The organism is Vibrio sp. B1FLJ16, from assembly GCF_905175385.1.
Lineage (GTDB): Bacteria > Pseudomonadota > Gammaproteobacteria > Enterobacterales > Vibrionaceae > Vibrio.
In genome coordinates this window covers 1,960,831-2,076,173 of record NZ_HG992749.1, presented here as the reverse complement: position 1 = coordinate 2,076,173, position 115,343 = coordinate 1,960,831, and the positions used below count along the sequence as shown (strand labels likewise).

At 44.6% G+C, this 115,343-nt stretch carries 90 protein-coding genes, 1 tRNA gene, 3 pseudogenes and 1 riboswitch; of the genes and pseudogenes, 45 read left to right on the top strand and 49 right to left on the bottom strand.

Annotated features, from left to right (window positions below):
- Positions 1-75 precede the first annotated feature (75 nt).
- Positions 76-456 carry a peptide-methionine (R)-S-oxide reductase MsrB gene (msrB, locus tag KHN79_RS09385; protein ID WP_182008541.1) on the top strand — a complete coding sequence of 127 codons (381 nt, stop codon included), beginning with the start codon at positions 76-78 and terminating at the stop codon, positions 454-456.
- Positions 457-572: 116 nt separating this feature from the next.
- Here the strand turns inward: msrB and KHN79_RS09380 are convergent, their stop codons facing one another.
- The gene (locus KHN79_RS09380; RefSeq protein WP_182008540.1) at positions 573-1,394 is read right to left on the bottom strand and encodes a DUF2989 domain-containing protein; all 822 of its coding nucleotides are present in this window, start codon (positions 1,392-1,394) and stop codon (positions 573-575) included.
- 101 nt (positions 1,395-1,495) lie between these two features.
- Here KHN79_RS09380 and KHN79_RS09375 point away from each other — a divergent pair, with 101 nt between their 5' ends.
- Positions 1,496-1,783 (top strand): DUF1315 family protein, encoded by a 288-nt coding sequence (locus tag KHN79_RS09375; RefSeq protein ID WP_182008539.1) that lies wholly within the window; start codon positions 1,496-1,498, stop codon positions 1,781-1,783.
- A gap of 217 nt (positions 1,784-2,000) precedes the next feature.
- Here KHN79_RS09375 and ansA read toward each other — a convergent pair whose 3' ends face one another.
- A complete protein-coding gene (ansA, locus tag KHN79_RS09370) occupies positions 2,001-3,014 on the bottom strand; it encodes an asparaginase (RefSeq protein WP_182008538.1) in 1,014 nt (337 codons plus the stop codon).
- A 109-nt stretch (positions 3,015-3,123) separates the two neighbouring features.
- Positions 3,124-4,974, bottom strand: coding sequence for a signal peptide peptidase SppA (gene sppA, locus KHN79_RS09365; protein WP_182008537.1), 1,851 nt, complete (start codon positions 4,972-4,974; stop codon positions 3,124-3,126).
- Positions 4,975-5,196: 222 nt separating this feature from the next.
- On the opposite strand from sppA, the gene KHN79_RS09360 reads away from it, so the two are divergent.
- From KHN79_RS09360 to KHN79_RS09350, 3 genes are all read left to right on the top strand, one after another.
- On the top strand, positions 5,197-7,209 hold the full coding sequence (locus KHN79_RS09360; RefSeq protein WP_182008536.1) for an NADPH-dependent 2,4-dienoyl-CoA reductase: 2,013 nt from the start codon (positions 5,197-5,199) through the stop codon (positions 7,207-7,209).
- 193 nt (positions 7,210-7,402) lie between these two features.
- A complete protein-coding gene (locus KHN79_RS09355) occupies positions 7,403-7,951 on the top strand; it encodes an NAD(P)H nitroreductase (RefSeq protein ID WP_182008535.1) in 549 nt (182 codons plus the stop codon).
- Positions 7,952-8,083: 132 nt separating this feature from the next.
- The gene (locus tag KHN79_RS09350; RefSeq protein ID WP_182008534.1) at positions 8,084-10,048 is read left to right on the top strand and encodes a DNA topoisomerase III; all 1,965 of its coding nucleotides are present in this window, start codon (positions 8,084-8,086) and stop codon (positions 10,046-10,048) included.
- Positions 10,049-10,094: 46 nt separating this feature from the next.
- Here KHN79_RS09350 and KHN79_RS09345 read toward each other — a convergent pair whose 3' ends face one another.
- Positions 10,095-10,301 (bottom strand): hypothetical protein, encoded by a 207-nt coding sequence (locus KHN79_RS09345; protein ID WP_182008533.1) that lies wholly within the window; start codon positions 10,299-10,301, stop codon positions 10,095-10,097.
- Positions 10,302-10,439: 138 nt separating this feature from the next.
- The gene (locus KHN79_RS09340; protein WP_182008532.1) at positions 10,440-11,129 is read right to left on the bottom strand and encodes an SDR family oxidoreductase; all 690 of its coding nucleotides are present in this window, start codon (positions 11,127-11,129) and stop codon (positions 10,440-10,442) included.
- 119 nt (positions 11,130-11,248) lie between these two features.
- On the opposite strand from KHN79_RS09340, the gene KHN79_RS09335 reads away from it, so the two are divergent.
- Positions 11,249-12,169 carry a histone deacetylase gene (locus KHN79_RS09335; protein ID WP_182008531.1) on the top strand — a complete coding sequence of 307 codons (921 nt, stop codon included), beginning with the start codon at positions 11,249-11,251 and terminating at the stop codon, positions 12,167-12,169.
- Positions 12,170-12,379: 210 nt separating this feature from the next.
- Here the strand turns inward: KHN79_RS09335 and KHN79_RS09330 are convergent.
- The 3 genes from KHN79_RS09330 to KHN79_RS09320 all read right to left on the bottom strand — a co-directional run bounded on the left by KHN79_RS09330 (position 12,380) and on the right by KHN79_RS09320 (position 14,685).
- A tRNA-Ser gene (locus KHN79_RS09330) sits at positions 12,380-12,470 on the bottom strand.
- 156 nt (positions 12,471-12,626) lie between these two features.
- Positions 12,627-14,435: a DUF3413 domain-containing protein gene (locus tag KHN79_RS09325; protein ID WP_182008530.1), complete on the bottom strand. Its 1,809-nt coding sequence runs from the start codon at positions 14,433-14,435 to the stop codon at positions 12,627-12,629.
- A gap of 22 nt (positions 14,436-14,457) precedes the next feature.
- Complete coding sequence (locus KHN79_RS09320; protein WP_182008529.1) at positions 14,458-14,685, bottom strand: YejL family protein; 228 nt, start codon at positions 14,683-14,685, stop codon at positions 14,458-14,460.
- Positions 14,686-14,770: 85 nt separating this feature from the next.
- On the opposite strand from KHN79_RS09320, the gene yejK reads away from it, so the two are divergent.
- From yejK to KHN79_RS09300, 4 genes are all read left to right on the top strand, one after another.
- A complete protein-coding gene (gene yejK / locus KHN79_RS09315) occupies positions 14,771-15,769 on the top strand; it encodes a nucleoid-associated protein YejK (RefSeq protein WP_182008528.1) in 999 nt (332 codons plus the stop codon).
- 423 nt (positions 15,770-16,192) lie between these two features.
- On the top strand, positions 16,193-17,350 hold the full coding sequence (locus KHN79_RS09310) for a chemotaxis protein (protein ID WP_182008527.1): 1,158 nt from the start codon (positions 16,193-16,195) through the stop codon (positions 17,348-17,350).
- Positions 17,351-17,659: 309 nt separating this feature from the next.
- On the top strand, positions 17,660-18,772 hold the full coding sequence (asd, locus tag KHN79_RS09305; protein ID WP_182008526.1) for an aspartate-semialdehyde dehydrogenase: 1,113 nt from the start codon (positions 17,660-17,662) through the stop codon (positions 18,770-18,772).
- Positions 18,773-19,116: 344 nt separating this feature from the next.
- On the top strand, positions 19,117-20,679 hold the full coding sequence (locus tag KHN79_RS09300) for a sensor domain-containing diguanylate cyclase (RefSeq protein ID WP_182008525.1): 1,563 nt from the start codon (positions 19,117-19,119) through the stop codon (positions 20,677-20,679).
- 13 nt (positions 20,680-20,692) lie between these two features.
- Here KHN79_RS09300 and KHN79_RS09295 read toward each other — a convergent pair whose 3' ends face one another.
- On the bottom strand, positions 20,693-21,559 hold the full coding sequence (locus KHN79_RS09295; protein ID WP_182008524.1) for an ion transporter: 867 nt from the start codon (positions 21,557-21,559) through the stop codon (positions 20,693-20,695).
- A gap of 35 nt (positions 21,560-21,594) precedes the next feature.
- A pseudogene (locus tag KHN79_RS09290) lies at positions 21,595-22,234 on the bottom strand (YchE family NAAT transporter).
- Between the two features lie 688 nt (positions 22,235-22,922).
- Here KHN79_RS09290 and adhE point away from each other — a divergent pair.
- Complete coding sequence (gene adhE, locus KHN79_RS09285; RefSeq protein WP_182008522.1) at positions 22,923-25,625, top strand: bifunctional acetaldehyde-CoA/alcohol dehydrogenase; 2,703 nt, start codon at positions 22,923-22,925, stop codon at positions 25,623-25,625.
- Between the two features lie 139 nt (positions 25,626-25,764).
- Here adhE and KHN79_RS09280 read toward each other — a convergent pair whose 3' ends face one another.
- From KHN79_RS09280 to sodB, 3 genes are all read right to left on the bottom strand, one after another.
- Entirely contained in the window at positions 25,765-26,448 is a 684-nt protein-coding gene (locus KHN79_RS09280; protein WP_182008521.1) for an SDR family oxidoreductase, read from the bottom strand.
- 180 nt (positions 26,449-26,628) lie between these two features.
- Positions 26,629-27,132: a VC2046/SO_2500 family protein gene (locus KHN79_RS09275; protein ID WP_182008520.1), complete on the bottom strand. Its 504-nt coding sequence runs from the start codon at positions 27,130-27,132 to the stop codon at positions 26,629-26,631.
- 154 nt (positions 27,133-27,286) lie between these two features.
- On the bottom strand, positions 27,287-27,871 hold the full coding sequence (gene sodB / locus KHN79_RS09270) for a superoxide dismutase [Fe] (RefSeq protein WP_182008519.1): 585 nt from the start codon (positions 27,869-27,871) through the stop codon (positions 27,287-27,289).
- A gap of 291 nt (positions 27,872-28,162) precedes the next feature.
- Here sodB and KHN79_RS09265 point away from each other — a divergent pair, with 291 nt between their 5' ends.
- Both KHN79_RS09265 and KHN79_RS09260 read left to right on the top strand, forming a co-directional pair.
- Positions 28,163-28,498 carry a Grx4 family monothiol glutaredoxin gene (locus tag KHN79_RS09265; protein WP_182008886.1) on the top strand — a complete coding sequence of 112 codons (336 nt, stop codon included), beginning with the start codon at positions 28,163-28,165 and terminating at the stop codon, positions 28,496-28,498.
- Between the two features lie 72 nt (positions 28,499-28,570).
- Positions 28,571-29,197, top strand: a complete 627-nt coding sequence (locus tag KHN79_RS09260; RefSeq protein WP_182008518.1) for a DsbA family protein — start codon at positions 28,571-28,573, stop codon at positions 29,195-29,197.
- A gap of 60 nt (positions 29,198-29,257) precedes the next feature.
- Here KHN79_RS09260 and KHN79_RS09255 read toward each other — a convergent pair whose 3' ends face one another.
- The 4 genes from KHN79_RS09255 to KHN79_RS09240 form a co-directional block, all read right to left on the bottom strand.
- Positions 29,258-29,806, bottom strand: a complete 549-nt coding sequence (locus KHN79_RS09255; protein WP_182008517.1) for a GNAT family protein — start codon at positions 29,804-29,806, stop codon at positions 29,258-29,260.
- A gap of 97 nt (positions 29,807-29,903) precedes the next feature.
- Complete coding sequence (locus KHN79_RS09250) at positions 29,904-30,674, bottom strand: peptidoglycan binding protein CsiV (protein WP_182008516.1); 771 nt, start codon at positions 30,672-30,674, stop codon at positions 29,904-29,906.
- A 7-nt stretch (positions 30,675-30,681) separates the two neighbouring features.
- Complete coding sequence (gene mfd / locus KHN79_RS09245; protein WP_182008515.1) at positions 30,682-34,143, bottom strand: transcription-repair coupling factor; 3,462 nt, start codon at positions 34,141-34,143, stop codon at positions 30,682-30,684.
- Positions 34,144-34,148: 5 nt separating this feature from the next.
- Complete coding sequence (locus KHN79_RS09240; protein ID WP_182008514.1) at positions 34,149-34,718, bottom strand: PilZ domain-containing protein; 570 nt, start codon at positions 34,716-34,718, stop codon at positions 34,149-34,151.
- A 282-nt stretch (positions 34,719-35,000) separates the two neighbouring features.
- On the opposite strand from KHN79_RS09240, the gene lolC reads away from it, so the two are divergent.
- From lolC to lolE, 3 genes are read left to right on the top strand one after another with little or no spacing between them, the layout of a single operon-like run.
- A complete protein-coding gene (lolC, locus tag KHN79_RS09235) occupies positions 35,001-36,209 on the top strand; it encodes a lipoprotein-releasing ABC transporter permease subunit LolC (RefSeq protein ID WP_182008513.1) in 1,209 nt (402 codons plus the stop codon).
- Positions 36,202-36,909, top strand: a complete 708-nt coding sequence (gene lolD / locus KHN79_RS09230) for a lipoprotein-releasing ABC transporter ATP-binding protein LolD (protein ID WP_182008512.1) — start codon at positions 36,202-36,204, stop codon at positions 36,907-36,909. The genes lolC and lolD overlap by 8 nt, the downstream gene beginning before the upstream one ends.
- Positions 36,910-36,911: 2 nt before the next feature.
- Positions 36,912-38,156, top strand: a complete 1,245-nt coding sequence (gene lolE, locus KHN79_RS09225) for a lipoprotein-releasing ABC transporter permease subunit LolE (protein ID WP_182008511.1) — start codon at positions 36,912-36,914, stop codon at positions 38,154-38,156.
- Positions 38,157-38,510: 354 nt separating this feature from the next.
- Here lolE and KHN79_RS09220 read toward each other — a convergent pair whose 3' ends face one another.
- The gene (locus tag KHN79_RS09220) at positions 38,511-39,020 is read right to left on the bottom strand and encodes a DUF2062 domain-containing protein (RefSeq protein WP_182008510.1); all 510 of its coding nucleotides are present in this window, start codon (positions 39,018-39,020) and stop codon (positions 38,511-38,513) included.
- An 8-nt stretch (positions 39,021-39,028) separates the two neighbouring features.
- On the opposite strand from KHN79_RS09220, the gene KHN79_RS09215 reads away from it, so the two are divergent.
- The 5 genes from KHN79_RS09215 to kdsB are packed head-to-tail and all read left to right on the top strand — an operon-like array spanning position 39,029 to position 45,015.
- Complete coding sequence (locus KHN79_RS09215; RefSeq protein WP_182008509.1) at positions 39,029-41,287, top strand: DNA internalization-related competence protein ComEC/Rec2; 2,259 nt, start codon at positions 39,029-39,031, stop codon at positions 41,285-41,287.
- Positions 41,288-41,318: 31 nt separating this feature from the next.
- Positions 41,319-43,067, top strand: coding sequence for a lipid A ABC transporter ATP-binding protein/permease MsbA (gene msbA / locus KHN79_RS09210; protein ID WP_182008508.1), 1,749 nt, complete (start codon positions 41,319-41,321; stop codon positions 43,065-43,067).
- Between the two features lie 22 nt (positions 43,068-43,089).
- Positions 43,090-44,097: a tetraacyldisaccharide 4'-kinase gene (gene lpxK / locus KHN79_RS09205; protein ID WP_182008507.1), complete on the top strand. Its 1,008-nt coding sequence runs from the start codon at positions 43,090-43,092 to the stop codon at positions 44,095-44,097.
- Positions 44,078-44,257: a Trm112 family protein gene (locus KHN79_RS09200; protein ID WP_005378451.1), complete on the top strand. Its 180-nt coding sequence runs from the start codon at positions 44,078-44,080 to the stop codon at positions 44,255-44,257. Before lpxK ends, KHN79_RS09200 begins: the two co-directional genes overlap by 20 nt.
- Positions 44,257-45,015, top strand: coding sequence for a 3-deoxy-manno-octulosonate cytidylyltransferase (gene kdsB, locus KHN79_RS09195; RefSeq protein ID WP_182008506.1), 759 nt, complete (start codon positions 44,257-44,259; stop codon positions 45,013-45,015). The genes KHN79_RS09200 and kdsB overlap by 1 nt, the downstream gene beginning before the upstream one ends.
- A gap of 69 nt (positions 45,016-45,084) precedes the next feature.
- Here kdsB and KHN79_RS09190 read toward each other — a convergent pair whose 3' ends face one another.
- The 9 genes from KHN79_RS09190 to KHN79_RS09150 form a co-directional block, all read right to left on the bottom strand.
- The gene (locus KHN79_RS09190) at positions 45,085-46,644 is read right to left on the bottom strand and encodes a SpoVR family protein (protein ID WP_182008505.1); all 1,560 of its coding nucleotides are present in this window, start codon (positions 46,642-46,644) and stop codon (positions 45,085-45,087) included.
- An 11-nt stretch (positions 46,645-46,655) separates the two neighbouring features.
- Positions 46,656-47,927 (bottom strand): YeaH/YhbH family protein, encoded by a 1,272-nt coding sequence (locus tag KHN79_RS09185; protein WP_182008504.1) that lies wholly within the window; start codon positions 47,925-47,927, stop codon positions 46,656-46,658.
- 44 nt (positions 47,928-47,971) lie between these two features.
- The gene (locus tag KHN79_RS09180; protein ID WP_182008503.1) at positions 47,972-49,906 is read right to left on the bottom strand and encodes a PrkA family serine protein kinase; all 1,935 of its coding nucleotides are present in this window, start codon (positions 49,904-49,906) and stop codon (positions 47,972-47,974) included.
- 473 nt (positions 49,907-50,379) lie between these two features.
- Positions 50,380-50,880 (bottom strand): YfbU family protein, encoded by a 501-nt coding sequence (locus KHN79_RS09175; protein WP_182008502.1) that lies wholly within the window; start codon positions 50,878-50,880, stop codon positions 50,380-50,382.
- Positions 50,881-51,036: 156 nt separating this feature from the next.
- Positions 51,037-51,705: an energy-coupling factor ABC transporter permease gene (locus tag KHN79_RS09170; RefSeq protein ID WP_182008501.1), complete on the bottom strand. Its 669-nt coding sequence runs from the start codon at positions 51,703-51,705 to the stop codon at positions 51,037-51,039.
- 337 nt (positions 51,706-52,042) lie between these two features.
- Positions 52,043-52,783 carry a pyruvate formate lyase 1-activating protein gene (pflA, locus tag KHN79_RS09165; protein ID WP_182008500.1) on the bottom strand — a complete coding sequence of 247 codons (741 nt, stop codon included), beginning with the start codon at positions 52,781-52,783 and terminating at the stop codon, positions 52,043-52,045.
- A 144-nt stretch (positions 52,784-52,927) separates the two neighbouring features.
- Positions 52,928-53,905, bottom strand: coding sequence for a lipid A deacylase LpxR family protein (locus tag KHN79_RS09160; protein WP_182008499.1), 978 nt, complete (start codon positions 53,903-53,905; stop codon positions 52,928-52,930).
- Between the two features lie 152 nt (positions 53,906-54,057).
- The gene (gene pflB / locus KHN79_RS09155) at positions 54,058-56,337 is read right to left on the bottom strand and encodes a formate C-acetyltransferase (RefSeq protein WP_182008498.1); all 2,280 of its coding nucleotides are present in this window, start codon (positions 56,335-56,337) and stop codon (positions 54,058-54,060) included.
- Between the two features lie 304 nt (positions 56,338-56,641).
- The gene (locus KHN79_RS09150; protein WP_182008497.1) at positions 56,642-58,189 is read right to left on the bottom strand and encodes a DUF3360 family protein; all 1,548 of its coding nucleotides are present in this window, start codon (positions 58,187-58,189) and stop codon (positions 56,642-56,644) included.
- A gap of 459 nt (positions 58,190-58,648) precedes the next feature.
- On the opposite strand from KHN79_RS09150, the gene KHN79_RS09145 reads away from it, so the two are divergent.
- The 5 genes from KHN79_RS09145 (at position 58,649) to KHN79_RS09125 (ending at position 63,505) form a co-directional block, all read left to right on the top strand.
- Entirely contained in the window at positions 58,649-60,133 is a 1,485-nt protein-coding gene (locus tag KHN79_RS09145) for a flagellar sheath protein A (RefSeq protein WP_182008496.1), read from the top strand.
- A gap of 232 nt (positions 60,134-60,365) precedes the next feature.
- Complete coding sequence (locus KHN79_RS09140) at positions 60,366-61,136, top strand: ABC transporter ATP-binding protein (RefSeq protein WP_182008495.1); 771 nt, start codon at positions 60,366-60,368, stop codon at positions 61,134-61,136.
- Positions 61,137-61,231: 95 nt separating this feature from the next.
- Positions 61,232-62,002: an ABC transporter substrate-binding protein gene (locus tag KHN79_RS09135; RefSeq protein WP_182008494.1), complete on the top strand. Its 771-nt coding sequence runs from the start codon at positions 61,232-61,234 to the stop codon at positions 62,000-62,002.
- Positions 62,003-62,083: 81 nt separating this feature from the next.
- Entirely contained in the window at positions 62,084-62,824 is a 741-nt protein-coding gene (locus KHN79_RS09130; protein ID WP_182008493.1) for an ABC transporter permease, read from the top strand.
- 3 nt (positions 62,825-62,827) lie between these two features.
- A complete protein-coding gene (locus KHN79_RS09125) occupies positions 62,828-63,505 on the top strand; it encodes an ABC transporter permease (protein ID WP_182008492.1) in 678 nt (225 codons plus the stop codon).
- 71 nt (positions 63,506-63,576) lie between these two features.
- Here the strand turns inward: KHN79_RS09125 and xthA are convergent, their stop codons facing one another.
- A complete protein-coding gene (gene xthA, locus KHN79_RS09120) occupies positions 63,577-64,383 on the bottom strand; it encodes an exodeoxyribonuclease III (RefSeq protein WP_182008491.1) in 807 nt (268 codons plus the stop codon).
- Between the two features lie 176 nt (positions 64,384-64,559).
- Here xthA and KHN79_RS09115 point away from each other — a divergent pair, with 176 nt between their 5' ends.
- Entirely contained in the window at positions 64,560-66,677 is a 2,118-nt protein-coding gene (locus KHN79_RS09115; RefSeq protein ID WP_182008490.1) for a methyl-accepting chemotaxis protein, read from the top strand.
- Between the two features lie 64 nt (positions 66,678-66,741).
- Here the strand turns inward: KHN79_RS09115 and rsmS are convergent, their stop codons facing one another.
- The 4 genes and pseudogenes from rsmS to dinG form a co-directional block, all read right to left on the bottom strand.
- A complete protein-coding gene (rsmS, locus tag KHN79_RS09110) occupies positions 66,742-66,906 on the bottom strand; it encodes a pleiotropic regulatory protein RsmS (RefSeq protein WP_182008489.1) in 165 nt (54 codons plus the stop codon).
- Complete coding sequence (locus tag KHN79_RS09105) at positions 66,906-67,451, bottom strand: primosomal replication protein (RefSeq protein WP_182008488.1); 546 nt, start codon at positions 67,449-67,451, stop codon at positions 66,906-66,908. The genes rsmS and KHN79_RS09105 overlap by 1 nt, the downstream gene beginning before the upstream one ends.
- Positions 67,448-68,233: a TSUP family transporter gene (locus KHN79_RS09100; RefSeq protein WP_182008487.1), complete on the bottom strand. Its 786-nt coding sequence runs from the start codon at positions 68,231-68,233 to the stop codon at positions 67,448-67,450. The genes KHN79_RS09105 and KHN79_RS09100 overlap by 4 nt, the downstream gene beginning before the upstream one ends.
- Before the next feature lie 14 nt (positions 68,234-68,247).
- Positions 68,248-70,324 (bottom strand): annotated as a pseudogene (gene dinG / locus KHN79_RS09095) (ATP-dependent DNA helicase DinG).
- Between the two features lie 515 nt (positions 70,325-70,839).
- Between dinG and KHN79_RS09090 the strand changes: the two are divergent.
- Positions 70,840-71,862 (top strand): porin, encoded by a 1,023-nt coding sequence (locus KHN79_RS09090; RefSeq protein ID WP_182008485.1) that lies wholly within the window; start codon positions 70,840-70,842, stop codon positions 71,860-71,862.
- Between the two features lie 76 nt (positions 71,863-71,938).
- Positions 71,939-72,604: a DUF2057 family protein gene (locus KHN79_RS09085; protein ID WP_182008484.1), complete on the top strand. Its 666-nt coding sequence runs from the start codon at positions 71,939-71,941 to the stop codon at positions 72,602-72,604.
- Between the two features lie 91 nt (positions 72,605-72,695).
- Here KHN79_RS09085 and KHN79_RS09080 read toward each other — a convergent pair whose 3' ends face one another.
- Positions 72,696-73,394, bottom strand: coding sequence for a pseudouridine synthase (locus tag KHN79_RS09080; protein ID WP_182008483.1), 699 nt, complete (start codon positions 73,392-73,394; stop codon positions 72,696-72,698).
- A gap of 314 nt (positions 73,395-73,708) precedes the next feature.
- Between KHN79_RS09080 and KHN79_RS09075 the strand changes: the two genes are divergently transcribed.
- Positions 73,709-75,934 carry an NADP-dependent isocitrate dehydrogenase gene (locus tag KHN79_RS09075; RefSeq protein ID WP_182008482.1) on the top strand — a complete coding sequence of 742 codons (2,226 nt, stop codon included), beginning with the start codon at positions 73,709-73,711 and terminating at the stop codon, positions 75,932-75,934.
- A gap of 135 nt (positions 75,935-76,069) precedes the next feature.
- Here KHN79_RS09075 and cspD read toward each other — a convergent pair whose 3' ends face one another.
- Positions 76,070-76,288 (bottom strand): cold shock domain-containing protein CspD, encoded by a 219-nt coding sequence (cspD, locus tag KHN79_RS09070; RefSeq protein ID WP_182008481.1) that lies wholly within the window; start codon positions 76,286-76,288, stop codon positions 76,070-76,072.
- Between the two features lie 724 nt (positions 76,289-77,012).
- Here cspD and clpS point away from each other — a divergent pair.
- Positions 77,013-77,333, top strand: a complete 321-nt coding sequence (gene clpS / locus KHN79_RS09065) for an ATP-dependent Clp protease adapter ClpS (RefSeq protein ID WP_182008480.1) — start codon at positions 77,013-77,015, stop codon at positions 77,331-77,333.
- Between the two features lie 47 nt (positions 77,334-77,380).
- Positions 77,381-79,651, top strand: coding sequence for an ATP-dependent Clp protease ATP-binding subunit ClpA (gene clpA, locus KHN79_RS09060; protein WP_182008479.1), 2,271 nt, complete (start codon positions 77,381-77,383; stop codon positions 79,649-79,651).
- 152 nt (positions 79,652-79,803) lie between these two features.
- Here the strand turns inward: clpA and infA are convergent, their stop codons facing one another.
- The 3 genes from infA to aat all read right to left on the bottom strand — a co-directional run bounded on the left by infA (position 79,804) and on the right by aat (position 81,513).
- The gene (gene infA, locus KHN79_RS09055; protein WP_001040192.1) at positions 79,804-80,022 is read right to left on the bottom strand and encodes a translation initiation factor IF-1; all 219 of its coding nucleotides are present in this window, start codon (positions 80,020-80,022) and stop codon (positions 79,804-79,806) included.
- Positions 80,023-80,104: 82 nt separating this feature from the next.
- Positions 80,105-80,806, bottom strand: coding sequence for an arginyltransferase (locus KHN79_RS09050; RefSeq protein ID WP_182008478.1), 702 nt, complete (start codon positions 80,804-80,806; stop codon positions 80,105-80,107).
- Positions 80,803-81,513, bottom strand: coding sequence for a leucyl/phenylalanyl-tRNA--protein transferase (gene aat / locus KHN79_RS09045; RefSeq protein WP_182008477.1), 711 nt, complete (start codon positions 81,511-81,513; stop codon positions 80,803-80,805). The genes KHN79_RS09050 and aat overlap by 4 nt, the downstream gene beginning before the upstream one ends.
- A 317-nt stretch (positions 81,514-81,830) precedes the next feature.
- Here aat and aroA point away from each other — a divergent pair, with 317 nt between their 5' ends.
- The gene (gene aroA / locus KHN79_RS09040) at positions 81,831-83,111 is read left to right on the top strand and encodes a 3-phosphoshikimate 1-carboxyvinyltransferase (RefSeq protein ID WP_182008476.1); all 1,281 of its coding nucleotides are present in this window, start codon (positions 81,831-81,833) and stop codon (positions 83,109-83,111) included.
- Between the two features lie 70 nt (positions 83,112-83,181).
- Here the strand turns inward: aroA and KHN79_RS09035 are convergent, their stop codons facing one another.
- Positions 83,182-83,430 (bottom strand): YciN family protein, encoded by a 249-nt coding sequence (locus KHN79_RS09035; RefSeq protein ID WP_182008475.1) that lies wholly within the window; start codon positions 83,428-83,430, stop codon positions 83,182-83,184.
- A 423-nt stretch (positions 83,431-83,853) separates the two neighbouring features.
- Between KHN79_RS09035 and topA the strand changes: the two genes are divergently transcribed.
- From topA to KHN79_RS09015, 4 genes and pseudogenes are all read left to right on the top strand, one after another.
- Positions 83,854-86,481 (top strand): type I DNA topoisomerase, encoded by a 2,628-nt coding sequence (gene topA / locus KHN79_RS09030; protein ID WP_182008474.1) that lies wholly within the window; start codon positions 83,854-83,856, stop codon positions 86,479-86,481.
- Positions 86,482-87,074: 593 nt separating this feature from the next.
- Positions 87,075-88,290: pseudogene (glgC, locus tag KHN79_RS09025) on the top strand (glucose-1-phosphate adenylyltransferase).
- Positions 88,280-89,752 (top strand): glycogen synthase GlgA, encoded by a 1,473-nt coding sequence (gene glgA, locus KHN79_RS09020; RefSeq protein ID WP_182008472.1) that lies wholly within the window; start codon positions 88,280-88,282, stop codon positions 89,750-89,752. The pseudogene glgC and the gene glgA overlap by 11 nt, the downstream one beginning before the upstream one ends.
- Positions 89,753-89,875: 123 nt before the next feature.
- The gene (locus KHN79_RS09015; protein ID WP_182008471.1) at positions 89,876-90,679 is read left to right on the top strand and encodes an alpha/beta hydrolase; all 804 of its coding nucleotides are present in this window, start codon (positions 89,876-89,878) and stop codon (positions 90,677-90,679) included.
- Positions 90,680-90,703: 24 nt separating this feature from the next.
- On the opposite strand, the gene KHN79_RS09010 is transcribed toward KHN79_RS09015, so the two are convergent.
- The 5 genes from KHN79_RS09010 to torD form a co-directional block, all read right to left on the bottom strand.
- Positions 90,704-91,024, bottom strand: a complete 321-nt coding sequence (locus KHN79_RS09010; protein ID WP_182008470.1) for a DUF2007 domain-containing protein — start codon at positions 91,022-91,024, stop codon at positions 90,704-90,706.
- Entirely contained in the window at positions 91,021-91,716 is a 696-nt protein-coding gene (locus KHN79_RS09005; protein ID WP_182008469.1) for a TVP38/TMEM64 family protein, read from the bottom strand. The genes KHN79_RS09010 and KHN79_RS09005 overlap by 4 nt, the downstream gene beginning before the upstream one ends.
- 140 nt (positions 91,717-91,856) lie before the next feature.
- Positions 91,857-92,450, bottom strand: a complete 594-nt coding sequence (locus KHN79_RS09000; protein ID WP_182008468.1) for a TfoX/Sxy family DNA transformation protein — start codon at positions 92,448-92,450, stop codon at positions 91,857-91,859.
- 116 nt (positions 92,451-92,566) lie between these two features.
- Positions 92,567-92,656, bottom strand: a riboswitch (cyclic di-GMP riboswitch).
- A gap of 272 nt (positions 92,657-92,928) precedes the next feature.
- Entirely contained in the window at positions 92,929-93,933 is a 1,005-nt protein-coding gene (gene purR / locus KHN79_RS08995; protein WP_182008467.1) for an HTH-type transcriptional repressor PurR, read from the bottom strand.
- Positions 93,934-94,370: 437 nt separating this feature from the next.
- Positions 94,371-95,018 carry a molecular chaperone TorD gene (torD, locus tag KHN79_RS08990; RefSeq protein ID WP_182008466.1) on the bottom strand — a complete coding sequence of 216 codons (648 nt, stop codon included), beginning with the start codon at positions 95,016-95,018 and terminating at the stop codon, positions 94,371-94,373.
- Between the two features lie 264 nt (positions 95,019-95,282).
- Here torD and torR point away from each other — a divergent pair, with 264 nt between their 5' ends.
- Positions 95,283-95,996, top strand: a complete 714-nt coding sequence (torR, locus tag KHN79_RS08985; RefSeq protein WP_182008465.1) for a two-component system response regulator TorR — start codon at positions 95,283-95,285, stop codon at positions 95,994-95,996.
- Between the two features lie 90 nt (positions 95,997-96,086).
- Here torR and elyC read toward each other — a convergent pair whose 3' ends face one another.
- Positions 96,087-96,872, bottom strand: coding sequence for an envelope biogenesis factor ElyC (gene elyC, locus KHN79_RS08980; protein ID WP_182008464.1), 786 nt, complete (start codon positions 96,870-96,872; stop codon positions 96,087-96,089).
- Between the two features lie 114 nt (positions 96,873-96,986).
- On the opposite strand from elyC, the gene cmoM reads away from it, so the two are divergent.
- Genes cmoM through mukB form a run of 4 tightly spaced genes read left to right on the top strand, consistent with a single transcriptional unit; the run spans position 96,987 to position 104,323 of the window.
- Complete coding sequence (gene cmoM, locus KHN79_RS08975) at positions 96,987-97,766, top strand: tRNA uridine 5-oxyacetic acid(34) methyltransferase CmoM (protein WP_182008463.1); 780 nt, start codon at positions 96,987-96,989, stop codon at positions 97,764-97,766.
- A gap of 14 nt (positions 97,767-97,780) precedes the next feature.
- Positions 97,781-99,118, top strand: a complete 1,338-nt coding sequence (gene mukF / locus KHN79_RS08970; protein WP_182008462.1) for a chromosome partition protein MukF — start codon at positions 97,781-97,783, stop codon at positions 99,116-99,118.
- Positions 99,099-99,857, top strand: a complete 759-nt coding sequence (mukE, locus tag KHN79_RS08965) for a chromosome partition protein MukE (RefSeq protein ID WP_182008461.1) — start codon at positions 99,099-99,101, stop codon at positions 99,855-99,857. The genes mukF and mukE overlap by 20 nt, the downstream gene beginning before the upstream one ends.
- 2 nt (positions 99,858-99,859) lie before the next feature.
- Entirely contained in the window at positions 99,860-104,323 is a 4,464-nt protein-coding gene (mukB, locus tag KHN79_RS08960) for a chromosome partition protein MukB (RefSeq protein ID WP_182008885.1), read from the top strand.
- A gap of 248 nt (positions 104,324-104,571) precedes the next feature.
- On the opposite strand, the gene KHN79_RS08955 is transcribed toward mukB, so the two are convergent.
- A complete protein-coding gene (locus KHN79_RS08955; protein WP_182008460.1) occupies positions 104,572-105,615 on the bottom strand; it encodes an AraC family transcriptional regulator in 1,044 nt (347 codons plus the stop codon).
- Positions 105,616-105,781: 166 nt separating this feature from the next.
- Between KHN79_RS08955 and KHN79_RS08950 the strand changes: the two genes are divergently transcribed.
- From KHN79_RS08950 to KHN79_RS08940, 3 genes are all read left to right on the top strand, one after another.
- Entirely contained in the window at positions 105,782-107,263 is a 1,482-nt protein-coding gene (locus tag KHN79_RS08950; RefSeq protein WP_182008459.1) for a coniferyl aldehyde dehydrogenase, read from the top strand.
- Between the two features lie 251 nt (positions 107,264-107,514).
- Complete coding sequence (locus KHN79_RS08945) at positions 107,515-109,155, top strand: GMC family oxidoreductase N-terminal domain-containing protein (protein ID WP_182008458.1); 1,641 nt, start codon at positions 107,515-107,517, stop codon at positions 109,153-109,155.
- 768 nt (positions 109,156-109,923) lie between these two features.
- Complete coding sequence (locus tag KHN79_RS08940) at positions 109,924-111,555, top strand: GMC family oxidoreductase N-terminal domain-containing protein (RefSeq protein WP_182008457.1); 1,632 nt, start codon at positions 109,924-109,926, stop codon at positions 111,553-111,555.
- Positions 111,556-111,660: 105 nt separating this feature from the next.
- Here KHN79_RS08940 and KHN79_RS08935 read toward each other — a convergent pair whose 3' ends face one another.
- From KHN79_RS08935 to KHN79_RS08920, 4 genes are all read right to left on the bottom strand, one after another.
- Positions 111,661-111,813: a hypothetical protein gene (locus KHN79_RS08935; protein WP_182008456.1), complete on the bottom strand. Its 153-nt coding sequence runs from the start codon at positions 111,811-111,813 to the stop codon at positions 111,661-111,663.
- A 213-nt stretch (positions 111,814-112,026) separates the two neighbouring features.
- The gene (locus KHN79_RS08930; RefSeq protein ID WP_182008455.1) at positions 112,027-112,995 is read right to left on the bottom strand and encodes an alpha-L-glutamate ligase-like protein; all 969 of its coding nucleotides are present in this window, start codon (positions 112,993-112,995) and stop codon (positions 112,027-112,029) included.
- 3 nt (positions 112,996-112,998) lie between these two features.
- On the bottom strand, positions 112,999-114,504 hold the full coding sequence (locus KHN79_RS08925; RefSeq protein ID WP_182008454.1) for an inactive transglutaminase family protein: 1,506 nt from the start codon (positions 114,502-114,504) through the stop codon (positions 112,999-113,001).
- 21 nt (positions 114,505-114,525) lie between these two features.
- On the bottom strand, positions 114,526-115,266 hold the full coding sequence (locus tag KHN79_RS08920; protein WP_182008453.1) for an ATP-dependent zinc protease: 741 nt from the start codon (positions 115,264-115,266) through the stop codon (positions 114,526-114,528).
- Positions 115,267-115,343: the final 77 nt, after the last annotated feature.

Sequence of the window (115,343 nt, the reverse complement as noted above, 5' to 3'; positions counted from 1 at the left end):
TTTTTGCTAAAAAAGTCATTGCTAAAAATAGGAATTAAGGAACAAAAATTAGTGGAACAAAGCGGGGAGAAAGTGATGAAGTCCGATGAATACTGGCGCGAGCGTCTATCTGATGAAGAGTTTCGCGTATGTAGAGAGCAGGGAACTGAGGCACCCTATAGTGGTAAGTTATTGCATAATAAGGAAACTGGCGTTTATAGCTGTACCTGTTGTAATTCACCTCTGTTTGTCTCTGACAACAAGTACGATTCAGGGTGTGGCTGGCCGAGTTTTGATGCGCCAATCAATGATAAAGCGGTGCGTTATTTAGATGATCTGAGTCACGGAATGGTGCGTACAGAAATTCGGTGTGCGACATGTGACAGCCATTTGGGGCACGTTTTTGAAGATGGCCCGCAGACCACAGGTGAGCGTTATTGCGTAAATTCGGTGTCGTTAATTTTCAACAAATCGTAATTTTAATGACAAAATTACAGTTAAGTGTGTTTTATCCTTTCAAAACTCGATGAGTAATACACATTTCATTGTATAAAGAAAAACTCCCATCAAATGATGGGAGTTTTTCTTTTGGTCTAGATATCTACTGGTATCAGTTTGGGAGAATAATTTCCTTTTTCTATACTATTTGCGATCTCCTTCGCGAGTTCGTCTAGTTTCTGATATTCCTCTGGATCGCTAAAGCTGAACATTCTCTTTAGCTGTTTTTCATCCGCAACGGGTAGGTCAAACTTTTTGGCTACCATTGCCCACACGTAAGCTTGCTTTTTATCCCCTAACTTCTGGTGAATACTAGCCATTGATTTGATAATCACCGGGTTCAGATTGTCTTTGTTCGATAAAGTGAGCGCGTTGTTTAACAAAGTGAGGGTCTTAAGGGTGTCCCTGTTAGTATAAAATGTCGCTAACGCATATTGCATTTCAGCGGTGTTCATCTGTGGCGAACCCTCCATCTGCAACAGTTGACGACGCGCTTGCGTATCGCCGGTCTGAGACCAAAGGAAATACAAGGTCTCAGGCTCTTGTGAAGGCTTAAGCTCTGTGACGATCCGCTCGAGTTCGCTGATGCTGTAGACTAAAGCGTCAACACGTTTTCGCTTTAGATCACTTTGGTCAATAGGCGTTATCTGAGAAGCAAGTTCCAGACACTTCCGGTATTCAGCGACGATGCCGTATTCTTTTATCTGACTCGAATCTGAAAGATTGGCCAGTTGTTCGTGGCGATGCCAAATCAGGTTGGTGCGCGGAATGCGGCACTGGCCGTCATCCATGTTGAGTTTTTCGCAACGAAGTTCAGGGTTGTTATCACACAGTTGTTCAGTGTTTCCTTTGCGCTCAAAGCAACCTGTGATGGTCAGTGTCGCGAGGCCTGCAAGCAGCCAGTATTTTGTTTTCATGATTTTGCCTGTGATCCGTTACACCAATTCATTTTCGTATTCTTGACTCAGTTTCTTAACCCGCTATGTTCTGTGGACATAATGTAATAAGAAGGTACATCATGGACAGAGAGCAATTATTAAAAGCGATGACACCAGAAGTTTACGATCGCTTGGTTTATGCAGTAGAGACGGGAAAATGGCCTGAGGGTACAACACTTTCCAGAGAGCAGCGAGATTCATGTATGCAAGCTGTGATGCTGTATCAGTCGAAACACAACACTGACGCTCAGCACATGACTGTTGCTGCGGGTGGTGAAATCAGTTTTAAATCTAAACAGGAACTGAAAAAGCAGTTCAGTGGTACTGAAAGCGATATCGTTCGAGTTAATCCAAACCTAGATAAATAACCTCAGTTCGGGATAATCAAAGCCAATCAGCACAGCTATTTTTATGCCTAACGTCTTTAAAATCAATGTAATAGACTAGCTGTTGACTTTGATTTTGCCTAGTTAGACATCAAAAGCTTGCTGACTTCCTTATCCAGAGCTGAGGTTAAATAGAAGGTGACAAAACGACAAAGCCCGATGATTTAACATTGGGCTTAGTAGTTTCAACAGTCCGTATTTATAAGCTCATTTCACCGCGCATGACTTGCTGCATTTTGTCTTTGACTTCTTCATAAGACAAATTTTGACTCAGAAGATAATGCAATTTTGCCAGAGCAGCTTCAGGAGTCATGTCAAATCCGCTGATTACGCCAGCATCTGCAAGAGCACAGCCTGTGGCGTACCCTCCCATATTTACCTTACCCGCCAGACATTGAGTCAGGTTAACAACGATCACACCGCGCTCTGATGCTTCTTTCAGGTGACCCAGCAATTCTGGGTTTTGTGGTGCGTTACCCACGCCGAACGTCAATAGAATCATTGCATTCACTGGCTGACGCAATGTATTTCGGATCACTTCATGTGAGATGCCCGGGTACATAGTAATGACGCCAATTGGCTGTGGTGTGATGTTGTGTACCTTAAACTCACCTTCTGGCTGAGATCCGACAGTCACATTGTTGCTAATCTGAATGTTGATACCGGCTTCCAGAAGTGGCGGAAGGTTTGGAGATGTGAAAGCATTAAAACCATCGGCATGCGATTTGGTGCTGCGATTACCGCGCATTAGCTGATTATTGAAAAACAGAGTCACTTCATTAATCGGAAAGTTTGCTGCGATATGCAGTGCATTCAATAAATTAGCCTGGCCATCAGAGCGCAGTTCTGCTAAAGGAATTTGTGAACCTGTCACAATAACCGGCTTGCCAAGGTTTTCCAGCATGAAAGACAGCGCAGATGCCGTGTAAGCCATGGTATCGGTGCCATGCAGAATGACGAAACCATCATATTTGTCATAGTTATCGCGAATGTCATCAGCGATTTGCTGCCAGTCAGCGGGGGTCATGTCTGATGAGTCGATCAGAGGGTCGTATTCGTGAATCGTATACTCAGGCATTTCTGAACGATGAAACTCTGGCATCGCTGCTAGTTGTTTCTCCATAAAGCCAGCGATAGGTACATAACCGTGATCTGATTTCTGCATACCGATAGTACCACCGGTATAAGCGATATAGATGTGTTTTCTCATCATCGTTCTACTTATGTTTATCTGGGGAGCGTTGCGCGGATTATAACGAATTGATGGGTAATAAAAAGGGGCATATCACTTAGATATGCCCCTTTTTACGTGCTAGGAGAATCTATTGAACCTGGCAGTTAAGACAGAAAGCGTACTGGCCTCTAGGGTCATTAAAGCTCTGAAGTATACTCACATCCTGTTTTAACTGTTGTGCCGCAGGCTGTAAGCTCGCTGGCAACATACTGGTAACGTCGATACCAAGCGAGACTTTCACGCTTTTCATGAACTCTTCTAGGAACAACTCAGCTGGTGAAAGCGGCTCTTCAACCCAGTAGATACTGTAGTCTGTCACATTGGCGAGCTTCGCAGCCAGCTTAACCGCATCATCAAAGTCACCCATCTGATCGACTAAGCCATATGACAATGCGTCCTGACCTGTCCAGACTCGACCCTGAGCTACTTTATCGACCTCTTCAACTGACATTCCTCGGTTGGAACCTACCAGATTAATGAATCGGCTGTAGCCATGCTCGATGTACATTTGCAACGCTTCAGACGCACCTTCAGATAACCCAGTTGACAGCCCGTCACCAGAGAATGGTGAAGTACCTACACCATCGGTATGGATCCCCAGTTTACTGAAGCCTTTCTCGAAGGTCGTGATGACACTAAAGATACCGATAGAGCCCGTCAGAGTCGTTGGCTGAGCGACAATTTTGTCGGCACTCATAGAGATCCAGTAACCACCAGATGCAGCCAAGCTCGACATCGAAATAACAACAGGTTTACCTGCTTGTTTTGATGCTTCCACTTCATTGCGGATAACCTCTGAAGCAAAGGCGCTGCCTCCCGGACTATCAACCCGGAGGACAACTGCTTTTACTTTTTTGTCATTACGAGCCTGTCTAAGAAGGCTTGCCACCGTGTCACCACCAACGGTGCCGCGAGGCTGTTGACCATCCATTATTGCGCCGCTTGCTACAACAACAGCAATGTCATCTTCTGCGTTATTGTATTCAGGATGCATTGTTGCAAGGTAATCGTAATAGCTGATCGCGTTATAGCTGTCTTTACCGTCACTACCGAACTCTTTAGCAAACAGAGTGCGGATATCCTGGCGTGTCGCTAGTTCATCAACCAGCCCCATCTTAAGAGCTAATTTAGCAAGGTCACCATCAACAGAGCGCATTTCTGCCAACATTTCGTCCAGACTTGGATTTAGAGCTTTGGAGTCAATTTTGCGGTTGGTTGCCACATCATCCACAAACGCGCTCCAAAGTTGCGTTATCCAGCGAGTTGCAGATTCCTCAGCAGCTTCTGACATATCATCGCGAACAAATGGCTCAATGGCTGACTTATAAGTACCGACACGGAACACGTGTGTGGATACATCGAGCTTTTCTAGTAGCGATTTGTAGTACATCGAGTAGGTGCTATAGCCTTTGATTAACACGCCACCGTCAGGGCCCAGATACACTTTGTCTGCGTAACTTGCCAGGTAATATTGACTTTGATTATAGAAGTCACCAACTGCGTATATCGGCTTGCCTGATGTTTTAAATTCATTAAGGGCTTTGGCCACATAACGTAATTTGGTCAGGTTGGTTTCAGGCAGATCACGCAGCGCCAGAACCAGGCCAGTAATTTTCGGATCGTCCTTGGCGTAGCGAATAGTATCGACGATATCAAAAAGAACGTTTTCTTTTGGCATATCCTGGCCGATCAATGAACCCGCGAAGGAATCCATTGGATTGATATAGTTGCGTTGTTCTACGATGGGCCCGGAGAGGTTCATTACCAAGGCTGACTCTTTATCGATAACAGGTCGGCCATCACCAGTATGGGTAAATGCAAAGTAAAAAACGGCAATCATCAACAGAAAGATCAGGTTTGCCAGAGCGAGTCTGACAAAGGTGATACCTTTCCATATCCCTTTAAATATCAGACCAATAAATTTGAAGAGTTGTTTCATCATGACTCCATCACGAGTAATAAATTCGTTATTTTATAAATTTTGAGTTCTTAACTCTAAGACCTCAAAAGATAACGTATTTTTAGCTTATCACGCTCCTTCAACAAATGGCATATTTTAACGCTAGATTGATCGGTGTTACAAAAATGTAAACACCTGTTTGATTTTTTGGTTATCAAATCGTAATGTCGTTACACAAGATAATAAAAAATGGATTTAGTAATGTCTGTCATGTACCCAAACTTATTAAAACCACTGGATCTCGGTTTCACCCAAATACGTAACCGTGTCTTGATGGGATCAATGCATACTGGTCTGGAAGAAGACAAGGGCGGATTGCACAAACTGGCTGCATTCTATGAAGAGCGAGCGAAAGGCGGTGTCGGTTTGATTGTTACCGGCGGCTTCGCTCCTAACCTCCGTGGCCGACTGTCTCCTCTGAGCGCTGAATTCAGCAAGCGCAAGCACGCTGAAGAGCACAAGGTCGTTACTGAAGCCGTTCACAGACACGGCGGCAAAATCGCCCTGCAGATTCTGCATGCAGGTCGCTACGCAATGCATCCATTAGCGCAAAGTGCGTCGGGTATTAAAGCGCCAATCTCTAAATTTGCACCGAGCGAAATGAGCGAGCGTCAAATCAAGAGCACTATCGCAGACTTTGCTAACAGTGCACAGCTTGCACAGGTCGCTGGTTATGACGGCGTCGAGCTTATGGGTTCAGAAGGCTATCTGATCAACCAGTTCCTGTGTAAGCGTACTAACGTACGTTATGACGACTGGGGTGGTAGCTACCAAAACCGCATCCGATTCCCGTTAGAGATTGTAAAAGCGGTACGTGAGGCGGTGGGTAAGGAATTCATTATTATATTCCGTCTTTCTATGCTTGATCTGGTAGAGCAGGGCAGCACGTTTGAAGAGGTTATTGAACTGGCGAAAGGGCTTGAAGAAGCCGGCGTAACCATCATCAACACGGGTATTGGTTGGCATGAAGCCCGCGTTCCAACTATCGCTACACAGGTTCCTCGTGGCGCATTTACCTGGGTTACAGAGAAAGTGAAGCCGCATGTGTCAGTGCCAATTGTCACCTGTAACCGAATCAATACGCCAGATGAAGCCGAGCGAATTCTCTCTTCTGGCCATGCTGACATGGTATCTATGGCTCGTCCTTTCCTTGCTGACCCGTATTTTGTAGCGAAAGCGGAGCAGGAGAAAGCCCAGTTCATCAATACCTGTATCGGCTGTAACCAGGCATGTCTGGATAACGTATTTAAAGGCAAACGTGCAAGCTGTTTGGTGAATCCGTTAGCTTGTTATGAAACAGAGATTGTTGTAGAGCCTGCCTTCAAGAAAAAGAACATTGCAGTAGTAGGTGCCGGCCCAGCAGGTCTGGCATGTGCGACGACATTGGCAGAGCGCGGCCACAAAGTCGACCTGTTCGAGAAGAATGACCGTATTGGTGGACAGTTCCGTCTTGCTATGCAGATTCCGGGTAAAGAAGAGTTCCGTGAGACAATTCGTTACTTTGCTAACCGTCTTGATGAAACCGGCGTGAACCTACATTTATCGACAGAAGCGAACTTTGATTTACTGACCGAATACGATGAAGTTGTAATGGCTTCTGGTGTAGAGCCGCGTAAAGTAACGATTGAAGGTATTGATAACCCGGAAAAAGTAATTGATTACCAGACTTTGATTCGTGATAAAACGCCGGTTGGCGAAAAAGTGGCGATTGTTGGTGCAGGTGGTATCGGTGTTGACATTGCAACTATGATCACCGAACCAGCAGACCATACGCTGGATGATTGGCTACATGAGTGGGGCATTGATAAAGAGATATCTCAGCCGGGTGGTTTGTATCCTTTCCCTGATTCTGTAAGCGACAAAGAAGTCTGGGTACTTCAGCGTCGTCAGGGGCAAGTTGGTAAAGGTCCTGGTAAAACGACTGGCTGGATCCACAAACGTACGCTGGAAAAACGTGGCGTTCATCTACTTGGTGGTGTCTCTTATGAAAAGATCGATGACCGCGGATTACACATTCAGGTTGAAGGCAAATCACAGCTGCTGAACGCGGATAAAGTGGTTATCTGTGCGGGTCAGGAGTCGGTTCGTCCATTCGAAGATAAATGGTCTGAGCTGGGTGATAAGCTTCATATTATCGGTGGTGCTGACCATGCTGGTGAGCTGGACGCAGTACGAGCAATTCGTCAGGGCGTGAAACTCGCAGTGAAGCTATAATCCATTTTGCTGGTCGACTCTCTAAAGCTGCGCACATTGCGCAGCTTTTTTATTTCTTGGTTGTAAGGAAACGTTATATTTGTGGGCTGGATAGAATCCCTAAAAAACGGGTTGTTATTCAGAGCAATAGATTGTGCTAAAGTGAGCAACAGACGAAATTAAAATACAAGTTAGATTCAATAAGGACCTGTCCATGGAAGCTCTCGATCTGTTGCTTAACCGCCGCTCTGTCGGTAAGTTATCCGCCCCGGCGCCAGAAGGTAAAGCGCTAGAAAATATCATTCGTGCAGGCCTTCGCGCTCCGGACCATGCCGGCTTAACGCCGTGGCGTTTTGTCATTGCTCAGGGTAAAGGTCTGAACAAACTATCTGAAATTCTGGTTAAAGCAGCGATAGCTGACAATAGTGATGACGCTGTGGTTGAGAAATTGAAAAATGCACCGTTCCGAGCGCCGATGGTTATCACTGTAATCGCAAAAGTGACTCAGCATGACAAAGTGCCAGCACTAGAACAGTACCTATCGGCAGGCTGTGCCGTTCAGGCAATGCAAATGGCAGCGGTTGCACAGGGATTTCAGGGTTTCTGGCGCTCAGGACCATGGATGTTCCATCCGAAAGTTCATAAATCGTTTGGCCTGGAAGGGGAAGATGAAATCGTTGGTTTTCTTTACCTGGGTACACCAAGTGGCACCCCGATGAAAGCGCCAGAGCGCGACTTGTCGAAGTTTGTTGAATTTCTCTAAATTTGAGGCAACTAGACTCTAGTTAATGGATTGCTACTAACGAATGGTTACTGGTTATCTGTACAGTTTTTCTTGATTTCTTAGGGCTACATTCGATAATGTAGCCCTAATTATTATTACTTCCAGAACCTTATGTCTCGTCTTTTTATCGCTGAAAAACCAAGTTTAGGCCGTGCTATCGCTGCCGCACTCCCTAATCCCCAAAAGAAAGACCAGGGCTTTATTCGCTGTGGTAATGGAGATGTGGTGACCTGGTGCATCGGGCATTTATTAGAGCAAGTGGAGCCAGATGCTTACGATGAGCGCTATAAAAAGTGGAACATGGCCGATCTTCCGATTGTTCCTGGGCAGTGGCAGCTAAGACCTAGAAAGAGTGCTAGTAAACAACTGACCGTGATTCGCAAGTTGTTGAAAGAGGCAACGGAAGTGATCCATGCAGGAGACCCAGATCGTGAAGGTCAACTGCTTGTGGATGAAGTGCTTGATTACTGCAAGCTCTCTAAAACCAAAAAGCAGGCGACCCAACGTTTACTGATATCGGATTTAAACTTACCAGCCGTAAAGCGCGCACTTAACTCAATGCGCAGTAATCGTGACTTTATCCCTCTTTCTGTTTCTGCATTGGCCCGCTCAAGAGCAGATTGGTTGTATGGCATGAATATGTCTCGCGCTTATACCTTGCTGGGGCAAAAAGCAGGTTATCAAGGCGTGCTTTCGGTGGGGCGTGTACAAACCCCAGTTTTAGGATTGGTGGTTCGCCGCGATGAAGAAATAGAAAACTTCGTACCGAAAGACTACTTCACCCTGCACGCACTGATACCATATCAAGACCAAAACGGTGCATTTGATATTCGGGCGCGCTGGAAACCAAGTGAGGCTTGTAAACCTTGGCAAGATGAAGAGGGAAGAGTTCTCAACCGCAAGCTGGTGGAGAACGTTGCAAATCGCATCAAAAACCAACCTGCGACGGTGACAGAGTCGGAGCAGAAACAAACTAAGCAAGCTGCACCGTTACCTTATTCCTTGTCCGCTTTGCAGATTGATGCCGCAAAACGCTATAGCATGAGTGCTCAACAAGTATTGGATACTTGTCAGGCACTGTATGAGAAACATAAGCTGATTACTTACCCGCGTTCAGACTGTCGTTACCTGCCGATGGAACATTACGCGCAAGCGGGTTCCGTAACCTCCGCAATTTCGAACAATGCTAAAGATCTACAAAGTGCCGTGCAAGGAGCTGATCTATCCATTAAATCAAAAGCATGGAACGATAAAAAAGTCGATGCTCACCACGCGATCATCCCGACGCCGAAGCAAGCTAATGTGAATGCGTTATCCGGTAATGAGATGAAAGTTTATCAGCTGATCGCAAGGCAATATTTAATGCAGTTCTACCCGGCAGCCATTTACGCAGAAGCTAAGTTAGTCTTCGATATCGCTGGTGGTACATTTATCGCTAAAGGTCGCCAGCTTGTCTCTCCGGGATGGAAAGCCCTAATGGGTAAAACTGACAAAGAGGACGAGGGAATCGATGCTGTGCCGCCTTTAGCAGAAGGCACGGTACTAACCTGTAGGGAAGGTGAAATTAAAGACCGCAAGACAGAGCCTCCCAAACATTTTACCGAAGCGACACTACTGCAGGCCATGACGGGTATTGCACGTTATGTCGCGGATAAAGAACTGAAAAAGATTCTTCGTGAGACCGATGGTCTTGGAACGGAAGCGACACGTGCCGGAATTCTCGATACCTTGTTTAAACGCCAGCTTTTAACCCGCCAGGGAAAGTCTATTCTAAGTTCACCTGCGGGGCGAGGTTTGATACATGCACTTCCGCAAGACGCCACTTATCCGGATATGACCGCAAACTGGGAGCATCAGTTACAAGGGATGGCAGAGAAGAATCAGGCGTATCAGCCGTTTATGCAGGCGTTGGAGCAACGAATAGATGGTTTGATGGGGCAGGTTAAATCGGGGCCGATTCCCGAGTCTTTACGTCACTTACCTAAAGTGGAACGACCGGCGTTCAAGCGCAAGAAACGCAGCTATCCGAAAAGCACTACTTCCAAGTCAAGCTCTCCAAAACGCAAATCATCCTAAAACAAAGCGGCACAGACAGAAGTGTGCCGCTTTACTCTTAGCTTTACTATTCAAACAGACCGCTATTTTTCTCGATTGCTCCTCTGACGTCATCTTGTGTCAGTACACGTTTACCTAGGTCTTGTTTTACTTGTTTACCCAAACCTACAAGCGCATCTCTGTTTGCTTGGGTTTGGCGTTTACCGGCACTTTTTAAGCAATAATTTAACTCATGATCTTCACTGAAATTCACCAGATCTTTATCTGCGGCCATGGTTACGCTCCTTAGTGGTTTGATAACTCAACTAAGTCTGGATTGCATATGGCAAAATTCAAGTTTAACTACTTAGATATTTGCGTGTTTCTCTGGTGAATAAATCCAAAGCGAGCGAAGTGCATTTTGGCAAGACAACTACCAAGGTAGTTCAGTACCATCATAATTAATAAATTGACCTGAGTTACTTTGTGTACTTTGTTCTATCACTTTAGATAGGCCCTGCGCTGAAGTGTCTGTATCAATCAGCGCGTTCGGCCCGCCCATGTCGGTAAGCACCCAGCCCGGGTGAAGTGCAAGAACGGTAAAGCCTTGGTCTGATAAATCGTTGCTTAAGCTTTTTACCACAGAGTTTAGTGCGGCTTTGGATGAACGATAAATATAACCACCGCCGGAAGTATTCTCAGTCATGCTGCCGACTTTAGAAGAAATGCAGGCGATCTTCTTCATTTGGCTATGCCTGATCAATGGGTAAAAGGCTTCGACTAATTTGAGCGGAGCGATTGTGTTTATTTCGAAGACTTTACGCCATTCCTCAACGTCAGTATTTCCAAAACCACTCCCTTTAGGGCCGTAGTAGCCGGCGTTATTAATCAATAAATCGATGGCAGGTAGATTCTGTGCCAGTTCAGAAACTTTTTGATAGTCGGTGACATCCAGTTCGTGAAGCGTTAATGAGGAATGCTGGTCACTCAAGGTAACTAACTCGTCGCTGCTCGCTAAGTTCCGAGTTGTCGCATGCACCTGCCAGCCGTTGGCGAGGTACAACTGTGTTAAGCTCAAGCCGATACCACGGTTGGCTCCGGTAATAAAAACGGTAAAACTCATCTGAATCCCTATTCCTATTTATTGTTGAGTCAACTCTGAAAACCTTAGCAGTTAAATAGCATTTTATTCAATAGATGAACTTGCTACTATTTCTCCACTATTGCTCACAAGAATCTCCTATGCTGCCGCTTATCTATCACCCTATATACTCGCAACTTGATTTACCAGAAGGACATCGTTACCCAATCATGAAGTATCAGTATCTTTATGATGCGGTAGTGGAGGAAATCGAGAGTGGAAGCCGCCAACACCGAGTTCAGTTTTTTGAGCCAGTCGCACTTTCCGTAGCAGATATTAAGCGAGTACATGATGATGAATACGTGGATTTGCTGGTCAGCGGTACTATGCCAGCGGCTAAGATGCGTCGGATCGGTTTTCCATGGAGTGAAGCGCTGATAACCAGAACTCTGACGTCGGCCGCCGGAACGGTTCTGACTGCTGAAAAAGCACTAGAGCACGGCGTGGCTTTACATCTGAGTGGGGGATATCATCACGCTCACAGAGACTTCGGCAGTGGTTTCTGCCTATTTAATGATTTGGTGATTGCTGCAAAGCATATGCTGGAGCATGACGATGTGGATAAAGTTCTGATCATTGACAGCGATGTTCATCATGGCGACGGCACCGCGACCTTGTGTCAGGATGAGGCGGACATTGTCACTCTATCTTTCCACTGCGATAAAAACTTCCCGGCAAGAAAACCGCAGTCTGATCTGGATGTTCCTCTGTTAAGGGGGACGGATGACGAGACTTTCTTAATGACGTTCAAGGAAGTGGTAGAAATGGCGCTTAACCTTCATCGGCCCGATATGGTGATTTATGATGCAGGCGTTGATATCCACAGCGACGATGAACTCGGATATTTTGATGTCTCTACTCAAGGGATACTAGAGCGTGACCTCTTCTTAATGCAGAAAATGAAAGAACGAGGGATTCCCGTTGCAGCCGTTGTTGGTGGTGGTTACCGAACTAATCACGAAGATCTTGTGCCGATTCACATGCAATTGTTCAATGCTGCGTCAGAAGTGTTTGCTTGTTGATGTTTATCTGAGATTTAGGACAAATCCGTTTGTTGCGCTAAAAACGAAAAAGGCCGCTAATTTCTTAGCGGCCTTTTTACTATATGTGGCGGAGTTCGGGGACGCCTAGTCCGGAGGCGCGACCGACTAGGGATTTAGCAAATCCAGTTGATTTCTTCAGTGCGCTAAAACGACGAAAGCCCGTTGATTTCTCAACGAGCTTTCTAAATGTGGCGGAGAGATAGGGATTTGAACCCTAGATACGCTATTAACGTATGCCGGTTTTCAAGACCGGTGCTTTCAACCACTCAGCCATCTCTCCGTTGTTGGTCAGGATAATATTAGGCTTTGAAAAGGTTGTAAACCCTAAATCTGTTTGTTTGGATGTTTACTGATCAATTTTGTGTTGTTTGTTGTTTTAATAAACAAAAAGCTCTCAAGAGGAGAGCTTTTTGTGATGTGAGGTTGTTAACTTGTATCAATCGTTCTTGGAATAGAAACGTTGTAACTCAGTCAGACCCTGCATTAATACTGGCATCTTCGGCGTTTCATCACGCAGACGTTTGTAATCTTTGTCGTATAACTTGTAGTTGCCAAACTTATCTATCACAGTTGTTTGCGTGCCGGTTATCAACGCCAGTTCACGCGTATCACCGGAAAGTATCCAGCGTCGGCGACTTTCATCAAATAGGTTACGACCACTACTGTAGTCACTTGGGTTAGAAGACACTCCCAGCATGTCTTGTAGCAAGGTCACCGAAAGATCTAAGTGGCTGGTATTATGAGTAAAATCGCCAGCCAGTCTTCCAGGCCAATGAATTACCATCGGTACCTGTAACTGATAACGGCTGTAGTTGCTGCTTGCGCCCCAACTGTTGGTGTTTGTCTCGTTGAACTCACTACCATGGTTTGAGGTAATGATAACAATCGTATTGGTCAGCAGGTTTGTTTCTTTAAGTTCACTGATGATGTCGGCTACGGTTTTATCAGCCGAGTTAACCGCATGCTCATAAGCTTTTTTAAACCGCTCACTTGCTGGTACTTCTTCAGATGCGTTGGAATGCACTGATTCAAAGTTATCCACTGCGGTTACTTCGATAAAGCTAAACCATGGCTGTTGGGCGTTGTTGGCCAACCAAGTTTTCCAGTCAGAGATGGACTGGCTGTCAGTTCGCGTTTGTTTGTCGCCAAGTTGTTCTGACAGGTCTTGGTTTTTGAAGATAATTTCCGAATAAAGGTCGTCTTCAAAGCCATTGCCACTGAACAAACCAAAGCTGTAGCCCTGATCTTTCAGCACATCAAGGATTACTGGTGAAGTGCCTTGTGCCTGAATGCTGGAAGCGTAGCTGGTTGGTAATCCGTAGAACAGACCAAATGCACCATAGGTGTCATTACTTGAGCTGTAATGGTTACGGAAGTTCTGACTGTTCTGCGCAAAGTCATAAAGGTTTGGCATCTCTTCTTGATTTAACGCATCCCCACGCAGATTGTTCACACTGATCAGCAGTACATTTAGCTTGTTTACGCGGCGGCTAAACTCGAGTTTCTCAAGTGGGTAGTTCACCAGTTCCGCATTGCCGTGATTTTCAGCTAAGCGTTTAAGGTATTCTTCACGATCGAGCAAACCATGTCTTTCCATAAAGCTTTTTGCTGTCATCGGGTATGACAACGGGAAGTTAGCTCGTTGATTCGTGATCGGATTGTAGAAGTACGCGTCTGCCCAAATATAAATAAGGTGGCTGGCAATAAAACTCAAAAAGAACAGAATAGCGATTGGACGCCCAATATGTTTGTGAGAGAGTTTACGCTGTTGTCGCCAGACCCATTCTGATAGGGCAAGCTGGATCAGGAAGATAAACGGCATTACAACAAAAAGGTGTTGCAGATCTGCGCCTAACGCACTTTTATCATCGCTGAACAGGAGCTCCCAAACGACAGGGTTGAGGTGCAAGTTGATCGACTGATACGCTTGGGTATCAACCAATAAGATTGTTTGTCCGACTGTGGCGAAAATCACTGCCACCAAACGGAATAATTTCCGGGATGGCAGGACAAACGTCAACGGGAATAGCACTAACAGGTATAGAGCGAAAACCAGAAAGCCAAAATGTCCAACCCAAGATATTGCCAGATATAACTGACCCAATAAGGTCTCAGGCCAAGGTGATTGAACGATATAGCGTGTGCCTATCAACATTGAAGCGACAATGTTGAAGAATGCAAACCAGTGTCCCCAACCTACCAGTCGAGATACACGTTCGCCGTATGAGTTTCCGCTGTCTACCATGTATGTGTCTAATTATCCGTTATTAATGTGTTTTTGGTGTTTCTAATGAAGACATCAGTGCCTGTGCAAATTTTTCAGCAATCACTTTACGTTGTGAAGCGGCAACACGTTGATTTAAGACATTGGTTGCTATATTTCCTGCAATCATTAGCGTTAACTCAGGAGAAGCTGCATGTTTTTCAAGAACTAATGCAACTTCTGCAAGAATTTTCTCTACTTGTTCGTCAGTATATTTAGATGTAATCGGCATAAAGACTCTAATAATGATAGTAAAAGCGGCTTATGATAACCTACAATGCCCATCAACTAAAACCTTGTAGCAAGATAAAATCACTATGAGCCTTCATCTTTCAAACGTTATTCTGCATCAACTATGTAAAAACGATCAGGACGAACTGGTTGTTAACCTTCGTCCGGCATCTCTAGAAAACGATGCTTCTACTGAAAATCTGGTCGCTGAACTTCATCGAGTATTCCATTCTAAAGCTGGTAAAGGTTTTGGTGCTTTCCAGTCAGACAGCGAATTCCAATTTTGGCTTCAAGAAATGCGCAAAGGTGAGCGAGATTTTTATGACTTCTCACAAATCAGTGCAAATCGACTGAAAGAAGAGTTGATTAAGTATCCTTTTGCCGATGAAGGGATTTTAGTTTTCGCTGAATACCAGAGTCTGGCGACGGACTATCTGTTTATTGGTATTTTGCCGATGAACCAAAGCCTGAAAGTGACAGAAGGTCTGGATATCAGTGCAACTGACTATCTCGACATTACAAAAATGGATATCGCTGCGCGTATCGATCTTTCTAGTTATGAGACTGACAAAGAATCTAATCGTTACTTGCAATACATTAAAGGTAGAGTAGGTCGTAAAGTTGCAGACTTTTTCCTGGATTTTCTCCAGGCTGACATTGGTTTAGATACCAAGCAACAAAACTTAGTATTGATGCAAGCTGTGGATGATTTTTGTGCGGACTCGAAACTAGAAAAGCAAGAAGTTAACGAATACAAAAAGCAAGTTTACGATTACTGTAACGAGCAGATTAAATCTGGCGATGAAGTTCAAATCTCTGAGCTTTCTGGGGAGTTACCAGCAAGTCAGGATGGCACCAGTTTTATGGATTTCACCAAAGAACAAGGCTACGAACTTGAGGAGTCTTTCCCTGGTGACCGCGCGACGGTACGTAAACTGACCAAATTTGTTGGTGCTGGTGGTGGTTTGAATATCAGCTTTGATAGTTTGTTGCTGGGCGAACGTATCTTTTACGATCCAGAAACGGACACATTAACCATCAAAGGTACGCCACCAAACTTAAAAGATCAGTTGAGCCGCAACTAATCTAACCTAAATCTAGGTATATCAACTTCAGATAAAGAGAGCCATTGGCTCTCTTTTTTTGTATGCAACAGATCCAATTCCTCTTTCATGATATATCCTTGTTATTAATAAGAATATAAAAGTTATGTTAGTTGAGAGGCTGAAAGTTAGGTTTATAGAAGAGTTGTGTATACGTGTATACTTGTACTGTGAAGTGATGACACGTGACCAGTATTCCGGACAAAAATAAAACAACTTCAAACATGAATCTCTCTAACTTTTTTTGCTGTTAACTTTCTCAAAAATGAAAAGAGATACATTACGCTAAGATATTGATATTACTCTGACTTAAAAGGCCAGAGGTTGAGGTATTCAAGACATATCCGAACTGGTTTACCGGTTCGTCTTGATTCCTGTTCCACACCAATTACTAAAGGTAATACCATGTCTGCTCATCGATTTATTTCAATGATGGTTCTATGGCTGGCTATGACTCTATCCGGATGCTCACTATTAGAAGTGAAAATTGATAGCCAAACTGTTCCGCTCACCAAACAAGAGCTTAATATGAGGATATTGACGCGAGAGTATGCAGCGCAGTCATTTGCTCAGATAGAGCAAGCCGCGGATTCTATGCAAGAGCAATATGACTCAAAAGATCAAATTCACCAATCTTACATACTGCTTTGGAAAATTAATGCGGAAGAAGGCATACAGGCATCGGCTTATCAAGTAACACCAATGGCCGGGCTGATTGATACTTGGGTATTCGTCCATCAAATCGACGAGTTTTATTCTACAGGAGCGGGCAGTAGCTTATTTGCGACAGATGAAGCGAAAAGAGTTTCCGAAAATTTGGCGTATGAAGCGGATAAGCTAGCTCAGTCTGTATTAAAGCCGGACGTTTACGACAATACAAAACGCTTCGTAGCGGACTTTGTCAGGCAGCATCCATTCGTTGATCTGAGTATGATCAGGACTCCGGCTTACCGCGCGTGGTTGGCATTCAGCCAGATCAGTGAGGAAGAAGCGGTCACAACGTTGGGAACGATGCCAGAAGCATTAGGCGATGTTTCTGATCGTCTGAGCTTGGCGTCTCAGCAAACGCCAAAGATTATGACATGGAAGGCTCAGTTACTTGCACTCAACAGCTCGGCCAGTATCGAAAAAGTCAATGCAGCGCTGAGTAGCTTGCAAGTCACTGCAGACTCCATGAGGGACTTTATCGACAACAATCCCGAATACATGCGTTACCTTGCGGAACAAATGGCAGTGGAATTGCAGCCTTTGGTTGAAGATATTGACCAGAAAACGGAGGAACGCCTGTCCCAGCTCAGCGAAGAGCGTCAGGCACTTGAAGATATGGTGGCCAGAGAGCGTAAGGAAATCGCACTGATTATTACTCATGAGCGTGAACAGTTTGCACAAGACATCGACCGTGTTTCTCAGCAAGTGGTGGACTTGGCTATGAACAAGGTTATTGAGCTCGTAAAAAGCACTATCATCTACTTCATTCTGTTTATTGTCGCTATCTTCTTTGCCCCGCTTGGGCTTGGTTATCTGTTAGGTAAGCGGGCAATCGCGAAAGCGAAACAGAGTTAATTCTGATTTGTGAATCCCAAAAGAGCGCGAAAGTGCTCTTTTTTATATTGGGTATATACCCTCCCCAGTTTGTATCCGGCTACTGGGTTGTTGACGCAGAATTTCTGGTATGACCAATCTTTAATCAAAATAACTTTTCATACTTGCAAATTGCGAATTTTCCAAACCTAACTCTTCAAAAAATAGGTTTAGTATGATTTTTCGACAGAAAAGGTTAAAAATTATGCCTTTTTACAAAATAGGGGTTGAGATTTTTCTGCGAAAATTGAACTATGGGGGAAGGTTTTTAATACATGGAGAGTTAAGGCGATGAGAGTTGGTTTAGTTGGTTGGCGCGGTATGGTAGGTTCAGTCCTGATGCAGCGTATGGTTGAAGAAAAAGACTTCGATCTGATCGAACCAGTATTCTACAGCACTTCTCAAGTTGGTATTCCTGCTCCTAACTTAGGAAAAGACGCCGGCTTGCTACAAGACGCGTTTGATATTGAAAGTTTAAAACAGCTTGATGCAGTGATTACGTGTCAAGGTGGCAGCTACACTGAGAAAGTTTATCCGGCACTTCGCCAAGCAGGTTGGAAAGGTTATTGGATTGATGCGGCTTCTACATTACGTATGGCAGAAGATTCCATCATCACTCTAGATCCTGTGAACCTGAAGCAAATCCAGCAGGGTATTCATGGTGGCACTAACACGTTTGTTGGTGGTAACTGTACCGTAAGCTTGATGCTGATGGGTCTTGGCGGCTTGTTCGAAAAAGGTCTGGTTGAGTGGACGAGTGCGATGACGTACCAGGCTGCCTCTGGTGCAGGTGCGCAAAACATGCGCGAGTTGATCTCACAAATGGGCGTTATTAACGACTCTGTAAGCTCAGAGTTAGCAAACCCAGCGAGTTCTATTCTTGATATCGATAAGAAAGTTGCAGACACAATGCGTAGCTCATCTTTCCCAACTGATAAGTTCGGCGTGCCTCTTGCTGGTTCCCTAATCCCTTGGATCGATGTTAAGCGTGAAAACGGCCAGAGCAAAGAAGAGTGGAAAGCGGGTGTAGAAGCGAACAAGATTCTTGGATCTCAAAGCTCACCGGTTCCGATTGATGGTACATGTGTTCGTATTGGTGCGATGCGTTGTCACTCACAGGCGTTGACTATCAAACTGAAACAAAACGTGCCAATGGATGAAATCGAAGAGATCATTGCGAACCATAACGATTGGGTGAAAGTGATTCCAAACGAGCGTGATATCACGGCGCAAGAGCTATCTCCAGCGAAAGTAACCGGCACTATGTCTGTGCCAGTAGGTCGTCTGCGCAAGATGGCGATGGGCGATGACTTCCTGAATGCATTCACTGTCGGTGACCAGTTACTTTGGGGTGCGGCAGAGCCTCTACGTCGTACACTGAGAATCATTCTTGCTGAGAAGTAATTAGGTCATATGGTTAGTTAATTGTGGAAGCGTCCGAAAGGGCGCTTTTTTATTTCCTGAAGAGACTTTCGAACTACAGGCTATTCAATGAACAAAGAACCAAATTAAGGGCTTTCCTCACGGCGTACACCATTTGTGCTTCATAATTATGACTACTTATATGATTTAATGAAGAATTATGAAGAAATCAGAGGAGTCTTACGGGGTGTGTAGGGCTGTTCTGATTTTATTCAAATCTGCTGCTGCTATTGTTACCGGGTATATTAGGGGTGACTGATAAATGTCGGAAACGATAGCTTTTGATGTTTCCTCTGCCCATTGAGCAGAAAAAGATAAGCCATTTTATGCAGCTACGATGTCGCTTTAAAAGTTATATTACTCTTGTACTGATACTGTTCAGTTTTCCTGTATCTTCTTTTACGTTGAACTGGCAGCAGGCTTTTGAACAGCACCACGTTATCATGTTGTTGATAAGACCAGGCGATGGTCAAATCATCAAAGCAAACCGTGCAGCAAGTGAGTTTTATGGTTACTCAACTGCGCAGTTAGAGTCTATGAGTGTCTTTAAAATTAATGCACTCAGCCGGGAAGCGACTGCTAAAGAAATGGCGTTAGCCAAAGAAGAAAACCGTAATTACTTTATTTTCCCACACCGTCTATCCAACAACGAACTCAGAACCGTTGAAGTCTCCTCAATACCTACTATCTATAATGGCGAAATCTTGTTGTACTCGATCATTCGTGATATTTCCGAGTTTAAAAAAGCACAACAAGGATTATGGGATTACCAAAACCGCTTAGAAGACGTAATTAATGAACAAGCTGAAGAGCTAAATGTCAGGTATCATCAGCAAGTTGCAGTTCTTTTGGTTATCTCGTTGTTACTCATAGCATTATCAGCCGCATTAGCAAGACAGATGTCGCTGCAGCGCAAAACTAAATACCTGTTAGAAGTAGAAAAAAAGCGTTTATCCGATGTAATTTGGGGCGCCAATGTTGGTACGTGGGAGTGGTTTGTTGACAGTGACAGACTGGCCGTCAGTGATTTAGCGTTATCGCTAATAGGCTTTGAGGGCTGGCCTCTCAATAAATGGAATATGACTAAGGCCCAGCGGATTTGTCATCAGAGTGACTGGGAAAAGTCCCACTTTAACCCTGGTAATATAGTCAACTTAAAAGGTGAAGACGCGTTCTATGAAAGCGAAGTCAGGATGCAACATGAAAGGGGTCATTGGGTATGGATACTCATCCGTGGTCGCATTATTAAACGTGATAAAGAGACCAACCAACCTTTAGTGGTTGTGGGAACGTTTCAGGAAATCTCGAAGCAGAAAGAGATGCATGAGAAGCTCTACGAATACGCGCATATCGATTTACTGGCGGAAGTCCCGAACCGTCGCTCTTTCACCCAGTGTCTGGATAATCTCCATCGTGAATCTTGCGACGACAATTCCAATCATGTCCTGTTTTATCTTGATCTCAACAAGTTTAAAGAGGCGAATGATAAATTCGGCCACAAAGCTGGCGATCAGATCATTAAAAATGTCGGGCAGAGGCTTAAAAAATTGTTTCGATCTTCTGATCACATTTTTCGCGTCGGGGGCGATGAATTCACGATATTACTGAAAAATATCGAATGCACCTCTGTTATTAACAACATAGCTGAAAAAGTTATTAAGGCGCTTTCGGAGCCACACCTGCTAGAAAATGGTGTCACTGCTGTTGCGCCTCCAAGTATCGGGGTCGCAGTGTACCCTAAAGACTCAAGTAACGCAGATACTCTAATCTGTCAGGCAGATCAGATGATGTACCTAGCTAAAAATCGTTACCCTTCTGGTGGCTATGAAGTGTATACCCCAGAAAAATTTGTTATCTCCGCTGAGTACAACCAACCGCGTTATTGTTAGCTCATCAAAACTTCTAATCGCTTTTGCTCTCGACCGATACCACTCGTTTGTCCGGGTCGGCCAACTCACTGCCGCAATGTTTGCAGTAGATAGCGTCTGAATCATGACCGGCCTGTGAGCAGTTAGGACATTTAACCAGTACTTTATGGGATTGCATTTCCTGATGGAGTTCTGCGGTTACTATACCTGTTGGTACGGCGAGGATTGAATAACCAAGCAACATTGTCATGGATGCCAGCGCTTTACCTAAGCTGGTTTGCGGAACCAAGTCGCCATATCCAACCGTGGTAATTGTCACAATCGCCCAGTAAATGCTTTTCGGAATACTGGTAAATCCATTTTCAGGCCCTTCTACGATAAAAATCAGTGAGCCAAAAATCGTTACAAGAATTGCAACGGCACTAAAAAATATAAATATTTTCCTGCGAGCCATGAGCAACGAACGAAGAAGAACATTTGAATCTTGTAGATATCGAACCAGCTTTAGGATCCGGAAAATACGCATTACCCGGATTGCTCTTATTACCCCCATAAATGACGCCGACGGGAAGAACAATACTAAGTAGGTTGGCAGTATTGCGAGTAAATCAACAACACCGTAGAAGCTTTTTGCATAAGCGGCGGGTTTAGGTGAGCAATATAAGCGCAGTAAATATTCAATCGTGAACAAACCTGTAAAGGTATATTCCATATACTTGAGCTCTTGTGCCCATTTTGCACTTACAGACGGGATAGAGTCGAGTATGAGTATAATCAGAGAGCAGATGATCGCGATGATGAGTGCGATATCGAACGTACGCCCGGCTTTGGTGTGTGTACCAAAAATCGTAACGTAGAGTGTGTTTTTGAGAGAATGAGTCTTCATGACAAAGCGATCCATTATTGAATCGCTCTATCATACAAGTTTATAGAAAATCAGGCTAATCCGGGAAACAGGTTGCGCAATCCATTCGCAATAAACTCAATACCGAGCGCACCTAGGATCAAACCCATAATACGGGTGATGACGTTGATGCCAGTCTGACCTAAAAATCGCACGATTAAAGGCGCGGAACGAAATAACAACCAAGAGCAGAAACAGAACACGCCGATGGTAATACTGATACCTACAGTATCCAGCATGGTTGGATAGCGCGCGCCATAAACGATGGTAGAGCTGATAGCACCCGGCCCGGCCATCAGGGGCATCGCTAACGGAACAACACCGATCTGTTCGCGGCTCACGTACTCCGTTTTTTCCTGTTTGTTCTGTTTATCTTCACCCAGCTTACCGCTCATCATTGAGAACGCGATGCTTAATAGTAGCAACCCGCCTGCAACTCTGAACGAATCCAGAGAAATACTGAACATATCTAATAGCAACTGACCTGCCAATAATGAAATACAGAGGATGATGGCAACAGCAATGTTGGCTGTGGTGGCGGTTTTTCTCTTTTCTTCCGGAGTCATATGCCCGGTTAAAGATACGAATACAGGCATGATACCCACAGGGTTTACTGCCGCGACCAGACCTAAAAAAAAACTGTAAGAAGATCGCTAGCTCTAAAGTTTGCATAGTGCGTGCTCATATAAATTCACAAAAGTGAAAAACGAAGAGAGTAGGATATCTAAATCGCTTTCTAGTCACGCGATTTGATATCGGGCGCTACTGTAAGTGAAAACTGCGTCGTTAAGAAATGAAAAAAACTAACCTATTTCCCATGTTATTTGTGAGAAAAACTAATTTTTTAATAAACTGTATCTGATCTGCAAATCAAATGTTGCGTAGGATGCTATTGTTTAACAGCTACGCCTTACTCAAGCGCATAACTTATGCAAGCTTTTGAACAGAACAAAGGTTGATTGCATAGAGGTGACTCATTTCGATATACTCGCAGTAGCACATGAATTTAGGCATACATGTAATTTGTTTGTCTAAAAATGAAACTTTTTTACATGTTGATGTTGTTTATTTAATTTTTATATCTATTTGCTGTTTTTTTGCTCTAATTGTTTTTGGTAAATAAAAGATTATATATCAATAGCTTGTGTTGATTTGTTGTGGTAAACCACTACTTTGGTAGTAATTCGATAGTGAGAACTGATCCAAGTCAATTTTTTTCACACAGTGAAATATTATACTCAGCCATGAAAGCAATTTACTAAGTCGTTCGTTTTGTTAAGTGGCTGATTATCAGTAAGAAGATATAAGCAATAGACTTACTAAAAAGTTTTTAATATTTGTTAATTTTAGGAGAATCCCTATGCCTGTAACTAATATGGCTGAACTAGATGCAATGATTGCTCGCGTTAAAAAAGCGCAAGAAGAGTTCTCTACTTACTCTCAAGAGCAAGTAGATAAAATCTTCCGTGCTGCGTCTCTTGCTGCTAACCAAGCTCGTATCCCTCTAGCGCAGCAAGCGGTTGAAGAATCTGGTATGGGTATTGTTGAAGATAAAGTAATCAAGAACCATTTCGCTTCTGAATTTATCTACAACAAATACAAAGACGAACAGACTTGTGGCATCCTGGAAGAGGATGACAATCTAGGTACTATGACTATCGCTGAGCCTGTAGGTATCATCTGCGGTATCGTACCAACTACTAACCCAACATCTACTGCGATTTTCAAATCTCTAATCTCTCTGAAAACTCGTAACGGTATTATCTTCTCACCACACCCACGTGCGAAAAACTCAACTAACGATGCAGCTAAACTTGTTCTGGATGCAGCGGTAGCAGCAGGCGCGCCAAAAGACATCATCGGTTGGATTGACCAGCCTTCTGTTGAGCTATCAAACGCTCTTATGAAGCACGATGATATCGCACTTATCCTTGCAACTGGTGGCCCAGGCATGGTTAAAGCAGCTTACTCTTCTGGTAAGCCAGCAATCGGTGTAGGTGCAGGTAACGTTCCAGTAGTTATCGACGAAACTGCAGACATCAAACGTGCTGTAGCTTCTATTCTAATGTCTAAGACTTTCGATAACGGCGTAGTGTGTGCTTCTGAGCAGGCAGCAATCGTTGTTGATTCAGTATATGACGAAGTGAAAGAGCGTTTTGCTTCTCACAAAGCTTACGTACTAAGCAAGCCTGAAGCAGAGAAAGTTCGTAAAGTTCTTCTTATCGATGGTGCACTAAACGCGAAAATCGTTGGTCAACCAGCACATGCAATCGCTGAAATGGCGGGTGTTAAGGTTCCTGCAGATACTAAAGTACTTGTTGGTGAAGGTCTTGGTAAAGTTTCTTACGATGACGCATTTGCTCACGAGAAACTGTCTCCGACTCTGGGTCTGTTCCGTGCTGACAACTTTGAAGACGCAGTTGCTCAAGCAGTAACTATGGTTGAGATTGGCGGTATCGGCCACACATCTGGTCTTTACACTAACCAAGATACAAACGCAGACCGTATCCGTTACTTCGGTGACAAGATGAAGACTGCACGTATCCTAATCAACATCCCGACTACTCACGGTGGTATCGGTGACTTGTACAACTTCAACGTTGCGCCTTCTCTAACGCTAGGTTGTGGTTCTTGGGGTGGTAACTCTATCTCTGAGAACGTAGGTCCTAAACACCTAATCAACAAGAAAACTGTTGCGAAGCGAGCTGAAAATATGTTGTGGCATAAACTACCTAAGTCAATCTACTTCCGTCGTGGTAGCCTTCCAATCGCACTGAGCGATCTAGAAGGTAAGAAACGTGCATTCCTAGTTACTGACCGTTTCTTATTCAACAACGGTTACGCTGATGACGTAGTAAGCTTGCTTAAAGCACAAGGTATGGAAGTTCAAACATTCTTCGACGTTGAAGCAGACCCAACACTATCAGTAGTAGAAAAAGGTGCAGCTCAAATGGCTAGCTACCAACCAGACGTGATTCTAGCGCTTGGCGGTGGTTCACCAATGGATGCAGCTAAGATCATGTGGGTAATGTACGAGCACCCAGAAACTCACTTTGAAGAATTGGCTATGCGCTTTATGGATATCCGTAAACGTATCTACAAGTTCCCTAAAATGGGTAAGAAAGCTGAGCTTGTTTGTATTACTACTACTTCAGGTACTGGTTCAGAAGTTACTCCTTTCGCGGTTGTTACTGACGACAAAACTGGTGCTAAGTACCCGCTAGCAGACTACGAAATCACGCCAAACATGGCTATCGTTGACGCTAACCTAGTAATGAACATGCCTAAGTCTCTAACAGCGTTCGGTGGTTACGACGCAGTAACTCACGCTCTTGAAGCTTACGTGTCTGTTCTTGCTAACGAGTACTCTGACGGTCAGGCTCTTCAAGCACTTAAGATGCTGAAAGAGTACCTACCATCAAGCTACGCGAACGGTGCAAACGACCCAATCGCTCGTGAGAAAGTACACAACGCAGCAACTATCGCTGGTGTTGCATTCGCGAACGCATTCCTGGGTGTGTGTCACTCAATGGCGCACAAGATTGGTGCTGAGTTCCACTTGCCACACGGCCTTGCGAACGCACTACTAATCTCTAACGTGGTACGTTACAACGCGAACGACAACCCAACTAAGCAGACTGCATTCTCTCAATACGACCGTCCACAAGCACGTCGTCGTTACGCTGAGGTTGCTGACCACCTAGGCCTAAGCCAAGAAGGTGACCGTACTGCTCAGAAGATTGAACGTCTACTAGCATGGTTGGATGAGCTAAAAGTGAACCTAGACATCCCAATGTCTATTCAAGCGGCAGGTGTTGCTGAGTCTGACTTCATCTCGAAACTAGATGAATTAGCGGTTGAAGCGTTCGATGACCAGTGTACTGGTGCGAACCCACGTTACCCTCTAATCAGCGAGTTGAAAGAAGTTCTGACTGCTTCTTACTACGGTAAAGCTTTCGTTGAAGGTGAAACTTTCGAAGGTACTACAGTAATCAAGAAAAAAGCAGACCAAGAAGCAGCAAAATCTGCGCCTAAAGCTAAGAAAGAAAAAGCTGACGCGTAAGTAAGTGTTGATTTGAGAAAGGTTTTCGCTAGCACGAAACCTTAATCGGGAAAAAGCAGAAGCCCCAGTCACAGACTGGGGCTTTTTTTATTCGTATGTATCGTCCTGAAATGTACCCGCGAGAGGGGAAAGTTGGTCGTTAAACCTCAGTAGAAACCACTCTTCCGCTAAAATACTCATTAGCGATAATGTACGCCGTATTACGCACCAACTCATCTTGCATTTCCGCCCAATGGAACTCGTCTAAATCTTCTTTGGTGTGGGTTACTGAAGGGATGACACCTCCGACCCTTATATTAAAAGGGGTAAGCTCTTTTGCCCAACTATAGGTAAACCCGGACACCAAAGCAGCCATACTTTCTACACCAGTCAGATCTTCGTGGTTGTCATGTGAGATTACGTTGACGATTACACCTTTCTTATTACGGGTTCGGAAGCGTTCTGCTGATACCTGGCCATAGGTATAAAGAAAACTAGCGGCAGAAGAGAGGTGATCAACATAGGTACTCATTGGCTCTGGTGTCATTAAGCCGGGCATGGGTGAACTCGTCCAGCAATTGACAACGACATCTGGCATCGTACCTAGCTCAGACTCTATCTGATCAAATAATAAGTGTACTGATGTTGGGTCGTTACTACACACACGCATGGCGTAAACCTTCTCGGTGAACGCGCTGATTTCGTCGTAGGTGGCCTTCAGAGGTGCGGAGCTTTGGTCACATAGAATCAATGTCGCGCCAAGGTGTGCAAAATGACTAGCGCACGTTCTGCCGATAAGCGAACCTGCGGATGTGACGAGTATGATTGATTCTTTAATATTCATAGCACCCTCACTGCTCAGTGAAAATCAGAGGTTTGTGCTACTAGCATGGATTACATTTGAACCACTCAGTGTGAAAAGCTTCAAACTAACGCTTTTGACGAAAATTTATTGTATGGGAATCGGTAAGGCGTCACATTTCGGGCGTGTTACCAGTGCAAGTGGGTGCTCAAAATTCGATCACTAAGCCTGAGTTTGGAGTTGGTATTGGCGCTGAGCGGTGACGAGTTGATTGTAAAGACCAGCATCTGGAATGAGCGTTTTATTTCGCTCACCTAAATTGCGTCGTTCGTGCCCTGATAAGTTTTGGTACACCTCTTCCGGAAGATCAAAGGTATCTTCTGGTAAATAGGTCAGTGCATCAGGCTTGAGGTAATGGCTGAGCTTCGCTGACGGTAAACCGGCACTGTGAAACTGGTTAGCTTGTTCTGCAGCGAGCTCGTAACTGCTGCTGTCGGAGCGTAAAGTTTGTGGTTGGGAGAGGCCAAATTGCTGACGGAGGATCGCGTCATTGGTGTTCGTCTCTTCAACTTTTTCTACCGGAACTACATCGCGAACGTCGTTCGAAAACATAGACAAAATCAGAGCAAAGTCAGCACGACGCCCTTCGTGAACAGCATGGTTGATACCATTGCCGAACTGAAGTTCGTTAATTATTGCCGCTTTGTCTAAAGTATGAATTTGCATGATGTTCCTCTTGAGATGCCTTTATAGCGGCGTATCGCAGAAGAACTTTAGGAAAAAGAGAATTTTAAAGCTGAGTTTTAACTCGAAGAAATAAAAAGCCCGCTGTAATAGCGGGCTTTTATATAAGACTAAATTGAACTGAGGGGGAAGTGAATTACTTCGCTAGGTTCTCTGCTACGAAATCCCAGTTTACAAGAGCCCAGAAGCCGTTCATGTAATCAGGACGTACGTTGCGGTAGTCGATGTAGTACGCGTGTTCCCAAAGGTCAACAGTTAGAAGAGGAGTTACGCCTTCTTCTGTTAGTGGAGTAGCTGCGTTAGAAGTGTTAACGATGTCTAGAGAACCGTCAGCCTTCTTAACTAGCCAAGTCCATGAAGAACCGAAGTTGTTGATTGCTGCATCAGTGAACTTCGCTTTGAATTCTTCGAAAGAACCGAATGCTGCGTTGATTGCTTCAGCAACTGCGCCAGTTGGCTCGCCGCCCGCGTTTGGAGCTAGACAGTGCCAGTAGAACGTGTGGTTCCAGATTTGAGCAGCGTTGTTGAATACGCCACCAGTAGAAGTCTTGATGATCTCTTCTAGTGTTTTGCCTTCGAACTCAGTGCCAGGGATAAGACCGTTTAGCTTAACTACGTAAGTGTTGTGGTGCTTACCGTGGTGGTAATCTAGAGTCTCTGCTGAGATGTGTGGTTCTAGTGCGTCTTTCGCGTAAGGAAGAGCTGGTAGTTCAAATGCCATTACTCGATTCTCCGTTGATATGAAAGGGTAACCTTTCGATTGCTTCCAGTGTTTTTATTCGTTTTGAGTCGGTACGACTGACTTGCTAGGTATTTTAGCAAGTTTTTACTTTATTAAAACCCCGATATAGAATTATTTTGAGTTGAGCGCAGGATGGAGTAGTAAGGAAATGCTAAGTTACTCATTCAATCATGTGCTTACATAAACCATAACAATTATATGGTTTTTATTCTGCCGTTATTGAGTAAAATGTGGCAAATATTTAAGTTCACATCCATGAATGAGGAAGCGATGGAAACTATCGACAAAATCAAACAGCAGATCTCTGAAAATTCAATCCTGCTGTACATGAAAGGCTCACCGAAACTGCCAAGCTGTGGTTTCTCTTCTCAAGCGTCACAAGCTCTGATGGCATGTGGTGAGAAGTTCGCTTACGTAGACATTCTACAAAACCCAGACATCCGTGCTGAGCTGCCAAAATACGCACAATGGCCAACTTTCCCTCAATTATGGGTTGAAGGTGAGCTGATTGGTGGTTGTGACATCATTCTGGAAATGTTCCAGAAGGGTGAACTTCAGCCTCTAATCAAAGAAGCCGCAGCTCGCGCTGAAGGTGAAGCTGAGTAATTCGTAAATACTCATATTTGCGATAGAATACGAGGGAGCCGCATTGGCTCCTTTTTCTTTTAGGGTAGTGGAATGAACATAAAGCTTTATTACGTGCATGATCCGATGTGCAGTTGGTGTTGGGGCTACAAACCAACTATCGATAAACTGAAGCAGCAACTGCCAGGTGTGATTCAGTTTGAATATGTCGTAGGTGGTCTTGCACCGGATACGAATTTGCCAATGCCTCCTGAAATGCAGCAAAAGCTTGAAGGGATCTGGCAGCAAATTGAACGTCAGCTAGGTACCAAGTTCAACTATGATTTCTGGAAACTGTGCACCCCAGTAAGAAGCACTTATCAGTCATGCCGTGCAGTGATTGCAGCAGGTTTTCAGGATTCTTATGAGCAAATGCTTGAAGCTATCCAGCATGCGTATTACCTGCGGGCGCTACCTCCGCACGAAGAAGCGACGCATCTGCAGTTAGCTAAAGAAATCGGCTTGAATGTTCAGCAGTTTAAAAATGATATGGATGGGACTTTGCTTGAGGGTGTATTCCAGGACCAGTTGAGCTTAGCGCGAAGCCTCGGTGTGAACTCTTATCCCAGCTTAGTACTACAAATCAATGATGCATACTTCCCGATTGAGGTTGATTACCTGTCAACAGAGTCAACACTCAAGTTGATTCGCGAACGTATCACGGAAAACATGCCGAAATAACTGCCAAAAAGCAGAATAAGAAAGCCATAAAGCCGCAAACTTTTGTTTAGCGGCTTTTGTTTATCTGAGATCTTGCGGCAGTAGCGAATAAACCACGCCATCTTTGGGTTTGCCCTTGAAAATAAAACGATTTCTCGCGATGGTCTCTTTACACGCCCCAATGGATTCAATGAGTGCCTGGCTGGCGGTATTTTCGGTATCGCAAACGATTTCTATCCTAGTCAGGCTTAGTTTGGCAAAGCAGAACTCAGCCAAAGCACAGACGGCTTCTTGCGCATAACCGCGACGCTGATAACGGTCCGCAACCCAATATCCGATACTTGCCATATTAAAGGTGTGATAAAGCTCGTTTACCGCTGCCATTCCCAATAGAGCATTAGTCTCACGATCATAAATGCCAAAGCCAAAGGCTTCGGTTTTAACCCAGTTAAGGCGCGTGGCAAGCAGAAAGTCCTGTGTATCTTTTAGCGATACGTTTTCATTACACCAGTCTAACCAGGTATGAAGGGTAGGCGAGTGAACGAGTAAATGATGCAGAGCATTTGCGTCCTCGGCTGGAATGAGACGTAAAGCTAGGCGAGGTGTGATGATTTCGAAATCAGGGCTCATGAATCAGTAGGGCTTCTATCGCTTAATGTTTTCTAATAACTCTCTAGTTATAAAGCAAAAGCGCAGCCGGAGCTGCGCTTTTGTGGGGTTTTGTTAGTTACTCCACACGACGCACTTGGATAATCATGCCCATTAACGGGCTGTCCAGGTAGTGTGTTTCGCCGCTTCGCATACGGCGTTTTTGATCCAGTCGGTAGGTTTTAAGGAACTTCTCTTCTGTAACCATTGGAGAAACGTCCGCTAAGTTACCAATTTGAACATTTCCATCTATGATTCCCATCTCATCGGTTAGCTGATCTGTTGGTGTTGATTCTAAACGTACTTGACGGACACTAGGCTCCCTCAAATCCATTGTCGTTTCTGCAAACAAATAGTGCTGAACGTAGATCTGAATCTTGCCATCCAATTCGTACAGCGGGCCGTTTACGTTGGACTCACTGTAACCATCACTGGAAAAGGTTGTATTGCTGCCGTCATTCGGGCTGCCATCAGCGTAATAGGATTCAGAAAAGTCTCGTCCGCCGACGATACGAAAAACAGGTGCGCTGCGCTGGCCCTGATCTCCCTGTCGCCATGCAACATGCTTCAGCACTTTAAATCCTGCATGACTGTTCAGAGCCGCTTCTTGTGGGTTTAGATGGAACGAGGAACTCGGCAGAACAGTGACACCTTTAGAAGAGCGATAAGCATCGCTATCTAAACTGCCTACATTCATCATTTCGATCTCAGGCAATTCGTCTGGCCAGGATTCACTCGTGCTTTCAGCGTCGACTGCTCGCTTGAAAATGATTACTTCAATATCAAATTGGCGTTGTGCCCAAGAAGGCATAGAGACACATAGAAGTAATAACGGGATCAGTATTCTCATTCGACTATTAGCTCGTTGGTAATAAATTCTGTTTAAAATCATTCAGTAAGTCTTTCACAAACTGAACGCGTTTACGTCGGTCTGTTAATGGTACGCTAAACTTGAACTTAGTTGGACCTTCCATTGCAAATTTCTTCGGTTGCGACTGGAGAAGTTTAACCAAATACATCGGATTTATGTCAGCATCAGGGTAAAACTCTACGAATCCACCTTTATCATGTGCTTCAATTTTTTTCGCTTTCAGGTTGCCGGCAGAAAATTTCAATTCTGATACGGCCAACAGGTTTTTCGCTGCATCAGGAAGAAGGCCAAACCGGTCAATCAGCTCCACTTTTAACTCAGATAGCTCATCAGCATTGGTTACGCTGGCAATACGTTTATACATTGAAAGACGAGTATTAACGTCCGGAATGTAATCATCAGGTAAAAGTGCTGGTATACGCATCTCAACTTCTGTTTGCTCACGAAGCAAATCGTCTAATGATGGCTCTTTACCTTCTTTCAGTGCTTCGACTGCTTGTTCAAGCATTTCCATATACAGTGTAAAGCCAACTGACTGAATTTGCCCACTTTGTTCATCACCAAGTAGTTCACCGGCACCACGAATTTCTAAATCGTGCGTCGCGAGGGTAAAGCCAGCGCCAAGATCTTCGAGAGAGGCAATTGCATCGAGACGTTTAATGGCATCTTTGGTCATGGCTTTCGGGTGAGGCGTTAATAAGTAAGCGTAAGCCTGGTGGTGAGAACGGCCAACACGACCACGCAGCTGGTGTAACTGAGCCAGGCCAAGGTTATCTGCACGATCCATGATAATAGTGTTCGCGGTCGGTACATCGATGCCTGTTTCAATGATCGTAGTACACACCAGAACATTAAAACGCTGGTGGTAAAAGTCATTCATGATTCGTTCTAGCTCACGCTCACGCATTTGGCCGTGCGCAACGGTGATACGCGCTTCCGGAACCAGTTTTTGCAAATCTTCGGCGGTCTTTTCGATGGTTTCTACCTGATTGTGCAGGAAGTAAACCTGACCCCCACGCATGATTTCTCGTAATACCGCTTCACGTATAACAGGCTCTTCGCGCTGACGGACAAATGTTTTGACTGCTAAGCGACGCGCCGGAGGAGTTGCAATGATGGAGAGATCACGCATTCCGCTCATCGCCATGTTGAGCGTACGTGGGATAGGTGTTGCGGTAAGAGTCAGGATATCGACATCTGCACGCATCGCTTTCACTTTCTCTTTCTGGCGCACACCAAAGCGGTGCTCTTCATCGACGATAAGCAGACCAAGATCTTTGAACCTGATATCACTCGAAAGCAGTTTGTGTGTACCAACCACGATATCGACTTTACCTTCGGCTAGATCTTGCAGAATTACTTTCTGTTCTTTGGCCGACTTAAAGCGTGATAGCACCTCTACACGAATCGGCAGATTAGCGAAGCGATCACGGAAGTTTTCAAAGTGCTGCTGAGCAAGCAGAGTCGTTGGCACTAATACCGCTACCTGTTTACCGTTGTCGGTTGCTACAAAGGCGGCTCGCATGGCGACTTCTGTTTTACCAAAACCAACATCACCACATACCAGACGGTCCATGGCTTTTGCTTGGCACATATCCGACATTACCGCGTTGATTGCCATGGACTGATCGTCGGTTTCTTCGAATGGGAAGGTGGCTTTGAAAGTCGCGTACTGACCGCGATCGAGCTCGAATTTAAATCCTGGTTTCAATTCACGTTTAGCGTACACGTCGAGAAGTTCGGCTGCGACATCCCGGACTTTTTCTGCTGCCTTACGACGTGCTTTCGCCCAGGCTTCTCCGCCGAGTTTATGCAGTGGTGCGCTTTCTTCTGCACCGCCGGAATAACGGCTGATGAGGTTCAGTGATGACACCGGTACATATAGCTTGGCATCATTTTGATATTCAAGCGTAACGTATTCGGTTTTCATACCGCCTGCTTCAAGGGTCTGCAGACCGATATAGCGTCCGATACCGTGATCAATATGTACCACAGGTTGACCAGGCTTCAGTTCGGCTAGGTGGCGGATAACGGTATCGCTGTTGACGGCTTTTTTATCTTTGCGGCGGCGCTGAATAACGCGGTCACCAAGTAAATCGCTTTCACAGATCAGCGCAAAGTTAAGTTCTTCATGGATAAAACCGTGCTCTGCCGCACCGAGAATTAAACTGAATCGGTTATCTGAGTCCAGGGCTTGGTACAAAGATTTGTGTACCACTGGGCGAACTTTAATGCCTTGCAAAAGTTCAGTCAGCGCTTCACGTCGGCCTTCCGACTCGACTGAAAAAACGATTTTACCGGTAAACTGCTCGCTAAACTGACGCAGGCGAGCCAAAGGTTCTTTGTTCTGTTGCTGAACCCCAAGCTCTGCCAGTGATTTAACGGGCAGATTTTCACGGCCAGCACGTTTAACTATTTTCTCCAGGTGTAACTGAGCTTGCGGTAACTGCTTAAAGTGAGTGAAAAGCTCATCTTTTTTCAACCACAGATCGTGTGGTGCAAGCAGAGGACGCAGAGGATCAATTTTCTTCTGGTCGTAGCGGTATTCTACGTCATGTAAGAACGTGTCTACTGCGGTTTCAATATCGCCATAAATAATTAATTGTGAGTCGTCAGGTAAATAATCGAACAAGGTTTCGGTGTGTTCAAAGAACAGTGGTTGCCAATATTCGATACCTGCCGGCCATGTGCCTTTTGTCACCTGCATATAGATAGATTCAGGCTCACGACGTGCTTCAAACTGAGTACGCCAGCGAGTGCGAAACTCTTCAATTGCTTCTTTTGTGGTTGGGAATTCATGTGCAGGAAGCAGCTGGATCTGTTTAATGTCTTCGATCGAACGTTGATTCTCCGGATCGAAAGTACGGATGGTATCGATCTCGTCATCAAAGAAATCAATTCGGTACGGGTCATCACTTCCCATGGGGAACAGATCAAGAATAGAGCCTCGGCTGGCGTACTCACCGGGGCCGAAAACCTGGTCTACATGTCGGTAGCCGGAGTTTTCGAGTTGTACACGCAGTTTTTCCAGTGAGAACTGGTCGCCAGTTTTTACCATTAAAGTATGCTGCAGCAAGAAATCACGCGGTGACTGGCGTTGTAATACTGTACTGACGGGAACAATGGTGATGCCGCTATTCTGATTCGGTAACTGGTACAAACGCGCAATTCGGTCTGAAATGATTTCCTGATGCGGGGAAAAGTTATCGTATGGCAGTGTTTCCCAGTCGGGGAAAAGGCTCACTGACTGGTCGGTGAACTGTTCAATTTCTGCTTGTAGCTTTAGGGCAATTTGCGGATCAGGCACCACAAGAAGTGAATGACTTGAGTGCTGTTTCGCTAGTTCTGCAATCGCGAGCGGGAGTGCTGCTCCCGGTAAATTGCCTAACTGTTTTTTATCGCCACGCTCAGAAGGACTGGTGACGGAAAGTATCGTTGCTTTTGTCATAGGAGTTATTTGTTATCTCGCTCCAGTGAGCGCTGACGTAGTAATTTTTGTTGTTGGTATAAAGCGGCTTTAATCAGCAAATCCTGATCGGTGTCTCTGAGCATTTTGTATTTCAGAGTGATGAAAAAGCCCTGTTCTGCTGACTCACATTCTACCACCTGAGCGTAGCAGTATATTGCTGCTGCCGGATGATCCAAGAACAGTTTTGCCCGCACCAATTGGTTTAATTCTAGCGCGCTAGCGGCACGGTAACTGAGCTGACTCGCCCCAAACTGAGTAGTCTGAAAGCGGGTTTCTGAGTCGTCTTGCTGTGACAGCATAAAGCTTAACAGCAGGTTAAGTTTAGTATTCTGTGTGTCGAGCAGTTCAATAACATGCTTTAATTCTTTGTTTTTCAGCTCTAAACGCGCGTTGTCTGCTAATGTGTCTAACTTGCTGAATTCACTCGCAACAATAAATGGTGCCGGTATTTCGGAAGTGAAAGTTTCTTCGTCTGGCAAAGCAAAGTTGGTGCTTAACGCTTCCACGTTTATTGTCAGGTTGTGGTGAACGGTGAAATATTCTTGCTCTGTCATCTTGTCGGTCCTTTTGCCAGCGAGCTCTCTCTGTTTCATTATCTGTAGAGATTCAGTATCAAGACAGATTTCATATCTGAACAGAGAGTAAGGCACTGATTATCGCTAACTGAATAAAGTTATCAAGTTTACCTGTTTCCCGGCCTGAACTTTTTGTTCTAAATGCAGACTTATTGCATGTCGTTGACAAATTTAGCGATTATCTTGTCTTTTTCATTAGAAGAGTAAGGTAAGATAACGGCTAACGTAGCGAAATCTAAACATCTAGTTGATTTATCTTATATGTATCATCCTATCTCATTATTTATTGGTTTGAGATATCTTCGGGGACGCTCCGGAGATAGGTTTAGCCGATTTGTGTCTTATATGTCGACAGCAGGCATTACCATCGGAGTGATGTCATTAGTAACTGTGCTATCGGTGATGAATGGCTTTGAAGCTCAGCTTAAAGAGCGCATTCTAGGTGTACTGCCTCACGCGGTTATTTCTCAGAATGATGGTAAAACACCGTTTACGGAATCAGCTCCTGAATTCATCCAGAATATTTCTGCACTGGCGAAGCCGGAACCTGTTGTTCGTGGTGAAGCGGTTATACAAAGCTCAGCGCAACTAACGGCAGGGTATTTGATTGGTATTGAGCCGAAAAAGCGAGACCCGATAGCGAATTACTTAATTGCAGGACGTTTATCGGCATTACAGGCCGGCGAATATCAAGTCTTTCTCGGACACAGTTTAGCGCGCTCTCTAAAAGTTTCTATCGGCGATAAAGTGCGTTTAATGGTCACAAATGCTACGCAGTTTACACCGATTGGTCGTATTCCGAGCCAACGAAACTTTACTGTCGCAGGTATTTTCAATACGGGCTCTGATGTTGATGGGCAACTTATGATCGTTAATATGACGGATGCGGCTAGGCTGATGCGCTTACCGGAAGATACCGTATCTGGCTGGCGTGTGTATTTTTCAGATCCATTTGTGGTAACAGAATTTGCCAACAAACCAATGCCGCAGGGATGGCAGTGGAGTGACTGGCGCGCTCAGCGTGGCGAACTTTTTCAGGCGGTGAAAATGGAAAAGAACATGATGGGCTTAATGCTGGGACTTATCGTGGGTGTTGCAGCGTTTAATATCATATCAGCGTTAATCATGGTGGTGATGGAAAAACAATCTGAAGTGGCCATTCTCAAAACACAGGGTATGACTCAAACGCAAGTGATGACGATTTTTATGGTTCAGGGTGCAAGCAGCGGTGTGATCGGTGCTATCGTGGGTGGTTTGGCAGGAGTGATGTTATCACTCAACTTAAACGCGATTCTTGAAGCTGCCGGTGTTGCGCTATTTTCTTTCGGTGGTCGTCTGCCTATTTTGATTGATTCATCCCAGATTCTGTTAGTCGTGGTACTGGCAATTGCTCTAAGCCTGACCGCGACGATTTATCCTTCTTACCGAGCATCTTCTGTTAAACCTGCTGAGGCACTTCGCTATGAATAAGCTATTAGAATGTCGTGATATTCGTAAAGTCTACCGTGAGGGTGCTCTAGATACGGAAGTGCTAAAAGGGGTCAGTTTTGATCTTGAGAAGGGAGAGTTGGTTTCTATAGTCGGTTCATCTGGCTCTGGTAAAAGTACTTTGTTGCATATTCTAGGTGCACTTGATGATGCAACCCATGGTGAAGTGGATTTTCTGGGGCAAGACCTATCATCTTTGGGGTCCAATAAACAAGCGGCTTTACGCAATAAGCATTTGGGTTTTGTGTATCAGTTTCATCATCTGTTAGCTGATTTTACGGCATTGGAGAATGTGGCAATGCCGCTATTGATTGGTGGTGCCAAGGCGGCAGAAGCGAAAGCGGCTGCGAAAGCGTTACTCGACAAAGTCGGCTTAGGTCATCGTATCGACCACCGGCCATCGGAGCTGTCGGGTGGTGAGCGTCAGCGTGTCGCGATAGCTCGTGCCTTGGTTAATAAACCAGATCTTGTTCTGGCTGATGAGCCGACTGGTAACCTGGATCACAATACTGCACTCGCTATTTATGATTTGATGCGCGAGCTAAACCAAGAGTCGAATATTGCTTTTTTAGTCGTGACACACGATAACGAACTAGCTGCAAAGATGGATCGCCAGATGCACATGCAAGATGGATTGCTGGTGGATAGTTTGACGACTCAATCAGCTGTTGAGGAGGCCTGATTTTGTTTTCATCCTTAGCATTGATGATCGGTGGCCGTTTTAGTCGCGCAAAAAAACGCAACAAAATGGTGTCGTTTATCTCTTTGTCTTCGACCATTGGTATTGCTGTCGGTGTTGCCGTCATCATTATTGGCCTGTCTGCAATGAACGGATTTGAGCGAGAGCTACAATCACGTGTACTCTCGGTCATTCCACATGCTGAGCTAGAGGGCGTAGATGGGCCGCTACAAAACTACAGCAAGACAATGGATCAATCGTTAAAACATAAACATGTGGTTGCGGCTGCGCCGTATGTTCGCTTTACAGGGCTGACTGAAAAGGGCAGTAAATTAAAAGCCGTTGAAGTACGTGGCGTTGAGCCTTCGTATGAGCAAGCAGTCTCAAGCATGTCTGATTTTATTGATCCTGAAGCCTGGCAAAACTTCTATGCAGGTCAGCAACAGGTCATTCTAGGCCGAGGTGTCGCTGATGAACTGGGAGCTGAGGTTGGCGATTTTGTCACTTTAATGATTCCGCAAACCGGGGTTGGTAGTCGGGTTCAGGCGCCAAAACGTGTGCGTGTTCAGGTCATCGGTTTTTTAACTTTGAATGGTCAGATCGATCACTCCCTTGCGTTAGTGCCTTTAGAGGATGCGCAGCAATATGCGCGATTAGGGGATGGTGTTACTGGTATTTCACTCAAAACAAATGATGTACTTAACGCTCCGGAAGTGGTTCGCGAAGTGGGCGGACTGATAGATGTGTATGTCTATCTAAGAAGTTGGAAACAGCAATTTGGTTTCTTATACAGGGACATTCAGCTTGTAAGAATCATTATGTACCTGGTGATGGTGCTGGTGATTGGTGTCGCATGTTTTAATATCGTTTCTACTCTGATGATGGCGGTAAAAGATCGTGCTGCAGAAATTGCTATCTTGAGAACCATGGGAGCTAAAGACAGTCTGATAAAGCGTATCTTTGTTTGGCAAGGAGTGTTTTCAGGAGTACTGGGCAGTCTTGTCGGAAGTATTATTGGTGTTTTGGTTGCCTTAAATCTGACGTCTCTGATTAAAGGGCTGGAAACGCTGATTGGCCACCAGTTCTTATCAGGAGATATTTATTTTGTGGATTTCCTACCATCACAGATAAATTGGCCAGATGTGGCATTAGTATCGATAACGGCGATTGTGCTCAGCTTAATAGCGACCTGGTATCCGGCTTCGCGGGCTGCCAAGTTAAACCCAGCCGCAGTGTTGAGTGCGAAGTAATACCAATGCCAGTAATTTAATTATCAGAGAATTGCGCAGGACTTACTGCTCAGAAAAAGTCGTTTATAGCAACGCAGAATTTGCAGTAACTAGTGGTTCTAAATTATAAAAATTCTAACGTAGCAATAAGCGATTTTAACCAGCAAGAATGATTAGATAATTACTGGTATTGGTATAAATTGCTTTAGATATTAATAACGCCTTAAAACACAAAAGGACCGATTTCGGTCCTTTTTGCAATTCAATGTTTATCACCCTATCTACATATCATTCGCAGGTGACATCTGTTTGCACTCGGATTGTTATTTGCGCCTCAGCGCATCTCGGTAACGCTGATTTCTCTACGATGAGGATTTATCTTATGCTTCGCTTTTGCCAACTGCGAACCACTGAGTAACGCCACAATCCGCGAATGCCAAAGTAACCTATTATGGCTGAAGCGACTGCACAGATAGCACATCCTAACAGGAATGGAGGCCCGATCGTATTCATCTGCTGCATGATGAAGTCCCACGATAATTCAAAATGGAACGGCTGTGGCGGAACATGCATCACAAGTGCCCCGACTTTGTAGGCGAAATAGAATAAAACAGGCATAGTGATAGGGTTACTAACCCATACCAGGGCGACAGAAAGAGGCAGGTTAACACCCATTAATATGGCTAAACCTGCAGCCATGATCATCTGACTAGGGAGAGGAACGAAAGCCATAAACAAGCCAACGGCAAAAGCACCAGACGCAGAGCGACGGTTTAAGCACCACAGGTTCGGGTTGTATAACAAGTTGCCGAAAACCTTCAATGCTTTTTGACGCTTGATCACTTCGTGATCTGGCATGAGGCGTTTTATCAACTTTCTAGGCATAGAACAGCATGACTCTCTCAGAAAAAAGTTGGACCTTGGTGTTATTTGTAGCAAGTGTCATTTCATCAGCCTGGTGGCCGATTATGCCGGACTGGCCTTGGTTACTGCTGGGAATAATTACCACTGGCTTACTTATCAAATTACGTCGTGGCTTAATCAGCATAGGCATAATCTGGGGCTTTATGGTCGTCATTATCCACGGCAATGTGGTTGAGTATCAGCGACAAGCCCTTTTAAAATCAGGGGTGAATAGTACCATAACTGGCGAAGTTGACAGCTCTTTTAAGCAAATAAGTCATGGATATGTAGGTATCGTGACTATAAATCAGGTCAACGATCACAACTTATTACCTTTTCTTAAACCTAAAGTGCGTTTAGTCACCCCTTTTCCCATCCCTGTTAACAGCGAATTTACGACGACGGCGCAGGTTAAGCCTATATTCGGACTGCGTAATGAAGCCGGGTTCGATGCAGAAAAAGGGGCAATGGGGCAAGGCATTTCAGCCAGAGTTATTGTGCCCGCCGATGCGAGTTGGATGATACGAACCACCTCCAGCTTTCGCCAGACTTTTATTGATCGGGTATTGATGGATATATCTCATCTCGACCATCTGCCGTTAATCAGTGCATTGGCTTTTGCGGACCGGTCAAGCCTTGACGATGATGACTGGATCGAACTCAGAGACAGTGGCTTACTGCATCTGATCTCTATTTCAGGTCTGCACATTGGGATGGCGTTTAGTTTCGGTTTGGTACTTGGCGTTGGAGTTCGTATTGTTTTCCCCCGTTGGGCGCTTATACCTTCAATCACCGGATTATCTGTAGCTCTTGGTTATGCATGGATGGCGGACTTTTCCTTGCCAACGGTTCGGGCAATATTGGTCTGCGTTATTTATGTATTGCTTAAACATGCTCTAATTTACTGGAGTGCATGGAGGGTGGTATTGCTGGCGGTGGCTATCCAGTTGTTCATACAGCCTTTTGCTTCATTTAGTATGAGTTTCTGGCTGTCCTATTTGTCGGTTGGCTTGGTACTGTTTGCGGTTCATTTGGTCCAAATGCAAAAGGGCTCCCTGATTGCTAAAATCCGTGCAGCCTTTAGCATGCAACTTTGTCTGAGTTTGTTGGTTGTCCCTCTTGGTGCTTACTTTTTCAGCGGCTTTAGCTTGTCAGCAATCCTCTACAATCTGGTTTTTATTCCTTGGTTTGGGTTTGTCGTTGTTCCACTCATGTTTTTGGCATTATTTCTTTCGTTACTGCTGCCGGATTTGGCCAACCCAGTATGGCAATTAGTGGACTTTTCGCTTTGGCCGCTAAGCGAATCACTTCAGTATGCACTTGGAACCTGGTTAACGCTTTCGCTTGAAACGACATGGCTTTTTGCCTTGTTAAGTGTTTGTCTTGTTCTGAAGCGCTTTTTATCAAGTCAAGCGTGGGTGCTTTTAGTTGCCGTTGTAGTCTGCGTCAGTTCAATGCGTGATCGCTATAAAGAAGGTTGGCGAGTGGATGTTCTCGATGTCGGGCATGGCTTGGCTGTCATTATCGAAAAAGACGGTCAAGTTTTACTGTACGATACGGGGAAAGCCTGGCAGGGAGGCAGTATTGCGGAGCAGATTATCACTCCGATACTCCAACGCAGGGGTTACACGTCGATTGATACTCTGGTGCTAAGCCATGTCGATAATGATCATGCCGGAGGGCAGCACATCATTGAAGAGACATTTGGGCCGGTAGTAAAACGTAGTAGCCAGTATTTTCAAGGTTATCAAGCCTGTGTTAGGGGAGAAAGCTGGATTTGGCAGGGGCTCGATATCCAGGTTCTCTGGCCACCCAAACTGGTCAGGCGCGCTTATAACCCTCACTCATGTGTACTAAGAGTCAGCGACCCGGAATCCGGGATTAATGTGCTTCTTACCGGAGATATAGAGGCTATTAGCGAGTGGATATTACTCAGGGAACCAAACAAACTACGGAGTGAGATCATGCTTGTGCCGCATCATGGGAGTAAAAGCTCGTCTAATCCGCGATTTATTGAGGCGGTTTCACCAGTGATAGCCATTGCATCTTTAGCAAAAGATAATCAGTGGGGGATGCCTGCTAAGTCGGTCGTTTCCTCTTACCAAAATGCTGGCGCTCTTTGGCTCGATACCGGCGAGAGTGGTCAAGTAACGTTCAAAGTAAGTGAAGGCAAGTGGTACTTTAGCACCAAACGCAGCGATACATTTGGGCCTTGGTATAGGCAGATGCTGCGTAAGGGGGTAGAATAAAAGTCTTAATGTAAGAATACAAAGCACTTCTATGTCGATAAATACTGATGAAACGACTTGGCAGACGTTTAAGCGTCTATGGCTGTATATTCGCCGTTACAAAGCAGGTCTTGTCGTTGCTATCATTGCGTTAGTGATTAATGCTGTCTCAGATACCTATATGATCTCATTACTAAAACCTTTGCTTGATGAAGGTTTTGGAAGTGCAGACTCTAATTTTTTACGCACACTGCCATTGATTATTTTTGTCATGATACTTGTTCGTGGCACAAGCGGGTTTGTTTCCGATTATTGCTTAAGCTGGGTTTCCGGTAATGTCGTCATGCAAATTCGACGGAAGGTATTTAATCACTTTATGCACATGCCGGTATCTTTCTTTGATAAAGAAAAAACCGGTAATCTCCTGTCCCGTATCACTTATGACTCGGAGCAAGTTTCTGCGGCTACAAGCCGGGCTCTGGTAAGTATCGTACGCGAAGGGGCGAGCATTATTGGCTTGCTAGTTCTGATGTTTTACAACAGCTGGCAGCTTTCGTTAGTGTTGTTTGCCGTAGCACCCGCGGTTGCGTGGGGTATTGGGGTTGTATCTAAGCGTTTTAGAAAAATTTCCAAAAACATGCAAACCATGATGGGTAATGTAACCGCTTCAGCAGAGCAAATGCTGAAGGGCCATAAAGTGGTATTGAGTTACGGTGGCCAGGATATTGAGCGTCAACGATTCGATATAGTCAGTAACAAGATGCGCCAGCAGAACATGAAACTGGTAACAGCACAGGCAGCGGCCAACCCAATTATTCAGTTGATCGCTTCTGTTGCTATTGTCACCGTGCTTTACCTGGCAAGTGTCGATTCTATTAAAGAACAGCTGACACCAGGTACGTTTACAGTAGTGTTCTCTGCAATGTTTGCTCTGATGCGCCCTCTTAAAGCACTGACTAACGTAACGTCGCAGTTCCAGCGTGGTATGGCTGCCAGCCAGACGCTGTTTGCTCTAATTGACCTCGAGCCAGAGAAAAACGAAGGTAATTATAAAGTTGATCGTGCAAATGGTGATATCTCTGTGAAAGATGTTACCTTCACTTATGAAGGCGCCGAGAAACCAGCTCTAGAGCGTGTCAGCTTTGATATTCCACGAGGTAAGACGGTTGCGTTGGTCGGGCGTTCGGGTTCAGGTAAGAGTACCATTGCTAATCTGTTTAATCGTTTTTACGATGTGGACAGCGGCTCAATCCTTCTGGACGGGCACGATATTCGTGATTATGAGTTGAAAAATCTGCGTGAGCAATTTGCACTCGTCTCTCAGAATGTTCACTTGTTTAATGACACGATCGCGAACAATATCGCTTACGCAACCGAAGATAACTATCAGCGTAGTGATATCGAGAAAGCAGCTGAACTGGCTCATGCTATGGAGTTTATCAACAAGATGGAAAATGGCCTCGACACCATGATAGGTGAGAATGGGGCGAGTCTGTCTGGTGGTCAGCGTCAGCGTATAGCGATTGCCCGCGCGTTATTGCGTGATGCGCCTGTTCTGGTTCTGGATGAAGCTACGTCAGCGTTGGATACTGAGTCAGAACGCGCTATCCAAGCTGCATTGGACGAGTTGCAAAAAGATAAGACTGTGTTAGTCATCGCTCACCGTCTGTCTACCATTGAAAAGGCTGACGAAATCCTGGTTGTTGATGATGGTGCGATTGTAGAACGCGGAACTCATGACGAACTGATAACGAAAGACGGAGCTTATGCTCAGTTACACCGTATTCAGTTCGGTGGTTAAAATGCAGTTTGGCGGTTAAATTGTGATCGAAAAAATCTGGTTCGGTAATCATCCTCTTAAATATCTGTTGTGGCCGCTGTTGTGGCCGCTGAGTTTATTGTTTGGTGCGATCAGTCAGGCTAAGCGTAAGCAATACCAAACGGGTAAAAAAGTGCCTTACAAAGCACCGGTACCTGTTGTGGTGGTAGGTAATATTACCGCTGGTGGTAATGGTAAAACACCGGTTGTGGTCTGGCTGGTGGAACAACTCCAGCAACTTGGTTATAAACCGGGGGTTGTTTCTCGCGGGTATGGCGCTAAAGCACCGGAATATCCTTTAGTTGTAGATATGGACACGCCGGCAAAATATTGTGGTGATGAGCCTAAACTTATCCGTAGCAGGACAGGCGCGCCTGTTGCCGTTGACCCTGTAAGATCGAACGCGGTCAAAGCTCTATTGGAAGTCGGGGTAGATATCATCATTACCGATGATGGTTTGCAGCATTATGCCCTGGCACGAGATATTGAGTTGGTTATTGTAGACGGCAACCGACGCTTTGGTAACGAAAGCTTGATTCCTTTGGGACCTTTGCGAGAAGGTGTCGAAAGATTGGGTGAAGTAGATTTCGTGATCACCAATGGTGGCCAGGCTCACTCAGGTGAAATCGCGATGTCACTCGCACCTTCAAAAGCGATTAACTTGAAGACAGCGCAGCACGTTGAAGTGTCAGAGTTAGATGATCTGGTTGCATTCGCTGGTATCGGGCACCCGCCTCGATTTTTTAATACACTCAGTGTAATGAATGCGGATGTCAAAGTAACAAAAGGCTTTGCTGACCATCAAGATTTTGACCAGCTAGAATTAGAAGCATTGGCTCTGCAAGGAGCGAATGTGATCATGACTGAGAAAGATGCCGTTAAATGTCGTGAATACGCACAGGATAACTGGTGGTTTCTACCAGTATCTGCTCAGTTTGATGTAAACGACGCAGAGAAAATTTTAAATAGAATAAAAGAGGTTAAAGCGACTTATGGATCATCGCCTGCTTGAGATTGTAGCTTGCCCTGTATGCAAAGGTAAGTTGACGTACGATAAAGATAACCAAGAGCTGATCTGCAAACTGGATCGCCTTGCGTACCCGATTAAAGAGGGGATTCCTGTTCTTCTTGAACCGGAAGCCAGAACCATGAGCATGGACGAGGGACGCTAATGTCTTTTACTGTCGTCATTCCCGCTCGTTATTCCTCCACGCGCTTGCCGGGTAAACCGCTGGCCGATATTGGTGGAAAACCAATGATTCAGTGGGTATATGAACAAGCGATGAAAGCTGGCGCTCAAGATGTCATTATCGCAACGGATGATGAGCGGGTTTCGGTAGCCGCCGAAAAGTTTGGTGGCAAAGTCTGTATGACATCGCCAAATCATGAGTCCGGGACTGAACGTTTAGCAGAAGTTGTCGAGAAAATGGCGATTCCGGCTGACCACATTATCGTTAATGTGCAAGGCGACGAACCATTGATTCCACCTGCTATTATCCGTCAGGTTGCTGACAATCTGGCAGGTTGTGAAGCGCCAATGGCGACACTAGCGGTAGAAATTGAATCGGAAGACGAAGTCTTCAATCCCAACGCTGTTAAAGTGGTGGCAGATTCTCATGGTTATGCGATGTACTTCAGCCGTGCAACGATTCCGTGGGACAGAGATAATTTTGCTAAACAAGGCGCAACGATCGTAAATCCTCTCATGCGTCATATCGGTATTTATGCTTACCGTGCTGGTTTTATCAATACCTATATTAATTGGGCACCAAGCGCATTAGAGCAAATCGAATGTCTGGAGCAATTGCGTGTACTCTGGTACGGAGAGAAAATACATGTAGCGGTTGCTAGTGAAGCACCGGCAGCGGGTGTGGATACACCTGAAGATCTGGAAACGGTACGAGCAATAGTTGCGTCCAACAAGAAATAAGCCCATTGGCAATAAAAAGGCTCCTATTTAGGAGCCTTTGTTTTTAAGGGATTTTTGTGGGGGATGGAATTAGATATTGTTGTCATATTGACTGCGTTTAGGGCAGGTCGCCAGCGTTTCCCGGTGACCCGTATCTTTTACTTCTTGTAAAATAACGTCGAAGCCCCAGATGCGATAGACATGTTTGAGTACCTCTTCATAGCTGTCATCTAAGGGAATGCGGTTATGGGGGACGTACTGCAGAGTTAGTGAGCGGTCACCACGGACATCGACGTTAAATACCTGAATATTAGGCTCTAAGTTCGATAAGTTGTATTGTGCAGCGAGGGTTTCCCGAATACGCTTATAACCCATTTCATCATGAATGGCTGATATTTCGATGAAGTTTTTATGGTCGTCATCTTTAATAGCGAACAGCTTAAAATCACGCATCAACTTCGGAGACAGATATTGGCTGATAAAGCTCTCGTCTTTAAAGTTGTGCATCGCAAAATGCACCGCATCTAACCAATCCGTATCAACCAAATCAGGGAACCATTCTCTGTCTTCATCGGTAGGTTCTTCACAGATTCGTTTGATGTCGCGGAACATCGCAAATCCAAGAGCATACGGGTTAATACCGCTAAAGTACGGGCTGTTGTATGCTGGTTGAGCTACGACACTAGTGTGGCTGTGTAAAAATTCCAGAATGAATTTGTCAGAGACTACGCCTTCATCGTAAAGGTGATTAAGAATGGTGTAATGCCAGAAAGTGGCCCATCCCTCGTTCATTACCTGAGTCTGTTTTTGTGGGTAGAAGTACTGGCTGATTTTACGCACAATACGTATGACTTCACGTTGCCAAGGCTCAAGCAATGGCGCGTGTTTTTCAAAGAAGTAGAGCAAGTTTTCCTGCGGCTCACTAGGGAAACGATCTACAATGTCTTCTTCTTTTGTTTTCGATCTTGGTACGGTTCGCCACAGGTCATTGATTTGAGATTGCAGATAAGCCTCTCTCTCTTCCTGGCGAGCCTTCTCTTCAGTGATGGAAATTTTCTCTGGTCGTTTGTAGCGATCGACGCCAAAGTTCATTAATGCATGGCAAGAATCGAGGAGTTTTTCTACCTCCAAAACGCCATAGCGTTCTTCACACTCTGCCAAGTACTTTTTCGCAAACAACAAGTAGTCAATAATGGAATTTGCGTCTGTCCATGTCTGGAACAGGTAATTACCTTTAAAAAATGAGTTGTGACCATAGCACGCATGCGCCATGACGAGTGCTTGCATCGTAACGGTGTTTTCTTCCATTAAGTATGCGATACACGGATCGGAGTTAATCACTATCTCGTACGCTAAACCCATCTGTCCGTGCTTGTAGTTTTGCTCCGTTTGGATGAACTTTTTACCGAAAGACCAGTGATTGTAATTGATAGGCATACCGATACTTGAGTAGGCGTCCATCATTTGTTCGGAAGTGATCACCTCAATTTGATTTTGATAAGTATCCAAACGATAGTGCTCTGCGACCCGTTTTATCTCTTTGTGGTATCGTTCTAATAAATCAAACGTCCAATCCGGGCCATCAGGCAATAGCTTACTGCTACGTTTCTTGGGAGTCTCTTCCGAGAGGTTTTTTGTTGCGGTACTCATCGCTAGCCTCCTTACGCCGTTTCTTTATGGAAGAGTTCACGGAATACAGGGAAGATATCCTCAACAGAACGGATATTCTTCATCGCGAAGTTCGGAAATTCGTCCGTGAGCTTTTCGTATTCATGCCATAAAGTCTGATGGGAGCGGCGTGTGATCTCGATATAAGAGTAGTACTGACAGTTAGGAAGTAATTTATTCACTAACAAGTCCCTACATCTTGGTGAATCATCCGCCCAGTTATCGCCGTCCGAGGCCTGTGCTGCGTAGATATTCCACTGTCCGACCGGATAGCGTTCTTTAACAATGTCGTCCATCAGTTTTAATGCACTGGATACAATCGTCCCGCCGGTTTCTTGCGAGTAGAAAAACTCATGTTCGTCAACTTCCTTCGCCTGAGTGTGGTGACGAATAAAGACCACTTCTACATTTTCGTAAGTACGGGTTAAGAACAGATAAAGCAGTACATAGAATCGTTTGGCAATGTCTTTGGTTGCCTGATCCATTGACCCCGATACGTCCATTAAGCAGAACATCACCGCCTGGCTAGACGGAACCGGCCTTTTTTCGTAGTTCTTAAAGCGTAAATCAAAGGTATCTATAAATGGTACGCTCTCAATTTTCTGGCGGAGCTCAGTAATTTCCTGCTTGATGCGAGTTTCTTCGAATGGCTGTGCAGGCTCGGAGATTTTTATTCGGGCGAGCTCGTCCTCAAGCTCTCTGAGTAGCCGTTTTTTACTTGCTGTCATGGCTGTTCTTCGAGCCAGCGATTGCTGAAGTGAACGGACGACAGCAATATTAGAAGGTATGCCGGCAGTCTTGAAACCTGCTCGGTGCGTTTTCCACTCGGTAATTTTTGCGATTTGGTTTTTTTCTAAATTCGGTAGTTCGAGGTCTTCAAAAAGAATATCGAGATACTCATCTTTTGATATCTGAAACACAAATTCGTCCTGACCTTCGCCGTCCGGACTTGCGTTTCCCTCGCCAGAGCCACTCCCTTGCCCGCCAGATTTAGGACGCTCGATTTTGTCACCCGTGATGAATTGGTCGTTACCAGGGTGAACACGTTCTCGCAGACCTCCCTGACCTTGATGGAAAATCGGCTCGGTTATGTCTTTGTGCGGTATAGAAACGTCTTCGCCCGTTTCTGTATTGGTGATCGAGCGTCGATTCACTGCGTCTGCTACCGACTCTTTGATTTGCTCTTTATGGCGCTTCAAGAAGCGCTGTCTGTTAACAGCGCTCTTATTCTTGCCATTGAGCCTGCGGTCTATAAATTGCGCCATGAAATAGCCCTCTTCATGTTTCACAAGCGACCTAACTTATTAGGTTAGGATGACTTACGTACTCGTAGGTACCACTCAGAAAGTAGGCGAACCTGTTTCTCGGTATAGCCTTTTTCCATCATGCGAGCGACAAAGTCGTCGTGTTTCCTCTGGTCTTCTGAAGAGGTTTTCGCATTAAATGAGATGACCGGAAGAAGCTCTTCTGTATTAGAGAACATTTTCTTCTCGATAACCGTGCGAAGTTTTTCGTAGCTGGTCCAAACCGGGTTTAGACCATTATTAGTCGCTTTCGCACGAAGCACAAAGTTGACAATTTCGTTTCGGAAATCTTTAGGGTTTGAAATACCCGCAGTTTTCTCGATTTTCTCTAGTTCGGCATTCAGAGAAGCTCTGTCAAATAGCTGACCAGTTTCCGGATCGCGGTACTCTTGATCCTGAATCCAGAAATCAGCGTAGGTGACGTAGCGGTCGAAGATGTTTTGACCATATTCAGAGTACGACTCTAGATAAGCAGTCTGAATTTCTTTGCCAATAAACTCTACGTAACGCGGAACGAGATAGCCTTTCAAAAATTCGAGGTATTTTTCTGCAGTCTCTGAAGGGAACTGTTCACGTTCTACCTGTTGCTCAATAACATAGAACAAGTGAACGGGATTAGCTGCAACTTCACTTTGGTCGAAGTTAAATACACGCGACAAGATTTTAAATGCAAAACGAGTGGACAGACCGCTCATGCCTTCGTCTACGCCTGCGTAATCGCGGTACTCTTGATAGCTTTTGGCTTTAGGATCGGTGTCTTTTAACGTTTCACCATCGTATACGCGCATTTTAGAAAAAATTGACGAGTTTTCTGGTTCTTTCAGGCGGGAAAGAATACTGAATTGTGCCAGAGTCTCTAGCGTACTAGGTGAGCAGGGTGCTTGAGACAGCTCACTGTTTTCAAGCAGTTTTTGGTATATCTTGACTTCTTCCGAAACACGCAGACAGTAAGGTACCTTGACGATGTAAACACGGTCGAGGAAAGCCTCGTTGTTCTTGTTGTTACGGAACGTTTGCCATTCGGACTCATTCGAGTGAGCCAAAATCATGCCATCGAACGGAATCGCTGAAAGACCCTCTGTACCATTAAAGTTGCCTTCCTGGGTTGCAGTAAGCAACGGGTGAAGCACTTTAATTGGTGCCTTGAACATCTCAACAAACTCCATCAAGCCCTGGTTGGCCTTACAGAGTGCGCCAGAGTAGCTGTAAGCGTCCGGGTCATCCTGGGAGAAATGCTCAAGTTTACGGATATCCACCTTACCCACTAGGGATGAAATGTCCTGGTTGTTCTCATCACCGGGCTCAGTTTTCGCTACCCCTATTTGGTCCAGGATAGAAGGACGCACTTTAACTACTTTAAACTTGGTAATGTCCCCGCCGAATTCGTGCAGGCGTTTAGCTGCCCATGGTGACATGATTGAGCGCAGGTAGCGCTGTTCGATGCCATACTCTTTCTTCAGAATTTCGCCATCTTCCGAGGCTTTAAACAAACAGAAAGGATGGTCATTAACTGGGCTGCGATGCCCATCTACACTCAGAACATAAATCGGCATCTGTTCCATCAGTGCTTTTAGTTTTTCTGCAAGTGATGATTTACCGCCGCCCACAGGACCGAGTAGATAAAGGATCTGCTTACGCTCTTCCAAGCCTTGAGCAGCATGTTTCAGGTAAGAAACGATTTGCTCGATGGCTTCTTCCATGCCATAGAAGTCTTTAAACGTTGAATAACGCGAGATAACACGGTTTGAGAAGATACGGCTTAATCTCGGGTCCTTCGCTGTATCAATTATTTCTGGCTCACCAATTGCCATCAGTAGCCGTTCTGCTGCATTTGCATAAGCGCTTTTGTCATCCTTGCACAGGGCTAGAAACTCCTGTAACGACATCTCTTCATCTTTTGCAGCTTCATATCTAGATTGATAGTGGTCGAAAATACTCATGTCGCTTTCCCCTTAATAGTCAGTCTACCGACGAACGTTGATGAAGGCTTATCCACCTGTTGTCATGCTCTTGGTTGTCTGAATGTATACGGACTGTCGGTTAGAATGGTTTGAACAGAACGTAAGTTGGGAGACACCAAACACTTTGCTTTATGGTCAGATTTATCATCACAACGGTGATTTTTGGAATTGAATCATTCAATCACAGCCTTTCTCTACTTAATCGTAGTTCGGGATTTGCAATTCTGCTTAACAATTATGAATTTATTCGTGAAACTGACCTTTCCTTCAATTATTGCCAAATCGCTAAATTGTTTTGCGTGCAGCCGCATTTATAAATCATATATTTGGTGTGCAATGGCTATAGTGAGTGATTAATAGTCTGGTTAGTACAAAGGTTGGTGGATAAATGCGAGTTTGGCGAGGGCGTAAAAAAGGAGAGCTTTCGCTCTCCCTTTTAAATGGGTGCGTAGTTATGCACTAAATATCTGTGATAATTCATTCGCGCACAGATGGTACTGGCGTGGGCAGTTACGCCAGGTTTGCAGCATTCGACGGTATTTATCTAACATCGGCATCTGGCTGTTAAAGTGGTGATCCGCTTTATCAAATTGCGGATACAAGCCTTCGGAATCTACCAAAAAGCGTACGTAATGCAGCTGCTGTGCTTCTGTTGCGATATCAAAGCCAAGGAACTGCAGCCGACGTTGGTCGACTTTATTGCGTTCTTCCGCATCGAGAAGATTATTAGACTCTTGCATTGCATGGTACATCTCCATGATGTCGATAATTTCGCGACATTCAGCTTCAGTAATGCGACCAAAATCTTTGTTCAACTCACACATCTGCAGGCCGTAACCACGTTCAACGATCGTCTGTAATCGTTTATATTTAGCAGCATTACCGGGATCAAGTTGAGACATCAGGTTGTACTGGTTTGATAGGATCAAACGTTGAGCGTTTGACATTTCCATGGGTGACCTCACTAACTAATCTAATACATTTTTAATGTGCTTAGGTTAACGCTTCAGACACGAGTGAAACATGATCTCAACACATATTTAATATGAAAAAATGGCAAGAATTTCTCAATTCCTCCAGCTTTCATTATCGAATATTTCAAAGTATATCTACTTTTTATGATAGTGGTTGTAGATGTAGTCTCTGTCGGAGAAAACCCTTAACCATTCAGGTTTGAATACGGTCAATACCGCGAGTGACATACCGTTGAGTAAGCCTTCAGGGAAGGCAAGTAGAGGCACAAATATAAAGTAGTTGTGTTGTATTGTTTCCCAGTCGTAGTGACCAACGGATAAATGATAGAAAGAATTCAGCAAGAGGTGCAAGCTACCAGTGATAGCCCCGTTGAAGAAACCGGCGACAAAGATGAACACGAAGATGTTACGCGGTAGATAGTGGTAGCTAAGTATGAATACTAGGTAACTGATTAAAATAGGAAGTAGCGCGGACAACATCAGCGAGCTTGGTAACAGCAGTAGGGAAGTGCCATGTATCCAATGATTAACCACCATTGCCGGAATCGTGATTAAAAACGCCATACGCCAGCCGTACATCATGGTTAATGTGGTTAACGCAAGAAAATGTATTTTTAGTCCGTCTTTTACGCCGGCTTGCGCCGACCACAAAATGGTTAGTAGAAAAATTGTCGCAAAAACAATGTGCTGAAATGATTTCTCTTGTTCTAGCTTAGGCCAAACTGCTTTTTTCCAATCAGGTAAGCAAAAGGCAATGATTACCAAAATGACAGCGACTAATGAGGCGAAGTTAAACCAATCCATGATTTTTCCTAATACTATTCCTTGTTACTTTTACGATGATACCAATCGTAGTAAATAACTGGTCATTCTATCTTGTTAAAATGCTCAATAGCTGCGTTACCTTTTCGTTTATAAAGAAGTTTGATTGTAGAATAACTACTTATCGAAAAATTGAGCCTTGCTCTCAAGTATTTTTCCTGCGCTATCTCTGATCACTTATTTACTGTGATTGGTATGACTCTGCTGAGTCGGCGCTATTCTACATGGACGAAACGTGTAAATAACCAATTTGATATAACAGAAATTAAAAATACCAACCCAGAAGGATTGGTATTTGTGAAAGGAAATTATCTGTTTCTTAGTATTTTACGTTTGAGTGGTACTGCGAAAGGATCGACTGGATTTCATCCATCGTCTCTTTAGATGGTGGGTTGACACCTTCGAGCGGGTATTCAAAACCAAGCGCTTCCCACTTGTGTGCACCGAGTTTATGGTAAGGGAGCAATTCGACTTTCTCGATGTTACCCATCTCTTTAATAAATTCACCAAGCATGTGAGCAGCTTCTGGATCGTCGGTGTAACCTGGCACCACAACATAACGGATCCAAGTTTTCTGGTCGATTTTGTTCAGGTAACGAGCAAAGTCGAGAGTACGTTTGTTGGACACACCGATTAAGTCCTGATGGACTTCATCTTTCATGTGTTTGATATCAAGCATGACTAGGTCGGTTGCATCCAGCACTTCATCGATGACATCTGTGTGCTTACGAACATAGCCATTTGTGTCAAGACAGGTATGAATGCCTTCTGCTTTTGCGGCTCTGAAGAAGTCACGGACGAACTCTGGTTGAAGCATCGCCTCACCACCTGAACAAGTTACGCCGCCACCCGATGCATTCATGAAATGGCGATAAGATTTAGCTTCAGAAATGATTTCTTCAACAGTAACTTCTTTACCTTTATGCGTATCCCAGGTATCGCGGTTATGACAATACTTACAACGCATCAGGCAGCCTTGCAAAAAGACGATAAAACGAATTCCGGGTCCGTCTACAGTACCACATGACTCAAATGAGTGAATACGACCAGTTGTTGACATCTTTTGCTCTCATTACTAATGAAGTGTTGCTGTTATTTTATTACAAAAAACAGGGTTAAAACAGTCTTGTAGGTTTTTAAACTAGTGTAATAAGAGTAGAGAAAATGGCCAATAATATTAGCCATTTTTAAAGAGAAGGAAAGATCAGAAGAAGGCGAAGAGAGAAAGCGAACCTGTACCGTATACGTCGGTTTGTGACTCTTTATACTCCGGAGTTTTAACAGTAAATGTTAAGCTTGCTCCGTAATGTTGGTTATACCAGGTGGCACCAGCAACCGCGCTGCTTTGCCATGGCTGTAATGTGACATCGTAGGGAGCTGACGACCCTGGTATGCCTGAGCGATCGCCTTCAAGAGTAATATCGTTGAAACGGTATCGGCCTTCAAATCCGGTAAAGACAAACCAGCTTGCCGTGTCATCAGCGAGCATACTTGCAGAGAAGGGACTTTCAACACTGATATTTGCCGCACCGATACTACTCCCCAAGTTTGTTCCCCAGCGGAACATCACACCTTGGGAAATGTCACTGCGGAAGTTACCTGCGTTAATGTCATTCACATTGGTGATTTCCCATTGAGTACGCTTACCTTCACTGCGAATGAGTTTGTTGAATGCTCGGTAACCAATACTAAATGCTAAATAGTCGTCGATTTGGTAGTCCCAACCTTGTGGATCTGTGGAACCAGTAATGCTGTGAACCAGTGACTGAGCTTTTTCGGATAATGAGCTTTCACCGGTTGCGCCTATAGTAAGATTGTAACGTACCGCTTTGTCTGAAGTGAGCGACAGGTAATTCATCTCAGTGTGCAGATAGCCAGCATAGGGGCGATCATTTATCAAAGGGTAATCTGCTTCTATTTCGCTGGGGGTCCACATTTTATGGCCGAGCACCAGCTCAATTTTATCGATGTTTGAAGATGCAGAGTTATCTAAGCTAAGCCAGCTCCATTGACTTTCTTTTCTTAGTTGTCCGGTAGCGTAAGCGAAAAATATACCGTTTGTGTAATCTTGGTCTACGCCAAAGATTCCATCGTTATCGAGAGTAAATGAAACTGTCGATTTAGTAGAGGCAAGAGCGGCAGGAGCGATAAGGGCGAGAGTAACTAATTTTTTGAACTTCATATGATGTTTTAAATAACTTTTTTCAAATCATACGTAATATTCGCATCAAAGTCTTTTGTCATGTCACAAGATTAGTGTTGAAAATAAAAAAGAGCCGATGCTGAAAAGCATCGGCTCTTTTGGCAGAATTAAAGTTCTATTTCACTAGCGTCTTATAGAGACTCTGTGAAGGTACGTGCGATAACGTCAGCTTGCTGTTCAGCAGTCAGAGAGTTGAAACGTACAGCGTAACCCGATACACGGATAGTTAGCTGAGGGTACTTCTCTGGGTGTTTAACTGCGTCTTCTAGAGTGTCGCGGTTAAGAACGTTAACGTTTAGGTGTTGACCACCCTCTAGCTTGCCAGCTTCGTGGTGGAAGTAACCATCCATCAGACCTGCAAGGTTAGCACGTTGGCTAGTCTCTTCTTTACCTAGTGCATTAGGTACGATAGAGAATGTGTAAGAAATACCATCTTGAGCGTCAGCAAACGGTAGTTTCGCTACTGAAGTCAGAGATGCAACTGCACCTTTCTCGTCACGACCGTGCATTGGGTTTGCACCAGGTGCAAATGGAGTACCAGCACGACGACCGTCAGGCGTGTTACCAGTTTTCTTACCGTATACCACGTTTGAAGTGATAGTAAGAATTGACTGAGTAGGGATCGCGTTACGGTAAGTCTTAAGCTCTCGGATCTTGTTCATAAATACAGATACAAGTTCACAAGCGATGTCATCTACGCGAGGGTCGTTGTTACCGAATTTAGGGTAATCGCCTTCAATTTCGAAGTCGATTGCCAGACCATCTTCATCACGAACAGGTTTAACTTTTGCGTATTTGATTGCTGATAGTGAGTCAGCTGCAACAGACAGACCTGCAATACCGCATGCCATAGTACGGATAACGTCACGATCGTGCAGAGCCATTAGTGATGCTTCGTAGCTGTACTTGTCGTGCATGAAGTGAATAGCGTTTAGTGCAGTCACGTACTGCTTAGCCAGCCAATCCATGAAGTGATCCATTTTTTCCCATAGTTCGTCGAACTCTAGGTACTCACCTGCGATCTTGTCCATCTTAGGACCAACTTGAATCTTCAGCTTCTCATCGATACCGCCGTTGATTGTGTAAAGCATAGTCTTAGCGAGGTTCGCACGAGCACCAAAGAACTGCATTTGCTTACCAACAACCATTGGAGATACACAACACGCGATAGCGTAGTCGTCAGAGTTCATGTCTGGACGCATTAGGTCGTCGTTTTCGTACTGGATAGAAGAAGTATCGATAGATACTTTCGCACAGAAACGTTTGAAACCGTCTGGAAGCGCTTCAGACCAAAGAACCGTGATGTTTGGCTCTGGAGAAGGACCCATAGTGTATAGGCTGTTTAGGAAACGGAAGTTAGAACGCGTAACTAGCGTACGACCGTCAAGACCCATACCACCCATAGATTCTGTTGCCCAGATTGGGTCGCCAGAGAATAGCTCATCGTACTCAGGAGTACGTAGGAAACGAACCATACGTAGTTTCATTACGAAGTGGTCGATCATTTCCTGAGCTTGAGCTTCAGTGATTTTACCTGCAGCGATATCACGCTCGATGAACACGTCTAGGAACGTAGAAGTACGGCCTAGAGACATTGCAGCACCGTTTTGAGACTTAACTGCCGCTAGGTAGCCGAAGTAAGTCCACTGGATAGCTTCTTGTGCAGTTGTAGCTGGGCCAGAAATATCGAAACCGTATTTCGCAGCCATAGTTTTGATTTGACCTAGAGCGCGGTGTTGCTCTGCAATTTCTTCACGAAGTTGCATAGTCATATGAAGATCTTCGCCGTTCTCAAAACGCTCTTGTAGAGACGTGAATTGAGCTAGCTTGTCTTTCATTAGGAAGTCGATACCGTATAGTGCAACACGACGGTAGTCACCAATGATACGACCACGGCCGTACGCATCTGGAAGACCAGTCAGTACACCAGACTTACGACATGCAAGGATGTCAGGAGTGTAGATGTCGAAAACACCAGCGTTGTGTGTTTTACGGTATTCTGTGTAGATTTTTGAAACCATTGGGTCAAGTTCGCGATCGTAAGCTTTGCACGAACCTTCAACCATACGGATACCACCGTTAGGGATGATTGCACGCTTAAGAGGCGCTTCAGTTTGAAGACCAACGATAGTTTCAAGATCTTTTTCGATGTAGCCTGCATCGTGAGCAGTGATGGTAGAGATAACTGAAGTATCAAAATCAACAGGAGCGTGAGTCGAGTTCTCTTGTTTGATACCTTCCATTACCTTAGCCCAAAGCTTGTTAGTCGCTTCAGTACCTTCAGAAACTAGGAAAGATTCGTCGCCTTCGTACGGAGTGTAGTTCTTCTGAATGAAATCACGAACGTTTACTTCGTTTTGCCAGTCGCCTGCCGCAAAACCTTCCCAAGCTTTAGCAAATTGCTCTGCCATGACATACCTACCTTTTTAGTAGAAAAAAATACGTACTGCTTCGCCGTTGAGCCAGCTATCCCCGATTTACTGGGGAACAGTACACTCTTATGAATAACAATATTTATAGTCTGAATTCCACAAGATTGGGTTACAAAACCATAAATATTGTCACTCGTCTTTACGTCGACCTTCTGAAGTAACAAAGTCAGAGTAGACTAAAATTTTTCTGTAAACCTTAAACTAAATCAATAAATGATAAACTTTTTGGATAAAAATTGGGTAGCGACAAGCGCTACCCATAAATTTTTTTGAGCGTTCGGCATTATAGCCAAGCTTTCAATCCATATTGGGCTTCTAGCATACCAACTGCAAGCATAGCAACCAAACAGATAATGAACACGCCTACCGGTATGATGATTTTATCGGCAAAAGACAGGCGAGCTGCGCGCTCTTTATCACCAATCAGGCCGTTGTTATCTAGGAACATGGTTAGTGCCCAAGCAAGAACCGGGTTTGCAACGATAGAACCAAAGATACAGATACCAGCAGCTTGTGAGTCTTTAGTGTCACGAACCATCTGCATACCAGCTTCAAGCAAAGGAAGAGATACACCAACTAGTAGTGCTACTCGCATCACTGGTGGCCATACTGCAACATCCATTGGGAAACCTAGAATTGCTACGATAATACATAGAGACCCAAGAAGGATTGCACCGCCTGGAATAGGGCGCTTAGCAATCGCTGCTGGAATCATGTAAGTACCCCAAGATGAAGTGATGTTACCGCCACCAACAGCAGTACCAACCATCTGGCGAACAGAACACATGGTCATAGTGTCATCCACGTCCATCAATACTTTTTCAGACTTACGCGGGTAGTTCATTTCCTGGAAGATACGGTGGCCAAGGAAGTCAGGAGACCACATAGCAACAGCAAGGATTGCGAATGGCAGAGATGCGATAAAGTGTTCCACATTAGGTAGACCAAGCATCCAACCTTGCTCAGTGCTCCCCCACCAGTAAACAGGGTTTAGGTTTGGCAGACCGGTTTGAGTTTCAAACTTAATGTCAAAACCTGCGCCAAACAGCAGCGCTATAGCAAGGCCTGTGAACGCACAAACTGGGATAGCCAACCAGCGCTTGTTTACTTTTGCAAGGTAAGCATAAATAGCAACCGTGACGCCAAGTACCACTAAACCAACATAACCCATACTACCAGCGGCAACGTCTGCTGATTGCAGGCCAGTGGCCCAAGCTTGGATGGAATTAATCTGGCTGATTGTACCGGTTAAACCTAAGAATATGAGCAAGCCGCCGGCGGTGCCTTCGGAGGTGAGGTTGACGAGTTTTGACCCCCCTTTGAGGAAGCTAAGAATAAGGCCAAAGATACCGATAAGGATAGCTAGAGCAAGTGGGTGAGCACCTGCAAGAGCGATAGTTCCGATCAAAGGAATCATCGGACCGTGGTTACCTGCAAGGTTAGCTTTAGGGTTGAAAATACCAGAAGCTAGAATACAGAAGAGAAGTGCAGGGATAAGCATTTCAACACGAGCAACTTCGATAGCAAACTCTTTGGTTAAATGCACATGGTCCCAGGCTTGGGTTAAGCCTTCTGCCCAAGACATCATTACTGCAGAGTACATCGCAATAATACCGATAGTACCCGCAATAGCAGGAACGAAGTCTTCTAGCTCAAAGCGGAAATCACGACCTGGCAAGTTTAAGCCGAAACGACGCGGCTTCATGATTTGTAGTTCGTGGTCTAGGTAGTCTGAACGACTGGCGAACTCAGATGCTGGACGATGAAGCTCACTGTAGCTCTTGGTCTCGATATCCGAATCAGAGTGCACTTTATTCACTGCGTCTGACATAGATTCCTCATATATTTAAAAGTTATGAATTCTTGATTCAGTTGCGTTGTTCCGCATCGTGCGGTACATCCTATGCTTTAGCTATTGTTAGATTTGTTGCACGTTCATCATGTGCCTAAGCATAGCTAATAACTTGTTGTCTTGAGGCAAAAAACTTCCTCAGATTTTGGTTGAAGTCTAACAAGATAGCCACTTAGGGTGATTGATTTAGATCACTTAAAGAAACGATGTGAAATAAAACTACAAGATGTATCGAGACTATAAATGAGATAGTGGCTAAGACGTGTAATTTGATTACACAAGTCGCGTAAAATAACAAAACGTAGAGGTGATATCACACTAGTAGCACGTAAAATATCAATATTCATCATGCAGATATAAAGGTGGCTTCATTCTTGCTTAAACGAAAAAAGACGATTTTTTCTGGCTACTTATTGCCGCTCAGTTTAGGAAGTAAAGATGAAACAACTTAAAATTCTGCCGTTAGTGGCAATAATCTCAGGTGTGATGGTCGGCTGTGGCGGCGGAAGTGGTAGTAGCGGCGGTGGTTCGGTACCTGCTCCAAAATACACGTGGCAAATGATTAACTTGTATGCAACAGAGCAATCTAATGTTGCCACCGGATGTGTCATTTATGATGAGCAAGAAGGGGACACAGGAAAAGTCATCACAGCGAGAGTGGCGGATCGGGGATTCAACGTCTTGTATCACAATGCAGACGGCTCTGTTATTACTGAATATACAATTGATGACATCCCTTCTACAGGAAAGGTGACTATAGATACGGGTTTAGTTCCTGAGGATGGCTACGTATCAGTAGAAGAAGTGTCTGGTCTGCTTGCGGGCGATCAAGAAGTTTATATGTTTACTGTCCAAAAAGAATTTTTAAGCAACATGGTGGTAAACGTGAGAACGGCGCAAAGCTCCAGCAATGTTTGCTACCAGGGCGAGCAAAACTATTCTGAAGTCTCCGAAGATGCGGTTGTTAGTGTTAGGCAGCGTAGTGCAGATACTAGCTATTATCAGAGCAGTTACATTGATATGGCAGTTGACGGGCATCAAATAGCTTCTGACATACCAGTACAAGCACCTCTACAAGCAGATAAGAAAGTTTTAATCACTGCGTTTGATACATATGAGTCAGGTAAATACAGCGATCTAATGCATTTTGTTTTTGCAGACGCTTCTTCTATTTATGATGTGAACAACCCACCTGCATCCCTCGTTAATAACACGATGGTGGACGTAGAATATAGTGACGTAAATTTTAGTGTCACTGGAATTACTCTTAATGACGAAGGCAACTCCGTAAATCTTGGCTTTAGTAAAGAACTTTACCTGTGGCAGCCTATTTATCCATCGACAACAATGCTGTCTTTCGACGGAGCAAATATCGCTGCAAACGGTTGGACAGTTGAGCTTAGTGGTAAAGTAGATTCAGGTGATTGGAATTACCATTCGCTGACCGCATACAACGGGCTAGATTTAAACTTAGACGCCCCTTATGTGAGCAGTTTTACATCGAGTACATCGAGTTGTGGTGATGCGACAAATTGTTTAAACACCACTGGTTACACAGACAGTGAGTTTGATATTCAGCGCACACACATCAGATCGGTGACACGTAGCGGTAATGCTTTTTATCAAACTATTTTTTCTAAGCCGTCTAACAGTCAGGTGTTGATGGAGAGCTCCTCAGAAGAAGTACTAGATTTGGGTGATAGTGATCGCGTCGAAGTAAGTATTGCTTCATTAGATTCTGACGATAGCCAATCAGTAATGTACTTTATTGAAAATAACCATAATATTCAAAGTGTTGTTACTGGTTCGTCGCCTGATTTTACAGACTTAAACGGCTCAGTATCAACGGCAACTCAAATCAAAAACCGTAAAGTAGCTATGATGACTGAAAATGTGACCATCTTAGAAAATAGCGCAAATTGATGGTTTTAAATTGTTAAAACGGCCCCTCCAGTGAGGGGCTTTTTTATGCATAATATTCACGAATTAAAGTATATAGTGCTAAGAATTGCATATTAATTTACATATCCAATCTAACTATTCGATTTATTTAGGTTAATCATTTGTTGCAACTTTCGGGCCGCGGTGCTAATTTGTTTCGAATTAGATAGGGCGGAGTCCCTAATGGCAGTGATAAATACAGGGAGTAAAGCGCATGAATGATGTACCAGCGCTAGATATAAAAAACCTGCACAAAACCTTTGGTCAGAATGAAGTTCTAAAGGGAATTTCTCTTTCCGCACATAAAGGGGATGTTATATCTATCATCGGCTCTTCCGGTTCTGGTAAGAGTACCTTTCTTAGATGTGTTAATTTATTAGAAACACCAACCGCAGGTGAAATCTGGGTTAACGGCGAGCTTATTCAAATGAAGAATAACCGAGCTGGAGAATCAGTACCTGCCAACGAGAAACAAGTACAGCGTATTCGTTCCCGTTTGGCCATGGTATTCCAGGGTTTCAACCTATGGTCCCACCTAACCGTGTTAGAAAATGTCATTGAAGCGCCCGTTCACGTACTGGGTATTCCGAAAGCTCAGGCGATTGAAAACGCAGAAATGCTACTTAAAAAAGTAGGTCTGTACGAGCGTAAAGATTATTACCCTGGGCATTTGTCAGGTGGTCAGCAGCAACGAGCAGCTATCGCCCGCGCACTAGCGGTCGATCCGGAAGTGATGTTGTTTGATGAACCTACATCTGCACTCGATCCTGAGTTGGTTGGGGAAGTTCTTGGGGTAATGAGAGATTTGGCAGAAGAAGGACGCACCATGCTGGTCGTGACTCATGAGATGGCATTTGCTCGTGATGTATCAAACCACGTTATGTTCCTCCACCAGGGGTTGGTAGAAGAACAGGGTGATCCAGCCAAGTTGTTTTCAAATCCGGATTCACCGAGATTGAAACAGTTTATCTCTTCGATTTATTAAGTATTTTTTATTAAGTAAGTTGGGCGGCAGCTTTTTGCCTCCCGAGTAAACACAACAACAAAACTAAATAAAATGGAAATCACAGGAGTATGGAAATGAAAAAGTGGTTATTAGCAGCAACTCTTGCTGCAACAGCAGTATCTGGCGTAGCTCAAGCGAAAGAATGGAAAACGGTTCGTTTTGGTATTGAAGGGGCTTATCCTCCATTTAGCTGGACTGAAACGGATGGTTCGCTTAAAGGTTTTGACGTGGATATGGCAAATGCACTTTGTGAAGAGATGCAAGTGAAGTGTCAGATCGTTGCTCAGGATTGGGATGGCATTATTCCTTCTCTTCTGGCTCGTAAATACGATGCAATCATCGCGGCAATGTCCATTACCGAAGAGCGTAAGAAGAAAGTCGATTTCACCGGTAAGTATGCTCAAATTCCAAATAAATTTATCGCGAAGAAAGGCGCTGGACTCAATTTTGATGACCTTAAAGGTGTGAAGATTGGTGTACAGCGCGCTACAACTCACGATAAGTATGTGACCGATAACTACGGTGATGATGTAGAAATAGTGCGTTACGGTTCATTTGATGAAGCTTACCTGGACCTAGCTAATGGCCGAATCGCTGCTGTTCTAGGTGATGCATCAGCTCTCGAAGAAGGTGTTATCAATAAAGCAGGCGGTGATGCTTACGAGTTTGTTGGTCCGTCACTAACTGATGCTAAATGGTTTGGCGAAGGCATGGGTATTGCTGTTCGTAAGCAAGACAAAGATCTGACGCAAAAACTTGATGCAGCAATCTTATCTTTACGTGATAAAGGTGTTTACCAAGAAATTGCAGCTAAATACTTTAAATACGACGTTTACGGCAAGTAAGCTGTGAGTAAGCGACCGTTGGCTTGTTCCTAGAAGTAGTCGACGGTCGATTTTTTGAGTTTAGGGATTAGGAACTCACCTATGCTGGATTTACAAGGATATGAAGCATCAATCTTTACGGGTGCTTTAGTGACGATAGAAGTCGCAGCACTCTCTTTGTTGCTTGCGATGATACTGGGCATGCTTGGTGCTTTAGCTAAGCTGTCACCTTACAAATGGGCAAGAGCTATTGCCACACTTTACACCACCATTATTCGTGGTATCCCAGACTTAGTTCTGATGATGCTTATCTTCTTTGGTGGGCAAATACTTTTGAATAATAGCCTTTATTCTATCAATGAAACATTGAATGAGTGGTTTACGGCGAGTGACCCTAACCATGAATGGACGTCATACCTACCTGACTATATTGATGTTAGCCCGTTTATTGCCGGTGTTCTGACAATAGGTTTCATTTTTGGCGCATACATGGCGGAAACGTTCCGTGGTGCAATCATGGCTGTCGACAGAGGCGAGCTTGAAGCTGCGAAAGCGTATGGTATGAGTGCAGTCTTGTCGTTCAGACGAATTCTTTTACCTCAGATGATCCGTCATGCTCTGCCTGGATTCGGTAACAACTGGCTGGTATTGCTTAAAACAACCGCGCTGGTGTCGATTATCGGTCTTGAAGATATGGTGCGAGTGAGCTCACTGGCTGCTGGCTCTACAAAAATGCCGTTCACGTTTTATATGGCAGTCGCGATTATCTTCCTGTTCTTTACCAGTGTTTCTACGGGTTTACTTAAACTTGTGGAGCGTAAGTTCAGTATTCATGCGAGGTAAGTTATGGATTTTTCACTGATTATTGAAAGCTTTCCTACCTACCTACAAGGTCTGTGGACGACGGTATGGCTGGTGGGTATTTCGCTTATTATCGGCCTGTGTACTTCTATCCCGTTGGCTATTGCAAGAAACAGTAAAAACTATGCTCTGAGTATGCCTTCATGGGCGTTTATTTACTTTTTCCGTGGTACGCCGCTGCTGGTACAGCTTTATCTGATTTATTACGGTATGGATCAGTTCTTTCCGGTAAAAGGCACGCTTTGGGAAAACGCTTGGTTTTGCGCCTTGGTCGCTTTTGTGTTGAACACCTCAGCATATACCGCGGAGATAATTCGCGGGGCGATTAACGGATTACCAAAGGGTGAAGTTGAAGCAGCTAAAGCATACGGGATGAGCACGTTAAAAACGTATCGACGAATCATTTTGCCGAGTGCATTACGCAGAGCTATTCCTGCTTACTCTAATGAAGTTATTTTTATGCTTCACGGCAGTGCGGTAGCGGGTATCGTAACCATCATGGATTTGACTGGTGCTGCACGTTTGGTGAACTCACGTTACTACGCGCCATTTGAGTCGTTTTTAACGGCGGGCTTATTCTACATGTCGTTGACGTTTATCATCCTGTGGTGCTTTAAGCATGCAGAAAAACGGCTGCTAGCGTATTCCAGACCGCTAAGCTAAAACCGACAGAGAAAAATAAATTTAAAAGAGCGCTCATTGATGCGCTCTTTTTCTTTTTTGACTGAATGAGTTTACTTAAAAGTAGACCAGATTGGAGCGTGGTCGGAAGGCTTTTCAATGCCACGCAGTTCATAGTCAATACCAGACTCGATACATTTCTGTGCAAGAGAAGGTGTCGCCAAAATCACATCAATCCGCAGGCCGCGATTGTCATCAAAGCCGCGGGAGCGGTAATCAAACCACGAAAATCTGTCATTTACTTCTGGGTACAGTTTACGGAAGGTATCTTCAAAGCCCCAATCTAACAGCGTTTTCAGCCATTCGCGCTCTTCTGGTTGGAATGAACATTTACCTGTTTTGAGCCAGCGTTTACGGTTTGGTTCGCCAATGCCAATGTCGGCGTCAATAGGACTGATGTTGATGTCACCCATTACGATCAGCTCTTCATCGTTATTGTGGTGATCGTTAAGGTAAGTCATCAGGTCTTTGTAGAACTGGCGTTTATAAGGAAATTTAGTTTCGTGACTGATGTTATCCCCTTGAGGGAAATATCCGTTTAAGACTGTTACTTTTTGGCCGTTTTCATCTTCAAACGTCGCCATAATCATACGTTTTTGGTGTTCTTCATTATCGGTAGGAAAGCCTTTTTGAACACTGATTGGTTCCTGCTTACAAAGCATTGCCACACCGTAATGTGCTTTTTGACCATGAAAGTACACTTTGTAACCCATGGCTTCTACATCTTCTATCGGGAATGCTTCGTCATGAACTTTTATCTCCTGAAGACCGATGACATCAGGCTGATGTTTGTCAATTAGAGCCTGAAGCTGGTGGAGTCGGGCGCGAAGTCCATTGATGTTAAAGCTGATTACTTTCATTATTTATCCTTGTCAAAGGGAGTATTTGACAAGGATGTTACCATTGCTTAGGCCATCTGAAAACGCTTCGCAGATAATGCTAAGAGTTTGAATAAATGTTAAATATTTAATTGCTATTGTGCGCGCGTATGGTTTAATGTGTCTCGAAAATGAGTTTGCTTGTATAAGGATGTTGTATGCGAACCATATCTGTGCAGTGGAAAATCACGCTTCTTTCCGGGCTTTGCCTGCTTATCACCTCGTTATCTCTTATTGGGTTTTCAGTCTATAACGCGCTTGGAAATCAGCAGCTATTGCAACAAGAAAGTAGCACTTCCGTCGTCAAAAAATCAGAGCAACTGCTTCAAACACGCGCTTTACTGAATGCGACAGAAGTAACAGAGTACCTGAATGAGGCAACTTATCGTGCGGAAATGCTTGCCGCCAATGCTCTGTTTTTCAAAACCAATTCTGAAGAAAACTTTGGTAGCAGTGAAGATTTACGTTCTGCACTGAATGAGATGATTCGTCAGGCCGTTCTTCGCTTTGATAACGTCAATGCCGCTTACTTAGTTTTTAAACCTGACTTGCTAGACAGTGAAGATGCTAACTACACGAGTGCCAGTTATGTTGGTTCGAATGAAGCAGGGCGTTTTGCTACTTACTGGTCTAAAGCGAGTAACGGTGAGAATGTCATAGCAGATACGTTGTCGGAACAAGTACTGTCTCTAAGCGAGAATGCTGAGCGTTTCGCTTGCCCTTTGTCCTCTGCTCAAGCCTGTATTTCCTCTCCTCGATTACGCAACGCGGATTCAGCACAATTCCTGACGACTTCGATTTCGATTCCTATCATTGTTGAGAGCATGCCTATCGGCTTTTTGGGCATGGAGCTGCGACTAGATCAATTAACTAACTTTGTTTTGAGTTCAGATCAGAGTCTGTTTTCGGGGCAAGGGAATGTGGCGATGGTCAGCTTAGACGGCACTTTACTCGCGTCAGATAACCCTCAAGGTGAGCTTGGGCAGCCATTTTCCAGTTCACTAGTCTCTAAGGCTAAACTGAGCGATTTACTATCGGCCGGTGAAGCTGGTATTGAATGGGGAGAGTCAGGTGAGTGGATGACGGTTTTTTCACCTGTTCAGATTGCTAACCAGACCTGGGGCGTCATTTTTGAAATGCCTCGCTCTGCAGTATTAGCGGATGCTGACCAACTGGACGCGCTCATAACCCGCAATATGCAAAAGGGAATGTTGATTGAAGTTGGCGTTGGGGTTCTTATGCTTCTGGTTGGCTTAATAACAACCGGAATTCTTGCTAAAGCATTAGTTAAGCCGATTCGCGAAGTTGTGATTCGCCTTGAAGATATAGCGACAGGCGAAGGAGACTTAACTCAACGTCTAGATATTACGTCACAAGATGAGATTGGACAGCTAGCAAGTGCATTTAACCGCTTTTTAGAACGCTTACAGATGACAATAAAAGAAGTCGTGACGACTTCTCGTCAGTTAGCGGACAAAACTGAGCATGCGAAACAGGTAGTCGCCGCGACAAGAAACAGTAGCGATGCTCAGTTTAAAGAGGTCGACTTGGTTGCGACAGCAGCGGAAGAAATGACACAAACGGCCGCGCTGGTGGTCCAGAATGCCGAAATAGCGGTGAATGCAGCTGGTGAGGCGAGTGAGTCTGCGGAAAAAGGCCAGCAAGTGATTCGCGCTTCTGAAATTCAAATGCAGGAACTGCTTTCTACTATGACTAATGCAGTTCCTGTCGTGGAAGACCTGGCGAAGAATAACAGCAATATAACGGAGATACTGACGGTCATCGAAGGGATTTCCGAACAAACTAATTTACTCGCACTGAATGCAGCAATTGAAGCAGCACGTGCCGGAGAACAAGGCCGTGGTTTTGCTGTGGTAGCAGATGAAGTGCGTAATCTAGCCAGCCGGACTCAAAGTTCAGTAGGCGAAATCCGTGAAGTGATTGCGAGTGTTCAAATTGGTACTCAGGCTGTGGTTGAATCAATAACTGACGGTAACCAGCGCGCGCAAGCGTCCGCTGAACAGGTCAATATGGCGGTCAATGAATTGCAGAAAATATTCGAATCCATTGCTGCTATTAACAATATGAATACGCAGATTGTAAAAGCGGCGGAAGAGCAGCAATCCGTTTCGAATGAAGTTAACCAGAGTGTGGCTAATATTCGAGATTTAAGTGGTGAAATACTGGAGCAGGCTCAGATTTCGGAAAATGCGGGTATGGAGATGGAATCGCTTTCTAATCAGCAGCAAACACTAATGGGGCAGTTCAAAGTTTAATCACGAAATAGCCAGATTTAAAAGGGGAGCAGCGACGCTCCCCTTTATCATATTTGATACTGGGTTACTGTGTTTTCAGCTTATTCTCAAGGTCACTTTGCACGATCTTAATCGCTTTTAGCGCTGTCTCAGGATCAATTTCATTCGTCTCTAACAAGTAAATCAGGTCGACGGCTAACTTTATCTCTTCTGGCGCATCTTCTAAGGGGGATTTGGATTGCTCGGACATTACTGATGTTTTTCCCTGTGAGTTATTTGGTTTTCTAGTTTCACTAACGCAGCTTCACATCGTTCTAGCCTTTGTTCTGTTGCGAGCAGAACTTTCTGCGCTTCTGCACGGGCGAAGCTCGGAGCTGTTTCTACGGCTTTTTCTTTATCAAGCACCATTTCCCTTAATCGCCGAGCCCATTCCTGATGTTGAGCCAATTCCTGATACAACACATTGATTGGTTTACGGAAATGGCTGCTGTGCTTGATTTCATTCTTGCGAATTTTTGTCGTTGAAATTTCACGCTGTATAGCGGCAATCTGCGCGACTAAACGTTCTGTGATGTATTCTGCACGCAGGGCCGTGAGCTTACCTTCAGTTTGCTCGCGGACGAGCGTCCCCAGCGTCGCTTTAGCCTCTTTTACGCACGGAACTAACAATCGGGAACGACAATTGAATAGCCTCTCATCAAACAGTGGTACATGGTGCTCGCCTCGACTTCGGTCAAGCAACGCAGCTTGTTTTGCCATCTGCTCCAGATGTACTGAAAGTTGTTCTATATTCATGCCAAACCTACAAACCAGGCGTCATAAGCTAATTTAATCGCAAGCACACTCACTACGGTCACAAAGACAGGGCGAATGAACTTAGAGCCGAAACGAATTGCGGAGTGGGCACCAACAAACGCTCCTGCCATTAAGCATAGACCCATGGTTAAGCCCAATACCCAGTTAATGTGGCCTAATACCGCAAAAGTAATGAGCGAGGTAAAGTTACTGGTGAAGTTCATTGCCTTTGCCAGACCAGAGGCCAGTAAGATATTCAGGCGATATAAAGCCATCGAACTTACCGTCCAGAATGCCCCCGTTCCCGGGCCTGCTAACCCGTCGTAAAACCCAAGTGAGAAGCCTTGCACATACTGTTTTCTATGCAGAAGAGGGCAGGGCTCTGGTATCGGGCTTTGGTGGGTTGTTTTAGGTGTTTTATGAAAAACCGTGTACAGAGCTGCGGCTAAAATGATTAATGGCAGCACTTTCTCTAGCCATTCTGTACTGATTGCATCGACAAATAGTGTCCCTAACGCTGCCCCAATTAAAGTGGCAACAAAAGCTCTTCCCCAGCACTGAGGTCGGAACAAGCGTTTTTTATAATAGGTAAAAGCAGCTGTTGAAGAGGCAAAGGTCGCTGCGAGCTTGTTTGTACCTAAAGCAATATGAGGTGGAAGCCCCAAAGATAGCAACGCTGGTACGGTCAGCATGCCTCCACCTCCGGCGACCGCATCAATGAACCCAGCAACAAAAGCGACAAGCGCTAACACCAGTAACATGCCTGGCTCAATCATTTCCATAAATGGTTAGTCTTCTAATATTCTATTTTACGTTTAAATGGCGGCAGAGAGTCGATTAAGGCTTGCCCGTATCGTTTTGTGACAAGGCGTCTGTCCAGAATCGTCACTCTACCAGAGTCGCGCTCTTTACGCAGTAATCGACCTACGCTTTGTATCAGCTTTTTGCTCGCGTCCGGAACGGTTATCTGCATGAACGGATTTCCGCCTTTTTTCTCTATGTACTCTGAATGTGCTTGTTCAACAGGAGAGGTTGGAACGCCAAACGGGATTTTAGTAATCACCAGATTTTCAAGGAGCTCTCCCGGTAAATCGAGGCCTTCGGAAAAGCTGCCTGTACCAAATAAGACACTGGTTTTGTTGGTTTCTATTAGTTTTTTATGTTTTTTTTAGAATTTCTTGACGAGAACTTTCGCCCTGAACCTGCAGAGCCCAGCCGCGTTTTATAAAATCTGAAGATAATGCTTCAGCGACCTGGTTCATTTGCCAGTAAGAAGAGAATAATACCAAGTTGGCTTTGTTGTCTTCTAAGTACTTAGGCAAAATCTCGATAAGATATTCAGTAAACTGAGGTGCCGCTGGCTCATATTTCATGGCGGGGATAAACAACTCTGCCTGATTTTGATAATCAAACGGAGATGCTAGAGCTAAAAACTGCGTCCCAGACTCTGGCTTGCCATCAATACCTGTTTGATGGCAAAAGTAGTGGAAAGAGTTTAGTGCTCTAATTGTAGCCGACACCAAAACCGCACCAATACAACGGCTCCAGATCTGCTGATCAAGTTGCCAGCCGATTTCTAGTGGTGATACGCTGACAATGAAATCACCTTCTCGATCGGGATGTTTCTCCAGCCATCTCGCGAGTGGTGCTCCTTTCTCCCGTGTTGGTTCTGCCATAAGGCGCCAAACCTGAGCAAGGTTTTCTAGGCGCTGGATGTAAAAACCTAGCTCTGCCAACGCAGGTTCCGCTAATCTCGCCGCCAGCTCACCATCTTTTACTCGTTCAGCAATAAGGTCTGCTATTTTCGCAACACTTTGATTGGCTTTTTTACTGGCTTGTTTTAGTTCTTTGGACTGATTTTCTAACCAGGTTGGCAACTCGCCATGTTCAAAGCGATAGATACCTTCTTCAAAATGTGCTGGGTCAAACTGCTTAGTTAACTGACTGAGCTCCGGAATTAAGGTTTGAACGGATTCTTGAAGGTCATTACGAAAGCGCGCGACACGTTTCTCGTCAGCGAGTGATGAGAACTTACTAATAGATTGATTTAATTTCTCCAGCCATGCCGCCGCGCCTTTTAAACTGGCAGATGCTGATGCATGATCTCGCGCTACATGAGGAAGGTGATGCGCCTCGTCGAAAACATAAATCGTATTTTCTGGTTCCGGTAAAATTACGCCGCCACCCAAGTCGGCATCGGCCATAACCAAAGAGTGGTTGGCAATGATTACATCGTTCTTATCCAGCTCTGAACGAGCTTTCTGAAACGGGCAGCCACGGTGCCCCGGCAAGCTGTTATTACAACTGTGCTTATCACTTACGATCAGTTGCCAGAGCTGGTCATCAATTGGTTTTGGCCATGAGTCGCGGTCGCCATCCCATTTCCCCTGTGCAAGAGAGCGATACATGGTTTCCAGCAGTTCAATATCTTTCTTCTTTGGTTTGGTTTCAAACATAGCTAATTGTCCGCCATCAGCGCCGCTCGCTGTTGCGAGTTTCTCAGCACAACAATAGCGTTGGCGGCCTTTCGCCAGAACAAAAGAAAACGTTTGATCAGTAATACGGCGGAAAAGTGGCAGATCTTTATTAATAAGCTGTTCTTGCAATGCGACTGTGGCAGTAGAAATCACAACTTTTCGGTTGTTGTTTACGGCGACAGGAATCGCTGCCATCAGGTAGGAGAGGGACTTACCAATGCCCGTCCCAGCTTCAGCAACCAACATCCGGTTGGACTTATGATATTGACCACATAGCGTTTTGGCTATTTCCGCTACCAGATAGTTTTGCGCTCGTCTAGGAACAAAGTTATCAAGCTGAGCTTGCAGATTCTGGTAGCTAGTGCGAATTGAATTTTGAATATTGGTGGTCAGCATACGGGCCTCTGGTGCGTTGGAGGCGAATAGTAGCACACAACACTAGACGTAAAGTAGTTCACAAAATGGAATGCTTTTATACCGAATATAGATCTTGTTCACAAAAAAAAGATTGAACCAAATTCAAATGAAATTAGTTTCACTATTGCTAGTATACAAAAATCTAAAAAGTAAAAACATAGCAGCCTTTTATCCCAAAAGTGTGTTTATTAAATAATCGAATAGCGTGCTTTATTTTGATAATTGATATGTTCATAAATTGTGAAAAATCAAGTTTATTGTTTAGATGTTAATCGAATAAATGAAATTTAAAATATCAAGCTATTGTTTTTTAAGTGTTTTTTGTTTTTTTTACATTTCGGTTTAGAAAATTTGACAGACAGAATAATCTTTTGCACTCTTAGTCGCAGATTTTGGGAATGCATTGCGTAACAGTGAGTTACCGTTCAGACTCAATCATAAAAAAAGGGAATCGGAAAGGATATCCCAATCTAAGAAAAGGCAGTGGATTAATTATGAAAAAGACTCTTTTAGCACTAGTAGTTGCTGCATCAGCAACTGCTTCTGTAAATGCAGCTGAAGTATTCAAATCTGAAGAAGGTTCTGTAAACTTTTACGGTCAGCTTCGTCCAATTTTAGTATTCTCTGAAGGCAACGACCACACAGCTGAGCTAAACACTAGTTCTTCTCGTATGGGTGTAAACGGTGTTTACGTTGTAGACAGCGGCCTAAAAATTCTAGGTGAAGTTGAAATCGGTGTTGGTCTAGGTGACAACTACAACGCTGGCGACGACTCAAGTGAGCGTAGCGACGATTCAGTATACGTTCGTCGTCATATCTTCGGTCTAGACATGGGTGACGCAGGTACTCTACGTATCGGTAAAGAAGGTACTTTTGCTGATGACGTTTACGGTGCTGATTACTCTTACTTCTTCGGTGGTTCTGCACTTCTTTACGGACACGCGTGGAACAACTCTTCTCAAATCAAATATGCATTTGAAAACGACGCATTCTGGCTAAAAGCTGGTTACGCTCTAGGTGAGAAAGACTCTAACGAAGAAATCCGCGAAGTATTCGTAGGTAAATCTTTCGGCGACCTAGCAATGCACGCTGGTGTTCTTTCTTCTGAAAATAAACTGTCTTCTCAAGGCAGCAACAGCGAAAACCTATCTTTCGAAGTTACTGGTGAATACGCACTAGGTGAGCACGTTCTAGGCGCTACTTACTACTACAACGAAAACGATGACAAAGCTGCTGGCGAAGTTGTTGATTCTCACGGTATCTCTCTAGCGGGTATGTTCGCTGTAGCAAACAAAACTACTCTATACACTGGTTACGAGCTAGTTCTTGCTGAGTCTGACGCAAAAGATAGCGTAGACGGCGATGCATCTCGCGCATACGCAGGTGTTGAATACAAGTTCTCTAAATGGGCTCGCGTATTCGCAGAAGCGGGTTACGTATTCGAAGAGACTACAACTGCTGACGAGAAAAAAGACAGCGCGACTAACTTCGGTCTAGGTGCTCGTTTCTACTGGTAATCAATTCCCAGTTTGATATTGTAAGACCCAGCTTTATGCTGGGTCTTTTTTTATGTGAATAAGGATGAAAAATTCTATGCAGTTATCATTAAAAGTAGCGATGGCATTGTCAGTTTTTGCCAGTAGTCAACTATTTGCTGCAACGACTTTGGTGGTGCCAGATGACATTAAAGTATTGGCTGTCAATATGGAGAAGCCAAAGCTAGAAGGTGGTCTTTTCTCAGCGGAGAAGACAATAGACATCCCAGACGGAACGAATCAAATAGTCTTTAAATATCAACCGGAGTTTGAAATTGGCGACGCTATTAAAGTCGCTTACAGCGATGTGATAATCGCTAAGTTTGACGTAGAAAATGAAACGCTCCAGTTTGAATTACCAGAGTTCAAAACTTACCGTCAGGCGCAAACCAACATTTCACCGCTAACGTGGCAGCTGATGGATTCAACAGGGAATCCAATCTCTCTTGTAGAAGACATTCTTGTATCTGATGGCGTGCAGATTGGCCGTAATTACCCACAAGAAGCTCGTAACTATAACATTGCGGGTGGTGTTGCCGGGGTCGCTGTGACTTATGTTACCGTGAACCAGCACCAGCAAGCGGTTACTGGTGTCGAGCCGACCGTAGAAGCGAGCAGTGCAGATACAAAAGATAGTCAGATGGTTGATCTGCTAAAAACCATGTATCAAAAAGCCTCACCTGAGGAGCAAGCTGCGTTTAAAGCTTGGGTTAAACAGCAGTAAACAGCTACAGTTTCTAAAACATAAAAGCAGGACTTGTCCTGCTTTTATGTTTAATGCTTTGTTATAAGCGCTTGTTTTTTGTGTTTAGAGGTTAAAGCGCAATTTCTCTCCACTCACCAGGCTGAAGAGTTCCTAATCTGATGTCGCCCATTGAATAACGTACCAGGCGTAGTGTCGGGAAACCGATATGGGCAGTCATACGTCTCACCTGGCGGTTTCTGCCCTCAATGATAGTAATGGATAACCATGTCGTAGGAATATTGGCACGAAATCGCACCGGTGGTGTTCTCTGCCAAATATCTGGTTCCTCCATGATTTCGACCTTCGCCGGAAGTGTCATACCGTCTTTCAGCTCGACGCCTTTACGTAACTTTTCCAGATCGTCTTCTCGTGGTGTGCCATCAACTTGTACCCAGTACGTCTTAGGGGACTTTGACTTGGGCTGAGTGAGTTTTGCCTGCAAAATGCCGTCATTGGTCAGCACCATCAGGCCTTCGCTATCGCGATCTAAACGGCCTGCCGCATAAACATCTCTTACGGGAATATAATCGGCGAGTGTTTTTCGACCTTCACCGTCAGTAAACTGGCTGAGAGTGTCATAAGGTTTATTAAAAATGATGACCTTACGATCTTTTGGGTCAATACGTGTTTTTTGAGTTTGTGTATTGCGTATAGGGCGACGTCTGTTCTTATTCTGCTCTTGCGATTGTGGCTTTGCTGTGCGTTTAAAATGCCCCGCTTTAGATTGATTACTACGATGACCTTTTCCATAACCTGTGCGAGATGACATGTTAACTACCCTGCAAAAATGTAAATGAAGTGTGTTTGAAAGTTTTAAGTTTTCTCATGATGGGATATCATTTGCGCGCCTAAATTTAATAAACGCGCACAGAATGATAGACTATTTCGTGTTATTTGTTTAATTATATCCGTGTGCCCATGGATTAGGAGCCAAGCTCTCAAAACTATAACAAAGAGTGCACACCGCATGTCGCGTTACCTAGGGGAATCGAACTTCTAAAAAGCGGGGCAGTGCGTCAAATAAACCAACTCAGAACTTGAGTTGATCAACCAACAAGTTGATTAAAAAAATAGGGAAATTTCATGCCTACAGAAAAGCCTACAATTATCTACACCATCACCGATGAAGCACCAGCGCTTGCAACATACTCATTGCTACCAATCATTCAATCGTTCACAGCATCGTCTGGCATTAACGTAGATACTCGTGATATTTCACTAGCAGGTCGAATTATCGCTAACTTCCCAGAGCATTTGAAAGAAGAACAACGTATTGGCGATGCGTTGACAGAGCTTGGTGCTCTTGCACAGACTCCAGAAGCAAACATCATCAAGCTACCGAATATTTCTGCGTCTATCCCGCAGCTGAAAGCTGCAATCAAAGAGCTTCAGGGTAAAGGATACGATTTACCTAACTACCCTGAAGAGCCAGCAACTTACGAAGAAGAAGCAATTAAAGCTGCTTACGACAAAATTAAGGGCAGTGCAGTAAACCCAGTTCTTCGTGAAGGTAACTCAGACCGTCGTGCTCCGCTTTCTGTTAAGAACTATGCTAAGAAAAACCCTCACTCAATGGGTGCATGGTCACCAGACTCAAAATCACACGTAGCTAGCATGTCTGGTAACGACTTCTTTGGTAGCGAAAAATCGACCACGATTTCAGGTGCGACCGATGTAAAAATCGAGTTTGTTGGTGCTGACGGAGCAGTTAAAGAACTTAAAGCGGCATTCCCGCTGTTAGATAAAGAAGTGATTGACTGTTCAGTGATGAATAAGAAGGCACTTGTTGAATTCTTTGAAAAAGAGATCGCTGAAGCAAAAGCACAAGATGTGCTGTTATCACTACACATGAAAGCGACCATGATGAAGGTCTCTGACCCGGTCATTTTCGGCCACGCAGTCAAAGTGTACTACAAAGACGTATTTGCTAAGTACGGCAAGCTATTCGAAGAGCTTGGTGTTGATGTAAATAACGGTCTTGGTGATGTGTACGCGAAAATAGAAACGCTTCCAGCAGATCAAAAAGAAGAAATTGAAGCGGCAATTCAGGCGGTTTACCAAACTCAGCCTGAGCTGGCAATGGTTGACTCTGACCGCGGTATCACTAACCTGCACGTACCAAGTGATATCATTGTTGATGCATCTATGCCGGCAATGCTTCGTTCTTCTGGTCAAATGTGGGGACCAGACGGTAAGCAAAAAGATACTAAAGCAATGATCCCGGATCGTAGCTATGCAGGTATTTACCAAGCAGTTATCGACTTCTGCAAAGAGCACGGTGCATTCGACCCTACAACTATGGGTAGCGTACCGAACGTTGGCCTCATGGCGCAAAAAGCAGAAGAGTACGGTTCACATGACAAGACATTCATTCTTGATGCAGCAGGTACAGTACGTGTTGTAGATACAGCGGGTCAGGTTCTTCTGGAGCAAGCTGTTGAGCAAGGTGATATCTTCCGTATGTGTCAGGTTAAAGATGCTCCAATTCAAGATTGGGTAAAACTGGCGGTTACTCGTGCACGCGCTACAGGTGTGCCAGCGGTATTCTGGTTAGATGAAAACCGTGCGCATGATGCTGAGCTGATTAAAAAGGTAAATGCTTACTTACCGGATCACGATACAGATGGCTTGGAGATTAAGATTCTATCGCCAGTCGACGCATGTCTGTACTCTCTAGAGCGTATTAAAGCAGGTCTGGATACAATTTCTGTAACTGGTAACGTACTACGCGACTACCTGACTGATTTGTTCCCGATTTTGGAGCTGGGTACATCAGCTAAGATGCTGTCGATTGTACCTCTGATGAATGGTGGCGGTCTGTTTGAAACCGGAGCTGGTGGTTCTGCACCTAAGCACGTTCAGCAAGTTGAGAAAGAAAACCATCTTCGTTGGGATTCACTAGGTGAGTTCCTTGCGCTGGCGGCTTCTTTAGAGCACCTGAGTGTTGTAACGGGTAACGCTAAAGCACAAGTGCTGGCGGATACTCTTGATAAAGCAACGGGTGAGTTCCTGGACCAAAATAAATCACCATCGCGTAAAGTTGGTGAGCTGGATAACCGTGGTAGTCATTACTACCTTGCTTCATACTGGGCAAAAGCACTGGCTGAACAAACTGCTGATTCTGATCTGGCTGCAGAGTTTGCTCCAATTGCAAAAGCATTATCAGAAAATGAAGAAGCGATTGTTGCTGAGTTGAACAACGCGCAAGGTGTTAAGGGTGAGCTAGGTGGTTACTACCTACTTGATGACACATTAGTTTCTAAATTAATGCGTCCAAGTTTGACTCTAAACACAATTATCGAGAAGTAAGAACTACGGAACACACCTTATTAGGTGTGTTTTCCTGATAATAAAAAACCCGCTAACATGGCGGGTTTATTTGTCTCTGCGTAATGACAATTCGCTATTACGTGAGCACAGGTTTGTTTTCGACAGCGAAGTAAATTACTTAGCTTGGTCCTCGATTGGTATTACGCTGCTTGCGTGGCAACCTTTCGGACCTTTTTCAATCTCATATGAGACTTGTTGGCCTGCTTTCAGTGTACGATAACCGTCCATCTGGATAGTCGAGTAGTGGGCAAAGATATCTCCTTCTTCTTCGTCTGAACAGATAAACCCAAATCCTTTGGCATTGTTAAACCACTTTACTGTACCTGTAGCCATGCTTATACATCCCTCATGCATTTTTAACTGTTGTTACTCACCAAGTTATACCTTTAACTTGGAACTACTTTTAACGACTGAAGATAAATACTAATCCGAACGTTTATCCTCTCTGATGCTGCTTTACGTCTCGAGCCTTTATCTTATAGATTTATCGAGATGATATTTATGCATCAATACTCTCCACTGTAGTCAATGAATTAATACAGTCAATAGTGTAATGCAACAAATAGAAACATTATTGAAAACAAATCAGTTTTGAGATTAACAATTTTATAAACAAATTTGGTTGAGGTTGACCGACGTTTAGTTAGTTTGGCTGAATTAGGTTAGTGCAAATAAGAAACCATACTAGTTTTTTTGCATAACATAGTGAAATCATCTAACTGCATAGAAAGTGAATATTTGGCTATAAGTATCGTATTATTTTGAAAAAATTGTGATCTGAAACAGGCGGTGATTTTGGAATACGAAGTCCGGTTTAAGAGCAAAAAATGGCGTACTGAATAGAGTGATGGTTAAAGATAAGCGTATGGTAAATCGATCCGCATCTTTTATTTGCGTGCCCGCTGGAGGTGCATTAGTCTCTATATAAGGTAGTAATTTTTATCTATCAAAGTTCTACTTCGGTGTCACTTCTCACTACACCGCTCGGCATGCTTGTGGTAGATTGTTTTTATAGGTCGAAAACATCAACCCCTTGATACGATATCTTTAATGTGCCATGAGTAAAAATTTTGAATGGGTGACTCCAGACTCTGATCTTCTGGAGAAAGAAAGTACAAAAATTCAGCCACCTAAGCTGTATAACGTTGTACTCAATAATGATGATTATACACCTATGGATTTTGTCATAGAGGTACTTGAGCGATTCTTTTCTCACGATATTGATAAAGCGACCCAAATAATGCTCAAGGTTCACTACGAAGGAAAGGCAGTTTGCGGAACATACAGCGCAGAAATTGCCGAGACAAAAGTAGCGCAAGTTACGATGTACGCAAGGGAAAATGAACATCCGTTACTTTGCACTATGGAGCAAGCGTAAAAGAAGACTTGCTCGAACAACCCCAGCTGTCTTTTCGGGAGGTACTTATGCTAAACAAAGAATTAGAGTCAAGCCTTAACAGTGCATTCGCTCGTGCGCGCGACAAACGTCATGAGTTTATGACAGTCGAACACCTCCTACTTGCATTATTAGAAAATGATGCAGCGAAGGAAGCCTTATTAGCCTGCAAAGCCGATTTGGACGCTTTGCGCAACGAACTCGATATTTTTATCGATCAAACTACGCCTCTTATCCCTGACAGTGATGAGACTCGTGAAACCCAACCGACTTTAAGTTTCCAACGCGTACTGCAACGCGCAGTATTTCATGTTCAGTCGTCTGGTCGCAATGAAGTAACTGGGGCAAACGTACTTGTTGCAATTTTTAGTGAGCAAGAGTCGCATGCCGCTTACCTCCTTAAAAAGAACGACATCTCTCGCCTGGACATCGTTAACTTTATCTCCCACGGTATAACTAAAGCTTCAGGGGCAAGTGAAGATCCGTCTTCATCCGATTCTTTCAGTTCAGAAAGCGTCGACGATCCTAATGGCGAAGAGCGATTAGAGAGTTTTGCTACTAACCTGAACCAAGCTGCCAGAGAGGGGCATATTGATCCTCTAATTGGGCGCGACAAAGAACTTGAACGTACTATCCAGGTACTGTGCCGCCGGCGTAAAAATAATCCATTACTGGTAGGTGAAGCTGGGGTAGGTAAGACAGCCATTGCGGAAGGTTTGGCTTGGAGAATCGTTGAAGGGCAGGTGCCTGAAGTGATTCAAAATAGTGTGATTTACTCTTTGGATATCGGTTCATTGCTTGCTGGTACCAAATATCGTGGTGACTTCGAGAAGCGTTTCAAAACCATTTTGAAGCAACTTGAGAAAGAAGACGATGCCATTCTCTTCATTGATGAAATACACACAATTATTGGTGCTGGTGCCGCTTCTGGCGGGCAGGTTGATGCTGCTAACTTAATTAAACCACTGCTAAGCAGCGGTAAGCTGCGTTGTATAGGTTCTACAACGTATCAAGAGTACAGCAATATTTTCGAGAAAGAGCGTGCACTGTCTCGTCGTTTCCAAAAAATCGATGTTGTCGAGCCGTCACTTGATGATACGACCAAGATCCTCATGGGTCTTAAACCTAAATATGAAGCTCACCATGAAGTTCGCTACACAAATAAAGCACTTCGAGCGGCGGTAGAGCTTTCTGCAAAATATATCAATGAGCGTCATTTGCCAGATAAAGCGATTGACGTTATTGACGAAGCTGGCGCATGTAGCCGCTTAGCACCTGTTAGTCGTCGTAAGAAGACGGTTGGTGTTGCAGAGATCGAAGCCATGGTCGCAAAAATGGCTCGAATTCCAGAGAAGTCAGTTTCTTCATCAGACAAAGATATTTTGAAGAACTTAGACAGAAAGATGAAGCTTTTGGTATTCGGTCAGGACAATGCCATAGATGCATTGTCTGAAGCTATTAAGTTAACGCGTGCAGGGCTTGGGGTAGACAACAAGCCTGTAGGTTCGTTCCTGTTTGCAGGACCTACCGGTGTGGGTAAAACGGAAGTTACAGTGCAGCTATCTAAGTTACTTGGTATTGAGCTGCTGCGTTTTGATATGTCTGAATATGGTGAACGTCACTCGGTGAGCCGTTTAATCGGTGCACCTCCAGGTTACGTAGGCTACGATCAGGGGGGCTTGTTGACTGATGCGGTTATCAAACATCCTCACTCTGTTGTGTTGCTGGATGAAATTGAGAAGGCGCATCCTGATATCTTTAACTTGTTACTTCAGGTTATGGATAACGGTACCCTAACGGATAACAACGGCCGTAAAGCAGACTTCCGTAACGTGATTCTTGTCATGACCACGAACGCGGGCGTAGCTGAAACTGAGCGAAAATCCATTGGCCTTATTCAGCAAGACAATAGTCACGATGCAATGGCAGAGATCAAGAAAGTATTCACGCCAGAGTTTCGTAACCGCTTGGACAATATTATCTGGTTTAACAGTCTTGATGAGAGTGTCATTCATCAAGTTGTCGATAAGTTTATTGTTGAGCTCCAGGTACAGCTGGATGCGCGCGGAGTTTCTATGGAAGTTTCGCAAGACGCACGTCACTGGTTAGCAAATAAAGGTTACGACAAAGCTATGGGTGCCCGACCTATGGGGCGTGTTATTCAAGAGCAACTTAAGAAACCGCTCGCCAATGAACTTCTGTTTGGTTCACTGGTCAACGGCGGTACTGTTAAAGTTACTCTTGTTAACGATGCGCTGGAGTTTGAATACTTGAGTGAAAAAGAAGCCGCAGTACACTAGGCCCAGTGTTCAACCCTAAGATAAATAAAAAAGGATGCGTACTTCGCATCCTTTTTGTAAATACTGAGTATGGGTTACTAACCAATACTTCGACCACAAATAAAAAACGGAGCTCAGCACTCCGTTTTTTATTTGCATCCGAAAATCAAAGATTAACGAGCGCGGAAGACGATGCGGCCTTTAGACAGGTCGTATGGAGTCATCTCTACAGTTACTTTGTCACCCGTAAGGATACGGATGTAGTTCTTACGCATCTTGCCAGAGATATGAGCAGTCACAACGTGACCGTTTTCAAGTTCAACACGGAACATAGTGTTTGGTAGAGTGTCAAGGACAGTGCCTTGCATCTCAATTACGTCTTCTTTAGCCATTTAATCCTCTTTAGAAATTAGGCAAATATTAGCGGGCGATATTGTGCCGCTAAAAAGTAATTATGTAAAGTTGGGGCGTATTCTACCCTTGCCAACGCTGATTTACTAGCCTTTGGTGGTGCTGAAAGCGTGTTTTATAGTTCATTGCTGGACATTCATCAATCTGATAACCCAGATATAGCCACTGCTGGTTATGCTCCTGGCAATATTCTATTTGATACAAAACCGCTAATGTTCCCAGGGATAAAGGGCAATCAGGGTCAAAAAATGTATAAAAAGCACTCGAACAATGGTCCATTATATCCGTGACGGCCACGGCTATTAATTGATTAGATTCATTATAGACGTGCAAATACAAGGTAGTCAGCCAGTTTGTTTGAGCGAACCGAGCAAACTCGTCGCGCTTAGGTGGGTACATAGTACCGTTCTGGTGCCGTTTAGAAATGTAACGGCTATATAAATCAAACCAATCTTCGTCCATTTTTGGTTTCATTTCCCAACGGAAAAGTTGCGCTTTTTTGAGTAAACGTTTTTGACTTTTTGATGGGGTAGAATACTTAACCGCTATACGGATTGGCTGGCATGCATTGCAGTGCTCACAATGCGGTTTGTAAATTGTATCGCCACTGCGTCTAAAACCATTTGCCATTAAAAGTTGATAGTTTTTTGCAGTGTGTAAACTCTCATCAAGTGCGACCGCAACGCGCTCTTGTTGCTCTGGTAAGTAACTACAAGGGTGGTTGTTAGTTAACCCGATACGAATGTGTTGTAAATCCGTGCTCATAATTGAGAGTTCCGCAAAACCTGAGGCTCAAAAGTGTCTGGTGCTGTCTGCTTTTCTCTTAAAGATAGTAGCTTTTGCATAAAGGCGTCTCGCTCGATCTCAAATGCACCAAGTGAGGCTAAGTGTGGGTTCATGATCTGGCAGTCAATCAGTTGACCTTGTTTAGTTTTCAAATGATTACATAGATACCACAAGGCAATTTTTGATGCATTGTCCTTTAAACTAAACATAGATTCGCCACAAAAAAGTAACCCGACACTTATTCCATATAACCCTCCGATTAGTTCATCCTCATGCCATACCTCTACAGAGTGACAGTAGCCGAGATTAGCGAGTTCTATATACGCGGCTTGCATATCTTCATTTAGCCAGGTTTCACATGCAGGTCGAGTTGAAGAGCAGAGATTAATAACACGCTCTGTAGCCTGGTTAAGGGTGACTTGGTAATTGTGTTTTCGTTGAAACTTTTTAAGACTTTTAGACGGTTGAAAAGTCGAAGGATCAAAAACGGCTCGCGGAGAAGGGCTCCACCACAGAATAGGCTCGCCGGGACCATACCATGGGAATATACCTTGATGATAGCCGTTGAGTATTCTCATTGGATCCAAATCACCACCGAAAGCAAGCAAACCGTTCGGATCACTCAGCGCTTTATAAGGCGAGGGAAAATTGAATGTGTTATCCAGTTCAGTCAAATAGATTGCCATACAGAATTCATTACCAACACAAGGTTTATGATGACCCAAACGCAAAATACAGGGAGAGTATGGTTGGGATCATACTGCTTTTACCATTTTTCGCCAATGCTGCCTATTTAACGAACGTAGCAATACTGGAAAAAGACGTCTGATTTGTCTGGCGAAACGGTGGATTCCTAACAAATAAACCTGCTGACTAATTATTCATAAATTAGCCTAGATTTACTCTGGTTTTGTGTTGGTTTTTTCGATAGTCTGAATCCACGAAGAATTGTTTAGCTCTCAACACATCATGAAATGAGAGCACAAAGGATTATCAACTTTTAATGGAAAGCCTAACGTTACAACCAATCAGTAAAATCCAAGGGGAAGTCAACCTTCCTGGCTCGAAGAGCGTTTCTAACCGAGCACTGTTATTAGCCGCTTTAGCCCAAGGCACCACTCGCCTGACTAACCTTCTCGATAGCGACGATATCCGTCATATGCTTAATGCGCTCACAACACTTGGTGTTCAGTATCAGTTATCTGATGATAAAACCGAATGTGTTGTTGAAGGCTTAGGCCACCCGTTTTCGGTATCTGAGCCGGTCGAGCTGTTTTTGGGGAATGCAGGAACAGCAATGCGCCCTTTAGCCGCTGCATTATGTCTCGGTGAAGGTGAATACGTGTTGACTGGCGAGCCTCGTATGAAAGAGCGTCCAATCGGTCACCTAGTTACTGCATTGCAGGAAGCTGGTGCAAACATACAGTACCTTGAAAACGAAAATTACCCACCGCTTAAAATTATCGGTACGGGTTTAAAATCGGGTACGGTATCGATTGATGGTTCCATTTCTAGTCAATTTCTGACAGCTTTCCTGATGTCGGCACCACTGGCGGAAGGCGAAGTGCGTATTCATATTGAAGGTGAACTGGTATCTAAGCCATACATTGATATCACGTTGCATATCATGAAACAGTTTGGCGTGAACGTTATTAACAATGACTATCAAGAGTTTGTCATTCCTGCGGGCCAGCATTATGTCGCACCTGGTGATTTTCTGGTAGAAGGCGACGCATCTTCCGCTTCTTACTTCCTGGCTGCTGCGGCAATTAAAGGTGGTGAGGTTAAAGTTACTGGTATTGGTAAAAACAGTATCCAGGGTGACATTCAGTTTGCAGACGCTCTCGAAAAAATGGGCGCAGAGATCGAATGGGGCGATGATTATGTAATTGCCCGTGCTGGCAAGCTTAAAGGGATCGACATGGATTATAACCATATCCCGGATGCTGCAATGACAATTGCCACAACCGCTCTGTTTGCAGAAGGTACAACTGCTATTCGTAACGTATATAACTGGCGCGTAAAAGAGACCGATCGTTTGTCTGCTATGGCGACTGAGCTTCGTAAAGTTGGTGCTGAAGTAGAAGAGGGTGAGGACTATATTATTGTTAAGCCGGTTTCTCAGCTTAAACATGCTGCGATCGATACCTATGATGATCACCGAATGGCGATGTGCTTTTCTCTGGTAGCACTGAGTGATACACCAGTGACAATTAATGATCCTAAGTGTACATCTAAGACGTTTCCGGATTATTTCGACAAACTTCAGTCATTAAGTTGTTAAGAAAATATCTCAATCAAAAGCCAGAGTCTCTAAAGCTCTGGCTTTTTTAATTGTGCAAGCATCTAAGTGCTTATTTATTTAGCGTAAATTCTTTTGAAAGATGATGTGCGAGGTACTTGAACATATTGAAAACAGCCGTTGTGTTCATCGTTGGCATTCCTTTATCGTCCAGGAAATACTCGCCTTTAAACACCAAAACGTCGTCTTTTTCTTCTACGCTTGTCGCGCGCATTCCTTCGATGTAATCATCGTGTTCCTGGATGATTTGGTTCGCGATTAAAAGAAGGTCAAACTCTTCAATAAACTTTCTATCAGACATAACGTTCCCGTCATTCAGTAATTCAATACTGCGAAGTATACCTATAATTTGCAGGTGATTATAACTCTATCTCGGTTTAATCAAGCAGATTATTGATTTCATCAAACGACCTAGGCTCACACTCGATTTCACACTTCAAAGGCAAAATATTTTGTGATGAGGAACAAAATTTACTGAATTCGATTAGCAGTAGTAAAGTTTGCCTGATTAGATATGTCGCTCAAAGACCTTTCAGAACCCTGTCTCTTTGAAGTATAAAGACGATGAATTGTCAACCAATCGAATCTGAATTTCAAAAAAGCAGTTGACCTTCTTTTCATCTCGCACAATAGTAAAAAAAGAAGCAATGAATTAGAACATTATGCGGGTAATCTCCGGTTCGGGGTTTTACTCGCATTATTATGAAGGACGTTAGAGTCAGTTATGGGTAAATCACTCGTTATAGTGGAGTCACCAGCCAAGGCAAAGACAATAAATAAGTACCTTGGTAAAGACTTTGTTGTTAAGTCTAGTGTTGGTCATGTGCGTGATCTGCCTACGGCCGGTCAAAGCACTGGTGAGAAAGCTGCTGCCATTTCAACAAAAGGGATGAGTGCTGAAGAGAAAGCACGAGTCAAGAAAGAGAAAGATCGTAAAGCGCTGATCAAAAAAATGGGGATTAACCCATATCATGACTGGGAAGCGAACTATCAGATTCTGCCGGGCAAAGAAAAAGTCGTCAGCGAGTTACAAAAATTAGCCAAAGATGCAGATTACGTTTATCTCGCAACCGATTTGGACCGCGAGGGGGAAGCAATCGCATGGCACCTTCGTGAGATCATCGGTGGCGATGAAGAGCGATACAAACGAGTAGTCTTTAACGAAATTACCAAAAATGCTATCCAGCAAGCTTTCCAGACTCCTGGTGAGCTGAATATGGATGGTGTTAACGCGCAGCAAGCACGTCGATTCATGGACCGTGTGGTTGGTTTTATGGTTTCTCCTTTACTATGGAAGAAAGTTGCGCGGGGCTTGTCAGCGGGCCGTGTACAGTCCGTAGCGGTTAAGCTGCTGGTTGAGCGTGAGCGAGAAATCAATGCATTCGTACCAGAAGAGTTCTGGGATATACACGCGAATACAAAGACCAAAGATAAAGCAGATTTTAAACTGCTTGTTGCTCAGAAAGATGGTGTTGTGTTCAAGCCTGTCAACGAGACAGAAACAAAAGCAGCCATGTCTGTGCTTGAAAACGCACGCTACGAAGTCTGCAAGCGGGAAGACCGCCCGACGAAAAGTAAGCCGTCTGCGCCATACATCACATCAACTCTGCAACAAGCTGCGAGTACACGTCTGGGCTACGGCGTTAAAAAGACCATGATGCTGGCGCAACGTCTGTATGAAGCGGGTTACATCACCTACATGCGTACTGACTCTACAAACTTGAGTGCAGAAGCTGTGGATGCCGTTCGTGACTTCATCGGTTCAGAGTTTGGTGACAAATATCTGCCTAAAACACCGCTAAAATACGGTAGCAAAGAGGGTGCGCAAGAAGCGCACGAAGCGATTCGTCCTTCTGATGTTGCTGTTAAGGCGGAAGACCTGCAAGGCGTAGACGCTGACGCTCACAAGCTTTATTCGTTAATCTGGAATCAGTTTGTAGCTTGTCAGATGACACCAGCAGAATACGATTCAACCACCATCAGTGTAAAAGCAGCGGAATACACCCTGAAAGCAAAAGGTCGTATTCTTAAGTTTGATGGTTGGACTCGTGTACAACGTCCAATGGGCAAAAATGAAGATACCATTCTTCCGGCAGTTCAACTTGGTGACACGTTAAGTCTTGAATCGCTTGATCCAAAACAGCACTTTACCAAGCCACCGGCGAGATACACTGAAGCGGCTTTAGTTAAAGAGCTTGAAAAGCGTGGTATTGGCCGACCTTCGACGTACGCATCTATCATCTCTACGATTCAGGATCGCGGTTACGTGAAAGTGGAACAGCGACGATTCTACGCAGAAAAAATGGGTGAAATCGTTACTGACCGTTTAGATGATAGCTTCAACGACCTGATGAACTACGACTTTACTGCACGAATGGAACAGAAGCTGGACCAGGTTGCAGAAGGCGAAGTGAACTGGAAAGCGGTACTCGACAACTTCTTCGCGGACTTTACTGGTGACCTTGAAAAAGCAGAGCAGGACGAGTCAGAAGGTGGGATGAAGCTTAACCACATTGTGATGACAGATATTGAGTGTCCGACTTGTGGCCGTCCTATGGGTATCCGTACAGCATCAACAGGTGTTTTCCTTGGTTGTTCTGGTTATGCGCTGCCGCCAAAAGAGCGTTGTAAAACCACCATTAACTTAGGTGACGAAGAAGGCATCATTAACGTCCTGGAAGAGGACGTGGAAACTGCAGCTCTTCGAGCCAAGAAACGTTGTCCTATCTGTGAAACAGCGATGGATGCGTATCTTATCGATGATAAACGCAAGATGCATGTTTGTGGTAACAACCCGAACTGTGAAGGCTACATTGTCGAATACGGTGAGTTCAAAGTAAAAGGCTACGATGGCCCGGTTGTTGAGTGTGACAAGTGTGGCTCTGACATGGTGCTTAAGAACGGTCGCTTCGGTAAATACATGGACTGTACCAGTGAAAGCTGTAAGAACACTCGTAAGATCCTGAAGAACGGCGAAGTCGCGCCACCGAAAGAAGATCCGGTGCATTTTCCTGAGCTTCCATGTGAAAACTCAGATGCTTACTTTGTACTGCGTGATGGTGCGTCAGGCCTCTTTATGGCTGCAAGTAACTTCCCTAAATCGCGTGAAACCAGAGCTCCGCTTGTTTCAGAACTTGCACGTTTCGAAGAGCGCTTACCTGAGAAGTTCAAATACCTTGCGACAGCGCCGCAGGAAGACCCGGATGGTCGTCCGGCAGTAGTTCGTTTTAGCCGTAAGACGAAAGAAAACTACGTTCGTTCTGAAGATGACGGAAAGCCAAGTGGCTGGACAGCGCTTTATATCGATGGCAAATGGGAAGTCACCGATAAGCGTAAAAAAGCGAAAGCATAAATTTAATTTGTGAATAATAAGGCAGCGGTATCGCTGCCTTATTTTTTACCTTTTTCAGCTACTCATTAAGTTTACATAAGAGAACTACTCTTACTGCTTAATGACCTAATCTACAAAATCTAACCTTAACTTCTCTCTATTTCATTTTACAGTCATAACCTTGAAGTAGCTTCGAGACAACTAACCGCCCGACATACTAAACTGGTTACAGCTTTAAAAGCTTGAGCCCGATGTGTAGTTATTTAGTTCGTAATTTGTTTTCACAATGTAATCCATTACTTTGTTAGCTGTGATCTGATTATCGTAATGGCCAAGATATACCTGTCTATGACACAGAAAGGTGCATTTAAAATTGTAATTAAGATTCAACTTAGATAATTTACAACAAAACAAGTGCAACTGAGTGCATTGTTTTGATGTTCGAAAAGTATAAACATCTAGATAGTTGTCGGTAGACACTATCGCGTTTCACCACGTAACAAGAACTCACAGAAGATCTGTGCGTGGCTTATAACTTGTTCACTCGATTCCCCATACAACATTCAATCGAGCGTGCATCCAATCCAAGCTATAACACAATGTGGAGAACAACAATGGCTGGTGTTTTGGGAATGATTCTTGCTGGCGGTGAAGGCTCTCGCTTAAGACCTTTAACTGAATCTCGTAGTAAACCTGCGGTACCATTTGGCGGTAGTTATCGATTAATCGACTTTGCGCTGAATAACTTTGTGAATGCGGATTTGATGCGTATTTACGTCCTTACTCAATTTAAATCTCAATCCCTGTTCCACCATTGAAAAAGGCTGGAACATTAACGGAATTACTGACCGTTTTATTGACCCGATCCCAGCGCAGATGCGTACTGGTAAACGCTGGTATGAAGGTACGGCTGATGCCATCTATCAGAATCTGCGTTTTATGGAGATGTCAGAACCAGACCAAGTCTGTATCTTTGGTTCTGACCACATTTATAAAATGGACATAAAACAGATGGTCAACTTTCATACGGAGAAGGGGGCTTCACTTACCGTTTCTGCGTTACGTATGCCGCTAAAAGAAGCATCTCAGTTTGGTGTCATTGAGGTTGACAGTGATGGGCGTATGGTTGGTTTTGAAGAAAAACCAGCTAACCCTAAATCCATTCCTGGAGACCCTGATTACGCGCTGGTTTCAATGGGGAATTATGTTTTTGAAGCTCAGGTACTCTTTTCTGAGCTGATTGAAGATGCCGAAAACGAAGCATCATCACACGATTTCGGTAAAGATATTATCCCTAAGATGTTCCCTCGAGGTGATGTGTTTGTATATGATTTCAGTACTAATGAAATCAGTGGTGAGAAAGAACAGGTTTACTGGCGTGATGTCGGTACAATCGACGCCTACTGGCAAGCACATATGGATCTGCTGGAAAAAGATGCGCCTTTCTCGCTATATAACCGCAAATGGCCGTTACATACTTATTATCCGCCATTACCCCCAGCGACATTCACTGATTCCGATAACGGTCGTGTGCAAATTATTGACAGCTTAGTGTGTAACGGAAGCTATATAAGAGGCTCGCGTATCGAAAAATCTGTACTTGGTTTTCGAAGTAATATTGCATCTGCTTGTGATATAAGCGAATGTATACTCCTTGGTGACGTTAAAATCGGCGAAGGCTGTGTTTTACGTCGGGTTATTGTGGATAAAAACGCTGATATTGCACCTGGCACTCAGATTGGGGTGAATCTGAAGGAAGATAAGAAACACTTCCATGTGTCAGATGATGGTATTGTCGTCATTCCTAAAGGAGCACGAGTTGGCTACTAACAAACTATCTATTCTGTTTGTAGCGTCTGAAGTCGAGGGATTGATTAAAAGTGGTGGCTTGGCAGATGTTGCCAAGGCACTGCCTGAAGCTCTTCACCAACTTCAGCAAGATGTACGAATCACTATTCCAGCATACAATGGCATTGAAAGGTTGGAAGAGGCAGAGGTACTGTTAGAAACGCAGTTAACATCATGGCCACACACTGAATACCGGGTTTTGCGGCTATTTTTGGGTGATGTCCCTGTATATTTGATCGATTGCCAACCATATTTTGACCGCCCATCTATGTATGCTGAGAATAACCAGGCATACACAGATAACGGGGAGCGTTTTGCTTTCTTCAGTGCGGCTTGTCTGGACATGCTACCTAAACTCGATTTCAGGCCTGATATTGTACATGCCAATGACTGGCATACAGGTCTCGTTCCGTTTTTATTGAAACACCGACACGCATCAGACCCGTTTTTTGTTAATACACATAGTGTTATTTCGATACACAATGCGGTGTTTAAAGGAGTATTCCGTTATGACGATGTGCAGTGCCTACCTGAGTTTCAGAACTATAATGTTCCTGATGCTGCGGTAAGCTCAACTCACATCTCAATGCTCAAAGCTGGTGTGCTGAATGCGGATAAAATAAATGCTGTAAGTCCAACCTATGCAGAAGAGTTGAAAACGGACCTTGGCAGTCATGGCATGTCGTGGGAGTTCCAACAGAGGGCAAACGACTTGGTTGGAATACTCAACGGCTGCGATTACTCAGCTTGGAACCCCGAAACCGATACTTATTTGCCAGTCAACTATCAGGCAAATGAGCAAAGCATGGTAGAAGGGAAAAAGGCGTGTAAGAAAGCCCTGCAAAAACGTCTGAATTTGGAGCAAAAAGAGTGTGCACTGTTTGGTATGGTTTGTCGCCTTACTATGCAAAAAGGGGTTCACTACTTATTACCTGCTTTACAGGATTTCCTTAAGCATGACGTGCAGTTGGTTTTGGTCGGAACCGGCGATCCTTCTCTTGCTGCACAGTTAGAAGACGTTGCCGCTCAGTTTTCTGACAAGTTTGTCTTCGTCGAGGCGTACGATAACGAACTGGCACATTTAGTCGAGGCCGGATCTGACTTCTTCTTAATGCCTTCAGAATTTGAGCCGTGCGGTTTAAACCAAATCTATAGTATGGCGTATGGTACCTTGCCGATTGTCCGAGGCGTTGGCGGCCTTAAAGACAGTGTTAATGACTATGATGCAGACCCAACGGATGCAACTGGATTTGTGTTCTATGAACCAACTCCTCAGGCTCTGTTGTTAATAATGCTACGCGCTCTGCTTCTTTACGCCCAAGATAACGATGAAGTAAAACGCGTCCAGTTACATGCGATGCAAAAAGATTTTTGTTGGAGAAAAGCCGGTGAAGAGTATCTGAAGCTTTATCATTCCGCTTTAAAACTCGTTTTCCCGCACTGACGCGTTCAGAGTTGCCTAAAATTGTAACAAAAGGCACCTTAACTGGTGCCTTCATTATCTTGAGTCCACCGTTTGTGGTAGGATTGCTCTTCGCATTAAATAACATTATTTTTATTGTGGAATATGCCTAAGTCACTACTTTTTCATAAAACCTACTTACACCCCACCAGTAATGAGTGGGTTGTTTTCGTGCATGGTGCTGGTGGCAGTTCTTCCATTTGGTTTAAGCAGATTAAAGCGTATAAACAACACTTTAATTTGCTGCTGATTGATCTGAGAGGGCACGGAAAGTCAAATCAGTTATTGAAAGAGCTTATTACGAGTCGTTACACCTTTACTGAAGTTACGCAGGACATATTAAAAGTATTGGATCACCTGAAAATCCAATCAGCGCATTTTGTTGGTATGTCACTAGGGACCATTATCGTTCGAAACTTGGCCGAATTGGCTGCGGAACGCGTGAATTCAATGGTTTTGGGGGGGGCAGTTACCCGGCTGAACACACGGTCACAAATTCTCGTAACGCTGGGTAATTTCGGTAAACATATTTTACCTTATATGTGGATGTATAAGCTCTTCGCGTACATCGTCATGCCACAACGTAATCAACGTGAATCGCGTTTGCTGTTTGTTCGCGAAGCCAAAAAGCTTTGTCAGAAGGAGTTTAAGCGCTGGTACACTTTAGCGTCAGATGTGAATCCCTTAATGCGATATTTTAAAGACAGAGAGTTACCAATTCCGACACTCTATTTAATGGGAGACAGGGATTATATGTTCATTCAACCCGTTAAAGAGATGGTCGCGGCACACAAGCTTAGCGTACTGCGTGAAATCCCGAACTGCGGCCATGTTTGTAACGTAGAGCGTCCTGAAGACTTCAATCAGCATTCGATTGAGTTTATTAAGCAGCAGTGCTTAATAGCTTAATATTCCAATTTGTTTTAGAGCAGCCTAATGCTCATCTATTTGATGACCACATCGCCAACACGCTCCAAATTGCCCCTCATTCATTTCTGAGCACACTGAGCAGCGCCAATCCTGGTAAGTATTTGGCTGAGCCTGCATCTGGTAAGCATCAACAATAACCGAAGCTTTCATCTGTTGTTCAGGCGCGAACAACCATATGTAGGGATCGGTTTCATCACTGAACGGCAGCTCACCTTTTAAACCAAAAAGTCCTTCACCGCGAACTTCGCACTGTATTTGCTCAGTTTTAAGTAAGCCGCAAACGATATGCGCCTCTGCAGGGTTTTTGGCAATAAATATTTTCATTGAAGATGTCCGTTTTGCTCAGTTTGATTGGGTCTTAGTTTATTCATCACCCATCTGGCAATAATAGGAAACAAGCCCAGTAAAGCAAATGATGCTAAAACTCCGGGAGATACGATACCGGAAAGGCTATCTATTGTGGCCAACTGTGTACCGGCGTTCAGGTATACAGCAGTGCCCGGGAGCATACCGACTTGGCTTGTTAGATAAAATCGACTCACTGACATCGGAGTCAGTCCCATCAACAAATTAATCAGGAAAAACGGGAAGACAGGAATTAAGCGTAATGAAAGCAGGTAGAATGCGCCGTCTTTTTCTACGCCGTTATTGATCGCAGAAAGTTTATTTTCGAACTTGGTTTGAACCCAATCTCTTAATAGGTAGCGACTACTAAGGAAAGCAAGGGTAGCGCCTATGGTGCTCGCAAATGAGACTAACATTAAGCTGGTCCAAAAACCGAATAGTGCGGCTCCCAGTAAGGTCACCACAGCAGCGCCGGGGATTGAAAACGCAGTAATTAAAACGTAAATCAGGAAATAGAGGGTCGCGGCAAACAGGAAATTTTGCTCGATATACGCGTTTAGCGCTTCTTGTTGAGCTTTGGCGTTCTCTAAAGTGAGGTATTGGCTAAAACTTGCAGCCAGTACAATGATCGTTAACAGTAGGATTAACCCAAAAATCAGTTTCTTATTCATATTTTACTCCAGAAGGGTTACCTTTTCCCAACTCATAACGGATACAGTAGGTATAGACAGCTTGAGGCAGAAAAAAATTTCAAAAAAAAACCGCAGACGAAGCTGCGGTTTTAGAAGTTTAAGGAAATTTAGCTGAATACTTATCTCGAAAGAGCGTTTTTCAACTCTTCTCGTCTAGATTGAGGTACGACGCTCCAATGAGTGCCGTTTATTGCGCCTTCTAAGGCCCAGAGCAGTTCAATGCTAACCTTTGCTGAGTGAGAGTCACGTATCGCTTTATAAGCGCTTAGTGCACCTTCTTCTTCAAGCTGTTCTACTGATTCAATACCAGCTTTTTTTAGCATTCGCTCTGTAGCGAGCCTTAAGTTAGGCAGATCTTTCAATCTGTCTGGCTTGCTAGTTGCTTGTTGTTTTTTTTCTAATTTAGCTTGTTCTAATGACTGCTTCGCCACTTCGACTAAGCGCTCACTTGATTCCCATAAGTCGTTGGAAATCGCGTAGTACTTAGTAACTACCGGAAACCCACGCTTTTTATAAACGTACGGTTTTAGTCCTTGTGTCTCGAAGTTAGATGAAGTCTGTTGGTCTGCTCGTATATGAAGTTGATCATTTACAACAAGTGCAAACATCGTTTCATCTGCGAAAAGCCCGAAGCCACCAAACATAGAGCGCGACTTGATCGTGCCAAGTGGCTCAAATAGCTTCATAGAATCTTTGAGTATCGGTTTATCCATGATGTGTTATCTCGGTGTAATTAATATTACGCCACCAAAAGTCAGGTCCGAGAGAATAGCAAATACATACAAGAATAATGTCATTAAAGGGTAAACTCATTATATGCATATTTGCCATCGGCAACCCCGCTACCTTTCATTCTATCAAATGGTTAAGGCCGGAAGCTTTGCGTCCCACCCTTTCGGATGGTTTGCCCTGTGCGTGACCATATGAGGATACTTGTTATCTTGAATTAACATCACGTTTTAGCGATCAAAATGTGATTTTCCTTCAAAAAATTGCAAGGTATTTATGGGTGCTTGTTCATATGTAAAAGATGTGATTATGCATGAGCTAGTTACTGTGTGATATGGATTGTAATTATATAAAACAGTGCTTTACTAATGTTATTTTTACGGTATGGGACTACGATAAAGAGACTAAAAATTTAATTTATCTGGATAAAAATAAGCGCTCATTAAGAGCGCTTATGGAGAGTTAGTTAAGTTTCTTTACCGTATTTCGGACGACCAACTCTGGTTGCATTTCAAAAATGCGTTTTTCGTGGTCTTTATCTTTAATACGTTCTAGTAGAATTTCGAACGCATTTTTACCAACACGACGTTTAGGTTGGTGAATCGTCGTCAATGGCGGAGAGAAGTATTCTGCCAACTCAATGTTGTCATAACCAATTACGGAAATATCGTCAGGGATCTTGATGCCGTTTTGCTGTAAGCGACTCATAAGGCCTAATGCCATCGTATCGTTAAAGCAGAAAACCGCTGTTGGGCGTTTTTCCATTGCCGTAATTTTATCCGCAACCAAAACAGCAGTGTCACACTCGAAATTCCCTTCAAGAATCCAGTCTTCATTCACAGGAATGTTTGCTTCTGCCATTGCTCGGCGGAAGCCGACTATACGCTCTTTACAGGCTAACTTATCAAAATGGCCGCTTAGGCAAGCAATATCAGTATGACCGTTTTCGATCAGATATTTGGTTGCGATGTAACCGCCTTCTTCTGAGTTATCCATGATTTTGTCGGCTTGTGAACTTTCCGGACCCCAGTCCATGACAACTTTTGGAATGTTAGAGTGGCGGTCGAGCATCTCATTTAGCTCTTCCGTTAAGTCAGAACACATGACTAAGATCCCATCAACGCGTTTTTCCGCAAGCATACGAATGTAATCGCGTTGCTTTTCGTAGATACCACCGGTATTACATAAGATCAGTGTGTAACCTTGACGGTAACAGTAGCTCTCAACACCATCAATGACTTCAGAGAAGAACAGGTTAGTCGATTGCGTTACCAACATACCAATAGTACGAGTTGAGTTACATTTCAGACTGCGAGCAACCGCACTTGGTGCATAGTTAAGCTCATCAACTGCTTTCATAACTTTTTCTTGCGTTGCTTCTGCAACAAAACGCGTCTTATTGATAACGTGTGAAACTGTGGTGGTTGAAACGCCGGCTAATCGAGCAACGTCTTTTATAGTGGCCATAAATGGTGTCCTGTATCGAGCTACTTAATATACCATTGAAGATAAACCGTTCTGCCTAATCCCTTTCGCAAACTCAGTGCAATAATCGCTTGCACACAGAGTTCGCATAGCGTTGGTTTCTCCTGAAACAGTAAAAGGTTTGTAGCGATATAATAGGCTGAGGCTGCCGATTTTCCTAAATTGAGCGAAATAGCGAACTTCAACCTGTAAAGAAAACACAAAAACCGCTATTATTTCAGCGGTTTACATGAAAATCATATTTAATCGTTTGCGTTCACATTTTAGCTCTATATGGACGAGCTCGCAATAATAACAGCAATAATTTTGCGTATTTCAAGTCACATTTTGATGGCTAAAAAAGTTAGTGTTTTCAATCAGGTTAACGCAAGAGAAAATCCGCAAACCTGGTGTGAGAATTTTCTGAAAAAAGACAATGCCTATTCACCAGTAAGATAAGTACTGTCTAGTTTGCAAAATGCAACGAGTAATTGTGCAACGCTGGCATAGAAACCAAACTCATCTAATTGATGACACTTTGCAGAGAATTGAGGCAACCAAGACATGAGTTGATGCTCAATGAAATGGTTCTGCTGAACAAAGGCTTCTTCCATATGCTTTTCCTGCTCGTACTCGTTGGAGCGAATGATCATGTTGCCCAAAAAATCGAGTTCTACGGCTAGGTGATCAGCAGGTTCGTTAAGTTTGTCATCGACTTGTACACCAAAATCTGCCATCAACTTTGCCATTTCTTCCGCTGGCTTATCGTTTAGTAAACCAGATTTACCGATATACATAGAAGCATAGGGCAGAGCACCGTACTTTTCTGTTTTAAGAAACAATTCACAAAAGTCAGCTGCTAATTCAAGCTGAGCGTCTTCACGGTCTTGCAGCCGGTTTAGTGCATCGACGAGGTTATTAACCGCGAGTTTCAGAGACTCGTTTTCACCTAAGCCAGCTAAAAAACTACGAATTTCTACACTGTGGTAAGCCTCTAGATCTTTGTCGGTCAGCTCTTTGGCGAACAAGCTAGAAAACCACCAGTAAATTTCGGCACGTTTTTCATTAAAAGCTTTCACTTCTTGCATTTCAGGCTCCTGAATTATGCTTTATGTTTTGCATCAGAATATAAATAACGAATGTCCTTTAAGTGTAATCAAATAAAATGAACAGCAGTAACTATAATTATGAAGTTTTATAAGGAAATATGTCTGTTTATTAACAGTGTCCGGTAAGCTTGTTTTGAGTCAACAAAATCGTTAAATATTGCTTTTTCGTGTGTCTGTGACTAGAAATGTTAATAGTTATGAATAGAATAAAACTCTGATAATAAATGACGGAAAGTGGTGTAAATGAGCTATCACGTATTAGTCGTAGAGGATGATATTGTAACTCGAAGTAAGTTAGCGGGTTATTTCCAAAGTGAAGGTTATACTGTGAGCGAAGCAGAAAGCGGCGCAGAGATGCGGGAAGTACTGCAAGCGGAAAAAGTAGACCTTATCATGCTGGATATTAACCTGCCGGGCGAAGATGGCCTGATGCTTACGCGTGAATTACGCAGCCAATCGGATATTGGTATTATATTAGTCACAGGACGCACGGATAGCATTGATAAAATTGTTGGCCTGGAAATGGGGGCAGACGATTATGTCACCAAGCCTTTTGAACTCAGGGAATTACTAGTTCGAGTAAAAAATCTGTTATGGCGTATATCGATTGCGCGTGACGGGTCGAGTAAAGCCGCTAGCGAAGCAAACGAGCAACATATTGTACGTTTTGGCGAGTGGACATTTGATATTCAACGCCGTGCGCTCAGCCGAAATGGTGAACCTGTCAAATTAACGAAAGCGGAATATGAGCTGCTGGTTGCTCTATCTTCACACCCGAACAAAGTATTAAGTCGCGAACGTATTTTGAATATGATCAGTCATCGTGTTGATGCGCCTAATGACCGTACTATCGATGTTCTGATTCGACGAATGCGCGCTAAAATGGAGTTTGATCCGAAGAACCCGCAAATTTTTGTGACGGTTCATGGTGAAGGTTATATGTTCGCTGGTGATTAAAACACAGAAGATGAGAATTTAAAAAGGAGAGCATTCGCTCTCCTTTTTGGTACTGGTAAGCTGCCGAATGTAATGCAGCCAGTACGATTGCTATTTAGGCTCAACCATAGGCGTATCAGCGACAGTATCACGCATGCGTTGCCAGATACTGCCGAGATACTCATGCCAGAAAACTTCGGTTTGCTCTAAGTAGCGAGCTTTAGGCGAGTATTTATCCCAGGACTGGGTGATTTCCTCACTCGCTAAGAAGTTAGTCGGTGCTGGGATTGGCTTAATTCCCGCGGCATGAAACTCATACAATGAACGGCTCATGTGGCTAGCCGAGGTCACCAGGACAATATTCTTCTGCTGAACAAACGCCGCAGCTTGACGAGCTTCCTCCCAGGTATCTTTTGCGTCTTCCAATAAAATAATATCGGATTTTGCAACGCCGATAGCGAGAGCGACGTTCGCCATCATTCGGGCATGACTGGTTTCAGAACCACCCGCATAGCCGGATAGAATTAACTTTGCACCGGGATACATACGTAAAATGCGAATGCCTTCGGTTAAACGCATCAGGGCTGCGCGACTTAACTGAGACGTCGGTGGAATCTCGTCGTCGACGATATGGCCATTACCCAGAACCATAACGTAGTCGATAGTGCCGGACACTGGCAAAAATGCTTTGTGCTCACGTTCTAGAGGCATAAGAAGCTTGGTTGAGACAGGTTGGAACGCAACACAGAAAATTCCGACAAAAGAAAATAAAACAACGAAGCAGCCAGTTTTACGTTTGGTAGTAAAACTAATGAGGACAAGGCCCAATAAGCCTATCAGCAACAGTGCTGGTAGGGGCATCAGCAAGGCTGACACAACTTTTTTCAGCTCAAACATACATAAATAGTCCGAAAAAACATCAATTGACAATAAAAATGGGAATAACCCTCTTTATTCCTGCTTTTCTTGTGCCAGAATAGCGGCACAATCCGTAATGATAACTCAGCAGAAGTGACAGAAGACCGCAATTTCGACGATATCGCCCACAAATTTGCAAAAAATATATACGGCTCCGACAAAGGAGAGATCCGTCAAATCATTGTGTGGGAAGATTTTCAACAGATTCTAAGTGAATTAGAGGCAGAACAGCAACCTCTGGAAGTATTAGATGCTGGTGGTGGTTTAGCACAAATGTCTCAAAAGCTTGCTAAGCTCGGACATCGTGTCGCTTTATGTGATCTATCTTCGGAAATGCTGCAACTAGCTAAACAGAATATTGAAAATAATGGTTTGCTTGAGCAGTATCGCTTGATTCATTCACCGGTGCAATCTATTGGCGAGCACATGGAAAGTCAGGTGGATTTTGTTATGTTTCACGCTGTGATGGAGTGGCTGGTTGATCCCAGGAGCGCTCTAGAAACCGTGCTGGAACAAGTAAAACCGGGAGGTATCGCTTCGGTGATGTTCTATAACCACCATGGTTTGGTCTACAAAAATGTGGTGTGTGGAAACATACCACATGTGCTGGACGGCATGCCTCACCGAAAAAGATTTAAACTACAGCCGCAAAAAGGCCTGAAGCCAGAAGAAGTCTATCAGTGGATAGAAAACTCGGGGTTCAGTATTTGTGGTAAATCTGGTATCCGCTCATTCAGTGATTACATAGGTAATATGCAGTACATGGGTGATTACGAGTTTGAAGATGTATTGGCGCTAGAAAAACAACTTTGTCGACAAGAGCCATACCTCTCATTGGGCCGCTACATTCACGTGTGGGCCAAAAAGAAATAAAAACAGGAATAACAATGAGTGAGATGACTCTCAATGCTGCAGATCAACCAATAGATGAATTGGTTGGCTGGGTTAAGCAGCAAGATTTCTCGTTGAACCTGACCACAGAGCGACTGGCTTTTTTGATTGCTATCGCGGTACTGAGTAATGAAAGGTTTGACGATGAATTGGGTGAAGGTGAACTGCATGATGCGTTCGCTATCGTCACTCGATTTTTTGATGAGACGGGCGAAGCCTCTGCTTTTCGAGCCAACAACGCCATCAACGAGATGGTTAAGCAGCGTCTTATCAGCCGTTTTGTCAGTGAAGTGACTGACGGTGCGAGTATTTACCGCTTGTCGCCGTTAGCGATAGGGATTACTGATTATTACGTGCGTCATCGCGAGTTCTCAAAACTGCGCCTGTCTATCCAGCTGTCTATGGTGGCGGATGAGATGGCGAAAGCGATTGAAGCGGCAAAAAAAGGCGGCACACCGGGTCACTGGAAGAAAAATGTGTACGGAGTACTCAAGTATTCTGTAGGCGAGATCTTTGATCAAATCGATCTTAACCAACGTGTGATGGATGAGCAGCAACAGTCTGTTAAACAACAGATTGCAGACTTGCTGAACAAGGATTGGCGCGAAGCCATCAATAACTGTGAAGCGTTATTGTCGGAAACGTCCAGCACGCTGAGTGAGCTTCAGGATACGCTACAGGCGGCCAGTGATGAGTTGCAAACTCAGTTGCTCGATATTCAGGAGCTGGTCTACGGCGATCCTGAGCTTGAGTTTATTGAGGAGGCCTTGTTTGGTCTGCAAATGAAGCTGGACCGAATCACAAGCTGGGGTCAGCAAGCGATAGACCTCTGGATCGGCTATGACCGCCATGTGCACAAGTTTATCCGTACTGCGATTGATATGGATAAGAACCGAGCATTCAGCTCGCGATTACGTCAATCCGTCAAAGATTATTTTGATATGCCTTGGTATCTCACTTACGCAGATGCTGAGCGACTGTCCGACCTCCGCGATGAGGCCTTGGTACTCCGTGATGACGAGGTAACAGGCCAGGTTCCGATGGAAGTGGAATATGAAGAGTTTAAACAGGTCAATGATGAGCTGTCTGAGCGTATTGGTGGCATGCTAAAAGCACATAAAGAGCAAGACACACCAATAGACTTAAGTGTGGTGCTGCGAGATTACCTTGCACAGCATCCATATACTCATCACTTTGATTTAGCCCGGATTATTGTTGATCAGGCTGTTCGTCTTGGTTATTCGGAATCGGATTATCAAGCTATTCAGCCAGACTGGAAATCTATCAACGAATTTGGGGCAAAGGTACAAGCGAATGTCATCGATCGATACTAATGAACACATGCCAGACAAACTGGCCAAAGCAATTTCTAACCCTCTGTTCCCGGCACTAGATAGTATGCTCAGGGCAGGGCGTCATATCTCAAGCGAAGATTTAGACAACCATGCACTGTTGTCAGATTTTGAAATTGAGTTGTCTTCTTTCTACCAGCGCTACAACACTGAGTTGGTTAAAGCACCTGAAGGTTTCTTCTATCTCCGTCCGCGTTCTACTTCTCTGATCGGCCGTAGCGTTCTGTCTGAGCTGGATATGCTGGTGGGCAAGGTATTGTGTTTCCTTTACCTTAGCCCGGAGCGTCTGGCGCATGAAGGCATTTTCACCAATCAGGAACTTTACGACGAAATGCTCTCACTCGCGGATGAGAAAAAGCTCATGAAGCTGGTGACCAACCGAGCAACTGGTTCGGATCTGGATAAAGAGAAACTGTTTGAGAAAGTGCGTACTTCGCTGCGTCGTCTGCGCCGTCTTGGGATGATCATCAATATCGGCGAAACCGGTAAGTTCAGTATCAGTGAAGCGGTTTTCCGTTTTGGCGCTGACGTACGTGTCGGTGATGATATGCGTGAGGCGCAATTGCGTCTGATCCGTGACGGTGAAGCAGTAGTTCATACCCAAGAGCCAAGCCAGGGTAGTCTGTTGTCATCTGAAGAAGACCAAGAAGAACCGGGTCATGAAGACCAATCGCCAGACGAACTGACACAAGAAAAAATCACAGAAGAGAGTGAAGCATGAGCATGATTGAGCGCGGTAAATATCAATCGCTGACCATGGTCAACTGGAACGGCTTCTTTGCCCGTACATTTGATATTGATGGTCTGGTTACCACTCTCTCTGGTGGTAACGGTGCAGGTAAATCAACCACAATGGCGGCATTTATTACCGCTTTAATCCCTGACCAGACGTTACTTCATTTCCGTAATACCACAGAAGCGGGCAGTAGCCAGTCATCTCGTGACAAAGGACTGTATGGTAAGCTGCAACCGGGCGCGTGTTACGCAGCGCTTGATGTGGTTAACTCACGTAACCAGCGCCTGTTGTTTGCGGTAAAACTGCAGCAAGTGGCGGGTCGTGACAAAAAAGTAGACATCAAACCGTTTGTTATCCAGGGCCTTCCAAGTCATGTTAAACCAACGGATATCTTGGTTGAAAGCGTATCAGCGACGCAGGCTCGTGTACGTCAGATTAATGAAGTCAAAGAGTCGGTTGCTGAATTTGAAGGCGTTCAGTTTAAGGCGTTCTCCTCGGTAGTTGAATACCATGCGCAAATGTTTGAGTTCGGTGTGATCCCGAAGAAACTGCGTAACTCCGGCGACCGTTCAAAATTCTACCGACTGATCGAAGCATCGCTTTACGGCGGCATTTCCAGTGCAATTACCCGCTCGCTGCGTGATTACCTTCTGCCACAAAACGGCGGGGTAAAGAAAGCATTTCAGGATATGGAATCGGCTCTGCGTGAAAACCGTATGACGCTGGAAGCAATCAAAACCACACAAGCTGACCGTGACTTGTTCAAACACTTGATCACTGAGTCTACTAACTACGTAGCTGCTGACTACATGCGTCATGCGAATGACCGTCGTAATAAGCTTGAACAAACGCTGTCACTGCGTTCAGAGTTGTTTGGTTCCCGCGAGACTTTGATTGAACAAAACAATCTGCTTAACCGTGTCCAGGAAGAACTTGAGCTTCTTTTAGACTCTGAGTCTGCATTAGAGCAAGACTATCAAGCAGCTTCGGATCATTTGCAGCTTGTGCAAAATGCGCTGCGTCAGCAAGAGAAAATTGAGCGCTACCAAGAAGATCTTGAAGAGCTCAATGAGCGTCTTGAAGAGCAGATGATGGTCGTTGAAGAAGCGCAAGAACGCGTGATGATGGCCGAAGAGCAGGCGACAGTTTCTGAAGAAGAGGTTGATAGCCTTAAGACTCAACTAGCTGATTACCAACAAGCTCTCGATGTTCAGCAAACTCGCGCACTGCAATATCAACAAGCGGTTCAGGCTCTTGAGAAAGCGAAACAGTTACTTAGTGATGACAGCCTGACAGCAGAATCAGCGCAGGCATTAGTTGCAGAGCTTAAGAGTAAAGAAGCGGAAAGCACCAACGCACTGCTGTCGGTTAAGCACAAGCTCGATATGTCTTCAGCGGCAGCAGAGCAGTTTGAAACGGCGCTTAAGCTAGTACAAAGCATTGCCGGTCGGGTTGAGCGTAAAGATGCGTCTGAACATGCGAAAACTGCGATCGTTAAAGCGCGCGAATCTCAGCAGGTAGCACAGAACGAACAACAATGGCGAGCTCAGCATCGTGATCTTGAGCGGAGCTTAAACCAGCAGCGCCAGGCACGTGAACTGGTAACCGAATACCAGAAACAGTTCCATGTTGAGCTCACGGACGAAATCGCATTCGAGCAGGAACGTGAACGTCACGCAATGCAGATTGAATCGTTAGAAATGACGCAGGAAGAGGTACGTGAACAACGTAGCGAACAGCGCCGTTTAGAGCAGGATTCAGCGGCAGAAATTAATAAGCTTGAAGCGATTGCCCCAACATGGATTGCGGCAAACGATGCACTGGAGAAACTGCGTGAGCAAAGCGGTGCAGAGTTGGAGAACAGCCAGGCTGTAATGAGCCAGATGCAGGTTGTGCTTGAGCAGGAGAAAGAACAGTCTCTGGCTAAAGACAAATTGGCGGAGCGTCGTACCCAGCTAGAGAGCGAAATCGAACGTCTGGCTTCACCGGGTGGTTCGAACGATCCTCGTCTAAAAGGCCTTGCAGATACACTAGGCGGTGTGCTGCTGTCTGAAATCTACGATGATATTACTATTGATGATGCGCCGTACTTTAGTGCTATGTACGGTCCGGCTCGTCATGCAATCGTCGTTTCTGACCTGTCAGATATTGAAGAGAAACTGGTTGAGCTAGATGACTGCCCTGAAGACTTGTACATCATTGAGGGCGACATTGACGCCTTTGATGACAGTTCATTCGATGCCGAAGAGTTAGAAGGCGCAGTATGCGTGCGTATGAACGCGCGTCAAATGCGTTACTCGCGTTTACCTGAAATTCCACTCTTTGGCCGTGCGGCACGTGAGCAGCGTTTGGAGTTATTGCGTAACGAGCGCGAAGAAGTGGTTGAGAAGCACGCCAAAGCAGCATTCGACTCACAGAAGATGCAGCGTTTATACCAAGCGTTCAACCAGTTTGTGGCTCACCACATTCAAGTGGCGTTTGAAGCTGACCCAGAGCAAGCGTTGGCTGATGTGCGTGAAAAACGTAATCAGATCGCACGTGTCCTTGCTGATTTAGAAGCGAAAGAACAGCAACATCGTTCCCAGTTACAAGCCAGCAAGCAAGCTTTGTCATCACTCGACAAATTGGCTCCGAACATGGCTCTGATTGAAGATGACACGCTGCAAGCGCGCTTTGATGAGTTAGAAGAGAAAATTGCCCAGCTGTCAGAAGCCAAAGCATTTTTGAACAACCACGGCAAAACAGTCTCTGAACTTGAGAAGATTGCGTCAGCGCTTGATGCTGACCCAGAACAGTTTGATGCGTTAGAAGCAGAATACCAAGCGGCAGATGAGCAGTTGCAAGAGCTGAAGAAGCAAATCTTTGCTCTGTCGGATCTGGTAGAACGTCGTCACTATTTTGCCTACTCAGATTCTGTTGATCTGCTTAACCAGAGCAGCGAACTGAGCGAGCAGCTAAAAGCCAAGCTGGTTCAGGCAGAGCAAATGCGTACTCGTTCTCGCGAAGAGCTGAAACAAGCACAAGGCCAGATGAACCAGTACAACCAAGTTCTGGCTTCGCTGAAGAGTTCACATCAGGCGAAGCTGGAAACGGTTCAGGAGTTCAAGCAAGAGCTGCAAGAGTTTGGTGTTAACGCTGATGAAGGTGCTGAAGAGCGTGCAATGCGCCGTCGTGACGAGTTGCAAGAGCGTCTGCACACCTCTCGCAGTCGCAAGAGTGAGCACGAACGTACCATCACCTCTACTGAGCTAGAGATGAAAGGTTTGGCAAAACGTCTTAAGAAGGTTCAGAAAGAGTACGTTGAGCTGCGTACCTTCGTCGTTGCAGCGAAAGCAGGTTGGTGCTCGGTGCTACGTTTAGCGCGTGAAAATGACGTTGAACGTCGTCTGCACAAACGTGAACTAGCTTACATGTCAGCCGATGAACTGCGTTCAATGTCAGATAAATCATTGGGCGCACTACGTTTAGCTGTTGCGAACAATGATGATCTGCGTGATGCACTGCGCCTGTCAGAGGATAACTCCCGACCTGAACGTAAGGTTCTGTTCTACATCGCAGTCTATCAGCATCTTCGCGAGCGTATCCGACAGGACATCATTCGCACCGATGATCCGGTAGAAGCGATCGAAGAGATGGAAGTGGAGCTGGCGCGTCTGACTGAAGAGCTGACTCAGCGTGAAAACCGTCTGGCAATCAGTTCTGAGTCGGTAGCGAGCATCATCAAGAAAACCATTCAGCGTGAGCAAAACCGTATTCGTATGCTTAACCAGGGCTTGTCGAATATCTCGTTCGGTCAGGTTAAGGGCGTACGTCTGAACGTGAAGATCCGCGAAAGTCACGAAGTACTGTTAAACGGTCTGTCTACTCAGCAAGAGCAACATAAAGACCTGTTTGAGTCCGCGCGCTTCACCTTCTCAGAAGCGATGGCGAAGCTGTTCCAGCGTGTGAATCCACATATCGATATGGGCCAACGTTCTCCTCAAGTACTGGGCGAAGAGTTGCTGGATTACCGTAACTACCTAGAGCTGAGTGTGGAAGTAAACCGCGGCTCTGATGGTTGGCTACAAGCAGAATCTGGCGCGTTATCAACGGGTGAGGCGATCGGTACTGGTCAGTCAATTCTGTTGATGGTGGTTCAGAGCTGGGAAGAAGAGTCACGCCGTCTGCGTAGTAAAGATATCGTGCCGTGTCGTCTGTTGTTCCTTGACGAGGCAGCCCGTCTGGATGCGAAATCTATTTCAACGCTGTTTGAACTGTGTGACCGTTTGGATATGCAGCTTCTGATTGCTGCTCCAGAGAATATCAGCCCAGAGAAAGGGACTACCTACAAGCTGGTACGTAAGGTGTTTAAAGATCACGAACACGTACACGTTGTTGGTCTGCGAGGTTTTGGTCAAACAGACAAACCAAAGAGCGAAGCTCAGCAAATGATTGAAGAGTTTGAGGCTTAAATTCTAGCTTTTACTTTTCACCGTTAAGTAAAAATGCCCGCTAACGTTAGCGGGCATTTTTTATTCCTAGTCATTCTGGACAGCGACGAAGGAGTGTGATTCAGAATCTACTCTTCGATCGCTTTGTTGCATGGGTAAATCCTTAAATATCTCAGCACGCTTATATTAGATTCCTAGTCTCGCTAAGGCTCGCTGGAATGACTGAACTTTGATATGCAGGTGTTGTTTGTGATGGATCCACATTCTGGTTAGCACGTAGAGCGTTCTTTCGACGTTGACTGTCGGTATTGCTTTGGCGAGCATCCGCTCCATTTACGAAAGGCATGGCGAAAATTGGCACTGTCGGAAAAGCCGACTCGCTCCGATATCTCTTCAATACTGATGTGTGTGGAAGCCAGATAATGACGAGCTAAGTGAAAGCGTACCTGATCAAGAATCTGCTGGTAGCTTGTGTCTTCTGATTTTAGGTGACGGCTTAAAGTTCTTGAAGACATTCCCAGTTCTGCAGATAAGGTTTCAATAGAGGGATAACAGCCGGGACGTTCAACAAATATTTGGGTTATCTTATCTTTTAAGCTTATGTTTCCGCTGACTTTCGCCAGTAGCTCATCACAGGACTTCAGGCACAGTTGTAACGTGCTAGGGTTTGCTGCGGGTAATGGTTCATATACGCTTTTTGCATCAAACTGCCACTCCAGGCAGTCGCTGTCGAACTCGATCTCGCAGTGAAATACCTGCTTATACATCTCGCTGTATTCCGGCTCCGGATAAGGAAAACGAATCACCGTCGTAGGGAAAGGATGCCGCATGACTTCTTCACATAAGTTCTGTATGACAGCAAACCAGTACTCACAGTAGAAAGGCAGTAGTGCTTGCAGGTCTGTCAGTTGCTCAGCACGGAAATAACCTTGGTTATCTTCAATCCACATTCTCTTTTTCAGAACGGGCCCAGCAAGACGCAGATATTTAAATCCCATCACCAGAGCATCAAGCAAAGTGTTACTGCTTAATACGGCATAGCCAAGTACGCCGAAATCACTGAATTTCGCTTCTTGTCCTATCTTTAGTCCTAATCCTTGCTCTTCTGCATGAGCAAGTGCATTGGTAAATACAGCCAGTTTTTGTGCAAGCGTGATGTGCGTTTCTGGGATATAGAGCTGGGAAGCACTGATACCACTGCCTTCAAGTAATACTTCCACGCTTACATCGGGCTCTAAATATCGCTTTAGTAATTGTAGGTCTAGGATGCCAAATGCTTGTTTATCCGGATCGTAAGCTGCGGTGTATTCCATGTTCTTCCTCTCTGTAAACAGACTGATTTTACTGCTTTCTGGCACGTTTTTCTGTGCGCCCAATCCGCAAACTTGTCCGAATATCACCGGTTTTTGTCATTATGCAACCTGTGCTAGATGTAATAAAAATGTTGTAATCTAATAAAAAGTAAAATGGGAAAGAGATATGACTGTACTTGCAACACACGAAGACAATGTGACGTGTAATGAAAACATTAGTGAAGATACTCAAGTAAACAGTGAACTACAGACCTGGTTCGGTGAACTGAAATCAGCCTATCAGGCAGAACCATTGGCGGAATATGAAGTTCGCAAGCAGCGTTTAGTAGCCCTTAAAAAACAACTTTCTCGCTATCAGGATGTGTTAGCACAAGCAATGAGTGAGGACTTTGGTGGACGCTGTCACACTGAGTCGGTCATGGCCGATGTACTGGGCCCTATTTTGGATATTAACCATGTTGTAAGTCACCTGAAAGGCTGGATGAAGCCTAGCAGACGCTCGACTGAGTGGCTATTCAAAGGTAATAAACTTGAGGTGCGATACCAGCCAAAAGGTGTCGTTGGCATCATCTGTCCGTGGAATTTCCCCCTGTATCTTTCTATCGGTCCAATGATCACCGCTTTAGCGGCAGGTAACCGCTGTATGATTAAAATGCCACCGAACTGTCCGTCGACCACCAATCAGCTACGCAAAATGTTAGCGGAGATCTATCCTGAAAATTTGGTACGTGTCGTAGATGGCAATCATCCGGAAGCGATGGAAATATCAAACCTGGCTTTTGATCATCTGGTCTTCACTGGCTCGCCGGCAAGCGGAAAAACCATTATGGCGAATGCAGCGAAAAAACTGACCCCGGTAACGCTTGAACTTGGCGGAAAGTCGCCAGCAATTGTATTTGATGATTACGATATCGATAAAGCCGCGGCACGTATCGCACATGGTAAGAGTTTGAATTCAGGTCAGATATGTATAGCGCCAGACTACGCATTTGTTCCGGAAGAAAAACAGCAAGCGTTTGTTGAGGCGGTACAGAAAGCTTATCAGGCCATGTATAAAAAGATAGAAGGTAATAATGATTACACCTCGCTGGTGGATGACGCTCAGTACCAGCGCTTTCATGCTTTACTCAATGATGCTCGTGATAAAGGAGCCACGATTACTAAGTGTCTGGATGATGGTGAAGGGCGCAAGACACCTTTGTATATTGCCACTAACCTGACTTCTGATATGCGGATCTGCCAGGAAGAGATTTTTGGGCCTCTGCTTCCTGTTCATAGCTATCGTTCAGTGGAAGAGGTCGTTGGTTACATCAATGACAGACCTCGTCCGTTGGCATGTTATCTGTTTAGCAACGATAAGGAACAACGAGAAGTTGTACTTAATCAAACTCATAGCGGTGGCGTTACTATCAATGACTGGGGTTGGCATGCTTTTAATCACTCAGTGCCGTTTGGTGGTGTGGGTAATTCAGGTATAGGCAACTATCATGGAGAGGAAGGGTTCAGAGAACTAAGCCATGCACGCTCTGTCCTAAAAGTACAAGACTGGTTCCCGACTAAGCTTCTTTCGCCGCCGTACGGAAATATGGTGCAAAAGCTACTACTACGATTATTTGTTGGGAAGCCAGATCCAAAATTAAAAAAATAAATCGTGAGTTTTTAGTGGTTGGAAAGGTTGGCCTTCTTTAAATCGGAGGTTACCTGCTTTCCCTGCACTAACTGCCTGCATGGCGCTAAGTAACTAGTGCGCCTTTTTACAATAACGATTCAAAGGATGAAAAATGACGAGAGCAGCGAAAGGATTACGCATTCAGGCGTCGTGTGTTGTTTCGGCGGCGCGGCTAGTGAATGCCGGTGATAGAAGGTTAAAACTCGGTTCTATCGTAGGGGAGATCTTTAATGGACACTTATGATTTTATCGTTGTTGGCGGTGGCTCCGCAGGGTGTGTTTTAGCCTCGCGCTTGTCTGAGGATCCGAATGTCTCTGTTTGCCTGCTTGAGGCTGGGGGTAAGGACAATAGTGTCGTTATACATGCTCCTATCGGCGCGGTGGCTATGATGCCAACCAAACTACATAACTGGGCATTTGAAACTGTACCACAGGCAGGACTTAATGGTCGTAAAGGTTACCAACCGCGAGGTAAGACACTGGGTGGGTCGAGCTCAATCAATGCCATGATGTACTCTAGAGGGAATCGCTATGACTATGACTTATGGGAAAGCCTGGGAAATGAAGGATGGAGCCACGACGACTGTTTACCATACTTCAAAAAAGCCGAAAATAATGAGGTTCATCGCAACGAGTATCATGGTCAGAGCGGGCCTTTAAATGTCGCTGATTTGAGGTCTCCTAGTCAGATTGTCGAACGATATATAGAGGCTTGCGAGTCAATTGGTGTTCCCCGTAGCGCGGATATTAATGGCGCTCAGCAATTCGGCGTCACCTACACTCAGGTTACTCAAAAAAATGGCGAGCGATACAGTGCGGCAAAAGCATATCTGACCCCGAATTTAAGCCGACCAAACCTGACGGTTCTAACCAAAGCCACGACACACAAAGTTTTATTCGAAGGTAAACGTGCTGTTGGCGTGGAATATGGTCAGAAAGGTAAGCGTTTCCAGATCAGGTGTAACCGCGAGGTAATCCTCTCAGCCGGCGCTTTTGGCTCTCCACAAGTTTTGCTGTTGTCTGGAGTGGGTGCGAAGCAAGATTTGGATAAGCATGGCATCAAGCAAGTGCATGAGTTACCGGGAGTCGGTGAGAATTTACAAGATCATATCGACTTAGTTCACACCTATAAATGTCTTGATAAGAAAGAAACCTTTGGTGTGTCACTGAGTATGGCTTTACAGATGAGTAAAGCTTTACCGGAGTGGATAAAAAATCGCAAAGGTAAGATAACCAGTAACTTTGCTGAAGCGATTGGCTTTCTCTACTCTGACGAAGATATTGATATTCCCGATCTCGAGTTTATTTTAGTAGTGGCGATTGTTGACGATCATGCGCGTAAATTTCACGCCAGCCATGGTTATAGCTCGCATGTTACTTTATTGCGGCCAAAGAGTGTTGGCACAGTAAAGCTTAATAGCGCTGACCCTTATGATTCCCCACGGATTGATCCAGCATTTTTCAGTCACCCCGATGACATGGGCATTATGATCAAAGCGTGGAAGAAACAATACCAGATGATGGAAAGCCGGGCGTTTGATGATGTACGTGGCGAAAATCTATATCCGGTTGATGCCAGTGATGATTGGGCTATAGAACAGGACATTCGCAACCGTGCAGATACCCAATATCATCCGGTAGGCACATGTAAAATGGGAACTGCGGATGATCCACTTGCTGTCGTTGATAAGGATTTAGCTGTCTACGGAATAGAAGGGCTTAGAGTGGTTGATGCGTCTATCATGCCAACCTTGATTGGTGGTAACACCAATGCACCGACCATCATGATCGCCGAGAAAATCTCTGACCGGATAAAATTTCTCTACCAGGGTAGTAGTGCACCTGAGACAGTAGTTGCGAAAGCGGGATAAGATTGTAGTACATCAGATATAAAAAAGCCGAGACTGTAGGACAGCAGTCTCGGCTTTTTTAATGGATAGTTTTAGATAGAAATTTGGGTCTGTTGATCTTTTGAGCTGATTTTTGCAGCAGTTTGTGGCGGCGGTAAAGCAGGCTCATCAATCGATGTATATAACAATTGAAGGCAAAGCTGACTACACCTCACTGGTGCAGAAGCTCATGCTACGCTTATTTGTAGGTAAGCCAGATTCAAAATTAAAAATAAATGATTAGTTTCGGTAGTCGGAAAGGCTTGTTTTTTTGATCTCGGATGTTGCCCACTTCGCCACTGGCCATCAGCGCATCAGCAGTGATGCACCTTTATTACAATAACGATTCAAAGGTCGAAACATGGCAAGAATAGCAATATGTTAGTTCGGCGGATGTAGGGTCTGTTGCCCTTTCGCGGTTAAATTTTGTTCGGCTGGGGACGCCTAGTCAAAAGCGTTTTAATTGCGGCGAGTGGCGGACGGCTAGTCGTTTGTAGCCTAGTCATTCTAAGCAAACATCTCTCAACAAAGAGTAAAACGCTTTTAGCGGGGGCGCCCAGCTCGAACCCTTCGGGCAGCATTTATGGCTCCTTTCTCCTGCGTTATCGGCTTATCAAGTAGAATAACTACATTTCAAAGCCTCTGCCTTGTATAAAGAACCCACAAATTGCTGCAAAAATCAGCTCGAAAGGTCAACAGACCCTAGGGGCAGAGTAGTAACACAACGGTGTAGTCGCAAGGGAGGTCGTTATGGAGGTGTATGATTTTATTGTCGTTGGCGGTGGGTCTGCGGGATGTGTTTTAGCTTCGCGTTTATCTGAAGACCCGAATGTTTCTGTGTGTCTGCTTGAGGCTGGTGGTAAAGACAACAGTATCGTTATTCATGCCCCTATCGGTGCAGTAGTTACGATCCCTACACGGCTGTATAACTGGGCATTTGAGACGGTACCACAAGCCGGACTCAATGGTCGTAAAGGTTATCAGCCTCGAGGTAAGACGTTAGGTGGATCTAGTTCCATCAATGCCATGATGTATTCGAGAGGCAATCGCTATGACTATGACTTGTGGGAAAGCCTTGGGAATAAAGGGTGGAGCTATAACGACTGTTTGCCTTATTTCAAAAAAGCAGAAAATAACGAAGTTCATCACAATGAATATCATGGTCAGGGTGGACCTTTAAATGTCGCTGATTTGCGTTCTCCGAGTAAGATTGTCGAACGATATATAGAGGCTTGCGAGTCAATTGGTGTTCCCCGCAGCGCAGATATTAACGGTGCTGACCAGCTCGGTGTTACCTACACTCAGGTGACTCAGAAAAACGGCGAAAGACACAGTGCGGCCAAAGCGTACTTGACTCCTAATTTAAAACGTCCAAACCTGACGGTATTAACCAAAGCCACGACACACAAAGTTCTGTTTGAAGGTAAGCGTGCTATCGGCGTGGAATATGGTCTGAAAGGCGAGAGGTTTCAGATCAGGTGTCATCGTGAAGTTATCCTCTCCGCCGGCGCATTTGGCTCTCCGAAGATCTTACTATTGTCCGGAGTGGGATCGAAGCAAGACCTGGATAAGCATGGCATCACGCAAGTGCATGAGCTGCCTGGAGTAGGTGAGAATTTACAAGATCATATTGACATAGTGCACAGCTATAAATGCTTTGATAAGAAAGAAACCTTTGGTGTGTCACTGAGTATGGCAGCACAGATGTGTAAAGCGTTACCGGAGTGGAAAAAAGAGCGAAAGGGTAAGGTAACCAGTAACTTTGCCGAAGGGATAGCTTTTCTTTGCTCTGATGAAAATATCGATATTCCTGATCTTGAATTTATTCTCGTGGTTGCCATTGTTGGCGATCATGGGCGTAAGTTTAACTGTGGTCATGGCTACAGCTCACATGTCACTTTGTTGAGGCCAAAAAGCGTCGGTTCCGTTAAGCTTAACAGCGCGAACCCTTATGACATCCCTCGTATTGACCCTGCATTTTTTAGTCATCCTGATGACATGGAGGTGATGATCAAAGCGTGGAAAAAACAATATCAGATGATGGAGAGTGAGGCGTTTGATGATGTTCGCGGCGACAATCTTTACCCGGTAGATGCCAGTGATGAACGCGCAATCGAGCAGGACATTCGTAACCGTGCCGATACCCTGTACCATCCTGTAGGTACGTGTAAAATGGGGACTGAGGATGACCCGTTGGCGGTTGTCGATAAGAATTTGAATGTTCGTGGTCTAGAGGGGCTCAGAGTGGTGGATGCGTCTGTCATGCCAACGCTGATCGGCGGTAACACCAATGCGCCGACTATTATGATTGCAGAGAAAATAGCTGACCAAATAAAGTCATATTACAGTGGGCTAACAGAATCAGACATTCCGGTTTATTAAGCCTGGCAATAACAAAGACACAAGACAAAAGCGGATAAAAAAGCCGAGGCTGCAGGACGACAGTCTCGGCTTTTGTGCACTTAGCATTTAGAAAATACCAAAGTGCTATTCCTCTGAAACGTCTTTTGGAATGTCGATCATTTCAGCAAGCTCTTCTAGTGCTTGGATAGAGATCTCTGACAAACGTTGTAAATGCTGGTCTAGAGTTTCGTCGTCTCCAAGTGATGGTTCATTTTTATGTGTATCTTTTTTATACATACCTCAACCTTATGAGTTGAGTAAGGGGGAGTAGTTATCATACTCAATAGGGCGCTCATAAAAGAAACAATCTAGGCGCAAACTGTTATCTTGATCATTGATTAAGGTAAGTGAAAAGCGGATTTAACAAAGAAAGGGGTAAATCCGCTTGAATACGAAATATAAGATAGCAATCATCAAGATGAATACTAGCTGGTAGGGTAGAGGGTATTATCAGAACAGGGGTTTAACACCAAACTGCTCAGCCGCGTATGCGACTCGCTCATGTGGTTTGGGATATTCTGCCGGAGTACCAAGGTTCTCTATGTGCTTTAGGCGTGGAAGCAGACCTGCACCATTTGCGATTTGGATTGCAAGGCCAGGCCGGGCATTGAGCTCTAATACCATTGGCCCTTCTTCTTTGTCCAGTACCATATCGGTACCCATATAGCCTAAGCCTGTCATTTCCCATGCGCTGGAAGCAAGCTCCAACAAGCGTTGCCAATGTGGGACTTGCAGCGTTGAAAGATCTTTTCCGGTATCAGGGTGGTGAGTAACAGGCTGGTCAAACTGCACGGCGCGGATCGCTTTACCCGTAGCAATATCAATACCTACACCAACGGCACCCTGGTGAAGGTTGGCTTTACCATCGGACGCAGCCGTAGAGCAACGCATCATTGCCATTACCGGGTAACCTTTGAATACGATGATACGAACGTCTGGTACACCCTCATAGCTAAAGCCATCAAAGCAGTCGTCGAACTTAATAAGGTTTTCTACAACGGCTACATCGTTTTTTCCGCCCAATGAGAACAAGCCTGCAAGGGCATTACTGATATGACGCTCTACCTCTTCTTTACCAATGGTAGCGCCGGAAGGTTTTGTGTAAACACCATCTTTGTGTGAAGTAACCACTAAGATACCTTTGCCGCCGCTGCCCTGAGCAGGTTTGATTACGAATCCGGGCCAATCTAGTACCATCTTGTGGATAGTTTTTACTTCAGCCTGGTTATGAATCACACCGATTAGCGCAGGTACGGTTGCACCTGCGGCTTGTGCGATTATTTTTGTTTTCAGCTTGTCATCAACTAACGGGTACTTGGAACGATCATTGTAACGGCCAATATAGCTGTGGTTACGCTTGTTCATCCCCATTATGCCTTTATGATGAAGTTTCGCTGGCGTAGTAAAGCGTTCGAACATCGTTTAATCCTCCGCTAGCGGTTTGAAACGACGTAGCTCGGTTAAACGGTAACCTGTGTATGTTCCCAGCAGCAGAATACCTGCAAGAACAATTAGCTGAAGTCCGATAAAGTTAAATGTCAGATGCTGAATGTAAGAGTTGGTCATAGCCAGATAGACCAGAACTGCAGTAAGCAGTGAGCCGCCACCTTGCAGTGCTACTTCTTTAGCGCCTTCTTCCTCCCATAGAATCGACATACGTTCGATAGTCCATGACAAGATAATCATCGGGAAGAAGGTAATAGTCAGGCCTTCCGTTAAGCCAATCTTAAAGGCAACGACGGTAAATACCGAGATGATTAGAATTACGGTGATGATTACCGCGGATATCCTCGCAACTAGTAGTAAGTTAAGCCTCGACAAATAGCTACGGATAATCAAACCGGTACCGACAATAAGCAAGAAGCCGAAAATACCGGTGAATAACTGAGTCTGTACGAAAGCGACAGCGATTAGAACCGGCATGAAGGTACCGGATGTTTTCAGGCCAATGATCACGCGCAGGAACACGACAATAAGTGCGCCGATAGGAATAAGCATGATAGTCTTAAACATGGCTTGTTCTTCTAACGGTAAGCTATGAATCGAGAAATTCAGAAGGCCGTCAGCTTCGATTTTGTTGTTGGTCGCTTCCTGAGGGGTCACTTGCTGTTTGATCATCGAGAAGTGCACCTGGCTGTTTCTGCCACCAACCAAGTCGAGTAACGAGACATTAGATTCGTCCCACACCAGAAGATTCGGTTTAACAGCTTTTTGTTCTGAATTCGGAGAGAACAAAACCCAGTCCTTACCCGACCATACCTGCACCATAGGCTGAATGGTTTGACGACGACGGCCATCTTCCAGCTCGATTACACCCACGATTTTGCTTTGTACACCTGCGGTAAGAAGAATTTTATGCAATGCGTCAGTACGGTCAAAGTCGTTTAGTAACAGTGCCGAGTTTTGGCTATCCGGGTCGTTTAGTGTTTTGATCAGTTCGCGGGCAAACGTGACATTGTCTGCTGAGCGGTTCATTGCTCGTTCAATCAGCGCATTTACGGCTGCCTGTTGTGGGCCTGAAAGCGTTGGAGCCACAATATCATCACTTGGTGGGATTGGCTTGACCTGGGCTTGGGGGTCGACTAAGAATTGTGCTTTGTAGTAGATGGTTTGCGGGCCGCTGGCCTGACGAATCGACCATTCTGCGCGACGTCCTGAGTCAAAATCAATGTACGATACCCCGTAACCTGATGAAGACGCAGATTCACTTATAAGTGTATAGCCGCTTTGTGTGTGAGGCGCAGCTAAAGATGCTCTGACTTCATTTCCGTTCGCATTAAATTCAATACGAGCTTCTACATCCCAAACCTGACGAGTTTCGCCCGGAGTCCACGGCACGCCGTAATTCTGGTGTCTGAAAACACTCAGCGCGATGCCCGCAATCACCAATAAGATGATTGAAAGGTAAAACGGTATTTTTGACGTCATAATCTACCTTATTATTTATTCTTAATTTTTTTCTGTTTGGATGTGACTTCGGCTGACATCGACTAACGCTATGTCTCGGATAAACTCTCTACCTAATAAAATAGGATGGTTCATATGGGAACGATCTGCCAAAGTAAATTGCGCTTTCTCATGTATTTTCCCAACCTTGACCCACAGTTCGACAACGGCTCGTCTAGCAAGGTCGTCTGCAGTAGATTGACGAATTTTCACATAACGCAGTACAGGCGCTTCAATCCAGATTTTTTTCTCTTCTTCAGATTTAGTATTGTCCGCCAGGTGGAAACGGACCCAGTTATCACCATTTCTCTCAAATTCTTGAATATCAATGGCATTGAGCGAGGAAGTCGCAGCGCCGGTGTCGATACGAGCGTCGAAAGTTTGTTTGATAGAATCTATGGTCACTCTCTCAATTGAACCGAGAATGATGTCGTGCGTTGGCGTCGGTTCTGCAGGGGGCGGAGATTGAACGATAATCGGGTCTTTAGGTTTTTTTACTTCAGCCATAGCTTCAATACGAAAGGTATGAAGTTCTCCCTTGAGTTGGTCTAACTCACCTTCTAGGTTACCGATATGACTGGATTGCTCGCTTATCTGCAGTTCCAGAGTCGCAATTCGGTTATTGACGTTCGCTTCTGAGGATTGGATAGCGGCTAGTGTTTCTTGGTGGTACTGTTCGCCTTTGGTAAGTGTGCATCCAGATAACAAGACGATGGCAACAACCGGAGTCAATCGTAATAACATTGAAAACCTTGGAATGGATTAAGTTGTTTGTTTTTTTTAAGTTTATCTTATATCGACAAACCGCCACAAGTAAGAAT

What these genes read in the sequence shown, in the direction of transcription:
- KHN79_RS09180 (WP_182008503.1), bottom strand. Translation starts at nt 49,906, where the DNA reads ATGAGTATTTTCGACCACTATCAATCTAGATATGAAGCTGCAAAAGAT.
- mfd (WP_182008515.1), bottom strand. Translation starts at nt 34,143, where the DNA reads ATGACAAAAGCAACGATACTTTCCGTCACCAGTCCTTCTGAGCGTGGC.
- xthA (WP_182008491.1), bottom strand. Translation starts at nt 64,383, where the DNA reads ATGAAAGTAATCAGCTTTAACATCAATGGACTTCGCGCCCGACTCCAC.
- torR (WP_182008465.1), top strand. Translation starts at nt 95,283, where the DNA reads ATGAGCTATCACGTATTAGTCGTAGAGGATGATATTGTAACTCGAAGT.
- infA (WP_001040192.1), bottom strand. Translation starts at nt 80,022, where the DNA reads ATGGCTAAAGAAGACGTAATTGAGATGCAAGGCACTGTCCTTGACACT.
- cspD (WP_182008481.1), bottom strand. Translation starts at nt 76,288, where the DNA reads ATGGCTACAGGTACAGTAAAGTGGTTTAACAATGCCAAAGGATTTGGG.
- KHN79_RS09005 (WP_182008469.1), bottom strand. Translation starts at nt 91,716, where the DNA reads ATGAATAAGAAACTGATTTTTGGGTTAATCCTACTGTTAACGATCATT.
- aat (WP_182008477.1), bottom strand. Translation starts at nt 81,513, where the DNA reads ATGGCAATCTATTTGACTGAACTGGATAACACATTCAATTTTCCCTCG.
- KHN79_RS09140 (WP_182008495.1), top strand. Translation starts at nt 60,366, where the DNA reads ATGAATGATGTACCAGCGCTAGATATAAAAAACCTGCACAAAACCTTT.
- KHN79_RS09360 (WP_182008536.1), top strand. Translation starts at nt 5,197, where the DNA reads ATGTCTGTCATGTACCCAAACTTATTAAAACCACTGGATCTCGGTTTC.
- KHN79_RS08930 (WP_182008455.1), bottom strand. Translation starts at nt 112,995, where the DNA reads ATGTTCGAACGCTTTACTACGCCAGCGAAACTTCATCATAAAGGCATA.
- KHN79_RS09150 (WP_182008497.1), bottom strand. Translation starts at nt 58,189, where the DNA reads ATGTCAGACGCAGTGAATAAAGTGCACTCTGATTCGGATATCGAGACC.
- KHN79_RS09000 (WP_182008468.1), bottom strand. Translation starts at nt 92,450, where the DNA reads ATGGATAAACCGATACTCAAAGATTCTATGAAGCTATTTGAGCCACTT.
- asd (WP_182008526.1), top strand. Translation starts at nt 17,660, where the DNA reads ATGAGAGTTGGTTTAGTTGGTTGGCGCGGTATGGTAGGTTCAGTCCTG.
- msbA (WP_182008508.1), top strand. Translation starts at nt 41,319, where the DNA reads ATGTCGATAAATACTGATGAAACGACTTGGCAGACGTTTAAGCGTCTA.
- KHN79_RS09280 (WP_182008521.1), bottom strand. Translation starts at nt 26,448, where the DNA reads ATGAATATTAAAGAATCAATCATACTCGTCACATCCGCAGGTTCGCTT.
- KHN79_RS09175 (WP_182008502.1), bottom strand. Translation starts at nt 50,880, where the DNA reads ATGGAAATGTCAAACGCTCAACGTTTGATCCTATCAAACCAGTACAAC.
- torD (WP_182008466.1), bottom strand. Translation starts at nt 95,018, where the DNA reads ATGCAAGAAGTGAAAGCTTTTAATGAAAAACGTGCCGAAATTTACTGG.
- purR (WP_182008467.1), bottom strand. Translation starts at nt 93,933, where the DNA reads ATGGCCACTATAAAAGACGTTGCTCGATTAGCCGGCGTTTCAACCACC.
- KHN79_RS08920 (WP_182008453.1), bottom strand. Translation starts at nt 115,266, where the DNA reads ATGTTATTACGATTGACTCCGGTTGTTGCCATCGTCTTGTTATCTGGA.
- sppA (WP_182008537.1), bottom strand. Translation starts at nt 4,974, where the DNA reads ATGAAACAACTCTTCAAATTTATTGGTCTGATATTTAAAGGGATATGG.
- KHN79_RS09125 (WP_182008492.1), top strand. Translation starts at nt 62,828, where the DNA reads ATGGATTTTTCACTGATTATTGAAAGCTTTCCTACCTACCTACAAGGT.
- KHN79_RS09200 (WP_005378451.1), top strand. Translation starts at nt 44,078, where the DNA reads ATGGATCATCGCCTGCTTGAGATTGTAGCTTGCCCTGTATGCAAAGGT.
- KHN79_RS09355 (WP_182008535.1), top strand. Translation starts at nt 7,403, where the DNA reads ATGGAAGCTCTCGATCTGTTGCTTAACCGCCGCTCTGTCGGTAAGTTA.
- KHN79_RS09320 (WP_182008529.1), bottom strand. Translation starts at nt 14,685, where the DNA reads ATGCCGATTACATCTAAATATACTGACGAACAAGTAGAGAAAATTCTT.
- KHN79_RS09115 (WP_182008490.1), top strand. Translation starts at nt 64,560, where the DNA reads ATGCGAACCATATCTGTGCAGTGGAAAATCACGCTTCTTTCCGGGCTT.
- mukB (WP_182008885.1), top strand. Translation starts at nt 99,860, where the DNA reads ATGATTGAGCGCGGTAAATATCAATCGCTGACCATGGTCAACTGGAAC.
- KHN79_RS09340 (WP_182008532.1), bottom strand. Translation starts at nt 11,129, where the DNA reads ATGAGTTTTACCGTTTTTATTACCGGAGCCAACCGTGGTATCGGCTTG.
- ansA (WP_182008538.1), bottom strand. Translation starts at nt 3,014, where the DNA reads ATGATGAGAAAACACATCTATATCGCTTATACCGGTGGTACTATCGGT.
- KHN79_RS09130 (WP_182008493.1), top strand. Translation starts at nt 62,084, where the DNA reads ATGCTGGATTTACAAGGATATGAAGCATCAATCTTTACGGGTGCTTTA.
- KHN79_RS09160 (WP_182008499.1), bottom strand. Translation starts at nt 53,905, where the DNA reads ATGAAGTTCAAAAAATTAGTTACTCTCGCCCTTATCGCTCCTGCCGCT.
- KHN79_RS09170 (WP_182008501.1), bottom strand. Translation starts at nt 51,705, where the DNA reads ATGGATTGGTTTAACTTCGCCTCATTAGTCGCTGTCATTTTGGTAATC.
- KHN79_RS09380 (WP_182008540.1), bottom strand. Translation starts at nt 1,394, where the DNA reads ATGAAAACAAAATACTGGCTGCTTGCAGGCCTCGCGACACTGACCATC.
- KHN79_RS09275 (WP_182008520.1), bottom strand. Translation starts at nt 27,132, where the DNA reads ATGCAAATTCATACTTTAGACAAAGCGGCAATAATTAACGAACTTCAG.
- msrB (WP_182008541.1), top strand. Translation starts at nt 76, where the DNA reads ATGAAGTCCGATGAATACTGGCGCGAGCGTCTATCTGATGAAGAGTTT.
- KHN79_RS09375 (WP_182008539.1), top strand. Translation starts at nt 1,496, where the DNA reads ATGGACAGAGAGCAATTATTAAAAGCGATGACACCAGAAGTTTACGAT.
- KHN79_RS09015 (WP_182008471.1), top strand. Translation starts at nt 89,876, where the DNA reads ATGCCTAAGTCACTACTTTTTCATAAAACCTACTTACACCCCACCAGT.
- yejK (WP_182008528.1), top strand. Translation starts at nt 14,771, where the DNA reads ATGAGCCTTCATCTTTCAAACGTTATTCTGCATCAACTATGTAAAAAC.
- KHN79_RS09100 (WP_182008487.1), bottom strand. Translation starts at nt 68,233, where the DNA reads ATGGAAATGATTGAGCCAGGCATGTTACTGGTGTTAGCGCTTGTCGCT.
- mukF (WP_182008462.1), top strand. Translation starts at nt 97,781, where the DNA reads ATGAGTGAGATGACTCTCAATGCTGCAGATCAACCAATAGATGAATTG.
- mukE (WP_182008461.1), top strand. Translation starts at nt 99,099, where the DNA reads ATGTCATCGATCGATACTAATGAACACATGCCAGACAAACTGGCCAAA.
- KHN79_RS09105 (WP_182008488.1), bottom strand. Translation starts at nt 67,451, where the DNA reads ATGAATATAGAACAACTTTCAGTACATCTGGAGCAGATGGCAAAACAA.
- KHN79_RS09350 (WP_182008534.1), top strand. Translation starts at nt 8,084, where the DNA reads ATGTCTCGTCTTTTTATCGCTGAAAAACCAAGTTTAGGCCGTGCTATC.
- KHN79_RS08935 (WP_182008456.1), bottom strand. Translation starts at nt 111,813, where the DNA reads ATGTATAAAAAAGATACACATAAAAATGAACCATCACTTGGAGACGAC.
- pflA (WP_182008500.1), bottom strand. Translation starts at nt 52,783, where the DNA reads ATGTCAACAACTGGTCGTATTCACTCATTTGAGTCATGTGGTACTGTA.
- KHN79_RS09145 (WP_182008496.1), top strand. Translation starts at nt 58,649, where the DNA reads ATGAAACAACTTAAAATTCTGCCGTTAGTGGCAATAATCTCAGGTGTG.
- KHN79_RS09250 (WP_182008516.1), bottom strand. Translation starts at nt 30,674, where the DNA reads ATGAGAATACTGATCCCGTTATTACTTCTATGTGTCTCTATGCCTTCT.
- lolD (WP_182008512.1), top strand. Translation starts at nt 36,202, where the DNA reads ATGAATAAGCTATTAGAATGTCGTGATATTCGTAAAGTCTACCGTGAG.
- KHN79_RS08955 (WP_182008460.1), bottom strand. Translation starts at nt 105,615, where the DNA reads ATGGAATACACCGCAGCTTACGATCCGGATAAACAAGCATTTGGCATC.
- KHN79_RS09010 (WP_182008470.1), bottom strand. Translation starts at nt 91,024, where the DNA reads ATGAAAATATTTATTGCCAAAAACCCTGCAGAGGCGCATATCGTTTGC.
- KHN79_RS09035 (WP_182008475.1), bottom strand. Translation starts at nt 83,430, where the DNA reads ATGTCTGATAGAAAGTTTATTGAAGAGTTTGACCTTCTTTTAATCGCG.
- KHN79_RS09325 (WP_182008530.1), bottom strand. Translation starts at nt 14,435, where the DNA reads ATGGTAGACAGCGGAAACTCATACGGCGAACGTGTATCTCGACTGGTA.
- clpS (WP_182008480.1), top strand. Translation starts at nt 77,013, where the DNA reads ATGAGTAAAAATTTTGAATGGGTGACTCCAGACTCTGATCTTCTGGAG.
- KHN79_RS09295 (WP_182008524.1), bottom strand. Translation starts at nt 21,559, where the DNA reads ATGGATCGCTTTGTCATGAAGACTCATTCTCTCAAAAACACACTCTAC.
- KHN79_RS09215 (WP_182008509.1), top strand. Translation starts at nt 39,029, where the DNA reads ATGACTCTCTCAGAAAAAAGTTGGACCTTGGTGTTATTTGTAGCAAGT.
- KHN79_RS09090 (WP_182008485.1), top strand. Translation starts at nt 70,840, where the DNA reads ATGAAAAAGACTCTTTTAGCACTAGTAGTTGCTGCATCAGCAACTGCT.
- adhE (WP_182008522.1), top strand. Translation starts at nt 22,923, where the DNA reads ATGCCTGTAACTAATATGGCTGAACTAGATGCAATGATTGCTCGCGTT.
- KHN79_RS08950 (WP_182008459.1), top strand. Translation starts at nt 105,782, where the DNA reads ATGACTGTACTTGCAACACACGAAGACAATGTGACGTGTAATGAAAAC.
- KHN79_RS09345 (WP_182008533.1), bottom strand. Translation starts at nt 10,301, where the DNA reads ATGGCCGCAGATAAAGATCTGGTGAATTTCAGTGAAGATCATGAGTTA.
- KHN79_RS09135 (WP_182008494.1), top strand. Translation starts at nt 61,232, where the DNA reads ATGAAAAAGTGGTTATTAGCAGCAACTCTTGCTGCAACAGCAGTATCT.
- KHN79_RS09050 (WP_182008478.1), bottom strand. Translation starts at nt 80,806, where the DNA reads ATGAGCACGGATTTACAACACATTCGTATCGGGTTAACTAACAACCAC.
- KHN79_RS09190 (WP_182008505.1), bottom strand. Translation starts at nt 46,644, where the DNA reads ATGAGTACCGCAACAAAAAACCTCTCGGAAGAGACTCCCAAGAAACGT.
- KHN79_RS09310 (WP_182008527.1), top strand. Translation starts at nt 16,193, where the DNA reads ATGTCTGCTCATCGATTTATTTCAATGATGGTTCTATGGCTGGCTATG.
- rsmS (WP_182008489.1), bottom strand. Translation starts at nt 66,906, where the DNA reads ATGTCCGAGCAATCCAAATCCCCCTTAGAAGATGCGCCAGAAGAGATA.
- KHN79_RS09255 (WP_182008517.1), bottom strand. Translation starts at nt 29,806, where the DNA reads ATGAGCCCTGATTTCGAAATCATCACACCTCGCCTAGCTTTACGTCTC.
- clpA (WP_182008479.1), top strand. Translation starts at nt 77,381, where the DNA reads ATGCTAAACAAAGAATTAGAGTCAAGCCTTAACAGTGCATTCGCTCGT.
- KHN79_RS09080 (WP_182008483.1), bottom strand. Translation starts at nt 73,394, where the DNA reads ATGTCATCTCGCACAGGTTATGGAAAAGGTCATCGTAGTAATCAATCT.
- KHN79_RS09240 (WP_182008514.1), bottom strand. Translation starts at nt 34,718, where the DNA reads ATGACAGAGCAAGAATATTTCACCGTTCACCACAACCTGACAATAAAC.
- KHN79_RS08940 (WP_182008457.1), top strand. Translation starts at nt 109,924, where the DNA reads ATGGAGGTGTATGATTTTATTGTCGTTGGCGGTGGGTCTGCGGGATGT.
- KHN79_RS08945 (WP_182008458.1), top strand. Translation starts at nt 107,515, where the DNA reads ATGGACACTTATGATTTTATCGTTGTTGGCGGTGGCTCCGCAGGGTGT.
- kdsB (WP_182008506.1), top strand. Translation starts at nt 44,257, where the DNA reads ATGTCTTTTACTGTCGTCATTCCCGCTCGTTATTCCTCCACGCGCTTG.
- KHN79_RS09185 (WP_182008504.1), bottom strand. Translation starts at nt 47,927, where the DNA reads ATGGCGCAATTTATAGACCGCAGGCTCAATGGCAAGAATAAGAGCGCT.
- KHN79_RS09220 (WP_182008510.1), bottom strand. Translation starts at nt 39,020, where the DNA reads ATGCCTAGAAAGTTGATAAAACGCCTCATGCCAGATCACGAAGTGATC.
- KHN79_RS09335 (WP_182008531.1), top strand. Translation starts at nt 11,249, where the DNA reads ATGCTGCCGCTTATCTATCACCCTATATACTCGCAACTTGATTTACCA.
- pflB (WP_182008498.1), bottom strand. Translation starts at nt 56,337, where the DNA reads ATGGCAGAGCAATTTGCTAAAGCTTGGGAAGGTTTTGCGGCAGGCGAC.
- KHN79_RS09300 (WP_182008525.1), top strand. Translation starts at nt 19,117, where the DNA reads ATGCAGCTACGATGTCGCTTTAAAAGTTATATTACTCTTGTACTGATA.
- KHN79_RS09085 (WP_182008484.1), top strand. Translation starts at nt 71,939, where the DNA reads ATGCAGTTATCATTAAAAGTAGCGATGGCATTGTCAGTTTTTGCCAGT.
- sodB (WP_182008519.1), bottom strand. Translation starts at nt 27,871, where the DNA reads ATGGCATTTGAACTACCAGCTCTTCCTTACGCGAAAGACGCACTAGAA.
- elyC (WP_182008464.1), bottom strand. Translation starts at nt 96,872, where the DNA reads ATGTTTGAGCTGAAAAAAGTTGTGTCAGCCTTGCTGATGCCCCTACCA.
- KHN79_RS09260 (WP_182008518.1), top strand. Translation starts at nt 28,571, where the DNA reads ATGAACATAAAGCTTTATTACGTGCATGATCCGATGTGCAGTTGGTGT.
- KHN79_RS09075 (WP_182008482.1), top strand. Translation starts at nt 73,709, where the DNA reads ATGCCTACAGAAAAGCCTACAATTATCTACACCATCACCGATGAAGCA.
- topA (WP_182008474.1), top strand. Translation starts at nt 83,854, where the DNA reads ATGGGTAAATCACTCGTTATAGTGGAGTCACCAGCCAAGGCAAAGACA.
- KHN79_RS08925 (WP_182008454.1), bottom strand. Translation starts at nt 114,504, where the DNA reads ATGACGTCAAAAATACCGTTTTACCTTTCAATCATCTTATTGGTGATT.
- lolC (WP_182008513.1), top strand. Translation starts at nt 35,001, where the DNA reads ATGTATCATCCTATCTCATTATTTATTGGTTTGAGATATCTTCGGGGA.
- KHN79_RS09265 (WP_182008886.1), top strand. Translation starts at nt 28,163, where the DNA reads ATGGAAACTATCGACAAAATCAAACAGCAGATCTCTGAAAATTCAATC.
- aroA (WP_182008476.1), top strand. Translation starts at nt 81,831, where the DNA reads ATGGAAAGCCTAACGTTACAACCAATCAGTAAAATCCAAGGGGAAGTC.